Source organism: Sphingomonas adhaesiva, from assembly GCF_036946305.1.
Lineage (GTDB): Bacteria > Pseudomonadota > Alphaproteobacteria > Sphingomonadales > Sphingomonadaceae > Sphingomonas > Sphingomonas adhaesiva_B.
The window spans coordinates 1-111,701 of sequence record NZ_JAQIJJ010000006.1; the positions used below are offsets into that span (position 1 = coordinate 1).

A 111,701-nucleotide genomic window follows, 5' to 3' on the forward strand; every position below is an offset into this window, starting at 1 on the left:
GCCGCCGCCCATTCTGACACCGCCCGTCCTGACGCCAGACGTGCTGCTGCCCGCGTTCGCGCCGTGGCTGGATGCGGCGGGGCTGGCGGTGTTCGCGGCGTCGGGCGCGCTGGCGGCGGCGCGGCGTGGGCAGACGCCGGTGACGCTCGCCTTCTTCGCGCTCGTGACCGGGGTCGGCGGCGGCACGGTGCGCGACCTGCTGATCGGTGCGCCCGTCTTCTGGGTGCATGACGCGCGCTGGGCCGGGGTCTGCTTGGCGATGGCGGCGATCATCTGGAGCACGCCGGAACGCTGGTGGCGCGGCGCCGCGCTCGACTGGTTCGATGCGGTCGGGCTGGCGGCCTACGCTGTCTATGGCGCGGCCAAGGCGCTGGGCTATGGCGTGCCGCCGCTGCCCGCCGCGCTGATGGGGGTGGTGACGGGCTGCGTCGGCGGGATCATCCGCGACGTGCTGGCGCAGGAACCGTCGATCCTGATGCGGCCGGAATTGTATGTCACCGCGGCGGCGCTGGCCGCCGGGCTGTACGTGGCGCTGCGGGTGCTGGGGGTCGATGCATGGGTCGCCGCCGGCGGGGCAGGGGCGGCCGGATTCGCGCTGCGCGCCGCGGCGATCCGGTGGAAGCTGGCGCTGCCCGCTTATGGGGAGGGGTAGGTGTTCGCGCACCTACATTTCCTCCGTTCGCCCTGAGGAGAGGCTGAGCCTGTCGAAGCCTCGTCTCGAAGGGTAGGCGCCACGAATGTGCTTCGAGACGGCATTTCGACAGGCTCAATGCCTCCTCAGCACGAACGGACGTGGGGAAGGCCTTCTTCGTCAGTCCCGTACCACGCCCGTCTCGCTGAACGGGCGCGGTTCGACCGGGGGGACCGCCGAGTCGTTCAGCTCGCACTGCCAGAAGCCGACGTCGATCCAGCGGCCCTGTTTGTAGCCGACCTCGCGATAGACGCCGGCGCGGCGGAAGCCGACCGCCTCGTGCAGCGTGATCGAACGATCGTTGGGCAGCGCGATGACGCCGATCGCCTGGGTGAAGCCCTGCGCGCGCAGCGTGTCGACCAGCGCCTCGTACAACAGCCGCCCGACGCCGTTGCCGTGCGTATCGGCGGCGACATAGATCGAGGTTTCCACGACATAGCGATAGGCGGGCCGGTCGCGAAACCGCGTCGCATAAGCATAGGCGAGCACACCGGCCCCGTCCCCGTCATCGCCCGAGGTGGCGACGATCCAGGGGTAGAGGCCGTCCGACGACGCCATGCGCGCGCGGATCTGGCGCGCATCGGGTGCCTCGGTCTCGAACGAGACGGTGCCCGACAGCACATAGGGGGCATAGATGGCGGCGATCGCGGCGGCATCGGCGGCGGTCGCGGGGCGGATGGTGATCGGTCCCGTGGTCATCGCCCACGGGGATACATCATAGCCCGACCTTGGCCAGCACCAATTGCAGCAGCGTGCGATCCGCCACATCGGCGCGCAGCGGCCCCAGCCCGGCGCATTCCAGGCATTGCGCGCGCACCCCGGCATTGCCGGTCAGCAACCGCCGCACGTCGCCCAGCGCGGTCGCCATCGCCTGCTGCCGCGCCCAGGCGAGCCGCGCCACCGCATCGGCCGGCGCGCCCGCATCGTCGCGGTCGGAGGACGTCATCCGCTTCGCCAGTTCGGCGGCGAAGCCCGGCTTCTTCTCCAGCCAGACCACCGGCGTGTCCGCGGGCAGCTTCGCACGGCGCGCCGCCTCCGCGATCGCGGCATCCAGCCCGCCGAAGCGGTCGACCAGCCGCAGCTGGTGCGCGGTCCCGCCCAGCCAGACGCGGCCCTGACCGATCTCGTCGACGCGCGCCGGCGGCATGTTGCGCGCTTTGGACACGCGCGCCAGGAACTCGCGATAGCCGTGCTCGACGCCGGATTGCAGCACCGCGTCCAGCACCGGGTTGGTGCCCGCCAGCACGTCGGGCTGGCCCGACAGCGGCGTCGTCCGCACGCCATCGGCCGACAAGCCGATCTTCGCCAGCGTCCCCTCGAACGTCGGCAGCACCGCGAAGATGCCGATCGAGCCAGTGACGGTGCCGGGTTCGGCGAAGATCGTGTCACCCGCGGTCGCCACCCAATAGCCGCCCGACGCGGCCATGCCGCCCATCGAGATGACCACCGGCAGACCGCGGCGCTTCGCGGCCAGTACCGCCAGACGGATTTTCTCCGAGGCGAGCACCGATCCGCCCGGCGAATCGATCCGCACCACCAGCGCCTTCAGGTCCTGATCGGCGAGCCCGGTGTAGAGCAGCTTGGAGACGGTATCGCCGCCCGCACCGCCGGGTGCGGCCTCGCCATCGACGATCTCTCCGGCGACGGTCAGCACGCCGATCTTGCCCTTCGACGGCAGCGGCGCGGCATCGACATAGGCCTGATAGCGGATGGTGTTGAACGCACCCGCGGGCTTCGACGCGTCGCGGCCCGCGATCTGGCCGACGCGGCGGCCGAAGGCGATGCGGTCGCCCAGCTTGTCGACCAGCCCCGCACGCAGGTTCGCCTGTGCGACATCGCCGCCGGTCGCCTGCACCACTAGGTCCGGACGCGTCAGCAGCGGCATCACCTGCGCCCTGGGACGTGCCCGCGCGACGCCTTCGCGCCACTGATCGAGCAGCCCGGCGTAGAGGACGCGATTGGCCTCGCGCGAATCGTCGCTCTGGTCGGTGCGCAGGTACGGCTCCACCGCCGACTTGAAGCGGCCGACGCGATAGACGTGCGCGTTGACCCCCAGCTTGTCGATCAGCCCCTTGTAGAACAGCTGGCTGCCGCCCGGCCCGGTGAACAGGATGCCCCCCATCGGGTCCATCCACACCTCGCTCGCCGCGGCGGCGAGGCGATAGCCGCCATCGGTATAGGCGGTGGCATAGGCCAGCACCGGCTTGCCCGATGCGCGCACCTTCATCAGCGCATCCTGTACCTCGCCCAGCGCCGCGGGATAGGCGCCGCCGAAGCGATCGAGGTCCAGCACCACCGCCTTCACCCGCGTGTCGGTGCGCGCCGCATCGATCGCGCGCAGCACGTCGCGCAGGCGATACTGATTGCCGATCTGCCGCCCGCTGAGCAGCGCCAGCGGCTGCACCTCCTGCGGCTGTTCCACGATCGGGCCGTCGAGGTCGAGCAGCAGCGCGCCGTCGCGGATCGTCCCGGGCCGCCCGCGACTGTTCAGCGCCGCGAACAACGCACCGAAGAACAGCAGCATGGCGGCGAGCACCAGCGCGTCCTTGATGCCCACCAGCAGCTTCCACGCGGCCCGCACCAGCTTCATCGTCTCGTCCATCCTCGAACAGCGTCGCCGCCGCTCTAGCGCGACGTGTATCAATCGAGCAATACGCCACGAGGTGGCGTTCCGTTGCAATCGCGCCTATCGCCGCGGTCACCATGGATGTCGCCGTCGCCCCCTCCACCCTGACCGAAAGCGCGCCGCGCGACGGTGGGGCCGAGCTGCGCGGGCTGCTGCGGCTGGCGGGGCCGCTGGTAGGGGCCAACCTGCTCCAGATGGCGGTCTATGCGGTGGACGTGATCTTCGTCGCGCGGCTGGGCACGCGCGAGCTCGCCGCGTCGACGCTGGGCGTCTATCTCTATTCCGTGATGATGTGGGCGCTGATCGGCCTCGTCGGTGCCGCCGCTCCGGTCATCGCCGCCGAGCTGGGGCGTCGCCGCCACGCGGTGCGCGAGGTACGGCGCTCGTTCCGCATGGCGCTGTGGCTGTCCATCGCGGCCAGCATTCCCTTCGTCCTCGTGCTCGCGCATGGCGAGCGCGTGCTGCTGATGACCGGGCAGGATCCCGCGGTCGCCGCGCGCACCGGCGCGTTCCTGTCGATCCTGCTGTTCGCGATGGTTCCCGCGGTCGCCGCATCGGTGATGCGGGTGACGGCCGCGGCGCTGGGCCGACCGGGCTGGGCGACCGCCGTCACCGGCATGGCGCTGGCGGTCAACATCCTGGGCAACTGGCTCCTGGTGTTCGGCCATGCCGGCTTTCCCGCGATGGGGCTGGAGGGATCGGCGCTGGCGAGCGTCGTCACGACGGTGGCGATGCTGGGCGCCTATGTCCTGATCCTGCTGCTAGATCCGCGGCTGCGGCGCTACCGGCTGTTCGGGAAATGGTGGCGCCCGGAATGGACGCGGCTGCGCCAGATCGTGTCGCTGGGCGTGCCGATCGCGCTGACCATGACGTTCGAGGGCGCGCTGTTCAGTTCCGCGGGGTTCCTGATGGGGTTGATCGGGGTGACCGAGGTGGCGGCGCATGCCATCGCGCTGCAGATCGCGGCAGTGACGTTCCAGGTGCCGTTCGGGCTGGCGCAGGCGGCGACGATCCGCGTCGGGCTGGCCTATGGCGCGCGCGATGCCGCCTGGGTTGCGCGCGCCGGGTGGACGGCGGTGGCGGTGTGCGTCGCGTTCATGACGCTGGCGGCGGCGATGCTGTGGATCGCGCCGCGGCTGTTCGTGTCGGCCTATGTCGATGCGCAGGCGCCGGAGAACGCGCGGCTGGTGACGCTGGCGGTGCAATATCTGGCGGTCGCGGCGATGTTCCAGTTGTTCGACGGATTGCAGGTGGTCGCGGCGGGCGCGTTGCGCGGATTGCAGGACACGCGCGTGCCGATGCTGATCGCGGGCGCAGGATACTGGCTCGTCGGCTTCGGCGTCGCGGTGTTGTTAGGCTTCCACTTCGGCATGCAGGGCCTGGGCATCTGGATCGGGCTGGCGGCGGGACTGCTGGTGGTGTCGATCCTGCTGCTGTGGCGCTGGTCGGCGCGCGAACGGCTCGGCCTCGTCCCCCGCACGGCTTGACCGAAAAGTTCCGAAAAATTTCGCGCGCGGCGTTGACCGCGCCGGGACACGTCCACATATGCGCCGCGCTGGCACTCTCCACGAGGGAGTGCCAAAAAAGTGTCACACGCCTTCATAAAGAGGTAACAGCAATGAACTTTCGTCCGTTGCACGACCGTGTTCTGGTCCGCCGCGTCGAAGCGGAGGAGAAGACGGCCGGCGGGATCATCATCCCCGACACCGCCAAGGAGAAGCCGCAGGAGGGCGAGGTCGTCGCCGCCGGTGCCGGCGCCAAGAACGACAAGGGCGAGGTCTCGCCGCTGGACGTGAAGGCCGGCGACCGCATCCTGTTCGGCAAGTGGTCGGGCACCGAGGTCAAGGTGAACGGCGAAGACCTGCTGATCATGAAGGAATCGGACATCCTCGGCATCATCGCCTGAGACGTTCGAACGGCCGGTATGGCGGGAATGCCCCGCCATTGAATGCCGTCAACTTCGTCAACTTTCGAACCAACAGTTTCTTGAAAGGGTAGCCTCATGGCAGCCAAGGACGTGAAATTCTCGCGCGACGCGCGCGAGCGCATTCTGAAGGGCGTCGACATCCTGGCCGATGCGGTCAAGGTGACGCTCGGGCCGAAGGGCCGCAACGTCGTGATCGACAAGAGCTTCGGCGCGCCGCGCATCACCAAGGACGGTGTGTCGGTCGCCAAGGAGATCGAGCTGAAGGACAAGTTCGAGAACATGGGCGCGCAGATGGTGCGCGAAGTGGCCTCGAAGACCAACGACGTCGCCGGCGACGGCACCACCACCGCGACCGTTCTGGCGCAGGCGATCGTCCGCGAGGGCATGCGCTCGGTGGCCGCGGGCATGAACCCGATGGACCTGAAGCGCGGCATCGACCTGGCGGTCGGCAAGGTCGTCGAGGACATCAAGGCGCGTTCGAAGCCCGTGTCGGGTTCGCAGGAAGTCGCGCAGGTCGGCATCATCTCCGCCAACGGCGACCGTGAGGTCGGCGAGAAGATCGCGGAAGCGATGGAGAAGGTCGGCAAGGAAGGCGTCATCACGGTCGAGGAGGCCAAGGGCCTCGAGTTCGAGCTGGACGTTGTCGAGGGCATGCAGTTCGACCGCGGCTACCTGTCGCCGTACTTCATCACCAACCCGGAGAAGATGCAGGTCGAGCTGAACGACCCGTACATCCTGATCCACGAGAAGAAGCTGTCGAACCTCCAGTCGATGCTCCCGATCCTGGAAGCGGTGGTGCAGTCGGGTCGTCCGCTGCTGATCATCGCCGAGGACATCGAGGGCGAGGCGCTGGCGACGCTGGTCGTCAACAAGCTGCGCGGCGGCCTGAAGGTCGCAGCGGTCAAGGCGCCGGGCTTCGGCGATCGTCGCAAGGCGATGCTGGAAGACATCGCGATCCTGACCAAGGGCGAGGTCGTCAGCGAGGATCTCGGCATCAAGCTGGAGACCGTGACGCTCGGCATGCTGGGCACCGCCAAGCGCGTGACGATCGACAAGGACAACACCACCATCGTCGATGGTGCGGGTGACGCCGAGTCGATCAAGGGCCGCACCGAGGCGATCCGTCAGCAGATCGAGGTCACGACCTCCGATTATGACCGCGAGAAGCTGCAGGAGCGTCTGGCGAAGCTGGCCGGCGGCGTGGCCGTCATCAAGGTCGGCGGTGCGACCGAGGTCGAGGTGAAGGAGCGCAAGGATCGCGTCGACGACGCGCTGCATGCGACCCGCGCCGCGGTCGAGGAAGGCATCGTCCCGGGCGGCGGCACCGCGCTGCTGTATGCGTCGAAGGCGCTGGAAGGCGTCAAGGGCGTCAACGACGACCAGACCCGCGGCGTCGACATCGTCCGCAAGTCGCTGACCGCGCTGGTGCGCCAGATCGCGCAGAACGCCGGTCACGACGGTGCGGTGGTGTCGGGCAAGCTGCTCGACCAGAACGACACGTCGTTCGGCTTCAACGCGTCGACCGACGTGTACGAGAACCTGGTGGCCGCTGGCGTGATCGACCCGACCAAGGTCGTGCGCACCGCGCTGCAGAATGCGGCGTCGGTCGCGGGCCTGCTCATCACCACGGAAGCCACCGTGGCCGAGCTGCCCGAGGACAAGCCCGCGATGCCGGCGATGCCCGGCGGCGGCATGGGCGGGATGGACTTCTGATTTTCGACCGGGGCAGCGAACGCTGCCCCGGACAGAAAATCAGAACGGCCGGCGGGTCGGCAACGCCGATCCCGTCCGACGTCCAGCAGCGGCTTCGCCGCTGCCAGCCACAGACGAAGGGCCGGCGGAGCGATCCGCCGGCCCTTTGTTCACAGGCTCGACCTCGCTAGGTTTGTGGCATGGTCCCCCTAGAGCCCGCTGATCGTCGCCTTACCGTCGAGCAATTCCTCGACATGGATCTCGACGATACCAGGGCGGAGCTTGAGGACGGTCTGATCTGCACGATGGCCGGCGCGACGGAGCAGCATTCGCGCGTCGCAGGTAATCTGTTGGCCGCGCTGCGCGTCGCGCTACGCGGCAAAGGGTACCGGCCATACGGCTGCAACCTTGCGGTACGGACGGGTAAACGGACGATTCGCTTTCCGGACGTCAGTCTCTATCGCAACGATCCGGCCGATCGCACGAAGGACAAGGATCGACTGCTCGGCGATCCGACCGTGGTGTTCGAGGTTCTATCACCCTCCACCGCCGCCAAGGACCAGAAGGTCAAGCTGGAGGAATATAAGGCACTTCCCGGCACCAGCGAGGTCATCCTCATTGACCCCGATGGCGAGCGTATCCGGCGTGTCCACCGCACGGCCGACGGCGTGTGGCACGCCGAGATCTTCGCGCGAGACTGATCGCCGCGTCGTGCGTTCGGCGCGGATGGATCGATCGCCGCGCATTCCGCTCGACAGCCTCGTCTTCGGTTTTGGCCCCATGCTGCCGCTCGTCGCGGCGGCGATCGGCGCATGGACGCTTCCCGGCGGGTGGCCGGTACTGGCGATCCAGCTCGCGATCGTCTGGGCCGCGCTGATCCTGTCGTTCATCGGCGGGGTACGGCGCGGGTTCGGCTTCGCCACGCCGCGCGCCTCCACCGCGGTCGAGATCGCGGCGGCGGTCGCCTATGTCACGATCGCCGGGCTGGCGCTGATCGTCTCGCGCGCGGCGATCGCGCTGGCGCTGCTGGCGGCCGGCTATGCGCTGGCGGCATTGCTCGACCGCCGTGCCGCGCTGGCCGGCGACGCGCCGGCGCATTTCGCGCGGCTGCGCCCGCCGCAGCTATTGCTGGGCTGCGCCGGGCTGGCGGGATGCTGGGCATGGCTGATGAGCGGGTGAGCGCGGCTCAGCCGTTCTTCATCGCGTCGAGCAGCAGCTTGACGTCCTGGCTGCGCCCGCGCGGCAGGATCAGCACGTCGTTGCCACTGGCGACAACGATCAGGTCGTCGACGCCGACCATCGCGACCTTGATCCCGTCGCTGCGCGCCAGGCAGTTGCGGCTGTCCAGCATCACGACCTCGCCATGGGTGACGTTGCCGCCATCGTCGCGATCGCTGATCGCGTGCAACGCATCCCAGCTGCCCACGTCGCTCCACCCCATCGTCACCGGCACCACCGCGACGCGATCCGCCTTTTCCATGACCGCATAGTCGATCGAGTCCGAGGGCGAGGCGGCGAAGGCGTCGGCATCCGGGAATACGCGCACGCCGTCGCGCCGCGCGTGGGTCAGCGATCGTTCGACCGCATCGACCATGTCGGGGCAGAAGGTCCGCAGCGCGGTGACGAAGGCATCGGCGCGGAACAGGAAGATCCCGCCGTTCCACGCATGATCGCCCGACGCGACCATCGCCGCGGCGACCTCACGCTGCGGCTTCTCCACGAAACGCGCGACGCGATGGACGCCCGGCGCGATCTCGTCGCCGACCTTGATATAGCCATAGCCGGTTTCCGGCGCGTCTGGCGTGATGCCGAAGGTGACGAGCCAGCCGTCCTCCACCAGCGGCAGCGCGGCGTGGATCGCGGCGTGAAAGGCATCGACATCGGCGATGACATGGTCCGACGGCATCACCAGCAGCGCGCTGTCGCCCGGCGCGGACAGCGCGGCGAGTGCGATTGCCGGCGCGGTGTTGCGCCCCATCGGTTCCAGGATCACCGCCTGCGCCTGCGCCCCCGCGGTGGCGAGCTGCGTCTCGACCTGATCGGCATGTGCGGCATTGGCGACGACGATCGGCGCGGCGAACGCCTCGCCCTGCGCGCGGCCCGCGGTGAGCTGCAGCATCGTCGCCTCCGCCGTCAGCGGCAGGAACTGCTTGGGCCGCTCCGGGCGCGACATGGGCCACAGGCGGGTTCCCGACCCGCCAGACAGGATCACCGGCACGATCTGCGTCACGTAATGCTTCCCCCGTTTTCCGGCGCGACGGCGCCGGCAGCGCCACAACCGGCCCATAACCCGTGGCGTGCCGCGTAGCTCCCTACGCATTCAGCCTTTCTTTGCCAATTGCGGCGATAGACGGGCGGCCCCCACGTCGCCCGCAGGATCCCGTTCCCGGATGGTTCGCCTCTTCAAGCATTACGTACCCAATGCGGTGCTCCTGCTGGGCGTGCTGGATTTCGTCCTGCTGCTGATCGCGGCCGAGGCCGGATGGCAGGTCCGCGCGTGGCAGATCGGGATGGAGACCGAAGGACTGCATACCCGCATCCCGCAACTGCTGTCGTTCGCCATCCCGTTGCAGGTCGCGATGGTCGCGGTCGGCGCCTATGGCCCCGGCGCGCTGCGGTCGCTGCGCTTCGCCACGTCGCGGCTGCTGGTGGCGGTGTCGCTGGGGATCATCTTCCTTTCGGTGATCTTCTTCCTGGTGCCGGCGATCACCTTCTGGCGGTCCAACCTGTTCTACGCGATGATCGTGTCGGTCACCGCGCTGATCGCGATCCGGCTGGCGGCGGGGAGCATCATCGGCGGGGAGGCGATGCGGCGCCGGGTCGTGGTGCTGGGCGCCGGGCCGCAGGCGGCGCGGATCCGCACGCTGGCCGCGCGCCCGGGGGCGAACTTCACCGTTGCCGGCTATATCGCGATGGACACGCCGCAGATCGCGGTGCCGGAGGCGCGCGCGCGCGGCGCGATCACCAATCTGGCGGATCACGTCCTGGCGTTGCGTGCGTCGGAGCTGGTGCTGGCGATCGAGGAACGTCGCAACGCGCTGCCGCTAGGCGACCTGTTGCGGGTGAAGACCACGGGGGTGATGGTCTGCGAAATCTCCACCTTCCTTGAGCGCGAGACGGGGCGCGTCGATCTGCAGAGCATCAATCCGTCGTGGCTGATCTTCTCCGACGGCTTCTCCTCCGGCCGGCTGCTGTCGGCGGTGGCGAAGCGCGCGTTCGACGTGATCGCCAGTCTGGCCCTGCTGTGCACGACCTTCCCGATCATCCTGCTCGCCGCGGTCGCGATCCGGCTGGAGACGCCCGGCCCCGCCTTCTATCGCCAGCGCCGCGTCGGGCTGTATAACCAGACGTTCGAGATCGTGAAGCTGCGCTCGATGCGGCGCGATGCGGAGGCCGCGGGCTTCCCGGTATGGGCGGCGCAGGACGATCCGCGCATCACTCGCGTCGGGCGGCTGATCCGCAAGGTGCGCATCGACGAGCTGCCGCAATGCTGGAGCGTGCTGAAGGGCGAGATGAGCTTCGTCGGCCCGCGCCCCGAGCGGCCCGAGATCGTCGCCGACCTGACCCGCGCCATCCCCTATTATGCGGAGCGCCATATGGTGAAGCCGGGGATCACCGGCTGGGCACAGATCAACTATCCCTATGGTGCGTCGATCGAGGATGCGCGCCAGAAGCTGGAATACGACCTGTATTATGCGAAGAATTATTCGCCGTTCCTCGACCTGCTGATCCTGATCCAGACGCTGCGCGTGATCCTGTGGCCCGAGGGGGCGCGTTGAGATGGTGAGCGCGACCGCGGTCATCTGGATCCACGCGCTGGTGGCGCTGCTGTTCTGCGGCGTGGTGGCGACCTATCCGCGCGATGGCGCGCTGGCGGTGCCGCGGTGGCTGATGCTGGGGGCGGCGACTGCGACGGCGGCATGGGCGCTGGCGACGGCGGGGATCAGCAGCCATGACATCGCCACGCGCGCCGCGGGGGCGCTGCGCGATCTCGGCTGGCTGGCGGTGCTCGCCGTCGCGGCACGCGCGGGCAGCGGCGGGGAGGCAGGCGCGCGGCTGGGTGCCTATGCCGCGACGGCGGGGTGCATAGCGCTGGCGACGGCGATCGCGATCGCAGCGGAAACGACGACGCAGCCGGAGGCGATGGCGCTGCTGGCCTCGACCGCGCTGACGCTGCGGATACTGGGCACGGTCGCGGCGCTGGTGCTGGTGCAGCGCGCCTCGATGGAGGAGGGCACGGGCGGGCGGCAGGTGATCGTCGCCGCGCTGGCGCTGATGTGGACGACCGACCTGACCGTCGACCTGATCGCCTCGATCACCGAGGGGCGGCACCCTGCACTGACGGTCGCGCGCGGCGCGGTGATGGTGGCGGTGGCGCCGCTGGTCGCCTTTGCCGCGCATCGTGGCGATGGCGACACGATCCGCGCATCGCGGACGATCACGGTGCAGGCGATCATCGCGGTCAGCGTCGGCCTGTACGTGATCGCGAGCGGGATCGCGATGGGCTATCTGGGGTCGCTGGCGGGCGACCATGCGCGGATCGTGCAGACCGCGTTCGTCTTCGGCACCGCCGCGAGCGTGCTGACGCTGGCATCGACGCCGTGGCTGCGCGCCTGGGCGAAGGTGGTGGTGGCCAAGCACCTGTTCCGTCATCGCTACGACTATCGCACCGAATGGCTGCGCTTCACCGACACGCTGGGGATGCCGGGCGGTGCCGCCGATACGCTCGACGTGCGGGTCGTGAAGGCGATGGCGGACATGACCGCATCGCCCGCGGGCGTGCTGCTGACCGTGCGCGACGACGGGCTGGCGGCACGCGCGGCGTGGCGCTGCGACGGCGCGCCCGATATCGCGGGCGATGCCGCGCTGGTCCGCCGTTTGCAGGAGACGCGTCGCATCGTCGATCTGGATGCGGTGCGCGACGAGCGCGCGCCGGCGGAGGAGCGCGCGACCATTCCTCGTTGGATGCGCGACTGGGGCGCCGCCTGGGCGCTGGTGCCGCTGATCCACGTCGACCGGCTGGTCGGCGCGATCGTGCTGACGCGCCCGCCGCTGACCCGGTCGCTCGACTGGGAGGATTTCGACCTGCTGGGCGTCGCCGGGCGGCAGGTGGCGAGCTATCTGGCGGAGGATGCCGCGCATGGCGCGCTGGCCGAGGCACAGCGGTTCGAGGAGTTCAACCGCCGCTTCGCCTTTATCCTGCACGACATGAAGAATCTGGTGAGCCAGATGGCGCTGGTGGCGCGCAATGCGGAGCGCCATGCCGACAATCCCGCGTTCCGCGCCGATATGATCGCGACGCTGCAGGACACGGCGCAGCGCATGACGACGCTGCTGGCGCGGCTGTCACAGCGGCCGAGCGGCACCGCGGGGGCGGAGCGGGGCACGGTGGCGATCGCCGCGCTGGCGCAGCGGCTGGCGGCGGCGCGTCGCGCGCAGCATCCGGTGACCGTGGCGGCCACGGGCGAGGCATGGGCGGTCGCCGATGCGGCGGCGCTGGAGACGGTGATGGGGCACCTGATCCAGAATGCGGTGGAGGCGAGCCCCGCCGGGTCGGCGGTCGTGCTGACGGTCGCGGAACGCGGAGACGAGGTGATGATCGAGGTGACCGACCACGGCGACGGCATGACGCCCGCCTTCGTGCGCGACGGACTGTTCCGTCCGTTCGTGTCCAGCAAGCCGACCGGGTTCGGGCTGGGCGCGTTCGAGGCGCGGCAATTGGTCGAGGCGATGCAGGGGCGGCTGGAGGTGGAAAGCCGCGAAGGGGAGGGGACGCGCTTTCGCGTCGTCCTGCCGCGCGCGGTGGCGATGGAGGCGGCGGCATGAGCGGCGAACGACCCGTCCTGCTGATCGTCGAGGACGATATCGGGCTCCAGCGCCAGTTGCGCTGGGCCTATGACGGCTATGAGGTGGTGGTCGCGGGCGACCGCGCCGCCGCGATCGAGGCGCTGCGGCTGCACGAACCACAGGTGGTGACGCTGGACCTGGGGCTGCCGCCCGATCCGGAGGGCACGACCGAGGGGATGGCGACGCTGGCAGAGATACTGGCGCTGAAGCCGGATACGAAGGTGATCGTCGCGTCCGGCCACGGCGCACGCGAATCGGCGCTGGCGGCGATCGCGGGCGGGGCGTGGGATTTCTACCAGAAGCCGATCGATATCGACCAATTGGGGCTGATCGTGGCGCGCGCCTTCCATGTCCATGCGCTGGAGGCGGAGAACCGGCGGCTGGCGGCGCGGGTAGATGGCAGCGCGGGACTCGGCGGGCTGGTCACCGCAGCGCCCGAGATGCTGAAGGTGACGCGCATGATCGAGCGCCTGGCGCGCGCCGACATCACCGTCATGCTGCTGGGCGCCAGCGGGACGGGCAAGGAGCTGCTCGCGCGCGGGCTGCACGACGCTTCGCCGCGGCGCGATGCGCCGTTCGTCGCGATCAACTGCGCCGCGATCCCGGAAACGCTGCTGGAAAGCGAGCTGTTCGGGCATGAGAAAGGCGCGTTCACCGGCGCAGTGAAGACCACGCCGGGCAAGATCGAACAGGCCGATGGCGGCACATTGTTCCTCGACGAGATCGGCGACGTGCCGCTGCCGTTACAGGTGAAGCTGCTGCGCTTCCTGCAGGAACGCGTGGTGGAGCGTGTCGGGGGACGGCGGCCGATCGCGGTCGACACGCGTATCGTGTGCGCCACGCATCAGGACGTGGATGCGATGGTGACCGACGGCCGCTTTCGCGAGGATCTGTATTACCGGCTGGCCGAGATCGTCGTGCGGATCCCGGCGCTGGCGGCGCGTAGCGGCGATGCGGCGCTGCTGGCGCGGCATTTCCTGGCGAAATTCGCGCGCGCCTCGGGCAGCGCGGTAACCGGTTTCTCCACCGATGCGCTGGCGGCGATCGATGCGTGGGGCTGGCCCGGCAACGTGCGCGAGCTGGAAAACCGGGTGAAGCGCGCGGTCATCATGGCGGAGGGGAAGCTCGCCACCGCCGCCGACCTCGATCTGGCGGAACCCGATGGAGGCGCGATGCCGCTGAACCTGCGCGCGGTGCGCGAGGCGGCCGATCGCGGCGCGATCCGCCGCGCGCTGGTGCAGGCGGACGGCAATATCTCCGGCACCGCGCGGCTGCTGGGGGTGAGCCGCCCAACCCTGTACGATCTGCTAAAGGGCTACGACCTGCATGCGTGAGGGGCCGCTGGCGCAGCCGGTGCGACCGCGGCCGTCGCGCACCCTGCTTCGATGGCGCGCGATCGGGGTGATCGCGGCGCTGATGCTGGCCGCGATCGCGATCGTCGCGCTGGCGCGGCGGGCGGATCGCGTCGATCCGGCGACGGCGATGCGCGAGGGGCAGGCGGCCTGGGCGCGCGGCAATTATTCTGCCGCGCGCAACCACTTCCTCGCCGCCGTCGCTACACAGCCCGCGAACGGCGCGGCACAGCTGGCGCTCGCGCGGACGTGGCTGCTGCTGGGCGAGGGCGTGCCCGCGCAGGGCGCACTGGATCGCGCCGCGGCCGCGGGCATCGCCGCCGCGACGCTGGCGCCGTGGCAGGCCGCCGCGGCCCAGGCGCAGGGTGATGCCGCCGGCGCGCTCGCCGCGGCTGCGGGCGCAGGCGACGATCCCGTCGCGCTGCGGGCAAAGGCGCGCGCGCTCGCCGATCAGGGCGATGCACCCACGGCGATGGCGACATTGCAGGCGGTGCTGGCCCGCACGCCGGACGATGCCGCGGCATGGACCGATCTGGGGCGGATCCGGCTCGATGTCGGCGATGTCGGTGGGGCGACGCAGGCGGCATCACGGGCTGTAGCGCTGGACCGCCGCTATCCGGCGGCACTGGTACTGGCGGGCGAGGTGATGCGCAGCCGCTATGGCCTGAACGCGGCGGTGCCGTGGTTCGAGGCGGCGTTGCGGCTGGATGCTTATTATCACCCCGCGCTGATCGAATATGCCGGCACGCTGGGGGACATGGGGCGCAGCGCGGATGCCGTCGCCGCGGCGCGGCGCGCGCTGGCGGTGCGGCGCGACAGCGCGCCCGCCCTGTACCTGCTCGCCACGATCGCGGCGCGCGCGGGCAATATGGCGCTCGCGGGGCAGTTGCTGGATCGCACCGGCGGCGCGCTGAACGGACTGCCGGGCGGGCTGCTGCTGTCGGGCGGGGTCGACTATGCCGCCGGGCGCTACGAACAGGCGGTGGTGAAGTGGCGCGCGTTGATCGGCATCCAGCCGATGAACGTGACCGCGCGCCGGTTGCTGGGCGCCGCGCTGCTGCGGTCGGGCGATGCGGGTGGGGCGCTCGACGTGCTACGGCCGATCGCGCTGCGCGCGGACGCCGACAGCTATACGCTGGGGCTGGTCGGGCGCGCGTTCGAGGCGCAGGGCAAGCGCGACTGGGCGGCGCGCTTCCTGGATCGCGCCGCCAACCCCGGCGCGACGATGGCGGCGCCGTTCGGGCAGGACGACAGCGCCGCGGTACTGGCGGAGGCGGTGGCCGACGCGCCGGGCGATCCGCGCGCCGCGGTGTCGCTGGTGCGCGGCCTGCTGGAACAGAGTCGTGGCGGCGAGGCACTGGCGGCGGCGCAGCGGCTGGTGCGCCAGTCTCCGGGTGCCCCGGCGGCGCATGTGCTGGAGGGCGACGTGCTGATCGCGCTCCATCGGGCGGGCGGCGCGGCGGCGAGCTATGCGCGCGCCGCCGACCTGCGCTTCGATCAGCCGGTGCTGTTGCGGCTGGTCGAGGCGCGCGTGCTGGCGGGCGACCGGACCGGCGCCGCCGACGCGCTGGCGCTGTATCTGGCGCAGAACCCGCAGAATGTCGTCGCCCGGCGTGCACTCGCCGGCCTTCAGCGGGCGGCGGACGACGACGAGGCGATCGACACGCTGGAGCGGCTGCGCGGTGCGCTGGGCGGGCGCGACGTGGTGGTGATGGCGGCGCTGGCCGACGCCTATGTCGCGGCGGACGATCCCGCCACCGCGCTGCCGATCGCGCGCGCCGCCTATCGCCTGCAGCCGATGAGCGCGATGGCGAGCGATGCATGGGGGCAGGCGCTGCTGGGGCGCGGCGATGCGACCGGGGCGCTGGCGCTGCTCGACAAGGCATCGGCGATCGCGCCCGACGACCTGCGCATCCGCTGGCACCGCGCGCAGGCGCTGGTGGAGGCGGGGCGCGATGCGGAGGCGCGCGGGTTGCTGACCACGCTGATGCGCTCGCCCGACGGCGCGGCGGCACGGCAGCTGCTGGAGAGCCTGCCGCCGGGTTGAGCCGCGCGACGAGGCCGGGTAGCGCGGAGGTGATGACCGATCCGCTCGACCGTATCGCCGCCGCGCTGGAGCGGCTGTCCCCGCCGCCGCCCGCCGCGGCGGATGCCGCCGCGCACCCCGCCTATGTCTGGCGCGACGGGGCGCTGGCCTCGGCGCGCGACTTCCGCCCGCTGCCGCTTGACATGCTGCGCGGCGTGGAAATGCAGAAGGAGGCGTTGGTCGAGAACATGCGCCGTCTGGCGGCGCGGCTCCCTGCGCAGGATGCGCTGTTGTGGGGCGCGCGCGGCACCGGCAAGTCGGCGCTGGTGAAGGCGACGGTCGGCGCGGTGCAGGGCGACGGCGGTGCGCTGGCGCTGGTCGAGGTGGCGGCGGACCGGCTCGACACGCTGCCGCGGCTGTTCGACACGCTGGCGCGGACACCGCGCACGTTCGCGATCTTCCTCGACGATCTCGGCTTTGACGCGGCGGCGGATGCGCGCGTACTGCGCTCGCTATTGGAGGGCGGGGCGGAGGCGCGACCGGCGAACGCGCGGCTGATCGTCACCTCCAACCGCCGCCATCTGGTAACGCGCGACATCCGCGAACAGGAAAGCGCGATCAACCCGCGCGACTCGATCGACGACCAGATGGCGCTGGCGGACCGCTTCGGACTGAGCCTCGGCTTCCACGTCGTCGATCAGGACGGCTATTGCGCGATCGTGCGCGGCTATGCCGATCGCTACGCGCTGCCGTTCGATGCGGCCGATGCGATCCAATGGGCGACGCGGCGCGGCAGCCGGTCGGGGCGCGTGGCGTGGCAATATGTCGTCGAACTGGCCGGGCGCGAGGGGAAGGCGCTGGCATGACGCCGATCAAGACCCCGGACGAACTGGCGCTGATGCGCATATCGGGACGGCTGCTGGCGTCGGTGTTCGAGATGCTGGACCGTCAGTCGCTGGCGGGCATGTCGACGCTGGCGATCAACGATCTGGTGGAGCGGTTCATAACCGACGACCTCGCCGCGCGGCCCGCCAGCAAGGGGCAGTACGGGTTCAAGTTCGTGCTCAACTGCTCGATCAACCAGGTGGTGTGCCACGGCGTCCCCGATGGAGCGGAGATCATCCGCGACGGCGACATCATCAACCTGGACATCACGCTGGAGAAGAACGGCTTCATCGCCGATTCCAGCAAGACCTACATCGTCGGCGAGGTGCCGCCCGCGACGCGCCGGCTGGTCAAGGTGGCGCAGGAGACGATGTGGAAGGGCATCGCCGCGGTGCGCCCCGGCGTGCGGCTGGGCGATGTAGGGGCCGCGATCGAGCGGCATGCGAAGAAGAACGGCTATTCGGTGGTGCGCGAATTCTGCGGCCACGGCATCGGGCGCGAGATGCACGAGGCGCCGGAGGTGCTCAATTTCGGTCGGCCGGGGACGGGCGAGCTATTGCGCGAGGGCATGGTCTTCACGGTCGAGCCGATGGTCAATCAGGGTACGCGGCGGACGCTGACCCGCGACGACGGCTGGACCGTGGTGACGGCCGACGGGAAATTGTCGGCGCAATTCGAGCATACCGTCGCGGTGACCGCGACCGGGGTGGAAGTGCTCACGCTGCGCGGAGACGAGCGGGTGATGAAGTGACCGGCATGCCGGACTTGATCCGGCATCCATGTGGCCACGGGCGCATCGGCTAGGAGGTGCGTCCTCGCGAGCGAAGCGTCCGCCGGTCGATGGATCCCGGGTCAAGCCCGGGATGACGATGTCCAGCGTCCGTCACCCCGGCCTTGAACCGGGGTGACGTGGGGTCAGGCCATCCCCTCAACCATCTCCGCCAGTTCCAGCCAGCGCATCTCCGCGGCGTCCTTTTCCTCGCGAAGCGCCGCGATCTCCTTCGTCAGCCGGTCGAACGCGGCCGGGTCGCGCGAATAGAGCGCCGGGTCGGCCATCTTCGCTTCCGCCGCGGCGACCGCGACGTCGATCTGCTCGATCCGCTTCGGCAACAGGTCGAAGTCGCGCTGGTCCTTGTAGCTGAGCTTGGCGCGCGATGGCGGCGGTGGGGGCGCAGCGACGGGTTTGGCCGCGGCCGGCTTGCGCGGTTCGTGGCGGCGGGTGCGCTTGGCCTCCCAATCCTCATAGCCGCCGGCGACGACGTCGACCGTGCCCGATCCGTCCAGACCCAGCGTCACCGTGACGGTGCGGTCGAGGAAGTCGCGGTCGTGGCTGACGATCAGGACGGTGCCGCCATAATCCGCGATCACCTCCTGCAACAGGTCGAGCGTCTCCAAGTCGAGATCGTTGGTCGGCTCGTCGAGCACCAGCAGGTTCGATTCGCGCGCGAACTCGCGTGCCAGCAGCAGACGCGAGCGCTCGCCGCCCGACAGCGTACCCACCTTCGCCTCGGCGAGATTGGGATCGAACAGGAATTCCTTGAGATAGCCGTGGAGGTGCTTGCGCACGCCCAGCACGTCGATCCACTCGCCGCCATCGGCCAGCACGTCGCGCACCGTCTTCTGCGGCGCCATCAGGCTGCGCTGCTGATCGATGACGATGCCGTCGAGCGTCTTGGCGCGCTTCACCTGCCCGCTGTCGGGTTCGATCTCGCCGGTCAGCAGCTTCAGCAAGGTCGACTTGCCCGCGCCGTTGCGCCCGACGATGCCGATGCGGTCGCCGCGGGCGACGCGAAGCGTCAGGTCGCGGATGATCGTGCGATCGCCATAGCTCTTGGTGACATGCTCCGCGTCGATCACGATCTTGGTCTTGACGTCATCGGCCGCGACCTGGAGCGCGGCGGCGCCCTGCGGCCCCATCATCGCGGCGCGTTCGGCGCGCATGTCCTTCAGCTTGGCGAGGCGGCCCTGGTTGCGGCGGCGGCGCCCGGTGACGCCGCGCTGGAGCCAATGTTCCTCGATCTTCAGCTTGGCGTCGAGCCGCTGCGCATTGCGCTCCTCCTCGGCATAGACCTGTTCGGTCCAGGCATCGAACCCGCCGAAGCCGACCTCGGCACGACGCAACTGGCCGCGGTCCATCCACAGCGTCTGCTTCGTCAGCCGGGTCAGGAAGGTGCGGTCGTGGCTAATGACGACGAAGGCGCCGGTGAAGCGCTTCAGCCAATCCTCCAGCCATTCGATCGCGGCGATGTCGAGGTGGTTGGTCGGCTCGTCGAGCAACAGCACGTCGGGGTCCATCGCCAGCGCGCGGACGATCGCAGCGCGGCGGCGCTCGCCCCCGGAAGCGGTCGCCGCCTCGCGCGACAGGTTGATGCCAAGCTGGCCGGCGATCGCCGCCGCTTCGTATGTCGCGGGGGCGCCGGCGCCGGCGAGGACGTAATCCTCCAGCGTGGCGAAGGCGGAGACATCGGGATCCTGCTCCAGCATCACGACCTTCGTGCCGGGCACGATCGTGCGGCGGCCCTCGTCCGCCTCGATCGCGCCCGCAATCAGCCGCAGCAATGTCGACTTGCCGGCGCCGTTGCGTCCGATCAGCGCCAGCCGGTCGCGCGCGCCGATGTACAGGTTCAGGTGCCGGAACAGCCAGCCGGCGCCCTGGACGACGCCGAGATCTTCATAGGAAAGGACGGGAGCAGCCATCGCGCGCACCTAGGGCGTCGCACCGTCCCCGGCAACCGCGCCGGCATGGCGACGTTGTCGCGACCATTCACAGGCTGTTCAACGCGCCCCGCCTATGCCAGCAATCGTGAGAATGCCGATGTCCCTCCTCCCTATCGTCCTTGCCGGGGCCGGTGCCGTCGCTGCCCCCGTCGCCCCCGCGGCGGCTACGGGGATGGGGGCGGAGCAGGAGCGCGACGGTCTGGCCGCGTTGCAGGCGACGCGGCAGGGCCGCATCCTGCCGCTCAAGGAGATCGAGCGCCGCGTCGTGCCGCAGATGAAGGGCGCGCAATATATCGGGTTCGACCTGGAGATGCCGAGCGGGGTCTATACGCTCAAGTTCCTGCGCGAGGGCGAGGTGATCTGGGTCGACGTGGACGGCCGTTCGGGGCAGGTGATCGGCCGCACCGGCCGCTAACGAAAAGGACAGGGAGACGATATGCGCGTGCTCATCGTGGAGGACGAGCCCAATCTCGGCCAGCAGCTGAAGGCGACGCTGGAGGGGGCGGGCTATGCCATCGACCTCGCCACCGATGGCGAGGAAGGGCACTTCCTTGGATCAACGGAGAGTTACGACGCGATCGTCCTCGACCTCGGCCTGCCGGAGATCGACGGGCTGACCGTGCTCGACCGCTGGCGCAAGGAGGGGAAGACCACCCCCGTGCTGGTGCTGACCGCGCGCGACAGCTGGTCCGACAAGGTCGCCGGGCTGGATGCGGGCGCGGACGATTATGTCGCCAAGCCGTTCCAGACCGAGGAACTGATCGCCCGCCTGCGCGCGCTGATCCGCCGCGCGTCGGGCAATGCCTCGTCCGAGCTGACCGCGGGCGACGTGCGGCTCGACACCCGATCGGGCAAGGTGACGCGCGCGGGCGAGCCGGTGAAGCTGACCGCGCAGGAATACAAGCTGCTCAGCTATCTGCTGCACCACAAGGGCAAGGTGGTGAGCCGGACCGAGTTGATCGAGCATATCTACGACCAGGATTTCGATCGCGATTCGAACACGATCGAGGTATTCGTGACGCGCATCCGCAAGAAGCTGGGACAGGACGTGATCACCACGATCCGCGGCCTCGGCTACAGCCTGGATGATCCGGACGCCTGATCGCGTGACGGACTCTGCCGAATCGATCCCGCTGCGCGCACGCGGCTCGCTGTCGCGGCGGATGATCCTGATCGCGGCGCTGTGGATCTCGCTGTTGCTGGCGGGCGGCGGGTTCGCGCTCGATCGCGTGCTGGTGGCGGCGGTGACGCGCAATGCCGACGATCAGCTGGAATATGTGCTGCGCTCGCTGCTCGTTTCCGCGGAGATCGGACCGGAGGGCGAGGTGATCTTCAACCGCGAACCCGCCGACCAGCGCTTTCTGGAGCCGTATTCGGGGCTGTACTGGCAGGTGTCGGCGCCGGGGCGCGAGGCCTTTCCGTCGCGATCGCTGTGGGATCGGCTGCTCGCCTACGGCAAGCCGCACGACGATCGCACCGTTCACAGCTACGACAGTGCGCAATTCCGCGACGAGAAATTGCGCATCGTCGAGCGCGACGTGAAGCTGCCGGGATCGCCGGTGCGCTGGCGGTTCCAGGTCGCGTCGAGCCGCGAGGGGCTGGACGCGCAGATCACGATTCTGCGGCGGACATTGGTGCGCAGCTTCGTGCTGCTGGGCGTGGGGCTCATCATCCTGGCGGCGTTGCAGACCTTCTATGGCCTGTGGCCGCTGCGCAAGGTGCGGCTGGAGATCGCCAAGATGCGCGCGGGACGCGCCAACCGCATTGTCGGCGACATGCCGCTGGAGGTGCTGCCGCTGGTGGAGGAACTGAACGCGCTGGTCGCGCACAACGAGACGCAGGCGGAGGAGGCGCGGCGTCACGCCGGCAATCTGGCGCATGCGCTGAAGACGCCACTGACGGTCATCATGAACGCCGCGACCGCGCAGTCCGACGACCTGTCCGATACGGTGATCCGCGAGGCGCGGACGATGCGGCGGCAGGTCGACCACCATCTGGCGCGCGCGCGCGCGGTGGGGCGGCGGGGGTCGGCGCACAGCCGGGCGGAGGTATGGCCCAGCGTCGAATCGGTCGAGCGCGCGGTGCGACGGCTGTATCCCCATGTCCGCGTCGACATGGACGGACCAAAGGACCTCGTCGCGCATATCGAGCGGCAGGATCTGGACGAGATCATGGGCAATCTGGTCGAGAATGCCGCGAAATACGGCGGCGGCAGCGTCTTCGTGACCGTCGGCGCGCAGGCCGGGTTCGTCGAGATCATGGTCGAGGACGACGGGATGGGCATTCCTGAGGCGGATCGTATCCGTATCTTCGACCGGGGGGTGCGGCTGGACACGGGGAAGCCGGGCACCGGGCTGGGGCTGGCGATCGTGCGCGATGTGGCGGAGATCTACGACGGGACGGTGACGCTGGAGGAAAGCGAGGATCTCGGCGGGTTGCTGGTGCGGTTGCGGCTGCCGATGGCGGGGTGACGGGTTGGACTCAGTGCTTCACCGCCAGATCGGTGAATTGTCCGTTGCGGCTGACGATCTCGTGCACCGGCTGGCCGACGCAGGCGCGGTCGACCGCAGCCTTGGTCGCGGGGTCGCGCTTGTCCTCCACCAACACCGTCTGGCCCTGTGCGCTGAACGCGCGCGGGCCGTCGCCGTCATTGCCGTCGATCATCCCGCAAACGGTCGTCTTGCCGACGAGGCGGACCGCGGTGAAGGTGGAGGTCTTGCCGCCCGGCACGCCCTGCACCGCCATCATGCCCGCCCGCGCCGCCTTGACGAGCTTCGCGTCGGCATAGGTGCTGCCGCCATCGTCGCAGGCGGCGAGGAGGAGCGGGAGGAAAAGAAGCGAGGTGCGGGTCATGCGGGGGAATGTGGCCGGGTGCTCACTCCCTAGCAAGCCCTCGTCACCCCGGACTTGATCCGGGGTCCCGCTTTTCTCTCGCACGTTGCCGAAGAAGCGGGACCCCGGCTCAAGGCCGGGGTGACGGGTGAAGGGCGTCAGCGCTCGCTGAGATAATAACGATCCGTCGCGTTCAGCGCGTCGTCCAGTTCATAGACGATCGGCTGACCGGTCGGGATCTCCAGCCCGGTGATCTCGTCGTCGGGGATGTTCGACAGATGCTTCACCAGCGCGCGCAGCGAGTTGCCGTGTGCGGAGATCAACACGCGCTGCCCGTCCTTCAGCGCGGGCGCGATCCGCTGCTGCCAATAGGGCAGGACGCGCTCGATCGTGTCCTTCAGGCTCTCCGCGGCGGGGATGGCGATGCCGGCGTAGCGGCGGTCCTTCGACAGGTCGAATTCGCTGCCGGCGTCGAGTGGGGGCGGGGGCACGTCGAAGCTGCGGCGCCAGATATGGACCTGTTCGTCGCCATGCTTGGCCGCGGTCTCCGCCTTGTCCAGCCCGGTGAGGCCGCCATAGTGACGTTCGTTGAGGCGCCAGTCCTTCTCGACCGGCAGCCATAGCCGGCCCATCGCCTCCAGCGCGAGGTTCAGCGTCTTGATCGCGCGGGTCTGCAGGCTGGTGAAGGTCTGGTCGAAGTCGAGCCCCTTCGCGGCCATCAGTTCGCCCGCGGCCCGCGCCTCGGCCGCACCCTTCTCGGTGACGTCGACGTCCCACCAGCCGGTGAAGCGGTTCTCCAGGTTCCAGGCGGACTGGCCGTGGCGGATCAGGACGAGTGTGGGCATTCAATCTTCCCCTAGGTCGAGCATGAAGAACTGGTTGTGCGGACTGGCCGCATAGTCGCCGAACGGCGGGCAGGAGACGAAGCCGGCGCGGCGGTACAGCGCCAGCGCGGCGTCATAGGCGGGTGTGGTCCCGGTTTCGAGATAGAGCCGGCGCCAGCCGCGGCTGCGTGCGGTCGCGACGAGGCGGTCGAGGATCGCACGACCGGCGCCGCGGCCGCGGAAAGCGGGGGCGGCGCGCATCGACTTCACCTCGCCGCTGGCGGCGTCCAGCTGCTTGACCGCTCCGAAGCCGGCCAGCGTATCGCCCTCCCAGGCGGAGAAGAAGGTCACCTCGGGCGCGCTCAGCCCGCCCGCATCCAGCGCGAAGGCGAAGCCGGGCGGAACGTTGCCGTGCTGTTCGGCGACATGCGCGCGGAGCAGGTCCGCCAGCGCGGGATTGTTCGGATCGTCGACGCGTACATCCATCGCCTTGCCCCCCTTCGCCGGTCGCTCTAGCGGATAGGACGGACGAGACAACAGGAGAGGGCGATGACGATCCAGCGCCGCACCATCGTGCATGACGGCCCCGGCGGGTCCTTCGAAGGCGTGTTCGCATGGGACGACGCGCAGACCGGACCTCGACCGGGCATATTGGTGATCCCCAATGTGTTCGGCCAGAAGGAGGCCGACAACCGCAAGGCGGAGGATCTCGCCGCGCTGGGCTATGCCGCCTTCGCCTGCGACGTGTTCGGGCAGGGCAAGCGGGGCGAGCCGGGGCCGGACTTCGCGCGCTACATGAACGAGATGAACGCGGACCGCGCGCTGTTGCGCGACCGGCTGGCGACGAGCCTGTCGGTGCTGAAGGCGCAGGACGAGGTGGACGCCGACCGCACGGCGGCGATCGGCTTCTGCTTCGGCGGCAAGTGCGTGCTCGACATGGCGCGCGCCGGGCTGGAGACGCTGGGCGGGGTCAGCTTTCACGGCGTCTATGACCGGCCGGACTATGCCACGGTCGAGCCGATCGCGATGAAGCTGCTGGTGTGCCACGGCTGGGAAGACCCGCTCGCGCCGCCCGCGACCACGGTCGGGCTGGCGCAGGAACTGACCGCGGCGAAGGCGGACTGGCAGCTTCATGCCTATGGCCATGCCGGCCACGCCTTCACCGACGAGAGCCGGCGCGACGCGACCATCCCGGGTGTCGCCTACGAGCCGCGCGCCGACCGACGCAGCTGGCAGGCGATGCGCACCTTCCTCGACGAGATCTTCGCATGAGGACTCGCGTCACCGAGATGCTGGGGATCGAGAAACCGATCATCCAGGCGGCGATGGGCTGGATCGCGCGATCGCCGCTGTCCTCCGCGGTGTCGAATGCGGGCGGGATGGGGATCATCGAGACCTCGTCGGGCGAGCTGGACGCGGTGCGCGACGAGATCGTGAAGATGCGTGCGCTGACCGACAGACCGTTCGGGGTGAATGTGGCGCAGGCGTTCGTGCGCGCGATCCGTCGATCGTGCAGTTCGTGATCGACCAGGGGGTGCGGTTCGTCACCACCTCGGCGGGCGATCCGATGACATATACCGCGATGCTGAAGACGGCGGGGCTGACGGTGTTCCACGTCGTGCCCAACCTGGCGGGTGCGCTGCGCGCGGTCGAGGCCGGGGTCGACGGGCTGATCGTCGAGGGCGGCGAGGGCGGCGGGTTCAAGAACCCGAAGGACGTGTCCACCATGGTGCTGGTGCCGCAGGTGGTCGCCGCGGTCGATGTGCCGGTTGTGGCGGCGGGCGGCGTCATGGACGGGCGCAGCATGGCGGCCGCCTTCGCGCTGGGCGCGGAGGGCGTGCTGATGGGGACGCGCATCCTGACCGCGGCGGAATGTCCAGTACACGACAATTGGAAGCAGGCGATCGTGCGTGCAGACGCGACCGACACCGTGTTCCTCAATCGTGCCGGCCCGGGACCGGCGCTGCGCGCGCTGCGGACCGAGCGGACGACGCGGATCGAGCGCGAGGGCGCGCCGGGTGGGATCTTCGCCGAATTCGCGGACACGCAGGCGGTGTATTTCGGCGGCGACCTGGAGGCGGGCGTGGCGCTGACCGGGCAGGTCGCGGGACGGATCGATTCGGTGAAGCCGGTGGCGGCGATCTTTGACGAGACGATGCGGGAATATGCGGAGGTGGTGGCGCGGATGCCGCGGTAGCTTCGTCACCTTTCCCGTCACCCCGGACTTGATCCGGGGTCCCGCTTCTTCTCAGACCGTCGCGCGACAGCGGGACCCCGGCTCAAGGCCGGGGTGACGGATGTGGTGGGGCGGGTGTCAGGCCTTCGCCGCGGCCTCGTGGTGCCGGATCACCTCGTCGATGATGAAGCGCAGGAACTTCTCGGAGAATTCCGGGTCCAGCTCGGCATCCTCGCTCAACGCGCGCAGGCGGGCGATCTGCGCCTCCTCGCGCCCGGGGTCGGCGGCGGGCAGGCCGGAGCTGGCCTTGTGCGCACCGACCGCCTGGGTGATCTTGAACCGCTCTGCGAGCAGGCAGACCAGCGCCGCATCGATATTGTCGATGCTCTTGCGATAGCGCTTCAGCATGTCGTCGGCCATGTCCGCCTCCCCGTGGATCACGCGCGTCTCATGCGGGCATGACGGCCGGAGGGCAAGCCCGCGCTTGCCTTGCGCGCCATAGCGCCGCAAAGGGCGGGGCACATGATCGCCACGCTCCACCGCCTCCCCGGCCATGCGCCGTCGCTCGACCCGATGATCGGGCTGGTCGCGCGCGACATGGAACAGGTCAATGCCGTGATCGTCGAGCGGATGCAGTCCGACATCCCGCTGATCCCCGAACTGGCCGGGCATCTGATCGCGGGCGGGGGCAAAAGGCTGCGCCCGATGCTGACGCTCGCGAGCGCGCGGCTGGTGGGATATGAGGGCGACCGCCACTACCTGCTCGCCGCCGCGGTGGAGTTCATCCACACCGCGACATTGCTCCACGACGACGTGGTCGATGGCTCCGACCTGCGCCGGGGCAAGCGCACCGCCAACATCATCTGGGGCAATCCCGCCAGCGTGCTGGTCGGCGATTTCCTGTTCTCGCGCTCGTTCGAGCTGATGGTGGCGGGCGGCAGCCTGCGCGCGCTGGAGATCCTGTCCAATGCCTCGGCGGTGATCGCGGAGGGTGAGGTCAACCAGCTGACCGCGGTGCGTCGCGTCGATCTGGCGGAGGAGCGCTACCTCGACATCATCGGCGCGAAGACCGCGGCGCTGTTCGCCGCCGCGTGCCGCGTGGCGCCGGTGATCGCGGGGCGGCCGAGTGCGGAAGAGGCCGCGCTCGACGCCTATGGCCGCTATCTGGGGGTCGCGTTCCAGCTCGTCGACGATGCAATCGACTATACCAGCGACGCCGGCACGATGGGCAAGGACGCGGGCGACGACTTCCGCGAGGGCAAGATGACGCTGCCCGTGATCCTGGCCTATGCGCGCGGCGACGAGGGCGAGCGCGCCTTCTGGCGCGACGCGGTCGAGGGGCGTCGCGCCAGCGATGCCGACTTCGCGCATGCGGTGGAGCTGGTGCGACGCAGCCGCGCGGTCGACGACACGTTCGCGCGCGCGCGCCATTATGGCCAGCGCGCGATCGATGCGCTGGCGGTGTTCGGCGACGGCGCGGTCAAGGATGCGATGATCGAGGCGGTCGAATTCGCGGTGGCCAGGGCGTACTGACGCCCGAAGGTGCGGGCACGCCCGCGCCGGTGCGCGTAGCGCATCGGGCGGCACGGCCGGCGGGGCGGCAAAGCCGAACCCGACCGACGTCACGCGGCGGCTTTGCCGTCGCGCTGCCTGCTTCTTACTCCGCTTTTCGGAGGTGTGGCTCATGACAGCCCCACCCCAAACCACTCCCATAAAGGCAAGGGCCTTCAGGCTACACCTTCGTCTCGTCCGCCAGCACGCAGGCGCCACCCGTCTCCACCTGGATCGTGGCATGGCCGATGCCGAAGCGGTGGTGGAGCATCTCCTGCGCGTCGTGGAGAAACGCATCACCCGGATGGCCGGCGGGCACGCACAGATGCGCGGTCAGCCCCGGTTCGGTGGTCGACATCGGCCAGATGTGGAGGTCGTGCACCTCCGCGACGCCGGGCAGCGTCGCCAGCGCCTCGCGAACATGGTCGTAGTCGACCCCGCGCGGCACGGCGGCGAGCGACATTTCCACCGTCTCGCGCAGCAAACCCCAGGTTTGCCAGAAGATCACCGCGGCGATGACGAGGCTGACGAGCGGATCGATCCAGCCCGCGCCGGTCAGCCAGATCGCGATACCCGCCCCCACGACGCCCGCGGACACGACCGCGTCGGACAGCATGTGGAGATAGGCACCGCGGATGTTGACGTCGCCCTTGCGACCACGCGCGAACAGCCAGGCGGTGAACGCGTTCACCGCGATACCGATGCCCGCCACCACGGATACTGACAGGCCGGCGACCGGCGCCGGGTCGCCGAAGCGCTGCACCGCCTCCAGCGCGATCGCGCCGATCGCGACCAGCAGCAGCAGCGCATTGGCGAGCGCGGCAAGGATGGTCGAACCCTTCAGCCCGTAGGTGAACCGCTTCGACGGTCCGCGCCGCGCCAGCGCGGCCCCGCCCCAGGCAACCGCGAGGCCCAGCACGTCGGACAGATTGTGCCCCGCATCCGCGAGCAGCGCGACCGAACCGAAGGCGAAACCGGCAACGCCCTCCGCCACGACATAGCCGAGGTTCAGCCCGATCCCGATCGCGAAGACGCGGTCCCAGCGTTCGGGCGGGGCGGCGTGAGAATGGCCGTGACCGTGCGAATGACCATGGTCGTGATGCGCATGGTCGTGGTGGTGGTGATGCCCGTGCCCCATGGGCGCGCCATCTACATCGCGCCGCAGGGCGCGTCACCCTTAACGATTGGTCATGTCAGGAGGCGAGAAGCGCCCCTTCGTCGTCCCCGCGAAGGCGGGGATGACGAAGGGGGGAGACCACCCTGCCTCAGAACACCGCCGCGACCATCTGGCGGAAGGCGTCGCCGCGGTGGCTGATCTCGTTCTTGGCCGGCTCGTCCATCTCGCCGAAGGTGAGATCGTGGCCGACCGGCTGGAACACCGGGTCATAGCCATGGCCCTTGTCGCCGCGGGGCGGCCAGACCAGTGTGCCGTCGACGCGCCCCTCGAACCATTCGACGTGTCCGTCAGGCCAGGCCAGCGCCAGCGCGCAGACGAAATGCGCGTCGCGCGGCGCGTCCGGCGTCTCGCGCAGCTTGTCCTCGACCAGTTGCATGGCCATGCCGAAGTCGCGCGTCTCGCCGCCCCAGCGCGCCGAGAAGATGCCGGGATCGCCGCCCAGCGCATCGACGCACAGCCCGCTGTCGTCGGCCAGCGCGGGCAGCCCGGAGAGGTCCGCCGCGGCACGCGCCTTCAGCTCCGCGTTCATGACGAAGGTGGTGCCGGTCTCCTCCGGCTCGGGCAGGTCGAGCGCCTTGGCGGAGACGACCTCCAGCCCATAGCCCTCCAGCAGCGCGCCGATCTCGCGCACCTTGCCGGCATTGTGGCTGGCGATCACCAGTCGGCCGGGCTGGAGCTTGCGGATCGCCTGCGGCTCCTTGCCCTCTCCGCTCATGCGACCGCCTTCGCCTGCGCCGCGAAGATCTCGGCACAGCCGATCCGCGCGAGGCGCAGCAGGCGGAGCAGCGCTTCCTCGTCATAGGTGGCGTGTTCGGCGGTCGCCTGCGCCTCGGCGATATTGCCGTTCTCCAGCAGCACGAAATTGCCGTCCGCATCGGCGGCCGAATCCTCGATATAGTCGAGGTCGAGCACCGGCTGCCCCTGATGGATGCCGCACGACACCGCGGCGACCTTCTGCGTGATCGGGTCGGCGGCGAGCTTGCCCGACTGGAGCAGGCCATCGACCGCGAGGCGCAGCGCGACCCACGCGCCCGAGATCGCCGCGGTGCGGGTGCCGCCATCGGCCTGGATCACGTCGCAGTCGAGCGTGATCTGGCGCTCGCCCAGCAACGTCATGTCGGTGACGGCGCGCAAGCTGCGGCCGATCAACCGCTGGATTTCCTGCGTGCGGCCGGACTGCTTGCCCTTGGCCGCCTCGCGGCTGCCGCGGGTGTGGGTAGCGCGCGGCAGCATGCCATATTCCGCGGTGACCCAGCCCTGGCCCTTGCCGCGCAGGAACGGAGGCACGCGCTCCTCGACGGAGGCGGTGACGAGGACCCTGGTATCGCCGAAACCGATCAGCACCGAACCCTCGGCATGGCGCGTGAAGCGCGGCTCGATCGAAATGGGGCGCATCTGGTCGGGGGCGCGGCCGCTGGGGCGCATTGTCTTCTCCTGAGGAACGATTTGGACCGGCCCTAGGGCGCTATACCGCGCGCAACAAGTGCGCCGATCACGCCACCAGCCAGTCGCGCGCCGGTGCAGGGTCGGTGAACACCTGAAGATACGGCTGCGTCATCACCCGGCGCACCTGTGCCTGCATCACGGCGTTGACCGCGACGATCGCGATGCGGCTGGCCTTGGGGAAATTGCCCATCGCGCGCTCGAAGGCGGCGAGCGTGTCGCGTGGCTGGGCGACGCAGGCGGACATGTCGATCAACAGGCGATAGCCGGGCCGGAACCGCTCGCGCAGGAACGCGGCCTGTAGATCGGCGGCGTACAGCGCGACCTCCTGCGGGGTGAAGATACGTTCCCAGCGAATGTCCAAGGCGTTGGAATGGTGATCGAATCGATAGCTGTACATGGCGCGCATCCCTGCCCGGCGCTGGTTGTCGAAGCGTAAAGGCGCGGACGTTGAGCCGCGGGGCGGGGGCGCCTACATTCGCCGCATGGCCGCGTCCCCGCCCATCGCCGAACTGACCGATCGCGCGCGCGATATCTTCCGCCGGGTCGTCGACGGATATCTGGAAAGCGGGCAGCCGGTGGGATCGAAGACGCTGGCACAGGCGGGGCTGAACCTGTCGCCCGCGTCGATCCGCAACGTTCTGGCGCAACTGGAGACGCTGGGGCTGCTCGCCGCGCCGCACACCTCGGCCGGGCGGGTGCCGACCGAGCGCGGGCTGCGACTGTTCGTCGACGGCATGATGCAGGCGCACGAACCGACCGCGGAGGAGCGCGCGCAAATCGAGTCGCGCGCCGGACGCCACGGCCCGGTCGAGGAGGCGCTGGCCGCCACCACCGCGGCGCTGTCGGGCCTGTCCGCCTGCGCCGGGCTGGTGATGGTGCCAAAGCGCGAGGCGGTGCTGCGCTCGATCCACTTCGTACCGCTCGCCGCGACACAGGCGCTGGCGGTGCTGGTGGGGGAGGACGGCACGGTCGAGAATCGTGTGATCGACCTGCCCGTCGGCGTCACGCCCTCGGCGCTGGTCGAGGCAGGCAATTATATGACAGCGACGCTGGGCGGGCTGACGCTGGGCGAGGCGCGCGCGCGGCTGGAGCGCGAGCTGGCCGCCGGACGCAGCGCGCTGGATGCCGCCGCGCGCACGCTGGTGGAGCGTGGGCTGGCGGTGTGGAGCGAGGATGGCGCGCGCCGCCCCGTGCTGATCGTGCGCGGGCAGGGGCGGCTGCTCGACGATGCCGATGTCGCGGACGTCGAGCGGGTGCGCGGGCTGCTCGACGATCTGGAGGGCAAGCAGGAGGTCGCGGCGCTGCTCGACTCGGCGCGCGCGGGGGATGCAACGCGGATCTTCATCGGCGCGGAGAACAATCTGTTCGCGCTCAGCGGATCGTCGGTGATCGCCACGCCGTTTCGCGGGCATGACGGGCGCGTCGTCGGCGTGGTCGGCGTGATCGGCCCGACGCGGTTGAACTACGCGCGCGTCGTGCCCATGGTGGATTTCACCGCCGCGACATTAGCCCGCCTGCTCGGGTGACGCGGCGCCCATAGAGCCAAAAGATAGGGACAGAATGACCGATACCGACAAGCCCGCCGCGGACGATCTGCGCGACGAGACGGCCGAGGCCGCGCCCGAAGTGGCGGAGCATGACGCCGCGGCGGCCCGCATCGCCGAGCTGGAGGATCAGCTGGCCGCCGCGAAGCAGGAGACGCTGTACGCGCAGGCCGACATCCAGAACGTGCGCCGCCGTGCCGAGAAGGAGGCAACCGACGCGCGCGCCTATGCCGCGACATCGTTCGCGCGCGACATCCTGTCCGTCAGCGACAATCTGGAACGCGCGCTGGCGGCGATCCCCGCGGAACTGCGCGAGGACGAGAAGTTCAAGGGGCTGGTCGTCGGGCTCGATGCGACGGGGCGCGAGCTGGCGAGCATCTTCAGCCGTCACGGCATCACCCGGATCGACGCGATGGGGCAGCCGCTGGACCCCAACCGGCACCAGGCGATGATGGAAATGCCGAGCGATGCCGAGCCGGGCACCGTCGTGCAGGAGATGCAGGCCGGCTATATGATCAAGGACCGCCTGCTGCGCCCCGCGCTGGTGGGCGTGGCGAAGAAGCCGGACTGACGCCGGGGCCGCTGCTAAAGATCGGATCTCTTCTGTTCCCCGGCGCAGGCCGGGGTCCAGTTGCAAGCGGTTTCTGCATCTTGCGGACCGATCGTTACTGGACCCCGGCCTTCGCCGCGGAATAAGGGAATGTTTCGCGCATAGAGCGGCGCGCCGGGGCGGCCCGCGGCACTTCCTTCCAACCACATGCTTCCGTCGTTGCGTCGTCGCGCCTAAGTCGCCCGACATGAACGCGAATCTGACCGCCGATCGGCCCACCTTCGTCACCCATCTGGAATGCTCGCTGACCGGGGAGCGCTACGACCCCGATTCGCTCCACAATCTGTCGCGCGCGGGGCGCCCGCTGCTGGTGCGCTACGATCTGGCGGCGGCGGGGGCGGCGCTGTCGCGCGATACGCTCTCGGCGCGCGACACCGACCTGTGGCGCTGGCGGGAATTGCTGCCGGTGCGGCGCACCGAGAATGTCGTCAGCCTGGGCGAGATCGAGACGCCGCTGATCCCCTTGCACCGTAGCGGCGGCCCCAACGTGCTGGTCAAGGACGAGGGGCGGCTGCCCACCGGCAGTTTCAAGGCCCGCGGGCTCGTGATGGCGGTGGCGATGGCGAAGGAGTTGGGGGTTACGCGGATCGCGATGCCGACCAACGGCAATGCCGGCGCGGCGCTCGCGGCCTATGCGACCCGCGTCGGGATCGAGACGATCGTGTTCTGCCCCGACGACACGCCCGAAGTGAACGTGCGCGAGATCGCGGCGCAGGGTGCGCGGGTGTGGCGCGTCAATGGCCTGATCGACGACTGCGGTGCGATCGTGGGGAAGGGGGCGGCGGAGGGGCGCTGGTTCGATTTCTCGACGCTGAAGGAGCCGTACCGGATCGAGGGCAAGAAGACGATGGGGCTGGAACTGGCCGCGCAGCTCGACTGGCGGCTGCCCAGGGCGATCTTCTATCCCACCGGCGGCGGCACCGGCCTGATCGGGATGTGGAAGGCGTTCGACGAACTGGAGGCGCTGGGCTGGATCGGCAGCGAGCGGCCGCGGATGTATGCGGTGCAGGCGGCGGGCTGCGCGCCGATCGTGCGCGCGTTCGAGGCGGGCGAGGAACATGCCGAGCGCTGGGAGGATGCGCAGACCGTCGCCGCGGGGATTCGCGTCCCGCGCGCGGTGGGCGATTTCCTGATCCTGCGCGCGGTGCGCGAGAGCGGCGGCAAGGCGCTGGCGGTGGGTGATCCCGCGATCCTGCGCGCGGTGGACGACGCGGCGCGCAAGGACGGGCTGCTGCTGTGCCCGGAGGGCGGCGCTACGCTGGCGGCCTACACCCAGGCGCTACGCGACGGCGAGGTGGACGAGGATGAGGAGGTGGTGCTGTTCAACTGCGCCACCGGGCTGAAATATCCGATGCCGGCAGCGGAGCAGCGGCTCGACCGGCACCAGCCGATCGATTTCGATCGATTGTAGCGCTGCTCGGCTTCTTACCTGATGCGTCACCCCCGCTCAAGGCCGGGGTGACGGCTTGAATGATTCAACCCCGCGAACAGGCGCGCCGGCGTTCGTGACCCTTGAGCGTCAGGACGAGGTGACCGAGGCGTTCGCGGATCAGCCCCTCCGCCAGCAGCAGGCGGATCGTGGCGGGATCGTGCCCGCGCGAGATGATGAGCGTCGATCCGGCGCTGCGTGCGGACAGCAGGATCGTTTCTACCTGCCCGGCGAGCGGCGCCGGCGTTGCCTGGTTCGTCATGGTCACACCCCCCCAAAGGGCGAACGTTCGAGTCGGCATGGTGCCGAATAACGAGGGTTAGAGAACCCATGTGGTTAACAGGTCAACCACGACCGCGCCATTTCGGGGAGTGCGCGTGACGGACCGTGACGGAAAAGGGGCGGCCGGTGGTATCACCGGCCGCCCCCTCTGCGCACTGTCGAGGATCAGAAGCGGGTGCGCACCGTCACGCCATAGGTGCGCGGCTCCGCGAGGAAGGCCGAGAACAGCTGGTTGCCGGTGCCGCCGAACGCCTGCACCTGCTGCTGGCTGCCCGCGCCCTGGAACGGGGTGTTGAACGCCACCTGCGTGTAATCGGTGTCGAACACGTTCTGCGCCCACAATTCCAGCGCCCAGCGGTCGTCGCGCCCGCGCAGGCCGACGCGCGCATTCACCACCGTGAAGCCGTCCTGCATCTTCTCCACGAACAGGTCGGAGCCGGTGTTGTAATCCGACGAGGTGCGCTGATCGACGTAGAACAGCGCCGACATGCCGTTGCCGCCAATCTCCGGCGTCCAGCTGATCGACGAGGTGATGACGTTGCGCGGCGCGTTTGACATCTGCGACCCGGCGAGCAGGAACAATGCCGGATCGAGCGGCGCGCCCGCGTCCGAGCCGACCAAGTTGTTGCGATATTTGGTGTCCGCCAGCGTATAGCCCAGCGCCACCGCCAGGTCGCGGGTGGGGTAGAAGCCGGCCTCGACCTCGACGCCCTGGCTGCGCACGCCATACTTCACGTCGCCGCTGGTGCAGGCACCCGTGGTGGCGCTGTTGTCGCGATCCGCGCCGCCCAGATCCTGCGCGCAGGAGCCGATGTTCTCGACGACGTAATTGGTGCCGTTGAAGGTGTTCAGCTGGAAATTCTTGAACTCCGACCGGAAGCCCGCGATGTTGAAGGTGAACTGGCGGCTCGAATATTTCAGGCCGACTTCATAGGCGTTCACCGTCTCCGGATCGAACCGCAGCCGCGCCGCATTCAGATTTGCGGTGGTCGCGGGATTGTACGCATCGCCCAGATCCGACCGGTCCAGATTGTAGCCGCCCGCCTTGTAGCCGCGCGAGTAGCTGGCATAGGTCATGATGTGGTCGGTCGGCTTCCACGACAGCACCGCGGTGCCGGTGAACTGGCTTTCGTTGAAGCGGTCGGCGAGCGTCTGCCCGTTGAGCGCGGACGAGGAATTGCCGGTGCAGGCCAGTGTCGCGATGCCGCGGGTCAGTGCCGCCAGTTGCGCATTGTTGAACAGGTTGCCCGCCGGGCCGGCACCCAGTAGCCCCTGGATCCGCGGGCAGACGGTGTTGTTGTTGCCGAAGGTCGCGTCGAACCGCTTGCGCTCATGGGTCCAGCGCAGACCGCCGGTCAGCGACAGCGTATCGGTCAGCTTGAAGATATTGTGCGTGAAGACCGCGAAGCTCTTGCTGTTCTGGCGATAGACGTCGCGCGTCGTGCCGACGTTGTTGACCGTGCCGAGCAGGTCGATCGCGGGCAGGATCACGCCCGCTGCCGCGCCCAGCCCGGCGGCGACCGCCTGGCGTCCGGTCGCACCGCCCAACGCCGCCAGCGGCGTCGTGCCGAGACAGCCGGGGCTGGCGGGATTGCGCAGCGCCGCCAGCGGGTTGATCGTCGCGACGATGCGGCAGGCGGCGAACGCGCCATAATCGCCGCCGAACTTCAGATTGTCGACGACCTCCAGATCCTCGTTGGCGAAGAAGCCGCCGACCAGCCAGTTGAGCCGGTTGTCGAACGCCTCGCCGTTGAGGCGCAGCTCCTGCGTGAAGGTGTGGAACTGGCGGTAGTTGTTGCCGTCCGCCGGGCGGTAGCCGATGTCGAGGACGTTATAGTCGATGTCGCTCGCGCCCGCCGACTTGTACTCGCGATAGGCGGTGATCGAGGTCAGCGACGCGCCGCCCAGATTCCAGTCGACCTGCGCCGACCCGCCGTAATCCTTGGTCACGTTGGAATAGGCGCGGCCGGGCGTGAAGGCGATGCGCCGGCTGTACGGATCGCCCGCGGCCGGAAAGGTGCTGCCCGCGGGATAGCCGCGCAGCGCCGCGATCTGGTTGATGACGTCGACGATGCGATTGCCGTTCGGGTTGATCGTGTAATCGCCGGGGACGCCGGGGGTCGGATCCAGCTTCTCGCGCGTGTCGACATGGACCGCGCCGCAGCACTTTTCGTCGCGGAAGGTATAATCGCCGATCAGCCGGACCGAGAAATTGGTCGACGGCTCGAACAACAGCTGGCCGCGGACAAACCAGCGGTTGCGATCGTTATAGTCGGTGTCGTTGACGACATCGCGGAAGAAGCCGTCGCGCCGCGCGTACACACCGTCGACGCGGAAGGCGAGCACGTCCTTGACGATCGGACCGGTCAGCGCACCCGCGACGCGCACCGCGTCGTAATTGCCGTAGGTCGCCTCGCCATAGCCACCGAAGTCGAACGACGGTGCCTTCGTATAGATGTTGATCGCGCCTGCGGACGAGTTGCGCCCCGACAGCGTGCCCTGCGGCCCGCGCAGCACCTCGATCCGGTCGACCTCGCCCAGATCGTTGAGGCCCGAGCCGGTGCGGCTGCGGTACACGCCGTCGATGAACACCGCGACCGAGCTTTCCAGCCCGGGGTTGTCGCCGACGGTGCCGATGCCGCGGACACGCGCCGAGGCATTGGCCTCCGAGCCGGTCGAGGAGACGTTGAGCGACGGCGCCAGCTGCGCCATCTGGCGGATGTCGGTGGCGCCGGAATTCTGCAGCGCTTCCTGGTTCACCGCGTTGATCGAGATCGGCACGTCGGCCAGCCGCTCCGAGCGGCGCGTCGCGGTGACGACGATGTCGCCTGCACCCAGTTCCTGCGTATCGCCCGCCTGCGCGCCCGCGGTGGGGGCCTGGCCATCGACTGCGGCGTTGGTGGTGACGGGGCTGGTCTGGTCCTGCGCCATGGCCGGCGCGGCGATGACGATGGCGGCGGTGGACAGAAGGATATTGGTCAGACGCATGTCGACGGTGCCTCTCCCGAAGGTGCTTTCGCTGGTGAACCCGGATTCGAAGGTCCGGTATCGGGCGCGATGTACCGCAACGGTTAAAGGCGTCTAGCGAATTTACGTAGCGCGTAACATTTTTTGAGGGCCGGTGTCGTTTCGCGGCCACGATGGGGCCGGGGCGGGCAGATGTGATAACGTGGGTAGAGGAGAAGGACGGGGACGTGTGCTGCACATGTGCCGTCGCCCCGACCGCGTCCGACACCTGTGTGGAAATCCGCATCTCTGTTCCCCGGCGAAGGCCGGGGTCCAGTTGGGAGCGGTTTCAGCATCCTACGAGCCGGCCGTTACTGGACCCGGCCTCCGCCGGAGAACATGAGGGCGTTTTTGCCGACGTTCCGGAGACCAATCCTCCGCACGCCTCACATCCGTTGAGTCGTGGGACTCTGGATGCCGGAACAGGTCCGGCATGACGGAAGGGGGGAGGGCGACGCCCCGTCGCTACCCGCGCGCAGGCGGAATTGGTCGATGCGGTCGTAGCAGTTCGACCGTGGCACCCGCCTTCGCGGGAAGGGCGGGGGCGGCATGGGCCGACCCCGCCGCCCGGCTCACTTCGGCGCGAGCACCATCAGCATCTGACGGCCTTCCATGCGCGGATATGCCTCCACCTTGGCGACTTCCGCCACCTGCTCGGCAACGCGCTGCAGGACGTTCATGCCGAGCTGGCCGTGGCTCAGCTCGCGACCGCGGAAGCGCATGGTGACCTTCACCTTGTCGCCCTCGCCGATGAACTCCGCCACCTTCTTCATCTTGGTGTCGTAGTCATGGTCGTCGATGTTCGGACGCATCTTGATCTCCTTGATCTCCTGCGTCTTCTGCGACTTGCGGGCGAGGTTCGCCTTTTTCTGCGCCTCGTACTTGAACTTGCCGACGTCCAGGAACTTCGCGACCGGCGGGTCAGCGTTCGGGGACACCTCGACCAGGTCGAGCCCGACCTCCTTGGCCTGTTCGATCGCTTCGCGCGTGTACATGACGCCGAGGTTCTCGCCCTCGTGATCGATCACGCGGACCTTCTGGCTCTGAATCCACTCGTTGAAGCGGGGGCCGTTCATCGGCGGCGCCTGCATGGGCCGGCGCATCATGGGCGGACGTATGGGTAGGTCTCCTGTAGCGGTTGTATGCGGGAATATAGGGTATTGCGACTCGTTTTGGAAGGTGTCGGAACGCAACTCCCTCTCCCCTGCGGGGAGAGGGTCGGGGCGAGGGGGCGGGGCCTCGCAGAGAGGTCGTTCTCGGTGAGACCCCAACCCCTCACCCAACCCTCTCCCCGGCGGGGAGAGGGCTTATAGGCTTCATCTTTGATCCGGCGGCAGCGCTTCCTCGCGCAACATCGCGACCACCTCGTCCAGCGTCAGGAATTGCTGCGCCTGGCTGCCCAGGCGGCGCAGCGCGACCTTGCCCTCCTCCGCCTCGCGCTTGCCGACCACCAGCAAATTGGGAACCTTGGCGACCGAATGCTCGCGCACCTTGTAGTTGATCTTCTCGTTGCGCAGGTCGGTTTCGACACGGATGCCCGCCGCGCGCAGTGTCGCCGCCACCTCATGCGCATAATCGTCGGCGTCGGACACGATCGTCGCCACCACCGCCTGCACCGGCGACAGCCACAGCGGGAAGCGGCCGGCGTGATGCTCGATCAGGATGCCGATGAACCGCTCGAACGTGCCCAGGATCGCGCGGTGCAGCATCACCGGGCGATGGCGGTTGCCGTCCTCGCCGACATAGCTCGCGTCGAGCCGGTCGGGGAGCACGCGGTCGGACTGGATCGTGCCCACCTGCCACGTCCGCCCGATCGCATCGGTCAGGTGGAATTCCAGCTTCGGCGCGTAGAAGGCACCCTCGCCGGGCAGTTCCTCGAACTTCGCCTTGATGTCGTCCGGCAGGTTCGACGCCTGTACCGCGTCGCGCAACTCCTGCTCCGATCGATCCCACATCTCGTCACTGCCGAAGCGCTTCTCCGGACGCAGCGCCAGCTTCACCGCATAATCGGTGAAGCCCAGGTCCTGATAGACCGAGTGGAGCAGCTCGCAGAACTTGCGCACCTCCTCGACCAGCTGATCCTCGCGCACGAAGATATGCGCGTCGTCCTGCGTGAACTGGCGCACACGCATGATGCCGTGGAGCGCGCCATGCGGCTCGTTACGGTGGCAACAGCCGAACTCCGCCATGCGGATCGGCAGGTCGCGGTAGCTCTTGATCCCCTGTTTGAAGATCAGGACGTGCGCGGGGCAGTTCATCGGCTTCAGCGCCATCAGATCGGCGTCGCCCGACAGCACCGCACCCTCGTCCTCGACGTTCGGGATCTCGTCGGGGACGACGAACATGTTCTCGCGATACTTGCCCCAGTGGCCCGACTGCTCCCACTGGCGCGCGTCCATCAGCTGCGGCGTCTTCACCTCGGCATAGTCGGCGGCATCCAGACGGCGGCGCATATACGCCTCCATCTGCCGCCACAGGATATAACCCTTGGGGTGCCAGAAGACCGAGCCCTGCGCCTCCGACTGGAGGTGGAACAGGTCCATCTCCGCGCCGATCTTGCGGTGATCGCGCTTGGCGGCTTCCTCCAGCATCGTCAGATGCGCGTCGAGCTGCTTCTTGCTGAGCCAGCCGGTGCCATAGACGCGGCTGAGCATCGCGTTCTTCTGGTCGCCGCGCCAATAGGCGCCCGACACGCGCGTCAGCTTGAACGCCGCGGGATCGAGCCGCCCGGTCGAGGGCATGTGCGGGCCGCGGCACATGTCGAGCCACTCGCCCTGGCGATAGATCGTGAGTTCCTCGCCCTCGGGCAGTTCGGCGGCCCATTCGGCTTTGAACGTCTCGCCCTGCTGCTTCCACTGGTCGATCAGCTGCTGGCGGCTCCACACCTCGCGCGTGAACGGCTCGTTCTTGGCGATGATGCGGCGCATCTCCGCCTCGATCGCGGGCAGGTCCTCGTCGGTGAACGGCCGGTCCTTCGGTGCGAAATCGTAGTAGAAGCCGTCCTCGGTCGCCGGGCCGAAGGTGATCTGCGTGCCCGGGAACAGATGCTGCACCGCTTCCGCCATCACATGCGCGAAATCGTGGCGGGCCAGCTCCAGCGCGTCGGCCTCGTCCTTCTGCGTCACCAGCGCCAGCCGCGCATCGCCGGTCAGCGGGCGCGACAGGTCGCGCAATTCACCGTCCACGCGCGCCGCGATCGCCGCCTTGGCGAGACCGGGGCCGATCGCGGCGGCGATATCGGCGGGCGTGGTGCCGGGCGCGACCTCGCGGACCGAACCGTCGGGCAGCGTGATCGAGAGCATTTCCATCGAGGGTCTTCCTGCGAGCAAGTCGGGAGGCGGCGTAGCGCCATGTGGAACCGACGAAAAGATGGGGGAACGACGAAAAGGGAACACCCGCGCGCCGTCGCGCCGGGGTGGCGCGCGCGTCAGCGGGTGCTGCTAGTGAGCGGTGCGGTCGTCATCACGCGCCCGACATAGCGTGGCGGCGCGTGCCGCGCCATCCTATATGTCCGCCATGCCGACGGAGATGACCGCGAACCCGCATTTCTACATCCTGCTCGGCGCGCTGTTCCTGGCGAGCCTCGCCGCGCGGCGGGTGCCGGTGCTGCGCACCTTGGTAAGCGTCGCGATCTGGGTGGTGGTGGCGGGGCTGCTGTTCGCGCTGGTGGTGGAGCGCGAGCGGTTCGATCCCTGGTTCGCGCGCGTCGCGGCGGCGCTGAACATCGAAAGCCAGCAGGTCGCAGGCGAGGAAACCCGGATCCGGATGAGCCCGGACGGGCATTTCTACGTCCGCGCGCGGATCGGCGATGCCGACCGCCGGCTGCTGGTGGACAGCGGGGCGACGATCACCGCTCTGTCCCCCGCGACCGCCGCGGCCGCGGGTGTGGAGGTGAAGCCGGCGATGTTCCCGGTGATCCTGAAGACCGCCAACGGGACGATCCAGGCGAACACGGGCGAGGTCGCAGAGCTGCGCTTCGGCAATGTCGTGGCGCGCGACCTGGCGGTGGTGGTGTCGCCCGCGTTCGGCGACGTCGACGTGCTGGGAATGAACTTCCTGTCGCGGCTGAAGTCGTGGCGGGTGGAGGGGCAGACGCTGATCCTGACGCCGCATCATCCGCAGGGTGATGCCGTTCAGACGAACGCGACCGCGAGCCCCAGCGCGATGCCGAGCTGAAACGTGGCAATGACCTGAAGCCGGGTCGAGAACGGCTCCTTTAGGGTCTTGTGGCGGAACAGGCGGCGCGCGGCGAACGCGGCGGGCGACCCGCCCATCGCTGCGAGCCACAGCAAGTCCGCCTCCGGGATGCGACGCTCGCGCGCGATGGCGCGACGCTTGTCGTCGCGAAAGCGCCACAGCGTCCACGCGTTGATAGCCAACAGCGTAGGGATAAGGACGAGACACACAGGGATCATCGATCCCCGCTAGGTCGTGGCGCTTTCCGAAGGGTTGACGCGCCTCAAGCCACCCCGAACGGCACGACCCAATTGTCCTGTACATGGCCGACCCGCGCGCGGCCCAGGTACGGGACGCCTAGGTCGCGGCACCAGCGGGTCATCATATCGTCCAGCGGCTCGTTCCACGCCGGTTCGTTGTCCTTCACCGCGCTGACCGCGCCCAGCCGGACGCCGGCGAGGGTGCGCAACTGCGTCGCATTGCCGAGCGTGAACAGCATCCGGTCGATCGCGTACATCGCCTCCGACACCTCCTCTACGATCAAGACATGGTCGGCGAGGTCGGGAAGATACGGCGTCCCGACCAGCGCGGCGAGGATCGAGAGGTTGAACGCCGTGCTGGGGCGCCCGTCCAGCCCCGGCTCCAGCCCCGCACGATCGCGCCGCGCCATCCAGCCGAGCGCGCGCGCCACCGTCTGGTCGCCCTGCGCGCGGCGGATGTCGGCGCACATCGGGCCATGGACCGGGTGGCCGATGCGCCGCGCATAGAGCGCGCCCAGCAGGAAGCCAACGTCGGAATAGCCGAGATACGTCTTGGTCCGCGCCGCCGCGCCCAGTTGCGGCATGATCGTCGACAGGATGCGGTTGGAGCCATAGCCGCCGCGCAGGAACCAGATCGCATCGAACGCGGGATCGTTGGCATATTGCAGGAAGGCGGCGGCACGCACCGCGTCCGACCCCGCGAAATGGCCGTCGTGCGCATAGCATTGCGGGTGGAAGACGAGGTCGACGTCGGGATAGGCGATCGCCGCAAAGGCGGAGACGGGCGCGATCACGTCGGGGTTCGCCACGCTGCTGGAGGCCAAGACTCCGATCCGCATCCGTCACACCCCTGCACAACTTGCCACCCGGCCACGAAACGCCGATAGCCCGGCACCATGCATGACGGCAACGTGCGCGGCCAGCGCTTCTTCCTGGTCGGTATCGGCGGATCGGGGATGATGCCGCTCGCGATGATCCTGCAGGGTCGCGGCGCCGAGGTGGCGGGCAGCGACCGCGGGCTGGATCAGGGACGGGTGCCCGCCAAGTTCGACGAGTTGCGCGCGCGCGGCATCGCGCTGTTCCCGCAGGATGGCAGCGGCGTGGTGGATGCGGCGCAGATCGTCGTCGCATCGGCCGCGGTCGAGGAGACGGTGGCGGACATGGTCGCCGCGACGCGCGTCAGCTGTCGGCGGATGTCGCGCGCGGAACTGAACGCCGCGCTGTTCAACGCGAGCCGCATGCCGATCGGGGTAGCGGGGACGAGCGGCAAGTCCACCGTCACCGGGATGATCGCGACGATCCTGCACCATGCCGGCGCCGATCCGACGGTGATGAACGGCGCGGTGATGAAGGATTTCGTCGCGCCCGATCGTCCCTTCGCCAGCGCGCTGGTGGGGCAGGGCGACGCCTTCGTCAGCGAGGTGGACGAGAGCGACGGCTCGATCGCGCTGTATCGCCCGCAGGTGGCGGTGCTGAACAACGTCAGCCTGGACCATAAATCGCTGGAGGAACTGAACGTCCTGTTCGGCGGGTTCCTGTCGCGCGCGCGCCATGCGGTGGTCAATGCCGACAATGCCGATGCCGCGACGCTGGCGATGACGCTGCCGCGCGATCGCGTGACGCGCTTTTCGCTGCGCGATGCCGGGGCGGACCTGTTCGCCGGCGCGATCGAGGAGGCGCCGTTCGCGGTGTCGTTCGATCTGGCGCGCGGCGGCGTGGGGCAGGGGCGTGTCGCGCTGGCGGTGCCGGGGCGGCACAATGTCGCGAATGCGCTCGCCGCACTGGGCGCGGTGCTGGCCGCAGGCGTGCCGCTCGACCGGGCGGTCGCTGGACTGGCGCGGTTTTCGGGACTGCGGCGGCGGTTCGATCTGGTCGGCGAGGCGGCTGGCGTCGCCGTTATCGACGATTTCGGGCACAATCCGGACAAGATCGCGGCGACGCTGGACACGCTCCACGCCTTTCCGGGGCGGATCATCGCGCTGTTCCAGCCGCACGGCTATGGCCCGTTGAAGGTGATGCGCGCCGAACTGGCCGCGATGTTCGCCACGACGCTGCACGCCGACGACCTGCTGGTGCTGCCCGATCCGGTCTATCAGGGCGGGACGGTCGCGCGCGAGGTCGGCAGCGACGATCTGGTCCGCGATGTCGTGCTTGCGGGGCGGCAGGCGCTGCATATCCCCGATCGCGCGGCCGCGGCGGCGCATTGCGTGGCGCAGGCGCGCGCGGGCGATCGCATCGTCGTGATGGGCGCGCGCGACGATACGCTGACGCTGCTGGCGCAGGACATGGTCGCGGCACTGGCGGCGCGGCGCGGCTGAGCTTCCGGTCGCAGCGGCCGCCGCATTACGCCGCAACCGCGTTGCCAGTCATGGGTCCTGACCCTAGCTAGACGACGATGACCGACCTGACCTCCGTCGCGCGTCCGCGGCTCGCCTATCATCTGACCGAAGGGCGCAGCCCCACGATCGTCTTCCTCCCCGGCTATGCCAGCGACATGACCGGTACGAAGGCGCTGGCGCTGGAGGCGTGGGCGAAGGCGCAGGGCCGTGCCTTCCTGCGCTTCGACTATGGCGGGTGCGGCGCCAGCGAGGGCGCGTTCGAGGAACAGTCGCTGGCGGACTGGCGCGACGATGCACTGGCGATGATCGACCATGTCGATGGCCCCGTGGTGCTGGTGGGATCGTCGATGGGCGGCTGGATCATGTTGCTCGCCGCGCTGGCGCGGCCGGAGCGGGTCGCGGCATTGGTGGGCATCGCCCCCGCGCCCGACTTCACCGACTGGGGGTTCAGCCAGGACGAGAAACTGTACCTGCTGCAATATGGCCGGCTGGAGCGTCCCAACCCTTACGGCCCCGCACCGACCGTCTATACCCGCCGCTTCTGGCAGTCGGGCGAGGCCAACCGGCTGATGCACGGCGCGGCGATCGCGTTCGACGGGCCGGTGCGTCTGTTGCAGGGGCAGCGCGACGCGGACGTGCCGTGGCATCGTACCGCGCGGCTGGCGGAGCTGTTCCGCTCGCCGCATGTGCAGACGTGGCTGGTCAAGGACGGCGACCATCGCCTCTCGCGTGAGGACGATATCGCGCTGCTGATCCGGGCGGTCGAGGATGTCGTACCGTGATGCTGCTGACGCTTCTTCTGGCGCAGGCGCTCGCGCCCGCGGAACAGGCCTGCCTTGCGCAGGCGCGGCGCGACCCCGCGCGGGCCGAGCAGGTCGCGCGCAACGCCATCGGCGGCAGCGCGCGGATGCGGCAATGCCTGGGACTGGCGCTGGTGGGGCAGGACCGCTTCGCCGATGCCGCCGCGGCCTTCGCGGAAGCCGCGCGCGCGGCCGAACTCGCGAAGGACGAGGCGGCCGCGGATTATTGGGCGCAATCGGGTAACGCGTGGCTCGCGGCCGGCGAGGCGGCGAAGGCGCGCACGGCGCTGGATGCCGCGCTGGCGGCAGGCACGTTGACCGACCTGCAACGCGGCGAGGCCTATCTGGATCGCGCCCGCGCGCTGGTCGCGACGGGTGACGTCAAGGCGGCGCGAACCGACCTCGATCAGGCGCTGATGAATGCGGCGGACGATCCGCTCGCCTGGCTGCTGTCCGCCACGCTGGCGCGGCGCGGCGGCGACCTGACCCGTGCGCGGGCGGATATCGCACAGGCGCTGCGGCGCTCGCCCGACGATGCCTCCGTCCAGCTGGAGGCGGGCAATACGCCGCGCAGTCGGGCGACGCGGACAAGGCCGCGGCGGCGTGGCGCGAGGCGGTACGGCGGGCACCCGACTCGCCCGCCGGGCGTTCCGCCGCCAACGCGCTCAAGCAATTCCAGACCCCGGAGGCTGCGAAGTGAGATATCTGCACACCATGATCCGCGTCACCGATCCCGACGCGACGATCGCCTTCTTCGAACTGCTGGGGCTGAAGGAGGTGCGGCGGATGGAGAATGAGAAGGGGCGGTTCACGCTCATCTTCCTCGCCGCGCCGGAGGATATGGCGGGGCCGGGGGGAACGCGCGCGGGCGGAAGTGGAGCTGACCTACAATTGGGATCCCGAGGATTATGCCGGCGGGCGCAATTTCGGCCATCTGGCGTATCGCGTCGACGATATCTACGCGACGTGCCGGCGGCTGGCCGATGCGGGGCACATCATCCACCGCCCGCCGCGCGACGGGCATATGGCGTTCGTGAAGACGCCTGACGGTATCTCGATCGAACTGTTGCAGGACGGCGTGCTGGAACCCGCCGAGCCATGGGCGTTGATGCCCAATACGGGGACATGGTGATGGAGATCGTCCGTGTCCCGGTGCTGAGCGACAATTACAGCTGGCTGGTGCACGACGCCGACAGCGGGTGCACCATGACGATCGATCCGGGCGAGGCGCAGCCGGTGCTGGACGCCGCCGCCGCGCGCGGCTGGACGATCGATGCGATCTGGGCGACGCACTGGCACCCGGATCATGTCGCGGGCAATGCCGCGATCAAGGCCGCGACGGGCGCGCGGGTGACCGGGTCCGGAAGCGGAACGCGCCAAAATCGACACGCTGGACGAGGGCGTGGGCGAGGGCGACGTCATTTCGATGGGCACGCATCGCGCGCAGGTGATGGCGGTGCCGGGGCATACCGCGGGGCATATCGCGTTCCATTTCGCGGACGATGGCGTGATCTTCACCGGCGACACGCTGTTCGCGATGGGCTGCGGCCGGCTGTTCGAGGGCGATGCGGCGCAGATGTTCGGCAACATGCAGCGGTTCGCGACCCTGCCGGACGCGACTTCGGTCTATTGCGGGCACGAATATACGCAATCGAACGGCCGCTTCGCGCTGTCGGTCGATCCGGGGAACGCCGAACTGGTCGCGCGGATGACGCAGGTGGACGCGCAACGCGCCGCCGGCGAGGCGACGGTGCCGACGACGATCGGCGCGGAACGCGCGACGAACCCGTTCCTGCGCGCGGGCAGCGCGGAGGAACTGGCACGGCTGCGCGCGGGGAAGGACGCGTTCAAGGGTTAACGTCATGCCGGACTTGTTCCGGCATCCAGGGTTCCACGCGCCTCACCTTTGGTTGCTTTGCGGAACCCTGGACCCCGGAACAAGTCCGGGGTGACGAGCTGAATGGGACAAGTCGGCTGGATCAAGTCCGGGGTGACGACTGTTATCGTCGACAGATGATAGTCGGAGAGTGACATGCGGTTCCTCACCCATTTCGCGGCGGCCGCGGCGTTGAGTGCGCTCGCGGTGGGCGTCGCCGACGCGCGGCGCAATCGCTCGCCCGAGGCGGAATATCAGCGGCTGATCGCGGGCAAGACGCCGGGCAAGCCGGTCGACTGTATCGACACGCGGTTCGACCGGCCGTCGCTGTCGGCCTATGGCGACAAGCTGATCTATCGCGTCAGCAGCAAGCTGGTCTATGTCAACGACAGCACCGGCGGATGCCAGGGCGTGGCGCGCGGCGACGTGCTGGTGACGCGCCAATTCCAGTCGCGGCTGTGCAAGGGCGATATCGCGCAGACGGTCAGCGTGCCGCCCGCCATCCCCACCGGTAGCTGTGCGCTGGGTTCCTTCACCCCTTATCGGGCGAATTGACGATGACCCAACCGACCCCAGGATCGACCGAGGATGCGCTGACCGGGGTGGAGGTGGCGCGCGTGTCGCCCAAGCCCGAAACCGATACGATCGGCGGCCGCACGCTGAAGCCCGCGACGCTGATGATGGGGCATGGCTATGACCCCGCATTGTCCGAAGGCGCGCTGAAGCCGCCGGTGTTCCTGACCTCCACCTTCGTCTTTCCCAATGCCGCCGCGGGCAAGCGCCATTTCGAAGGCGTGACCGGCAAGCGGCCGGGCGGCGCGCAAGGCCTCGTCTATTCGCGCTTCAACGGGCCGAACCAGGAGATACTGGAGGATCGGCTCGGCATCTGGGAAGGCGCGGAGGATGCGCTGATCTTCTCCAGCGGGATGGCGGCGATCGCGACATTGTTCCTGTCGCTGGTGCGGCCGGGCGATACAATCGTCCATTCCGGCCCGCTCTATGCCGCGACCGAGACGCTGATCGCGCGCGTGCTGGGGCGGTTCGGGGTGCATTGGCTCGACTTTCCCGCCGGCGCGACGCGCGAGGAGATCGATGCGGTGCTGTCCAAGGCCGCATCCGGGCGAGTCGCGCTGATCTATCTGGAAAGCCCCGCCAACCCGACCAATGCGCTGGTCGATGTGGAGGCGGTGGCGGCGAGCCGCGACGCGATCTTCGCCAACGCTGCGGAGAAGCCGCCGATCGCGATCGACAACACCTTCCTGGGGCCGCTGTGGGCCAAGCCGTTGCAGCAGGGCGCGGATGCGGTCGTCTATAGCCTGACCAAATATGCCGGCGGGCATTCCGATCTGGTCGCGGGCGGCGTGCTGGGATCCAAGGCGCTGATGGATACGATCCGCGCGATGCGCAACACGATCGGCACGATCTGCGACCCCAATACCGCGTGGATGCTGCTGCGCTCGCTGGAGACGCTGGAACTCAGGATGAGCCGCGCCGGGGAGAATGCGGCGAAGGTCTGCGCCTATCTGCGCGATCATCCCAAGGTGGAGCATGTCGGCTATCTCGGCTTTCTCGCCGAGGCGGAGGGGCGGCAGGCCGACATCTATCGCCGGCATTGCACCGGGGGTGGGTCGACCTTCTCGCTGTACCTGAAGGGCGGCGAGGCGGAGGCGTTCCGGTTCCTCGATGCGCTGCGGATCGCGAAGCTGGCGGTCAGCCTGGGCGGGACCGAGACGCTGGCGAGCGCGCCGGCGGCGATGACGCATTTGTCGGTGCCGGATGCGCGCAAACAGGCGCTGGGGATCACCGACAATCTGGTGCGGATCTCGATCGGGGTCGAGGATGCGGATGACCTGATCGCGGATATGGAACAGGCGTTGCGGGCGGTGTGACCCTGACCGTCATGCCGGACGTGATCCGGCATCTCGCTTCTTCCTTCTTGCCGGTCGCGAAGAAGCGGGACCCCGGATCAAGTCCGGGGTGACGGATCTCGGCGGCGCCATCTGCTTCCCTCCCTTGAAAGGGAGGGGAGGTCAGGCCGCTTCCGGTGGCAACAGCAGGTCGAGCGCGCACAGCGCCGCCTGCAACCTGACGCCGCCGCGCCCCAGGTCGCCGAAGAAGCGCTTGTCCGCCACCACGTCCGCCGGGTCGCCGCCGCGCTCCGCGCGCGCGAACACGACCGTGCCGACCGGTTTCTTCTCGCTGCCGCCGCCCGGCCCGGCGACGCCGGTGATCGCCACCACCACATCGGCATCGGACTTGGCCAGAGCGCCCTGCGCCATGCTCCAGGCCACCGCGATCGACACCGCGCCGAACGTGTCGAGCACGTCGCCGCTGACGGACAGCAATTTCTGCTTGGCCTCGTTGGAATACGTGACGAACCCGGCCTCGAACACGTCGGACGAGCCGGGGATTTCGGTCAGTGCGGCCGATACCAGCCCGCCGGTGCAGCTTTCCGCCACTGCGATGCGGCGGCCGGCGGCGCGATTGGCCTCCACCACGCGGCGCGCGGCATCGACCAGCGCGGCGGGCAACGTGATGTCGGCGCTCATTTCGCCTCCGCCGGGCAGACGGGAAGGTCCGGGAGGCTGGCCGGCTTGCCGCGTGCCTTCTCCGCCTTCAGATACTGGAGCGTCGCCACCACGATCCCGGCGGTGTTGCGCGCGGGCAGCGGCTCCAGCAGCGTCGCGAGCCGGTCGAGCGTGGGGCAGTCGGCCGGCTGGATGCGCCCGGTGATCTGCGGTGCGAAGATCGAGGTGAGCATGGTGCGGGCATAATCGCTCATCAGCAGCAGTTCCACCGCCGGATCGCTGAGCTTCGCGATCGCGGTACGCGCCGCGGGCCAGGCGCGGTCGGCCTCCGTTTCGTATTTCGCGAGGAACGTGCCGTCGGTGCGGCGCAGCAGGCTGCGCGCCGGCAGCGCCGAACAGACGCGGCCCGCGTCGCGGATGATCTCCGGCATCGCCACCAGCGCGATCGACTCGGCATCGGTGGTGGAGAGGCACGGCGTCTGCGCCAGAGCGGGCGGGGCGGCGAGCAACGCGGCGACCGCCAGTGCGAGCGCGGTCCTCATGCCGACACCAGCGGCAGGGTGACGGTCGCCACCGCCTGGGCGGCGATCCCCTCGCCGCGGCCGGTGAACCCCAGTCGCTCGGTCGTCGTCGCCTTCACGCTGACACGATCGGTCGTGAGGCCCAGAAGTTCCGCGATGCGCGCCTGCATCGTGGCACGGTGGGGCCCGATCTTGGGCGCCTCGCACATCAACGTCAGGTCGACGAAGGTGATGCGGCCGCCCTTCGCCTCCACCAGCGCGCGCGCGTGGCGCAGGAACTGCCCCGATTCGGCACCGCGCCATTGCGGGTCGCTGGGCGGAAAGTGGGTGCCGATGTCGCCCGCCGCGATCGTGCCCAGCACCGCGTCGGTGATCGCGTGGAGCGCGACATCGGCGTCGCTGTGCCCCGACAATCCCTGATGATGCGGGATCAGCACGCCGCCCAGCCACAGTTCCTCGCCATCCTCCAGCCGGTGGACGTCGAAGCCGCTGGCGGAGCGCGTCTCCACCGCGGCGGCGGCGCGCGCGAAATCGGCGGGGTAGGTGATCTTCTCGAGCATCGCATCTCCCTCGATCAGCGCGACGTCATGGCCGAGCGCGCGGACCATCTGCGCATCGTCGGTCGCCTCGCCGCCGCTCCACGCCGCATGCGCCGCGGCGAGCGTCGCGAAGCGGAACGCCTGCGGTGTCTGGACGCGGTGCAGCCGATCGCGCGGGACGACGGTCGTATCGTCATCGACCAATGTATCGGCGACCGGCAGCACGGGAATAGCGGCGTGACGATCGTCGAGCGCCGCAAGCAGGCGATCGATGACCGCCGCGGTCAGGAACGGGCGTGCGGCGTCATGGACCAGAATACGATCCGCGCCTTCCAGTGCGGCCAGGCCGGCGGCGACCGATTCGCGCCGGGTCGCGCCGCCGATGACATGGGCGGCGCCCGGCACCGCCGCGTCCAGCAGCGCCTCCTGCCCCGCGCCGATCGCGACCAGCACGCGATCGATCGCGGGATGCGCGGAGAGCGCGGCATGGCTCCACGCCAGCATCGCGCGCCCTGCCACCGGGGCATATTGCTTGGGAAGCGTGCTGCCGCTGCGCGAGCCGGTGCCGGCGGCGACGATGAGGGCGACCGTTGTCATGCGCGCCGCGCCTAGCCGTTCCGCGCGAACCTTGCCAGAGCGTCGCGCGTCGACTACCTGCCCGTTTTTCAGGCAGTAACGTGATGCAGCGGCTTTCCCCCATCCAGATCGGTCCCGTGCGGATCGACCAGCCCGTCGTGCTGGCGCCGATGACCGGCGTCACCGACCAGCCGTTCCGCACGCTCGTCCGCCGCTATGGCAGCGGACTGAACGTGACCGAGATGATCGCGAGCCAGGCGGCGATCCGCGAGACGCGCCAGTCGATCCAGAAGGCGGCATGGCACCTTTCGGAGGAGCCGGTGTCGATGCAGCTGGTCGGCTGCACCCCCTATGAGATGGGAGAGGCGGCGAAGCTGGCGCGCGACAAGGGCGCCGCGATCATCGACATCAACATGGGCTGCCCGGTGCGCAAGGTGACGAACGGCGATGCCGGTTCCGCGCTGATGCGCGACCTGACGCTGGCGGCGGAGCTGATCCGCGCGGTGGTGGCGGCGGTGGATGCGCCGGTGACGCTGAAGATGCGGATGGGCTGGTGCCACGACAGCCTGAACGCGCCGGAACTGGCGCGGATCGCGGAGGATCTGGGGGTGAAGATGGTGACGGTCCACGGCCGCACCCGCAACCAGATGTACAAGGGATCCGCCGACTGGGCGTTCATCCGCCGCGTGAAGGACGCGGTGAGCGTGCCGGTGATCGCCAATGGCGACATCTGCGGTATCGAGGATGCCGAGGCCGCGCTGGAGCAGTCGGGCGCGGACGGGATCATGATCGGGCGCGGCGCCTACGGCCGGCCGTGGCTGCTGGGGCAGGTGATGCACTGGCTGGCCACCGGCGAACGCCGCGACGATCCGTCGATCGACGAACAATATCGTGTTATCACCGAGCATTACGACGCAATGCTGTCGCATTATGGCAATGTGACCGGCGTCAATATGGCACGCAAGCATATCGGCTGGTACACCAAGGGCATCCCCGGCTCGGCGGATTTCCGCAACAAGGTGAACCAGGAAGCGGACGCGCGGCGCGTGCAGGCGATGCTGGCGGAATTCTACGCCCCGCATCGGATGCGTGACGCGGCATGATGCTGTCGATGCGCGGCCCGGACGAGGCGGAGCTGCTCGCCACGCTGCCGGTCGCGCTGCTGGTGGTCGATCCGGAGGACCGGGTCGCGCGCGCCAATGCGGAGTGCGAGACGCTGCTCAACCTGTCCGAACGCGCGATGCTGGGGCAGCCGGTGCAGGCAGTGCTGAACCTGCCCGAGCCGGCGCAGCGGCGCGAGGGGCATGCCTTTGCGGTGTTCGATACCGAGATGGTGACGCCGCGCGGGGTACGCATCCGCGTCGATCTGATCGAGACCGAGGTGGTCGACCATCCCGGCTGGCGGACGATCACGCTGCACAATGCCGCCGCGTCGCGCCGGCTGGGCATCTCCTCCGAACGCGCCGCCGCGGCACGCAGCGCGGTGGGGGCGGCGGCGATGTTGGCGCATGAGATCAAGAACCCGCTGTCCAGCATCCGCGGCGCGGCACAGCTGATCGCGGACGGCGCACCGCAGGAGGATCTGACGCGGCTGATGATCGCGGAGGTGGACCGGATCGCGGCGCTGATCGACCATATGCAGGATTTCACCGACACGCGCCCGCGCGCGGTCGAGCCGCTCAACATCTATCCGCTGCTCGCCCATGCGCGCGACGTGGCGCTGGCGGGGTTCGCGCGCGGCGTGACGATCGAGGAACGCTACGACCCGTCGCTGCCGCAGGTGCTGGGAAATCGCGACGCGCTGCTCCAGATCATCCTGAACCTGCTGAAGAACGCCGCGGTCGCGCTGGGCGAGCGGGGCGAGCGGCGGATCACGCTGGCGACCGCCTATCGCCACGGCATCACCGTGCCCGCGGGCAAGGACGGCGCGCGCGTCGCGCTACCGATCGAGATCTGCGTGATCGATACCGGGCCGGGCGCGCCCGACGACATCGCCGAGCATCTGTTCGATCCGTTCGTGTCGAGCCGGCCGGAGGGCAAGGGACTGGGCCTCGCGCTGGTTGACAAGCTGATCCGCGACATGGGCGGGATCGTGCAATATGCGCGCGAGGGTCGCCCGCATCAGACCGTGTTCCGCCTGCTGCTGCGGCGGGCCGGGTGACCGGCGTGACCGGCCGCGTCCTGCTGGTGGACGACGACGATGCGGTCCGCACCGTCGTCGCGCAGGCGCTGCGGCGTGCAGGCCATGAGGTGCGCACCGCCGCCAGCCTCGCCGAGCTGGACCGGGAGATGCGCGCGCACCCGCCGCAGGTGCTGCTGACCGATGTCGTGCTGCCCGACGGCGACGGGATCGATCATGCGACGCGGGTGCTGGCGGATCACCCCGACATGCCGGTGATCGTGCTGTCGGCGCGCAACACGCTGACCACCGCGGTGCGCGCGAACGAGGCGGGCGCCTACGACTATCTGCCCAAGCCGTTCGACCTCGACACGCTGACGCGCACCGTCGCCGCCGCGCTGGAGCGGCGCGCGGGCGCCGCGGCGGAGGATGCCGACCACGACGACGCCTCGCTGCCGCTGATCGGGCGCTCGCCCGCGATGCAGGAGGTGTATCGCGTGATCGCGCGCGTCGTCTCCAACGACCTGACCGTGCTGGTGTCGGGCGAATCGGGGACGGGCAAGGAGCTGGTGGCGCGCGCGATCCACGATCTGGGCGCCAGGCGGGCGGCACCGTTCGTGCCGATCAACATGGCCGCGATCCCGCGCGAGCTGATCGAGGCGGAGCTGTTCGGGCACGAGCGCGGTGCCTTCACCGGCGCGGCGCAGCGCAACGCGGGGCGGTTCGAGCAGGCGGCGGGGGGAACGTTGTTCCTCGACGAGATCGGCGACATGCCGGTCGAGGCGCAGACCCGGCTGCTGCGCGTGCTGCAATCGGGCGAGTTCACCACCGTAGGCGGCGCGCGGACGATCCGCGCCGACGTGCGCATCGTGGCGGCGACCAACCGCGACCTGCATCAGGCGGTCGCGACCGGGCAGTTCCGCGAGGATCTCTATTACCGGCTCAACGTCGTGCCGATCGCGCTGCCCGCGCTGCGCGAGCGGCGCGGGGATGTGGCGGAACTCGCGCGGCATTTCCTCGATCGCGCGGCCGAGGCCGGGCTGCCGCGCAAGACGCTGGATGCCGCGGCGGTCGACGTGCTGGAACGGCACGACTGGCCCGGCAACGTCCGCGAGCTGGAAAATGTCATGCGCCGCCTCGCCGCGCTGTCGCGCGACGATCATGTCGGCGCGGCGGAGGTGCGTGCGACGATCGGCGGCGCCGGCCCTGCGTTGGTGGAGGCGGTGCCCGATCCGGGGCTGGAGGCGGCGGTGCGCGCGTTGATCGAGCGGCTGGCGCGACACGAGCCGCGCGCGCTGGAGGACGGTTCGCTCTACGAACGGATCATCGGCGAGGTGGAACGCCCGCTGATCGAGGCGATGCTGGCGCGGCACGGCGGCAACCAGCTGCGCGCCGCGCGCGCGATCGGGCTGAACCGCAATACGCTGCGCAAGCGACTGGATGTGCTGGGGATCGACGCGAGCGTCCGCCCGTCTGTCACCGCGGAGGAATAGCGGCAAACGGCATTCGTGATCCGTCACCCCCGACTTGATCGGTACTTGTCCCCCTCGAACAGATATTCTTCCTGCCACCCCGGCGCAGGCCGGGGTCCAGTCGGGGAACAGGAGTTGGCGAGCGCTGTGCGTCGTCACCGCGACCTTCCCGACTGGACCCCGGCCTGCGCCGGGGTGGCGTACTTGTCTAACCCAAGAGCCTGCGTGTTCACTCGCCCTGAGCTACAGACCCGTCCACCGAAATATGTGTTCTCCATGCAACACCGATGTTGTAGCGGGAGACGAATGACCGCGGAAGCCACGCCTTCCTCCCTCGCCGCGCCGGCACCGGCGACCCGCTTCAGCGTGACGCCCGCGCTCGAACTCGCGGTGCTGAGCGTCGCGGTCGGCGTCTGGATCGGCAGCTATTTCATCGTCCAAGGGGAGGGCGACCCCGCCGGGCTGCTGGCGCCGCCCGTCGTCGCGCTGATGCTGGTGGCCAATCTGGTCGCCGGCATCGCGCTGCTGATGCTGCTGGGCCGACGGATCGCGCGCCGGCGCGCGGCGCGCTCGCCGATCGGCGGGGCGGGGCGGCTGCATGTCCGGCTGGTGCTGCTCTTCTCGGTGGTGGCGGCGGTGCCGGCGCTGCTGGTGACGATCTTCGCCTCGCTGCTGTTTCAGTATGGCGTGCAATTCTGGTATTCCGATCGCGCGCGCGGCATGTTCGAGAATGCGGCGTCGCTGACGCGCGCCTCCTACGACCAGATCATCCAGCGTTGGGACGAGGCGACCGTCACGATGGCGGACGATCTGTCCGCCTTCCTGCGCGAGCAGCCGATCGACAGCAATCGTTTTCCCGATTTCTTCGGACGGCAGGTCTATTATCGCAGCCTGTCCGAAGGCGCGCTGTTCGCGATGAACCAGCGCGGCGGGTTGCAGACGCTGGCGGTGGTCAACCCTTACGAGATCGACCTCGCGCGGCTCATCACCCCCGCGGCAATCGCCCGGCTCAGCGGGCAGCGGCGCAGCGTGGTGATCGTGACCGGCGACCGGATCCAGGTGTTCACGCGGCTGCCCGGATCGGAGAATATCTATCTCTACGCCGCGCGCGTCACCGACCCCAAGGAGATGACGACGCAGACCGCGCGCGCCGAGGCGGCATTGGTCAATTACCGCCAGCTGCTGGCGCGCGCGCGGACGCTTCAGCTTCAGTTCAACGCCGCGCTGCTGATCGTGTCGCTGCTGATCGTCGGCGTCGCGGTGTGGATCGCGCTGGCGGTGGCGGATCGGCTGGTTCGTCCGGTGGGCGAACTGGTCGATGCCGCACGGCGGGTGGAGGGCGGCGATCTGGCGGCGCGCGTGCCGGACACGCTGGAGCGCGACGAACTGGGAACCTTGTCCAATGCCTTCAACAGTATGACGGCCAGACTTCAGACCCAGAATACGGCGCTGGTGACCGCCTATGCGCAGCTCGACAATCGCCGCGCGCTGATCGAGGCGGTGATGTCGGGCGTGTCCGCCGGCGTCATCTCGATCGACGGCAACGATCGCACGATCCGCCTCATCAACAGCTCGGCGCAGATGCTGCTGGGGCTGGAGGAATCGCCGGTCGGGCGCACGCTGGCGGAGGTGGCGCCCGCGCTGGCGCCGATGCTGGACGGCAATGCGCGCGAGGCGGCGGTGCAACTGGCGGTGCATGGCGAGCCGCGCACCTTCGCGGTGCGGATCGCACAGGACGGCACCGGGCCGATCATCACCTTCGACGATATCACCCAGCAATTGACCGACCAGCGCCGCGCCGCCTGGGCCGATGTCGCGCGCCGCATCGCGCATGAGATCAAGAACCCGCTGACTCCGATCCAGCTCGCCGCCGAACGGCTCCAGCGCCGTTACGGCAGCAAGATCGAGGAGGGGGACACCACCTTCGCCCGACTGACCGACACGATCGTGCGGCAGGTCGGCGACCTGCGCCGGATGGTGGACGAATTCAGCAGCTTCGCACGGATGCCCAAGCCGGTGTTCCGCGAGGAGTCGCTGGTCGATATCGCGCGCCAGACGATGTTCCTCCACGAGGTGGCGCATCCCGGCATCCGTTTCGTCCTGACGCATGACGATCCCGGCCCCCCGTTGGTGTGCGACCGCCGCCAGCTGGGGCAGGCGCTGACCAATATCGTCAAGAATGCGGTCGAGGCAGTCGAGGCCGCCGATGCCAGCGAGGGCCATGTGACGATGACGCTCGCCGGCAGCGGGGCCGAGAACGGGGGGCGCGTGACGATCACCGTCGCCGACAATGGCGTCGGGCTGCCGGTCGAGCGCGACCGCATCGTCGAGCCGTATATGACGACGCGTGCGCGGGGCACCGGGCTGGGCCTCGCCATCGTCAAGAAGATCGTGGAGGAGCATCTGGGGACGATGACCTTCGCCGACCGCGCCGGGGGCGGCACGGTCGTCACCCTGTCGTTCGACACCGCGCCGCTGGCGCGGCTGGCAAGCGGCGATGACGCCACCACGCAGGACGACGACCGCACGCTCGCCGCCCTCACCAGAAACCGGATCGGATAAGCATGGCGATCGACATCCTCGTCGTCGACGACGAACTCGACATTCGCGAACTGGTCGCCGGCGTGCTGGAGGACGAAGGCTATGACACGCGCATGGCGGGCGACAGCGACGCCGCGCTGGAGGCGATCGCGACCAGGCGCCCCAGCCTGGTGCTGCTCGACGTCTGGTTGCAGGGGTCGCGGCTCGACGGGCTGGACCTGCTGGAAGAGATCAAGCGGCGCGATCCGTCGATCCCGGTATTGGTGATCTCCGGCCACGGGACGCTCGACACCGCGGTCGCCGCGATCCGCAAGGGCGCGGCGGACTTCATCGAAAAGCCGTTCCAGGCCGAACGCCTGCTGCTGATGGTCGAGCGCGCGACCGAGACGGAGCGGCTGCGCGCCGAGGTGGCATCGTTGCGCGCCGCATCGGGCAGGGGGACCGACCTGACCGGCAGCTCGACCGCGATCAACGCGGTGCGCGCGACGCTGAAGCGCGTGGCGGGCACCGGCAGCCGCGTGCTGATCATGGGGCCGGCAGGGGTCGGCAAGGAAGTGGCGGCGCGGCTGCTCCACGGCTGGAGCCAGCGCGCGCACGCCAATTTCGCGATCGCCAGCACCGCGGGCATGAGCCCGGAGCGCGTCGAGGAGGAATTGTTCGGAGTGGAGGAGGGGGGCGACCTCGTCCGCACCGGGCTGCTCGAACAGGCGCATGGCGGCACGCTGTTCCTTGACGAGATCGCGGACATGCCGACCGCGACCCAGGCGCGCATCCTGCGCGTGCTGACCGACCAGAGCTTCACCCGCGTCGGCGGCACGCGCGTGGTAAAGGTGGACGTGCGCGTCGTCTCCGCGACCGCGCGCGACCTGTCGCACGAGATTTCGGAGGGGCGGTTCCGCGAGGATCTCTATTACCGCCTCAACGTCGTGCCGGTGACGATCCCGCCGCTGACCGAGCGGCGCGAGGATATCCCTGCGCTGGTCGAGCATTTCGTCGCGCATTACGCGACCGAGCGCCGCGTGCCGGTGCCCGAGATCGCGACCGACGCGCTGGTGGCGCTCCAGTCCTACGACTGGCCGGGCAACGTCCGCGAATTGCGCAACGTGGTGGAGCGCACGATCATCCTTGCGCCGGGCGACCGGATCGGGCGCATCGACCTCGACCTGCTGCCGGCGGAGGTGCTGGGCGGGCACGACAATGGCGCCGGTGCCAGCGCGATCATGGGCGCCCCGCTGCGCGAGGCGCGCGAGACGTTCGAGCGCGAATATCTGCGCGTCCAGATCCGGCGCTTCTCGGGCAATATCTCGCGCACCGCGAGCTTCATCGGGATGGAGCGGTCGGCTTTGCACCGCAAGCTGAAGCTGCTGGGGATCACGGAGACGCGGGAGGAATAGCCAGCCGTCACCCCGGGCTTGACCCGGGGTCCATCCATCCGCGGGCGCAGCGTTCGCGGACACATGGATGCCGGATCAGGTCCGGCATGACGCCGCGCCATCTGGACGCCACGCCCGCGGCCCCCTAGCTAGGGCGGGCCGCTTCGAGCGGTTTTCACCGACGCCGGCAACGGCGCATCCGCGGGGAACCTCCCGCCAAAAGCAAGGACAACGCATCCATGGCCGAAAAGCAGACCTCGCTCCAGGACCTGTTCCTGAACGCGCTGCGCAAGTCCAAGACCCCGGTCACCATGTTCCTGGTGAAGGGTGTGAAGCTCCAGGGCATCGTTACCTGGTTCGACAATTTCTCCGTATTGCTGCGCCGCGACGGCCAGTCGCAGCTGATCTACAAGCACGCGATCTCCACGATCATGCCCGCGGGGACGATCGACGTTGCCGGCATCGTCGGCCAGCTGAACGACACGCCCCGGAAGCAGCCGCTGCTGCAGGACATCTTCCTGTCGGCGGTGCGCAAGAGCGAGGATCCGGTGACGATGTTCCTCGTCAACGGCGTGATGCTGCAGGGCGCGATCGCCGGATTCGACCTGTTCTGCATGCTGCTCCAGCGCGACGGCATGGCGCAGCTGGTTTATAAGCACGCGGTGTCGACCATCCAGCCGTCGCGGCCGCTGAACCTCGCCGAGGAACAGGGCGCGGACGATGGCGATGAGGACGACGACTGAGTGAGCACCGGGTTCGACCGCGACCATGACGACGTCACCCGCGGCGCCCGCGCGATCGTGGTCTATCCCGATCTGGGCGGTTCGTCGCGCGATGCGGAGGCGCGGCTGGAGGAAACCGCCGGCCTTGCCGAGGCGATCGGGGTGGTCGTGGTCGACCGGGTCGCGTTCCGCGTGCGCACCCCGCGTGCGGCGACGCTGATCGGATCGGGACAGATCGAGGATCTCGCCACCCGTGCGCGGATGGAGGAGGCGGCGCTGATCGTCGTCGACGGCAGCCTCACCCCGATCCAGCAGCGCAATCTGGAAACCGCACTGGAGGCCAAGGTCATCGACCGCACCGGCCTGATCCTGGAGATTTTCGGCGAGCGCGCGGCGACCGCGGAAGGGCGTTTGCAGGTGGAGCTGGCGCACCTCGACTATCAGTCGGGGCGGCTGGTGCGCAGCTGGACCCATCTGGAGCGGCAGCGTGGCGGCTTCGGCTTCCTGGGCGGCCCGGGCGAGACGCAGATCGAGGCCGACCGCCGGCTGATCCGCGACCGCATGGCGCGGCTGCGGCGCGAGCTGGATCAGGTGACGCGCACGCGCGGGCTGCATCGCGACCGGCGCCAGCGCGCGCCCTGGCCGGTGATCGCGCTGGTCGGCTATACCAATGCCGGCAAGTCGACGCTGTTCAACCGGCTGACCGGCAGCCATGTGATGGCGGAGGACCTGCTGTTCGCGACGCTGGACCCCACGCTGCGTCAGGTGACGCTGCCGGGGATCGACAAGGCGATCCTGTCCGACACCGTCGGCTTCGTCAGCGAGCTGCCGACGCAGCTGGTCGCCGCGTTCAAGGCGACGCTGGAGGAGGTGGTGTCGGCCGACCTGCTGGTCCATGTCCGCGACGTCGCGCATCCCGATACCGCGGCGCAGAAGGCGGATGTCGAGGCAGTGCTGGCCGAGGTCGGCGTTACCGATACGACGCCGCGGATCGAGGCGTGGAACAAGCTGGACCTGCTGGAGGGTGATGCGCGCGACGATCTGCTGGCGGAGGCGGCGCGGCGCGACGATGTGATGGCGATCTCCGCGCTGACGGGCGAGGGGGTGTACGAACTGATCCGCCGCGTCGGCGACCTGCTGACCGCGGGGCACCAGCGCTATACCGTGACGCTGGACGCCGGCGACGGGGCGGGGGCGGCGTGGCTCCATGCGCATGGCGAGGTGCTCGACCAGGCGGTGGAGGACGAACGCGTGGTCTATGAAGTGCGGATGGCGCCCGCGGATTACGAACGGTTCGCGGCGCGTGCGGGGTAGGGCATTACCATCGCCACGCCGTCGCCCCGGCCCTCGCCGGGAGGACGATCAATCCGATCCCTTGCCCACCGTCTGCCACAGCCGCTCCTTCTCCTCCAGCGACAGGCCCGCGAACGCGTCCCCGCCGGCCGTCTCGATCGCGCGGAAGCGGCGGTCGAACTTCGCATTGGCGTGGCGGAGCGCGGCTTCCGGATCGACGCCGTGGTGCCGCGCCCAGTTGACGACCGCGAACAGCAGGTCGCCGATCTCGTCCAGCCGCTCGTCGTCGCTGGCGGCGGCGTCCACTTCGGCCAGTTCCTCGACGATCTTGGCGCGTGGCCCTTCGGCGTCGGGCCAGTCGAAGCCGGTACGCGCGGCACGCTTCTGGAGCTTTTCGGCGCGGGTCAGCGCGGGCAGGCCGACTGCGACGCCGTCGAGCGCGCTGGCGGCACCGCGCGCGGCGCGCTCCGCGGCCTTGACCTCTTCCCACAGATGATGCCCGCCGTCGGGCGTGTCGCCGAAGATGTGCGGATGGCGACGCTCCATCTTGTCGCTGATCGCGGTGAGGACATCGGCGAGCGTGAACGCGCCGGCTTCCTCGGCGATGCGGCTGTGGAAGACGACCTGGAGCAGCAGGTCGCCGAGTTCGTCCTTGATGTCCACCACATCCGCGCGCGCAATCGCGTCCGCCACCTCATAGGCTTCCTCGATCGTATAGGGGGCGATCGTCGACCACGTCTGCGCGCGATCCCATTCGCAACCGCCGGGGCCGCGCAGCCGCGCCATGATCGCCACCAGACGCTCGATCATCGCATCACCTCGAAGTTGATAATACGCATTATGTAAAGTTCGACGCGATCAGCCAGCCGAGTGCGAACACGCCGATCCACGCCATGGCATAGACGATCACGGTCCGGACCGGCATCCGCCGCGCCAGCAATGCCGACAGTGGCAGGATCAGCACCAGCAGCAGGATCAAGGCCTGCGCTACCACGCGGCCTCCCAGCCGTCGTAGCCCGGCTCGACATGCGGCGGCAGCTCGGCCACCAGCCCGGCATAATCCATCGACTGATCCATATGGACCAGCGCAGCACGCTGCGGCGCCAGCTCGGCGATCCATGCCAGCGCGGTCGCCAGATCCGGATGCGTCGGATGCGGCCGGCGCCGCAGCGCATCGACGATCCACAGGTCCAGCCCGGTGTAGAGCGCGCGCATCGCCGCGGTCATGCTGCTGACGTCGGTGGCATAGCCGACCGCGCGCCCGCCTGCCTCGAACCGCAGCCCGGCGGAGGTGATGGAGCCGTGCGGCTGATCGGTGACGCTGATGGTGATGCCGCCGATCGTCAGCCGATCGGGCAGCGGAGCGAGCGCCACCGTGGGCGGATAGCCCTGATGCCCGCGAAAGACATAGCCGAACTGCTGCTGCAACGCCTCGGCGGTGCCGGCGCGCGCATATCCGGGCACCGGACGCCCCATGGCGTGGAACAGCTGGCGCAGATCGTCGATGCCGAAGACATGGTCGGCATGCTGGTGCGTCCAGATCACCGCGTCCACGGTGCCGACGTCGGCGGCCAGCAATTGCTCACGCATGTCGGGGCTGGTGTCGATCAGGATGCGGGTGCCGTCATGTTCGACCAGCAGCGAGGATCGGGTGCGGCGATTGCGGGGGTCGGCGGGGTCGCAATCGCCCCAGTCGTTGCCGATGCGCGGCACCCCCGACGACGTGCCCGAGCCGAGGATGCGGACCTTCACGCGACCGTCTTGCTGAACAGCGCGTGGAAGTTATCCACAGTATAGCGCTGTAACTCCGCCACATCCTCGCCGCGCAGCGTCGCCAGAAAGGCAGCGGTGTCGGCGACGAAGGCGGGCTCGCCGATCCTGCCGCGATGCGGCACGGGCGCCAGGAACGGCGCATCCGTCTCGATCAGCAGGCGTTCGCGCGGCAGTCGCGCGGCGGTTTGCTGGAGATCGGTGGCGTTCCGGAACGTTACGATGCCCGAAATCGAGATGTAGAATCCCAGATCCAGCGCCTTGTCGGCGAAAGCGCCGCTGGCGGTGAAACAATGGATGACGCCGGTATAGGCCCCCCTGCTCCATCTCCTCGCGCAGGATCGCGGCGGTATCGTCCTCCGCGTCGCGGGTATGCACCACGATCGGCACACCCGCGGCGCGCGCGGCGGCGATATGCGCGCGGAAACTGGCCTGCTGGCGCGCGCGATCGGAATGATCGTAATGATAATCGAGGCCGCTTTCGCCGATGCCGACGACACGGGGATGGCGGGCGCGCTCGACCAGCCGGGCGGTATCGACATGCGGATGCTGGTCCGCCTCGTGCGGGTGGATGCCGACCGTGGCCCAGACATCCGGCTCGCGCTCCGCCGTCGCCAGCACCGCATCCCATTCGCTCTCACGCGTCGCGATGTTGAGCATCGCGGTGACGCCACGCGCGCGCGCACGTTCGAGCACCGCCTGCTGTTCCTCCACCAACCCCTTGTAATTGAGGTGGCAATGGCTGTCGGCGAGCATCAGGCCGGCTCCGCCTCGGCGGGGCATGTCCAGCCGCGGGAACGCTGGCGTCGGGGTCGGGATGACGAACCCGGCCGCCTCGTGACGCGCATACCAGCCATCGTCGTCGATCGCCTCATGGTCGCGCGCGTCGACGCCCAGCAGGTCGAGCACCCTGCCCGCACCCTCCGGCACCACCGGCAGGATCGCGATCGACAGCATCCGGATCGCGCGGACCAAGGTACGCAGCACCGCGTGCATCCGCTCCGGGTCGGTCTTGCGTAGCGTCCAGGGTGCCTGCGCATCGATATATTGATTGCAGGCGAACACGCCACGCAGCCACGCCTCGACCCCCTGGCTGAGCATCAGGTCGCCGAAGGTGGTGCGCAGCCCCCGCGCAGGCGACCACCACTTCCTCGATCAGCTCGCCATCGGCCGGCTCGGCACGGCCGATACCGGGCAGCGCGCCGCCCAGGTTCTTGGCGATGAACGACAGGGTGCGCTGCGCCAGATTGCCGAAGGCGTTGGCCAGTTCGGCGTTGACGCGGGTGACGATCGCCTCCGCCGAATAGCTGCCATCCTGCCCGAAGCTGACCTCGCGCAGCAGGAAGTAGCGCAAGCCATCGACCGAGAAAGCGCGCGCCAGATCAAGCGGATCGACGACATTGCCGAGACTCTTCGACATCTTCTCGCCACGGTGCAGCAGAAAGCCGTGGCCGAAGACGGTCTTCGGCAGCGCCACGCCCGCGGACATCAGGAAGGCGGGCCAATAGACCGCGTGGAAGCGGACGATGTCCTTGCCGATCAGGTGCAGGTCGGCGGGCCAGTGCGGCATCTCCTGATCGGGATAGCCCGCGCCGGTTAGATAGTTGGTGAGCGCGTCGACCCACACGTACATGACATGCCCCGGGCTGCCCGGCACCGGCACGCCCCAGTCGAAGCTGGTGCGCGACACCGACAGGTCGGACAACCCGCCCTCGACGAAGCGCATGATCTCGTTACGGCGCGCCTCGGGCCGAATGAAGTCGGGGTTGGCGGCGTAGAAATCGAGCAGTGGCTGCTGGTATTTCGACAGGCGGAAGAACCACGTCTCCTCCGCGGTCCAGGTTACCGGCGTTCCCTGCGGCGACAGCTTCGTACCCCCTTCCCCCTCGATCAGTTCCTTCTCGTCGTAGAAGGCTTCGTCGCGGACCGAATACCAGCCCTCGTACCGGTCGAGATACAGGTCGCCGGCATCCGCCATCGCCTGCCAGATCGCCTGGCTGGCGCGGTGGTGATCGGCATCGGTGGTGCGGATGAAGCGATCGTAGCTGATGCCAAGCGCATCGCACATCGCCTTGAAATAGCCCGACATCTCATCGGCCAGCGCGCGCACCTCCATACCCTTGTCGCGCGCGGTCTGGACCATCTTCAGCCCATGTTCGTCGGTGCCGGTCTGGAAGCGGACGTCACGCCCCGCCTGCCGCTGGAAGCGCGCGATGGCGTCGGCGGCGATCGCCTCATAGGCATGGCCGATATGCGGGCGGCCGTTGGGGTAGCTGATCGCGGTGGTGATGTAGAAAGGCTCGGCCATGCCGGCGTCTGTAGGGGCTGACGCGCGGCAGGACAATTGGTCAGCGCGGGCCAGTCTGGCGATCACGCCGGCCAGTTCGTGGACGGTGCCCGCCGTATCCAGCGATAGCGCACGCGCCGCCCGCGGCGATCGCGCGCGCTTCGTCATAGGCGTCGAGCGCGCGGCGAAGATCCTCGCCATGGCGCATCGTCGCCAGCCGCGCGATGACGGTGGGCACGCGATCGAGGAACGCCTCGTAGCGCGACTGCGCGGCCTTGGGCGACAGCGCGCGGGCGAGCGCGGCGCGGCGCGCGGTTTCCGGGTCGCCATCGCGCCCGATCGCCTCCAGCGCGGTATCGATCGCCGCGAGGTCGAGACCGGCATAGCCCAGGGGCGCGCCCGGGCGATCCCTCGCCCGCGCGCACCAGCGCGGCGATCTCGTCTGCGTCCGCATCCGGCAATTCGTCCTGCAGCACGGCGGTCATGTCGTCCGCGCCCAGTTCCTCGAACCGCAGCACGCGGCACCGCGACCGGATCGTCGGCAGCAAGCGGCCGGGCGCATGGCTGACCAGCAGGAAGACGGTGCCCGACGGCGGCTCCTCCAGGCTCTTGAGAAGCGCGTTGGAGGCGCCGGGACGCTCCAGATCGTCGGCGGCATCGATCACGATCACGCGGCGCGGGGACAAGCGACGGCATCGTGCCCAGAAACGGTCCGAGCGCGCGGACCTGATCGACGGTGATGCTGCGCGCCAGCTCATCCTCCGCCTTGGCGTCCTTCTTTGGCAGGCGGCGCAGTTCGCGGTAATCGGGGTGCGATCCGGCGGCGAACAGCGCGGCGGCCTGATGTGTGGCGGGCACGTCGAGCCCCCGGCGGCAGGGCACCCGGCGTCGCGCCCTCCGCCAGCAGCCGCAGCGCCGCGGCGCGCGCGAACAGCGCCTTGCCCACCCCCTTCGGCCCGGCGAGCAGCCAGGCATGGTGGAGCGCACCACCGCGCGCCGCGGCGAGGAACGCCTCGGTCGCGGCCTGCTGTCCGCGCAGCCGCGTCACGCCAGCCATGCCTCCAGATCGGCGAGGATCGCGGCGGTCACGTCGTCGGCGGAGCGCGTGGCGTCGATGCGGCGGAAGCGTGCCGGCTCACGCGCGGGCGATGGCCTCGAACGCGCGGGCCACATCGGCGTGGAAGCCGGCGTCGCGCGCGGCGAAGCGATCGGCCGCTGCACCGTCGCGCGCGACCGCGCGTGCGGCCCCGGCGGCGGCGGGCAGGTCGAGCCAATAGGTGCGGTCGGGGCAGCAACCCGCCCGAGCCGAAGGCGTGCAGCGACAGGATCGCGCCGTCCTCCACCCCGCCGGCCACCCCCCTGATAGGCGCGGGTCGAATCGACGTAGCGGTCGCAGATCACCCATCGCCCGGCGGCCAGCGCGGGGGCGGATCACCCTTTCCACGTGGTCGGCGCGCGCCGCGGCGAACAGCAACGCCTCGGTCGCGGGGCTCCAGCGTGCGGCCGCGCCCTGCATCAGCAGCGCGCGGATCGCCTCCGCGCCCCTCGCTGCCGCCCGGCTCGCGCGTGACGATCGCGTCGTGCCCGCGCGCGGCGAGTGCGGCGGCGAGCGCGCGCGCCTGTGTCGACTTGCCTGCGCCTTCCCCGCCCTCCAGGCTGAGGAAGCGTCCCGTCGTCATCCGAACAGGCCGGTCAGGCCGGCCCAGGCGCGGCCGAAGAAGCCCGCCTCGCCCACGTCCGCGGCGGCGACCAGCGGCACCGTCTGATCGGGCAGGCCGGGAGACGATACGACCAGATCGGCGACATGCGCGCCCTTGGCGATCGGCGCCTTGAGCGGCCCTTCATAGACGATCTTGCCCGACAGCGGCGGGCGATCGCCGGAGGGAACGGTCACCGACAGATCGCGCGGCGCGACCAGATCGACGGTTGCGGCGCTGCCCATCTGCACCGCGGCATTGCCCACGGTCCGCCCCGCCTTCACCACCGGGCGCGCCTGCCACGCACCGAAGCCCCAGTTCATGAAGCGCACCGACTCCGCCGCGCGCTGGTTGAAGCTGGTCAGCCCCGCGAGCACCATGACCAGCCGGCGCCCGTTCTGCTCCGCGGATCCGGTGAAGCCATAGCCGGCCTCCTCGGTATGCCCGGTCTTCAGCCCGTCCGCCCCGTTGACGCGGCCCAGCAGCGGATCGCGATTGGCCTGGGTGATCGCCTGTCCCGCGCCCATGGTCTTGCCCCAGGTGAAATCGCGCCGCGAATAGAATTGCTTGTAGAGCTTGGGATGATCCTGGATCGTGGCCGCGGCCAGCTTCGCCAGATCGCGCGCGGTGACATAGGTGACGCCATTGTCGGGCCAGCCGTTCGACGTGCCGAAATGGCTGTTGGTCAAACCCAGCTTGCGCGCATTGTCGTTCATCCGCTCGACGAAGGCGGGTTCGGTGCCGGAAATCCCCTCCGCCAGCACGACGCAGGCGTCATTCCCCGACAGCGTGACGATGCCGTAGAGCAGGTTGGCGACCGACACCCGCTCCCCCACCGACAGGAACATGGTGGAGCCGGCCGCCGGGCCGTGCCAGCGCTGCCACGTCTCCGGCCGCACCTCGAACTCGGTATTGAGCTTCAGGTCGCCGGCCTTGATCATCTGGAAGGCGGTATAGACCGTCATCATCTTCGCCATCGAGGCGGGCGGCATGCGCCGGTCCGCATCCTTGGCATAGAGGATCGCGCCCGACGACAGATCCTCCATGAAGGCGACCGGGGCCGGCGTGTCGAACTGCGGCGCGGCGGCCATCGCAGGATAGGCAATCGCCACGATTGCGGCAGGAAAAGCAAGGGCGGTCAGCAGCTTGGTCATGGGTTCTTCCGAATGAATCTGACGAGCGGATCTAGCGGGTAGGCGCCGGCTGGAGCAGGATCGACGCGTCGCCATAGCCGCGCGCGACCGCCGCGTCACGCGCGCGTTGCGCCTCGGGCAAGGTAGCGAACGGGCCGACGCGGACGCGCCAGACCGCGCCCGACGTCTCCACCTGTCCGCCGAAGCTGCGCGCCACCTCGATCGCGCGCGGCTCGCTGGAGAAAGCGGCGACCTGCACCAGCAACCCGCGCCCGACGCGCGGGGCGGGTATCGGCGCAGGCGCCGCGCGCGGCGGCGGACGGGTGGCGGTCGCAACGGCGGCAGCCGGGGGCAATTGGCGGCGCAGCGCGCGCAGCACCGGCTCCGGCGTGTCGAGCCGCGCCGATGCCGCCTCGCCGCGGTCGAGCGCGGCGGCGTCGGCCAGCGAGGGCGTCATGCTGCGCACGCGGACGGGGGCGAGCGGGCGATCGGCGACGCCCAGCAACCGCGCGGCGCCGGTCGACAGGTCGATCTCGCGCCCCTTCGCCGCCGGCCCGCGATCGGTGATCCGCACCAAGATCGTCCGCCCGGTGTCGAGCGAGGTCACCTCGGCATGCGAACCGAGCGGCAGCGTCGGGTGCGCGGCGGTGATGCGGGCATTGGCGAACGGCGTGCCCGACGCGGTCGGCTGCCCCTCCAGCCCGTCGCCGTACCAGGAGGCATAGCCGACCGCGTCATAGCTGGCGATCGTGCCGGCGCCGGCGCCGGCGGTGGCGGACGGGCCGGTGGGCGTGCCGGCCTCGGGCGGCAGCGGCGCCTCGGCGGGCGGGCGCAGCGTCACCGCGGGCACGTCCGCGGCGGGTTGCTGCTGCGCGGCGACCTGCACGCTGCCCGACAGCAGCAGCAGCGCGATCAGGCTAACGCGCGATGGCATCGGCGAGCAACCCGACCGAGAGCGCGTAGAAGTTCGAGCAATTGTAATCCAGGATCACGCGATAGTTGCTGGTCAGCAGATAGGCGGTGCGCCCCGCGCCATCGGGTTCGATCAGCACCGCCTGGACGCGGTCGCCCGGCCAGCGGCCGTCCTGCGGCGTAATGCCCAGCGCGCGCCACTCCGCCATCGTGCGCCACCCGCTGTGCCGTTCGAACACGCGCGGGCAGCGCGGCGAGACGAGGCGGTTGCGCACGCCGTCGCGCGCGAAGCCGGCGGGTACGTCGACCGCGACGCCCCATGGCTCGTCGGGACGCCAGCCCGCCATGGTGAAGTAATTGCCGATCGACGCCAGCGTGTCCGCCGGGCTGGTCCAGATATCGGCGCGCCCGTCACCATCGCCGTCACGCGCCAGCCGCAGATAGACCGAGGGCAGGAACTGCGGGTTGCCGGTCGCGCCGGCCCAGCTGCCCACCAGCCGCGCGCGCGGGACGCCGCGATCGATCATCTTCAGCGCGGCGATGAACTCGCCTTCGAACAGGGGACGGCGGCGCCCCTCATAGGCCAGGCTGGCGAGGCTGCGCAGCAGATCGAAGTTGCCGGTATAGGAACCGTAGTTGGTTTCGTGGCCCCAGATCGCGACCATGATCTGCTCGGGCACGCCGGTTTCCGCCTCGACGCGGGCGAGCCGTGCGCGCTGCTCGGCATAAGCGCTGCGCCCGCGCGCGATCCGCGCCGCATCGACATGCGCCGCACGATAGGGTGCGAACATCGAGATCGGCGCATTGGGCGCGGTCTCGGGCTGCTGCCGGTCGAGGGCGACGACGCGCGGGTTGAAGGTGAGCGTCGGCAGCACGCCGTCGACCGTCGCGCGCTGCACCCCCGCCGCCATGGCACGCGCGCGCACCTGCTCCAGATAAGCGCGAAACCCTGCATCCTCGGCGTCCTGCGCCGCGGCCGATCCCCCCGCCAGCAGGCAGGCGACCGCCAATGCCAGCACCCGCCCGCACCGCGCGAGCGTCGCCTTTCCCCTGCCGCGCCCCTTGTCCTTGTACGTCACGTCCATGCCGTCGGGTTCTGACACAGCAGGCCGGAGCGCGGAACCGCAAATCATCGCCGGGCTTGCACAGCCGGACGCAGCAGGCCAAAGCCGCGCCCGCCCCCGCCGCCCGGCGGGGCCGCGGAAGCGTGGCCGAGTGGTTGATGGCTCCGGTCTTGAAAACCGGCATACGGGAAACCGTATCGTGGGTTCGAATCCCACCGCTTCCGCCATCCCGTCCCGAAAGGGGACAGGACGGATCGTTAACCGAAATCAACCCTTTGGCATCGACCCGCGACATTCGTTAGCTCCCCGTCATCGGACCAGCCCGCAGGGGCGCAACAGCAAGGGGACACGATCATGGCGACGGTGGACGGCAACGTGGTGGCGGCGGACAAGTACGGCATCACCCAGGGCGATGGCGGCGCGGTGGACAAGATGGCAGGCGGCGCGGGCAAGGACATCCTGCAGGGCCATGCCAAGTTCAACCAATATTATGGCGGCGGTGGTGACGACACGTTCAAGCTGGTGTCGAAGTTCGCGGTGGCCGAGGGCACGCACGACGGCCAGTCGCTGAAGTTCGACGACCAGTTCGCCTATATCACCGATTTCTCGGGTGCGGGCGTTGCGGGTGGCGACTTCATCGCGCTCGACGGCTTCGACGGCAGCACGCTGACCAAGACCCACACCGGCGCCAGCGGCACCAACGGCGCGGTGCTGTATTACTATTCGGTCAGCGATTTCGCCGGCCACACCTTCAACTTCATGGTCAATTCGCTCAACGGCAACGAGCTGTCGGCGGGCGATTTCGGCTTCTACGGCGTCAAGGCGCTGCCGCCGCTCTGATCCCTGATCGGACGACGGATGCGGGCGGTCGGAGCATCATCTCCGGCCGCCCTTTTTCGTGCGCGATCGGTCGCAGGCGTAGCGCCACGAACGCCATCGGATGGTGGTGAGAGAAGTGCCCAAATAGAAAAGGGGCGGCTTGCGCCGCCCCTTATATCCACCCATTCTTCCCGGGAGAAGAATGGCGCGCCCGGAACGATTCGAACGTCCGACCCTCAGATTCGTAGTCTGATGCTCTATCCAGCTGAGCTACGGGCGCCCTGTGGAGCGGCGCTGTTAGACGGCGAATCGCGGGGGCGCAAGGGCGTTGCGTCGATTTTCTTCGCGGCCTACGCAAAAGCCATGAAACGCCGATCGCTCGCCCTGCCCCTGCTGGCTCTTTCGACCGCCGTCGCCGCCGCGGGATGCTCGGCCGATACCGCCGGCTACCCGTCGCTCGCGCCGCGGCCGGCGGAAACGATCGGGTTCGAGGAGCCGGCGGCCCCTCCCCCCGCGCCCGTCCAGGCGGATCCGGTGCTCGACGCGCGCGTCGCCGCGGCGGTGGCGAAGCGGACGGCGGCAGCGCGGGCATTCGACACCGGCGCCGATCGCGCGGAGGCGCAGGCACGCGCCGCCCGCGGCGCGAGCGTGGGCAGCGACCGCTGGCTGGATGCGCAGGCCGCACTGGCGGAACTCGATTCGTTGCGCGCCGCGCATGGCGATGCGCTGGGACCGCTGGAGGATCTGGCCGCCGAACGCGCCGTCGCGCTTCAGCCGGCCTATCCGGCGCTGGAGCGGGCACTGGCGGAGGCGCGCACCGCAGCCGCGACGCAGACGCGGCGGATCGACGCGATCGCCGCGATGCTGACGCCGGCCTGACGCGTCAGAATTTCAGCAACGGCAGGATCGTCGCGGCATCGTCGGTCCATGCGGCGAAGCCGGGGCGGCGGCGCAGCGGCTTCCACCGGCCGCCGTCGAGCGCGATCAGCGCGTAGCTTTCCGGATCGCGCGTCATGACGATCCACATCGACGGCGATGCCGATTCCTCCAGCGTTGAGGGCATGTGGTTGAGGATCATCGCCTGCCACCCGCCCGCCTGCGCCGCCGCGGCCACGACAGGGCGCAGGTCGATGAAGCGGTTGGAGATATGCACCGCCAGCACCCCGCGCGGCGACAGCACGCGCGCATAGCCCGCGAACGCCTCGCGCGTCAGCAGGTGCATCGGCACCGCATCGGAGGAGAAAGCGTCGAGCGCGAGCAGATCGAGGCTGGCGGGCGGCTGGCGCTCCAGCGACAGTCGCGCGTCGCCCAGCACGATCCGCGCCGCCGGCGCACAGTGCGAGAGGAAGGTGAAGCGGCGGTGGCGCGACAGCTGCGCCATCGCCGGATCGATCTCGTAGAAGGTCCAGCGCTGCCCCGGCTGCGCATAACAGGCGAGCGTCCCCGTCCCCAGTCCGACGACGCCGATCCGCGCGCCCGCGCCGAACAGCGCCGGCGCGGCGAGCATCGCGCGCCCCACACCCGAGCCGGGGGTGTAATAGGTGGTCGGCGTCCGCTCGCGCGCGTCGCTGCCGGTCAGCTGGACGCCATGGAGCGTGGTGCCGTGGATCAGCGTCCGCCGCGCCGGTTCCTGCGCGACGGTGTAGACGCCGAAATAGCTGCGCAGCCGCGCGCCCGGCTCCATCGACAGCGACAGCGAACGCGCACCGCCGAACAGCAGCAGCGCGCTGCCCAGCACCAGCATATAGGGTAGCCGCGCGCCCAGCGTCGCCAGCCCGATCACCGACAGGATCGCGAAGGTGGCGGTGGTATGCCGCACGATGCGCAATCCGCCGGGCTGCGCCGCATAGAGCGCCAGCGTGATCGCCAGCGCCAGCACCGTCACCGCGACCGCCGCGCCCCGCGACCCGGGGCGATGCCACCAGGCGCGCAACCCGCCGGTCAGATAGGTCTGCGGCACCAGCAGCCCCGCGCCCAGCACCAGCAGCGGATATTCCCACGTCCAGTCGAACAGCGCCGGCGCCACCAGCCCGGCCAGCACCCCGCCCAAAGCCCCGCCGGTGGACATGGCGAGGTAGAAGCCGGTCAGTCGCGCCGGCTCCGGGCGCAGCCGGTACAGTCGCGTGTGCAGCGCGACCGAGACCATGAACAGCAGCACCAGCGACATGACGACGGTCAGCGTCGGCGTCTCCGTGAAGCCGCCCATCATGATCCCGCCGAACAGCAGGATCGTGACCGGCGCCGCGGTGGTCAGCGTGTCCGCCAATCCGCGACGCGCGGCGAAGGCGATCGAGAAGCTGAGCAGGTAGAGCGCCAGCGGGATCACCCACAGCAGCGGCATCGCGACCAGATCGGTGCTGATGAAGGTGGAGGTCGCCAGCATCAGCCCCGACGGCACCAGCCCCAGCGCGATCCACAGCGCCACGCGCGACCGTGCCGGCGCCGGATCGCGCGCCTGCTCGACGGTCGCCACCCCATCCCGCGGCAACAGCAGCGCCGCCGCGGCGGTCAGCAGCAGCAGCCAGAGATAGCCCGCGCTCCACAGCCAGCGCTGCTGCGTCACCGCCAGCGTCGGCTCGACCAGCAGCGGAAAGGCGATCAGCCCGGCGAAACTGCCCAGGTTGGACGCGGCGTACAGCGGATACGGGTCGCCGCCCGGGCGCACCACCGCGAACCAGCGCTGCACCAGCGGCGCCTGCGCCGACACCGCGAAGAACAGCGGCCCGATCGACAGCGCGAACAGCCACGGCACCCATAGCGCCGGCTCGGCATCCGCGGGCAGCGCCCGGTCGCTCAGCCCGATCGGCAGGAACGCGCAGGCGAGCACCAGCAGCGCGAGATGCACCTGCCCCTGCCGTCGCGGTGCCAGCCGGCCGAGCAGGTGCGCATAGCCATAGCCGCCCAGCAACAGCGCCTGATAGACCAGCATCGCGGAATTCCACACCGCGGGCGCACCGCCCAGCCGGGGGAGCGCGATGCGCGCGATCATCGGCTGGACCAGGAACAGCAGGAACGATCCCGTCAGGATCGTGACGACGAACAGCGGCCGCACCGCGCCGCGATCAGGCACGGGCGGGACGGTCGATGGTATAGCGCAGGTGCCGACGCAGCGGATCGCCGGGCGGCAGATCCGGATGATCGAAGTCGCCGTCGTGCAGGCGCGTCATGCCCAGCCGCTCCATCAGTCCGCGGCTCCGACGATTGGCGGCGACGGTGACGCCGACGATCGCGGGTACGTCGAGGTGCGCCCATGCCCATTCCAGGCTGGTGCGCGCCGCCTCCAGCGCCAGCCCCTGCCCCCAGGCTGAGCGGGCGAGACGCCACCCGATCTCCACCTCGCCGTCGATCGGCGGGGTGCCGGGCATCAACCCGCAGAAGCCGATGAAGGCGCCGTCGCGGCGCCGCTCCAGCGCCCAGAAGGAATGGCCGCGATTGCCCTGGATCGCGTTCATGCGGCGGCGCGTGCGGACGCAATCGTTCATCGATACCGGCGGACCGAGATAGCGCATGACCTCGGCATCCTGCCCCATCGCATGAAAGGGCGCGATGTCCTCGCGCCGCCAGCGACGCAGGATCAGGCGATCGGTGACGATCACGCGGGACGGTCGATCGTATAGACGATCATCGCGCCGATCGGATCGTCGGCGGTGAAATTGGGGTGAGTGAAGTCCAGCTCCGGCCGATGCACCATCCCCAGTCGCGTCATCAGCCCCCAGGAGCGCGTGTTGCCGCGGCTGGTCCAGGCGGCGATCCGCCGACGCGCGGTGCTCGCCCAGCCCCAGGCGATGCTCGCCTCCGCCGCCTCGCGCGCGATGCCCTGCCCCCACCACCGCTCGCCGATGCGCCAGCCGATCTCCAGCTCCTCCGGCACCGGTGTCCCGGCATGGCCGCCGATCCGCAAACCGCAGATGCCGGCCAGCTCGCCCGCGCGCGTCTCGACCGCCCACATGCAATGGCCGTCACGGGCCTGGTTCGCCATCTGCGCATCGACCAGCGCGGCGATCCTTGCCGGATCGGCGACCCCGCCGAAATGCTCCATCATCGCGGGCGTGTTCACCAGCGCGACGAAGGCGGGCTTGTCCGCCTCGATCCACGGGCGCAGGCGGAGGCGCGTGGTCTCGATCATGCCGGACGCGCGATGCGATAGGTGACGCTGTCCCCGCCATCGGGATGGACGAAGTCGAGCGTCGGATCGTGACGCATGCCGAGCCGCTCCATCAGTCGACGGCTGGCGGCGTTTGCGTGGCTGGTGATCGCAAACACCTCCGGCTCCGGCCGATGTACCCATGCCCAGCCGAGCCATGCCGACGCCGCCTCGCGCGCATAGCCACCACCCCAATGATCTCGCGCCAGCACCCAGCCGATCTCAAGCCCGCCCGCGATCGGCGTGTTCGCCGCACCGGGCTTCAATCCGACGAAGCCCAGCACCGCACCATCCTCCCGCCGCGCCGCCACCTGAAAACCGAGCGGCGCATAGCTGTCGTGGCGCGCCAGATTGGCATCCCCGCCGGCACGGCCCACGACGCCGCCCAGCTCCGCCATGACGAGCGGGTCCGCCCACATCGCGTACAGCGCCGGCTTATCCGATTCGATCCACGGCCGGAGAACAAGGCGCGCGGTCTCGATCATGCCGCCAGCAGGCGTGCGGCATGCGCCGCATGATAGGTCAGCACGCCCGAGCAGCCGGCACGCTTGAACGCCAGCAGCGTCTCCAGCACCATCGCGTCGCGATCCGCCGCGCCCGCCGCCACCGCGGCCTCGATCATCGCATATTCGCCGGACACCTGATACGCGAAGACAGGGACTTCGAAGCGATCCTTCACGCGGCGCACGATGTCGAGATAGGGCAGCCCGGGCTTCACCATCACGCTGTCCGCCCCCTCGGCGAGGTCGAGCGCGACCTCGCGCAGCGCCTCCTCCGCATTGGCCGGGTCCATCTGATAGGTCGTCTTGTCGCCCTTCAGCAGCCCGCGGCTGCCCACCGCATCGCGGAACGGGCCATAGAAGGCGCTGGCATATTTGGCGGCATAGGCCATGAGCTGGACGTTGATATGGCCATCGCGTTCCAGCGCGCTGCGGATCAGCCCGACGCGGCCGTCCATCATGTCGCTGGGCGCGATGATGTCGGCGCCGGCGCGCGCCTGGTTGAGGCTCTGTTCGATCAGCACCTCGACCGTGGCATCGTTCATGACATAGCCGTTCGCATCGACCAGCCCGTCATGGCCATGCGCGGTATAGGGGTCGAGCGCGACGTCGGTCAGCACACCGATGTCGGGCACCGCCTCCTTGATCGCGCGGATCGCGCGGCACATCAGATTGTCGGGGTTCAGCGCCTCGGCGCCATCGTCGCTGCGGCGTTCGCGCTGCGTATTGGGGAACAGGGCGAGACAGGCGATGCCCAGATCGCGCGCCTCGCGCGCGCGCGCCACCACCGCATCGACCGACCAGCGCGACACGCCGGGCAGCGTCGCGATCGGCTCCTCCACCCCCTGCCCCTCGGTCACGAACAGCGGCCAGATGAGGTCGGCGGCGGTCAGCACGTTCTCGGCATGGAGACGGCGGCTCCAGCCATGCGCGCGGGTGCGGCGCAGGCGCAATGCGGGATAGGCGGCGGTCATGCCACGGCATTTCCCGCATCGCGCGCGCGGGTGCAAGCGTTACGGCAGCGAAACGCGCCTCCGCGCGTTGGGCGCGCATGACCGAGATCACCGCCGCCGCCCTGATCGTCAACGCCAAGTCGCGGAAAGGGCGAAAGCTGTTCCGCCGCGCCTGCCGCCGGCTGCGCGACCTGCCGTTCAAGGTCGATGCCTATGCGGTGAAGAATCCCGAGCATCTCGACCGCACGGTACGCAAGGCGCTGGAGAAGAAGCCGCAACTGGTGATCCTGGGTGGCGGCGACGGGACGATCAGCGGGCTGGTCGACCTGCTGGTGGGTCATGACGTCATCCTTGGCGTGCTGCCGCTGGGAACGGCGAACAGCTTCGCGCGCACGCTGGGGCTGCCGCTCGACGTGGATGGCGCGATCGACGTATTCGCGAGCGGCGTGCCCAAGCGGATCGACCTGGGGATGATCGACGAGGACTATTTCGCCAATTGCGCCGCGATGGGGTTGAGTCCGCAGATCGCCGAGACGGTGCCGCACGGATTGAAGAAGGTGCTGGGGCGCGTCGGCTATCTCGGCTGGGCGGGGTATCAGTTGGGGCGGTTCAAGCCGTTCACGCTGTTCGTCGACGATGGGTCCGGGGAGAAGAGGCTCCGCGTGGTGGAGGTGCGCATCTCCAACGGGCCGTATCATGGCGGCACCTGGCTGGTCGACGACGCCTCGGTCACGTCGGGGCGGATCGTGGTGCAGGCGGTGCGCGGGCATTACAAGCGGCGGCTGGTGAAGAACTGGTTCTTCAACTTCCTCGGGCGCAAGGAGCGGCACCATGACACGGTCAGCTTCTCCGGCACGTCGATCAAGGTCCGCACCGACCCGCCGCTGCCCATCTCGATCGACGGCGAGGTGCTGGCGCATACCCCGGTGACGGCGCATGTCGCGGCGGGCGTTATCGAGGTGATGGTGCCTGCCGGACGGTAATGGGATTTTGAGCCCCTCCCCTTCAGGGGAGGGGTAGGGGGTGGGGGACGTCTCACCGAGACCGACGCTCATGGCTCGTGACTGCCCCACCCCAACCCCTCCCCTGAAGGGGAGGGGTTAGTTTTCTCGCCCATCACCCCGCCGGCTTCACCGATCCCGCCGGCTCGATATCGGCATGGCTGCGTTCCTCGCACTCATGCTCGTCGGGCACGATCAGCGCGCCCTTCCGCCATGTGCCGCGCGCATAATAGAGCGCCGCCAGCGTCACCGTGGTCGCCGACCCGGCGGGAAAGCTCCACCACAGCGAATCCGCTCCCAGCATCGGGCGCAGCAGCACCGCGATCCCGAGCCGCACCGGGAACATCGACAGGAACAGGATCGCGAGCGGCCCCCAGACCGCGCCATTGGCGCGCACCGTGCCGAACAGCACCATCGTCGCGCCGAACAGCACGAAGCCCCAGGTGGCGATCGTGTTGATATGCTGTGCGATCGGCAGCACCGCGCTGCCCTCGGGCACGAATAGCATCAGCAGCGCGCGGTCGAAGATCAGCGCGGCGGCGATGACGCTGCCGGTGATGGCCACGTTGAAGAGGATGCCCGATCGCGTGATCGCGCTGACCCGGTCCCAGCGGCGTGCGCCGATATTCTGCGCCGCCATCGCGCTGACCGCCGCGCCGATCGCCATCGCGGGCATCTGGACATAGGTCCATAGCTGCTGCGTGATGCCATAAGCGGCAGTGACGTCGACGCCGTGCCGGTTGACCAGCCCCACCATCGCGAGGCCGGCGCCGGAGATGACCAGCATCTGGGCGCCGATCGGCAATCCCTTCGACAGGATCGTGCCCACAAGCTGGCGATCGGGGACGATATAGCCGATCTCCCGCCCCGCCAGCCGTAGCGGCAGGTCGCGCCAGCGGATGTAGAGCACCAGCGCCCCGCAGGCGACGACATTGGCGATCAGCGTCGCGAGCGCGGACCCCGCGATCCCCAGCTGCGGCGCCGGACCCAGCCCCAGGATCAGCACCGGGTTCAGCCCCGCGTCCAGCACCACCGACACGCCCATGAACCACAACGGCGTCAGCGAATCGCCGATCCCGCGCAGCCCCATGAACATCAGCACCAGCAGCATCGACGGCGGCAGGCCCAGGAAGATGACGCGCAGATAGGTCAGCGCCTCATCATAGGCGCGCCCCGGGGTGGCGAGCAGCGTCAGGATCTGAGGCGCGAAGACATAGCCGGCGACCGCGGTCAGCACGGATCCGATCAGCACCAGCCCGATCGCGGAGCCGAACGCGCGCTTGGCGCCGTCGTGGTCGTGCCGCCCCCAGCTCTGCCCGACCAGGATCGTCGCCGCCATGCCGAAGCCGAAGACCATGCCGAACATCAGGAACATGATGATATTGGCGTTGCTGGTCGCCGCCAGCGCATCCTCGCCCAGGAAACGCCCGACCCAGATCGTGTTGATCGAGCCGTTGAGCGATTGCAGGATGTTCGACCCCAGCGTCGGCAGCGCGAAGGCGAGCAGCGTCGGCCCGATCGGCCCCACGGTCAGGTCGCGCTGCCCGCGATGCCGCGAGGCAAGGGGAACGGATTCGTCCGACATGCGCGCTTCATCCCCCGGTGGCGTCGTTTGTTCCAGATGTGGCGGAAGATGCGACCGCGGAACAGCCCCTACCCGTTTGCACACTTACCTCGTCATCCCCGCGAAGGCGGGGATCCATACGCGCAGGTCGTCGACGGACTCGCGACGGCAGCGTTTATGGATTCCCCGGACTCACGAAAGAAGTGCACCACCGATAGGGTGGTGGCGCGATGGGACACAGCTACAGGCAGCTCGGCCTTGACGAGCGGATGGAGATTGCGCGGCTTCGGGAGGCGGGCTGGTCATCGCGGCGGATCGGCGCGGCGATCGGGCGCTGCCACACGACGGTCAGCCGAGAGGTAAGTCGCAACAGCCGTGCGACCAGGGCCTGGCCTGGCGGCTATGCGCCAGCGCGCGCGCACGAACTGGCGCAGCGGCGACGACGATGGGACTGCCGCTTCAAGCTGGTGCGCCAACCGGACCTGCGGGACCAGGTGAGGCAAAGCCTTGCGATGGGACATTCGCCCGAGCAGATCGCCGGCCGGCTGGCGCGCGAGACGGGTCGCACCGTCATCAGCCACGAGTCAATCTACCGCTTCGTCTATCATCGCTCAGGCCAGAAGGATTACTGGCACCGCCTGCTGCCCCGCGCCAAGTCCCGGCGCGGTCGGTACCGCATGCAGGGCGGCAGCCCGGCCAGCTTCATCCGCCAGCGCCGCCCCCTCACCGAGCGCCCGGCCGAGGCGACGACGCGCCAGCAGCCCGGTCACTGGGAAGCCGACTACATGCTGTTCGCCGCCTACGGCCACAACATCCTCGTCCTGCACGAGCGCACCACCCGCTTCACCCTGCTCGACCACCCGCCCACGCGCAAAGCAGCGATCACCGCACAGCGCATCGAACGCCAACTCCGCGACGTTCCACAGGTGCTCCGCCGCACCATCAGCTTCGACAACGGAACAGAGTTTGCCGAGCATCAGCGCCTGCATCACCTCGGCCTGCAGACCTTCTTCTGCGACGTGCGCAGCCCCTGGCAGAAAGGCGGCATCGAGAACACCATCGGTCGCTTGCGACGCTTCCTGCCCCGCAAGGCCAACCTCGACAACCTCTCGCCCGCACAATTGCGTGCCTATGCCCAGCGGCTCAACGACACGCCCAGAAAATGCCTCGACTTCCAAACCCCCGCCGAGGCATTTCTCCAAGCCTCAACCGGTGCACTTCAAACGTGAATCCACATTCCCGCCTGCGCGGGAATGACGAATGGCCTACCCCAACCGCGCCAGCGCCGTCGCGAACCGCTCCGCATCCGCCGCCTTTTCGGCATGATCGGCACGCGCCTTCTCGACCGCCTCGGGCTTGGCGCGCTCGACGAAGCTGGGATTGCCCAGCCGCCCGGCCAGCGCGTCGCGCTCCTTCTGCGCCGCCGCCAGCGACTTGGTCAGCCGCGCGCGTTCGGCGTCGAGGTCGATCACGCCGTCCAGCGCCAGCGCGAACGTATCCGCGCCCCACAGGATCGGCGCGCGCGCACCGCTCGCCTCCCCCGACGCCAGAGTGACGCGCGCCAGCCGCTCGACATACGGGGCGATCGCCTCCGGCACGCTGCCCGCGCCGGTGTGGAGTGCGATCTTCGCACCGGGCGGCACGTTGAGTTCAGCCCGCGCGGCGCGAACGCCCTCGACCAGCTCGATCAGCCGCTCCACCTCGCGCGAGGCCGCGGGGTCGAGCGCGCGCGCATCCGGCATCGGCCATTGCGCGACGATCAGGTCGTGCTCTCGCGGTGCGAGCGCGTGCCACAATTCTTCGGTGATGAACGGCATGAACGGATGGAGCAGCACGAGGATCTGGTCGAGCACCCAGCCCGCCACCGCCTTCGTCTCGGCGTCGATCGCGCCCTTGATGAGTTCCAGATACCAGTCGCAGAACCGGCTCCACACGAACTGGTAGATCGCGTTGGCCGCGGCATCGAAGCGATAGTCGGCAAGCGCGAGGTCGACCGCCTGCACCGTGGCCACCGTCTCCGCCACGATCCACTTGTTGACCGCCAGCGTCGCGGCGGGCGGCTCCAGCGTGTCCGAACCGCCGATCCCATTGGCCTGCGCGAAGCGGCTGGCGTTCCACAGCTTCGTCGCGAAGTTGCGATAGCCCTCGACCCGCTTCTCATCCATCTTGATGTCGCGGCCCTGGCTTTCCATCGCCGCCATGAAGAAGCGCAGCGCGTCGGCGCCATATTGGTCGATCAGGCCCAGCGGATCGACGGTATTGCCCTTGGACTTGGACATCTTCGCCCCGTCCGCCGCGCGCACCAGACCGTGGAGATAGAGCGTGCGGAACGGCACGTCCTTCATGAAGTGCAGCCCCTGCATCATCATCCGCGCATCCCAGAAGAACAGGATGTCGAAGCCGGAGATGAGGACGTCGTTGGGGTAGCGGCCACCGAGTTGGGGGGCGTGGGAAGCCCTCTCCCCTGCGGGGAGAGGGTTTGGGTGAGGGGCCGCCGCGAGCGCTGCCTCTCGGTAAGACACCGGCCCCTCACCCCGACCCTCTCCCCGCAGGGGAGAGGGCTTATCCGTTTCCGGCCACCCCAGCGTCGCGAACGGCCAGAGCGCGCTGGAGAACCACGTATCCAGCACGTCGGGATCCTGCGCCAGCGCGACGCCCTCGCCCGCCAGCGCCTGCGCTTCCTCCGCGGTTTCGGCCACGAACACGCGCCCGTCGTCGGCGAACCATGCCGGGATGCGGTGCCCCCACCACAATTGCCGCGACACGCACCACGGCTGGATGTTCTCCATCCAGTTGAAGTAGGTCTTCTCCCACGTCTTGGGCACGAGCTGGATCGCACCCGACCGCACCGCCTCGATCGCAGGCTTCGCCAGCGTCGCCGCGTCGACATACCATTGGTCGGTCAGCCACGGCTCGATCACCACGCCGGAGCGGTCGCCATAGGGCGTCTGGATCGTGCGATCCTCGATGCGGACCAGCGCGCCCGCCGCCTCCAGCCGCGCGACGATCTCCTTGCGCGCGGCGAAACGGTCCAGGCCGATCAGATCGGCGGGGATCAGCCCGTCGGCGGTCTGACAGATGGCGGCCTTCGCATCGAGCATGTTGAGCATGTCGCGCGCCTCGATCCCGGCGCGGCGGCCGACCTCGAAGTCGTTGAAGTCATGACCCGGCGTGATCTTCACCGCGCCCGATCCCAGCGCCGGATCGGCATGTTCGTCCGCCACGATCGGGATCAGGCGTCCGGTGATCGGCAGCCGCACCTTCTTGCCGATCAGCGCGGTGTAGCGCGCATCCTCGGGATTCACCGCGACCGCCATATCGGCCAGCATCGTCTCGGGCCGCGTCGTCGCCACCTCGATCGTCCCGCTGCCGTCCTCCAGCGGATAGGACAGATGCCAGAATTTGCCCGCGACCTCGCGCGTTTCCACCTCCAGGTCGCTGATCGCGGTGCCCAGCCCTGGATCCCAGTTGACCAGTCGCTTGTCGCGGTAGAGCAGCCCCTGATTGTAGAGCTCGACGAACACCTTCAGCACCGCCTTGCTGAAGCCCTCGTCCATCGTGAACCGCTCGTTGGCCCAGTCCATCGAACAGCCCAGCCGGCGCAGCTGGCGCGTGATCTGCCCGCCGCTTTCCGCCTTCCATTCCCACACCTTGGCGACGAATTCGTCGCGGGTGAAGTCGGTGCGCTTCTGCTGGTGGAGCGCCATCTGGCGTTCGACCACCATCTGCGTCGCGATGCCGGCATGGTCGGTGCCGACCACCCAGAGCGCATCCTTGCCCTTCAGCCGTGCGTGACGTGTCAGGATGTCCTGAAGGGTATTGTCCAGCGCGTGGCCGATGTGGAGCGAGCCCGTCACGTTGGGCGGCGGGTTGACGATCGTCCACGGCTCCGCGCCCGGGCGATCGGGGTGGAACAGGCCGTTCTCCTCCCAATGGGCGTACCATCTGGATTCGATCGCGGCGGGGTCGAAGGTCTTGGCGAGTTCGGTCATGGGGTGCGCATAGCCACTGACACACCCCTCGTCACCCCGGCGAAAGCTGGGGTCTCATGCCGCGAGAGATGCCAGCCTGCGCTGGCATGACGTTATTGCGCGCCCTTCGTCCAGCGATCCATCCACCCGATCACCTCGCCATACCATTGGCGCGAGTTCTTCGGCTTCAGCACCCAATGGTTCTCGTTGGGGAACACCAGCAGTCGCGACGGGATGTCGCGCCGCTGGAGCGCGGTGAACGCCGCCAACCCCTGCGTATAGGGGATGCGGAAATCCTTCTCGCCGGTGATGACCAGCATCGGCGTCTTCCATCTGGCGACGTGGTTCACCGGGTTCCACTTCTCGAACGCGTCGGGGTCCTCGTAATAGGCCTTGCCGCCGTGTTCCCACTCGTCGAACCACAATTCCTCGGTCTCATACGCCATGGCGCGCGCGTCGAAGACGCCGTCGTGCTGGACGATGCACTTGAAGCGATCGGGCCAGCGCCCCTCGATCCAATTCATCATATAGCCGCCGTAGCTGGCGCCCAGCGCACAGGCGCGATCACCGTCGAGCCAGTCGAACCTGGTCGTCGCAGCCGCGAGGCCCTTCTGGAGATCTTCCAGCGGCCAGCCGCCCCAATTGTTGCGGATCGCGTCGGTAAACGCCTGCCCGTATCCGGTCGAACCGTGGAAATCGACCGCGACCAGAGCATAGCCCGCGCTCGCGAACACCGCCGAGTTCCAGCGATACGACCAGCCGTTGGTGTTCGACCCCTGCGGTCCGCCATGCACCATATAGGCGATCGGCAGCTTCCCCGCGACGCCGACCGGGCGCACCGCATAGCCCCAGACGGTGTCGTTGTTAGCGCCCTTGAAGCTGAACCGCTCGACCGTCGGCATGTCGATGCCGGCCAGCTTCGCGGCGTTGACCTCCGTCAGCCGCTGCGGCGCGCCGGTACCCGCGACGCGATAGAAATCGGCCGGCGCAGTCAGGCTGTCGATCGCGACCACGACGCCCTTCGGCCCCACCGCGACCGCGGAGACATGCCCCGCCTGCGTCAGCCGCGTCGCCTGCCCCGTCGTCGCATCGACGCGGAACAGCGGCACCTCCTGCGTATCCTCCGCGGTGACGTAGAGCGAGCGCGAGTCGGGCGCCCATTGGATCGACCCGACCGACCGGTCCCACCGCTCGGTCAGCGACGTGAGCTTGCCGGTGGCGAGATCGCGGATCGTCAGGACGTAACGGTCGGACTCATAGCCGGGGCGCCGCATCGCCAGATAGGCCAGCTTGCGTCCATCGGGCGACACGCTGGGCTGGGTATCGGTCGCCTCGTTGAACTTGGTCAGGTTGGTCGGCGTCGCGCTGCCGTCGGCGAAGGTCGACCAGATGTCGAGGTTGGTCGACGTCGGTTCGATCCGCCCCGCCTGGCGCAGCGCGAAATAGAGCATCTTGCCGTCCGGCGCCCACGCCACCTCCTCCGCGCCGCCGAACGGCTTGGACGGAGTATCGCCGACCAGCGGACGGGCGACCGCCACGCCATTGCCGCGCGCGCCCGCGGCGGTCAGCGGCAGGACGAACAGCTGCGACCGGTTGCCGTCGGCCCATGTGTCCCAGTGCCGCACGAAGAGCTGATCGTAGGTGCGCGCGGAACCGGCGTTGGCGTCCTTCTTCTCCATCGCCGGTTCCAGCGACGGCGCATCGGGCTTGCGATCAGCCCAGACGGCGATGCGGTCGCCGGTCGGCGCTACCTTGAAGCCGTTGAACCCGCCCGCGAAGTCGGTCAGCCGACGCGGCGTGCCCCCGGTGACCGGCACCGACCAGATCGCATCGTCGGCAGCAAAATAGACGGTCGTGCCGACGATCTGCGGATCGTTTTCGTCCAGCCTGGGGTCCGCCGCCAGCCTGACCGGTCGCGCGCCGGGCACCGACAGGTCGAGCCGCCACAGATCGTATCGCCCGCGGTCGGCGGCGAGGTCGGTCTCGCGCTGCGCCCAGACCAGCCAGCGGCCGTCCTTCGACAGCGTGGGCGTCCCGATGCGGCTGAGCATCGTCACGTCGGCGATGGTGAGCTGGCGCGCCGCGGCGGGGCTGGCGACGGCGGCGGCGGAAAGCGCGAGCAGACTCGCGGCGAACATCCTCTTCATGCCAGCGGATACAGCAGATCGTTGCGCGCGAGACAATCGCGCCCGGCGTTGACGCGGCGCCAAGGATCGACATACAAGGTTATATACCGCGTTATAGGAATGACCATGCCCGCCGACATCCTCCAGCAAGCCGGACGCATCTTCCTCGGCAGCCGGCTCAAGCGGCTGGGCGAGCGGATGCAGGCGGGGGCGGCGCGCGTGATCGCCGACGCCGGCCTGCCGGTGCAGCCCACCCATATGCCGCTGCTCGCCGCGCTGGAGGAGCGCCCGCTGACGATCGGGCAGCTGGTGCAGGCGGTCGGCATCAGCCAGCCCGGCGTCACGCGCGCGATCGGACAGTTGGTGGCGCTGGACCTCGTGCGCAGCGATGCGGGCGCCGACCAGCGACGGCGCACCGCCTCGCTGACCGATGCCGGGCGTGCGGTCATGGCGCGCGCGCGGATGATCGTGTGGCCGCGGGTGGAACAGGCGGTCAGCGAGATGTGCGGTGGCGATGCGCAGGATCTGCTCGATCGCATCGCCGCGGTGGAGGCGGCGCTGGCCGCGACCCCGCTCGACCTGCTCGCCGCGCGGGTGACGCCGCAGGTCCTGCGCATCCGCGACTATAGCGACGATCTCGCGCCGCGTTTTCGCGCGATCGGCACCGAATGGCTGACCGAGATGTTCCGGCTGGAAGATACCGACCGCCAGGTGCTGGACGATCCGCGCGGCACGATCATCGCTGGCGGCGGCGCGATCCTGTTCGTCGAGGCGGACGGGCTGGGGATCGTCGGTACCTGCGCGCTCCAGCGCAACGGCGATGGCGGCATCGAACTGACCAAGATGGGAGTGCGCGCGTCGGCGCGCGGGTTGAAGGCCGGCGAATTCCTGCTCGACGCCACGATCGCGCGCGCCACGGCCATGGGGGCGGACCCGCTCTACCTCCTCACCAATGCGCGCTGCGCGGCGGCGATCCACCTCTACGAAAAGGCCGGCTTCCGCCACGATGCGCACATCATGGCCACCTATGGCGCGCGCTATGCGCGATGCGACGTGGCGATGCGCTATGTGGGCGGGGAGACGGCGGCATGAAGATGGTGGGGCTGATCGGCGGGATGAGCTGGGAAAGCTCGGCGGAATATTATCGCCTGCTCAACCAGGGCGTGCGCGACCGGTGGGGACCGACTGCTTCGGCCCGTTGCCTGTTATGGTCGTTCGACTTCGCCGAGATCGAGCGGTTGCAGCATGCCGGCGACTGGGACGCGCTGACCGAAGGGATGATCGATGCGGCGCGGCGTCTGGAGGATGCTGGCGCGGACCTGCTGCTGATCTGCACCAACACGATGCACCGCACCGCGCCCGCGATCGAGGCGGCGGTCGGAATCCCGCTCCTGCACATCGCCGATCCCACCGCCGCGGCGATCCGCGCCGCCGGGCTGAGCCGGGTCGGACTGCTGGGCACCGCCTTCACGATGAAGCAGGATTTCTATCGCGGGCGGTTGCGCGATCGGCACGGGCTGGAGGTGATCGTGCCGCCGACGGAGGATCGCGCGACCGTACATCGCATCATCTACGACGAACTGATCGCCGGCATCGTCTCGCCGGCGTCGCGCGATGCCTATCGTGCGGTGATCGCGCGGCTGGTGGCCGCCGGTGCGCAGGCGATCATCCTTGGCTGTACCGAGATCATGCTGCTGCTCGATGCGCAGGACAGCGCGGTGCCGCTGTTCGACACCACCGCGCTCCACGCCCGCGCCGCGATCGACGCCGCGCTGGCGTGACGCGGCCGGTCAGCCCTGCCCGCGGGTAATCTTCGCGATCTCGCGCGCGACCATCTGCTCGACCAGGCGCGGCAGGTTCTGGTCCAGCCATTCGCTCAGCATCGGGCGCAGCATCTCGCGCACCAGCCCCTCCAGCGTGCCATCGCTATCCGCCTCCGGCTTCACCACCAGCCGCGACAGCGCGCCCAGCGCGTCGCGCGTCGCCTCCACGGTGCGCGCGGACACCGCCGCCTGATCCACCGCAGCCGCCGGTGCGGGGTGCGGTTCCTCGACCAACGGTGCCGCGACCGGCGGTGCGGCGGGCGCGAACGCCTCGGTCGGGGTCGCGGGTGCGGGCGGCGGAGCGGGCACGTGGAGCGCGTCGTTCAGTTCCAGCACCGCGTCACGGTCGCGATCGGGCCGGTCGCGGTCGGGCGTCTGGTTGACGACGGTGCCGCCATAGCCCTCGGCTGCGCCACCACCATGGCCACCCAGCGGGCGCGGCGTGGTGCGGCGTCCGGGCGCCTGCGCCTCGCCTTCCTTGATGACGCGCTTGATGGAAGCGAGGATGTCCTCCATCGACGGTTCGGCGCTCATATCCCCCATCGTGGCGGTCCCTGTAGCGGCACCGCGCCCGTCACGGACGCGGCCTGTCCGCACCTGTCGTCAACGCGGGCGTCCTGTCAACATTGCTTTCGAGCAGCGGATCGAGCGGGCGCGTGACGGTGGCGTCCTGCGCCCGGGTCGTGGCGGTGCCCGGGGCGACCGGCGAGGCGATCTTGCCGCTGTCGAAATCGGAGATGCGGCCGCGCACCTCGCGATAATGGATCGTCGGATCGTACAGCGCGCCGCCATCCAGCCCCAGATCCTGCGCCTGCGCATGACCCATCGCCGCCAGCAGCGCGAAGCCCGCGACATAGGCGTCGCGCCGCGCGGTCACCAGCGTCACCTGGCTGTTCAGCAATTCCTGTTCGGCGTTCAGGATATCCAGGATGGTGCGCGTGCCGACGCTGTTTTCCGCACGCACCCCCTCCAGGCTCAGCTTGTTGGCGTTCACCGCCGCCTCCGCCGACGCGATCACCTCCTGCGACGACCGCCAGATGGCGTAAGCGGAGCGCGCGGAGGCGACGACCTGCCGTTCCGTCGCGGTCGCCTGTTCGATCGCCTGCCCGCGCAACTCCTGCGCCTGCCGGATCCGCGCCGACGGCAGCCCGCCCTGGAACAACGGCAGGTTCAGCGACAGGCCCACGCCGGTCGACGTCCCCGTCTGTCCTACGCCCAGCCCGGTGCCCGACCCCAGGCTGCCGAGATAATTGACGTAATTCTGCCCGACGGTGACGCCGACCTGCGGCAGCCGTCCGGCGCGCGCCGCACGCACGTCGTAATCGGTCGCCAGCCGGCTCTGCCGCGCCGCCAGCAGCGTCGGATTGTCGCGCAAGGCCACCTCCACCGCGGCATCGGGCGAGGCGGGCAGCGGCGGCAAGGCGGGCGGCTGCTCCAGCGTTCCGGGCGCGGAGCCGACCAGGCGGACGTAATTCTCGCGACTGCCGATCAGCGTCGCCTGCACCGATTGCAGCTGTGCGCGCGCCAGGCTGAGCCGCGCCTCGGACTGCGCCACGTCGGTGCGAGTCAGGTCGCCGACTTCGAACCGGTCGCGGCTGGCGCGCAAATTGGTATCCAGCACGCGGACGTTCTGCGCATTGAGCGCCACGATCGCCTCGTCGCGCAGAACGTTGTTATAGGCCGCGACGACATCGGTGAAGGTGGTCGCCTCCACCCCGCGCAGGTTCGACTGCCCCGCGTCGACGCGGATTTCCGCCGCGCGCACGCCATTGCTGACGCGCCCGCCCTGATAGATCGGCACCGTCACGCCGATATTGCCCTGAAGCAGCCGCTCCGGCGTGGTGAAGCTGTTGCCGCTGCGGACCAGATTTTCGGTCACCCCGGTCGAGGTGGACACCACCGGGCGCCCCGCCGATCGCGCGATCGGCACATTCTCGTCGTTCGCGCGCTGCGCGGCGCGCTGCGCGGTCAGCGTGGGGTTGGTATCATAGGCCTTGGCGAGCGCCTCGCGCAGCGTCTCCGCCGAAACGGGAGCCGCCACGAGGACGGCGGCGCAGGTCATCAACGGCAGACGCGAACGCAAGGCGGAACGATCCCTCAGAAAGTGAAGCGGCGCGGCCGCGCGAAGCCGGGAAGCGGCACCGAATCGATGTCGGCGAAGGGTGTCAGCGCGAAGGCGGCACCGCGCCGCGCACCGGCGGCGAGCCGGTACACGCCGTTCTCCACCAGCCCGGACACGATCCGCCCGCCGTCGACCAGCTGGCTGGCCAGCGTCATCGGCACCTCCTCCACCGCGCCATCGACGATCAGCACGTCATAGGGCGAGTCGGCGGCGTGCCCCTTCTCCAGCGGCGCTTCCACCACGGTGACGTTGGCGGTGCCCGCCAGCGCCGCCCGGGCGTGCGCGACCAGCGCGGGGAGCGATTCGATCGCGACGACCTTCGCCACCAGCCCGGAGAGCAGCGCGGCGGTATAGCCGCCCGCCGCACCGATCAGCAGGACACGATCGGCCGGCTGAAGCCGCGCCTCGACCAGCAGTCGCGCGGTCGCGAGCGGCGTGTTCATCCGCCGCCCCTGCCCCAGGTCGATCGCGGTGTCGCGATAGGCCAGCGCCTGCGCCGCGGCGGGCACGAACCGCTCGCGCGGGACCTGCGCCATCGCCGCCACCACGCGCGGATCGGTCACCGCGACGGTCCGCAGCTGGCTGGCCACCATCGCCTGGCGCATGGCGGCGTAATCGTCGGGTCGCACGGCGGTGGCGGTCGCGTTCATGGTCGTTCCTGTGGCATAGCTGTTATAGGGATGCAACACACGTTGTGCGTGGCCCGCGTCCATCTATCGCGAAGCGGCGGCGTGGCCAACATCGCAGACGCGGGCGCCCCGCGTCGCGCCGGCCGACATGGGTGCGGCGATCGGTCGCGGCCATAACGAAAAAGGGGAGCGGTCCGCGACCGCTCCCCTCCTCGAACGCCGTGAAGCGTCGGTAAGGCTCAATAGAAGGCGTAGTCGCCCGTCGCCAGCGCCTTGCCGTTGACCGAGTTGATCAGGACGTTGAACACTTCGTTCGCCGCGGTCGTGATCGTGTAATAGTACAGCTTCGCGCCCGAGGTGCCCGAGGTGCCCTCGTGCGACAGCGTCAGCGTGGCGCCCGCGCCGAAGCCGCTGAAAGCGACGAAGTCGTTGCCGGTCGCGCTCCAGGTCGACGCGCCACCGAAGTCGGTGATGTAGGCATACTGGTCGCCGAACGCGGTCGACGCACCCTGATGCGCGCCCGACTCGACCGCGAACTTGTACGAGATGATGAAGGTGTCGTTGCCGGCGCCGCCATAATACTGGTTGAAGGCCGCGTGGCCTTCCAGGCGATCGTTGCCCGAGGTGCCGGACATCTTGTCGACGGCGCCGCCGTCGCCCTGAACGATGCCGTATGCGTCAGTGCCGGTGGCCTGACCGTCAACCGTAGCTGCCATGATTAATCCCCTTGTTGCCTGTTCGTTGCCGACATGTTGCCGGCAGCCCGCTGGCTATCCCAATACGGTGCACCCGGAGGGCCGAACATACGCAAAACATGGTACAAGTTCGGATCTGTCCCAAATTGAAACAAATACCCGCTTTGATCCGACCAAGTCATGGTCACCGCAAATGCCTAACGCCGGTTGGCGGAATTTCGACCGGCCGCGGGGTTGACGCACGCGCCAAAGCCCGACATTGGCCGCGCCTCACCGCATCGAGGCGCGATGGCGGAGTGGTGACGCAGAGGACTGCAAATCCTTGCACCCGGGTTCGATTCCCGGTCGCGCCTCCAGCGGCGGGCTGAACTCCGTGGCCCGCCGGTCACATCTCGCCGCGCGCGCGGCGGATCGCGTACCATTTCTTCACATTGGCGTTGTGCTCGGCGAGCGTGGCCGCGAACACGTGTCCGCCGGTCCCGTCGGCGACGAAGTACAGCGCCTTTGACGCAGCCGGGTCCAGCACCGCGTCGATCGACAGCCGCCCCGGGTTGGCGATCGGCCCCACCGGCAGCCCGGCACTGGCATAGGTGTTGTAGCCGTTCTTCGCGCGCAGTTCCGATTGGCGGATGCGGCGCCCCAGCGGGCGGCCCTTGGTGATCGGATAGATCACCGTCGGATCGGCCTGGAGCGGCATCCCCAGCCGCAGGCGGTTGGAATAGACCGCTGCGACGGTACGGCGCTCCTCGGGCTTGCCGGTTTCCTTCTCCACGATCGAGGCGAGGATGATCGCCTGCTCGGGCGAGGTCACCACGGTGGTCGGCTTGCGCGCCTTCCACGCCTGCGCGAGATAGCGCGTCATCGCCGCCTGCATCCGCGCCAGCACCGCCGCGCGCGTATCGCCGCGCTCATAGGCATAGCCGTCCGGCAGGACCGAGCCTTCGCGCGGCACCGCGACCTCGCCGGTGAGTTCGTCCGCCTTCGCCAGCGTGTCGCGCACCATCACGGAGGGCAGCCCCTCTGGGATCACGACGACGCGCTGCAACGCCCTGCCGCCCTGCAGGATCGCCAGCACGTCGGAGGCGCTGACGCCCCGGGGAAACGCATATTCGCCCGCCTTGATCGGATCGCCCGAGCCAAACACGCGCGCCTGGAGCCGGAAGCGCGATGCGGAAGCGATCACCCCCGCCGCCTCCAGCTGCCGCGCCGCCGCGGCGAGCGAGCTGCCCTCCGCGATCGCGACGTTGGTGGCGCGCGGCGAGGGGCCGCCCCCCTTCCATCCCTGCGCCACCCAGAAGCCGGCGGCGAAGAGCAGCAGACCCGCGACCAGCGCGATGCAACCCAGCTTGCGCATAAACCTGTTCCCCGGCGGTGGCCGGGGTCCCGTTACGGCCGGCCCGACACTGACCCCCGGCCGGCGCCGGGGAACGGACTAGATCGCCTTCATGATCAGCGAGGCGTTGGTGCCGCCGAAGCCGAAGCTGTTGTTGAGCACCGCGCGCACCGGCCGCTTCTTGGCGGTCAGGGGCACCAGGTCGACGCCCTCCGTTCCTTCGTCCGGATTGTGGAGGTTCAGCGTCGGCGGCACGATCTGGTCGCGCAGCGCGAGGATGCAGAAGATGCTCTCCACCGCGCCGGCCCCGCCCAGCAAATGCCCGATCGCCGACTTGGTGCTCGACATCGACGCGCCCGACAGATCGTCGCCGAACACGCGCTTGGCAGCGGCCAGCTCGATCGTGTCCGCCATCGTCGAGGTGCCGTGCGCATTGATATAGTCGATGTCGGCCGGCTCCATCCCCGCCTTGCGCAGCGCCATGCGCATCGCCAGTTCCGCGCCCTTGCCCTCGGGATGCGGCGCGGTGACGTGGAAGGCATCGCCCGACAGACCGTAGCCGACGACCTCGGCATAGATCTTGGCACCGCGCGCCTTCGCGTGCTCATATTCCTCCAGCACGACGACGCCTGCGCCCTCGCCCATCACGAAGCCGTCGCGGTCCTTGTCATAGGGGCGGCTCGCCTCGGTCGGGCGATCGTTCATGCTCATGTTGAGCGCGCGCGCCTGCGCGAAGCCGGCGACGCCAAGCGGGTTGACGGTGCTCTCCGCCCCGCCCGCCAGCATGATGTCGGCATCGTCGTCGCGGATCATCCGCGCCGCGTCGCCGATCGAATGCGCGCCGGTCGAGCACGCCGTCACCACGGCATGGTTCGGCCCCATCAGCCCGTATTTGATCGACACCTGCCCGCTGATCAGGTTGATGAGCCGCCCGTGGACGAAATGCGGGCTGACCCGCCCCGGGCCGCGCTCGTGCAGGTTGACCGATTCGATCTCGATCCCCGGCAGCCCGCCGATCCCGGAGCCGATCGAGACGCCGGCGCGCAGCTTCGTCGCCTCGTCCATGTCGGTCAGGCCTGCATCCTCCAGCGCCTGCCCGGCGGCATCGATGCCATAGACGATGAACGGATCGACCTGCCGCTGGATCTTGTGATCGACGCGCTTGTCGGGATCGAAGCCATATTCGTGATCCTTGGGCTTCACCTCGCACGCGATCGTGCATTTCTGCCCCTGGGTATCGAAGCGCGTGATCGGGCCTGCGCCCGACTTGCCCGCGATCAGATTGGCCCAGACGGTCTCCACCTCCGCTCCCAGCGGGGTGACGAGGCCGAGACCGGTGACGACGACGCGACGCATAGGCTTTCCTTCTTCACCGCTGCCGTGTCTCTCCTCACGGCCGGTCCTCAACATGAGGCGACTTCAGAAACGAAACGGCTCCCCGCCCTCTGGACGAGGAAGGGGAGCCGCTGTGCATCGGGCTCGCGACCGCGCGGCGGGCCAAGCCCCCCGCGCACCGCGGCTTAGCCCTTGTGCTCGTCGATATAGGTGATCGCGTCCTTCACGGTCGAGATCTTCTCGGCGGCGTCGTCCGGGATCTCGACCCCGAACTCTTCCTCGAACGCCATCACCAGCTCGACGATGTCGAGGCTGTCCGCACCCAGATCGTCGATGAAGCTGGCGTCCTCGGTCACCTTTTCGGCCTCGACGCCGAGATGCTCGACGACGATCTTCTTCACGCGGTCGGCGGTCTCGCTCATAACTTTCCCTCTTTCACGATTGGGGGGTAGATTTCAAATTGCTGAACGCAGGTAGAACGGGGTTGGCTGCCTGACAAGTGCAAGCGTTAACCTCTCGTCCCCGCTTTACACCATCGCCATGCCGCCGTTGACGTGGATCGTCTGCCCGGTGACATAGCCCGCCTCGCGGCTGGCGAGATAGGCGACCGCGGCGGCGATGTCCTCTCCGGTGCCCAGGTCGCCCGCCGGAATCCGCTGCGTCAGCGCGGCCTTCTGCGCGTCCGGCAGCACGTCGGTCATCGCCGAGCGGATGAAGCCCGGCGCGACGCAATTGACGGTGATGTTGCGGCTGGCCAGCTCCTGCGCCAGCGCCTTGGACATGCCGACCAGGCCGGCCTTGGACGCGGCATAGTTCGCCTGTCCCGGGTTGCCGGTCTGTCCTACGACCGAGGTGATCGAGATGACGCGCCCGAACCGCGCCTTCATCATCGGCTTGGCGGCGGCACGGATCAGCCGGAACGCGGCCTCCAGGTTGACGCGGATGACCTGATCCCACTCCTCGTCCTTCATCCGCATCGCCAGATTGTCGCGCGTGACGCCGGCATTGTTGACGAGGATGTCGAGCTTGCCGAGCGCCTCCACCGCACGCGGCACCAGCCCGTCGACCGCCGCCGCATCCGACAGGTTGCACGCCAGCGCGACGTGATCGCCGCCCATTTCCTCGCGAAACGCCTCCAGCTTGTCGACATTGGAACCCGAAACGGCAATCCGCGCGCCCTGCGCGGCCAGCGCCTTCGCGATCGCGGACCCGATCCCGCCCGAGGCACCGGTGACGAGGGCGGTCATGCCTGTGAGGTCGAACATGTTAATCTCCCGATATTTTGTTCGCGCAGAGACGCGGAGACGCAGAGGGGTGATGGTCGTTGACGAGCCGTCGTATGCCTTCTTTCAGCGTAGCGCCGCCGAAATTGATGAGGAGGCCGACCGGACGCTTGGTCAACCGCAAGTATGTCAACAGTTGCTTCGCATGAGCGGCCGTTGGCCGCTCGACGGATTTGATCTCGACGATCAGCCGATCGTCGACAAGAAGATCGATGCGGAAAGCGTGATCGAACCTCATTCCTTCGAACTCGATGGCGACGGGCACCTGCGTAGCGACCTTGAGGCCGAGCCGCGCCAGTTTCGCCGCCATTACCGTTTCGTAGACACTTTCCAGCAATCCCGGCCCGAGTTCACGATGCAGGCGGATCGCCAGATCCACCACCTCACCAGAGATCACATCGATATCCCGCATCGCGACCTCTCTGCGCCTCCGCGTCTCTGCGCGAACCCCATCACATCTTCTTCAGCAACGCTTCAATGTCGTCCATCGTCACCACGCTCACCGCCTCGGCGTCCGGCACGATGCGCTTGACCATCGGGGACAGCACCTTGCCGCCGAACTCCACGAACTCGGTCACCCCCGCCGCCGCCATCGCCAGCACCGATTCGCGCCAGCGCACGCGGCCCGTCACCTGCTCCACCAGCAAGCGGCGGATCGTGCCCGGGTCGGCCACCGCCGTCGCATCGACGTTCGCGAACACCGGCACCAGCGGCGCGCGCAGGTCGGCGTCGGCGAGTGCGGCCTCCATCGCGGTCGCGGCGTCCTCCATCAAGGCGCAGTGGAATGGGGCCGACACCGGCAGCAGCACCGCGCGCTTGGCGCCCAGCTCCTTTGCCAGCGCGACCGCGCGCTCCACCGCAATGCGATGGCCGGAGATCACCACCTGCGACGGATCGTTGTCGTTGGCGACGGTGCAGACCAGCTCCGCGCCACCCTCCGCCAGGATCGAATCGACCGCGGCGCCCGCGATCACCTGCGCCTTCTCGACATCGGCGCCCAGCAGCGCGGCCATCGCGCCCTCGCCCACCGGCACCGCGGCCTGCATCGCGCGCCCGCGCAGCTTCAGCAACCGCGCGGTGGTCGACAGGTCCAGCGCCTCGGCCGCGCACAGCGCGCTATATTCGCCCAGCGAATGGCCCGCGACATAATCGGCCTTGTCGGCCAGCGTCACATTGCCCTCGCGCACCAGCACGCGCAGCGTCGCGATCGCATTGGCCATGATCGCGGGCTGCGCATTCTCGGTCAGCGTCAGCTCGTCGGCCGGCCCCTCCGCCATCAGCCGGCGCAAATTCTGGCCCAGCGCCTCGTCGACCTCGCCGAACACCTCGCGCGCGACCGCACTGGCGTCGGCGAGCGCCTGCCCCATGCCGACCGCCTGGCTGCCCTGACCGGGAAAGATGAACGCGCGCATCGAGCCTCTCCTTGCAACGAAGGGCTGCGCTGCTAGGCGCGCGCGCCGGGTGCGGTCAACCGGACGTGCGCACCAGCACCACGTCGGCATTCGGGCGGAACATGCGTCGCGCGATCGCGCCGGGCACCAGCGACTCCAGCCCCAGCGCGCGAACCGCCGCACCCAGCCGCGTCGGCGGCGAGGGATAGCGCGCGACGATCGTACCGCGCGGTGCGGCATCGACCTCCGCGATTACCAGTCCGGTCCTGCCGCTGCGAATGTTGCTGCGCCCCGCGAACTGCATCGATTCGCGCGCGATCAGCACATTGTGGCGGTCCGCCGCGATCGTCTCATGCGGATAAGCGGCCGAGGCGGCGACCAGCGCCTCCATCGTCCAGCGCGGATGGACGTTCGCCGCGCTCAGCAGCAGCAGGTTCGCCGCGACCATCCCTGCCAGCATCAGCGGACCCCAGCGCCGGCGCGCCAGCCACGCCGCGACCACGATCACCGCCGCCAGCGCCGGCAGCGTGAAATAGCGCGGGTTGAGCACCAGCTTGTGCACCAGCACTGCGACCAGCAGGAAGGCGGCGAGCGCCATCGCGCCCAGCACCGTCATTCGCCCCCTCCCCTGCGGCGGGACCGCACGCGCCGCCAGTGCGGCCGGCAGCAGCCAGAAGAGGACACCGAAATCGTCGTTGACCAGCAGCACCAGCAGCGGATCGATCGGCGGCCACAGCAGGACATTCCCCTCCCGGTTGGCCGCGCGATCGATATGCTCGTCATGATGGAAGGCGATGGCATAGCGACGCAGCGGATCGCCGGTCAGCGCATATTGGAACGCCGCCTCCACGCCCAGCACCAGCGCGCAGCCAATGCCCGCCAGCACCAGCGCGCGCCGCGGCACCGGTCGCCCGAGCAGGAACAGCGGCGCGAGCCCGGCGAGCGGCAGCACGCTCGTCTCGCGGCACAGGATCGCGACGCCGAAGCAGGTGCCGCCCGCCAGCGCCATCACGTCACCGCCCCGCGTGAGAAGCAGGATGCCCAGCATCAGCGCACTCGCCTCCAGCAGGTCGACCGAGACGGTGGTGGCATTGCTGACGATCACCGGCAGCGTCGCGGTGAGGATCGCGGCGATCCAGCCCGCCCGCGTGCCCGCCACGCGCCGCGCGAAGACCCCTGTCACCACCACCAACGCGAGGTAGAAGAGCAACGCCGTTGCCGCGAAGGCGGCATAGCCCTTCCCCAGCAGCGCGATCATGCCGGCGAAGGTCAGCGTCAGCGGAAAGCGCGTCGCCCAGTGATTGGCGCCCGCGAACGGCGGATCGACCAGCCAGCGCAGCGCACCGCGATAGTAGAGCGCGTCATCCGACGCGATATAGCCGATCCAGCCGATCGCGAGCGCCGCCAGCGCGGCAGCGATCAGCGCGAGCGGCCAGCCATGACGACGCATCTCCATCGCCTCGCCTTTGCCCGCGCCGCGTTGCGAATTGGTGAGCGCGGCTTGCTTTTCGCCGTCGATTGCGCCAAGGGCACGGCACGCACCGGGCGGGATGGCCATGCCTCCCCGCCCGTTTGCCGTTTGAACGACAGCCGGAGGGGCGTGGCGCATGGGGCGTCCGTCAGCGATCGGCCAACATAGAAGGTACGTGCATGGCTCTGTACGAGCACGTGTTCCTTGCGCGCCAGGATCTGGCACAGGCGCAGGTGGACGCGCTGGCGGAAACCGCCACGAAGATCGTCGCGGATCACGGCGGCAAGGTCGTCAAGACCGAGACCTGGGGTCTGCGTTCGCTGGCCTATCGTATCGCCAAGAACCGCAAGGCGCATTACGTGATGCTCGAAATCGACGCGCCGGGCGACACCGTCGCCGAGCTGGAGCGTCAGACCAGCATCAACGAGGACGTGATCCGCTATATGACCGTCCGCGTCGACGGCCATGAGGCCGGCCCGTCGGTGATGATGCGCAAGCAGGAGCGCGACCGCGAGCGCCGCAGCGACCGCGAGGGCGGCCGTGACGGTGGCCGTGGTGGCGAGCGTGGTGACCGTGGCCCCCGTCGTGACCGTGAAGAGGAGGCCGCATAATGGCGCGTCCGTTTTTCCGCCGCCGCAAGTCGTGCCCGTTCAGCGCCAAGGATGCGCCCCGGATCGACTATAAGGACGTGCGTCTGCTCCAGGGCTTCGTGTCCGAGCGTGGCAAGATCGTCCCGTCGCGCATCACCTCGGTGAGCGCCAAGAAGCAGCGCGAGCTGGCGCAGGCGATCAAGCGCGCCCGCCATCTGGGCCTGCTGCCCTACGTCGTGAAGTAAGGAGAAGAGCAGATGGACGTCATTCTGCTTGAGCGCGTCGAGAAGCTCGGCGGCATCGGCGACGTGGTGAAGGTGAAGGACGGGTTCGCCCGCAACTTCCTGCTGCCGCGCAAGAAGGCGCTGCGCGCCAACGAGGCGAACCGCAAGGTGTTCGAGGCGAACCGCGCCCGTATCGAGAGCGACAACGCCAACCGTCGCGGCGAGGCCGAGAAGGAAGCCGGCTCGTTCAAGGACGCGCAGGTCACGCTGATCCGCCAGTCGTCGAACACCGGCCAGCTGTACGGCTCGGTCGCGGTGCGCGATCTTGTCGAGGCGCTGGTGGCCGATGGTCACAAGGTGACCAAGAGCCAGGTGGTGCTGGACCGTCCGATCAAGGCGATCGGCCTGTACGACGTGCGCGTGCAGCTGCACCCCGAGGTCGCCGTGACCGTCAAGGTCAACGTCGCGCGCTCGCCCGAAGAGGCCGAGATGCAGGCGGCGGGTGTCGATGTCATGCAGCAGGTCTTCGAGGAAGGCCGCGACCAAGGCGGCTTCACCGAGGATTACGATCCCAATGCCGAGCCCGGCGCGACCGCCGAGGCCCAGCCGGAGGACGCGCAGGGCTGACGCCCGCGCGTTTCTAGGGGGAGCAGCGCTCCTCCCTTCGGAACATCAAAAAGGCCCGCCCGGAGCGATCCGGGCGGGCCTTTCCGTTGGGCGCCGCTTTGCGGGGGGTGGGGGCGCGACGCCCGGGGGGCCGTTGAAGTCGTGCCGGAGAGATCAGGGAACGGCGACGCAGGCGCCGACCACGGCGGCGAGCGGCACCAGCGCCAGAACCAACGGGAAAAACTGTTTCATCATGTGGCCCTGCACTGCGTTGTTCGCGTGTCGGGAGGCTGAATGCGCGTCGCGGCGAAAGGTTTCCCGCGGCTGAACGAAGCCCTCGCCGGCCGGTGCGTATCGACGTTCGAATGTCCTCACACCGCCTTTCGCCGTCACCCCGGATTAATCCCCGGGGGGCGGGGACGTGTACGAATCCACCCCGCCGGCCAGCGCGGTGACGATCGCCAGCACCACCGCTCCCGCCGCCGCGACACCGATCGCCGCCGCGCCCATCTGGCGAAACGCGGTCGCCCCGGCCACCGCACCGGTCACCAACCCGCTCCACAGCAGCAGATAGGGCAGCCAGCCAAGGCGCGCCCCGCCCCGCAGCGCGGCGGCGATCCGCTGGCCCAGCTTCACCAGCGTGCCGGTCATATAGGTGACGCCGATGCTGACCTCCCCGTCGCGCTCGAACACCGCATTTTCCGCGCCCATCGCACAGGCCAACGCAACCGCCATCACCACGCGTCCCGCACCGACACCATCGGCCAGCATCGCCAGCACCAGCAGCAGCGCGACCGTCAGCAGGACGGCGGGTGCACGATGCCGCCCCGCGGCATGGCCGATACAGGTGCCCAGGATCACGCCCGCGACGAACGCCGCGATCAGCGCCCCCGCCAGTACGGCGAGCGGACGATCGACCGCCAGCGCCACCGCCAGCCGTGTCGAATTGCCGCTCATGAACGAGACGAACAATCCCCCCAGTCGCAGGAAGCCAATCGCATCGATATAGCCGGCCAGCAGCGACAGGCAGGCGGCGAACAGCCACGATCGCGGACGGTAGCGGATCATGCGATCACCGCCGCCCGAACAATTTCTCGATATCGCCGTGCGCCAGCTTCACCCAGGTGGGGCGGCCGTGGTTGCACTGGCCCGAATGCGACGTCGCCTCCATCTCGCGCAGCAGCGCGTTCATCTCCGCCACCGACAGCACGCGCCCGGCGCGAACCGAGCCATGGCACGCCATAGTGCCCGCGACCGCGTCCAGCCGCTCGCGCAGGCTCAATGCCTCGTCAAAAGCGGCGAGTTCGTCGGCCAGATCGGTGACCAGCCCCCTGGGATCGCCCTGCCCCAGCAATGCGGGCGTGGCGCGCACCAGCATCGCGCGGGCGCCGAACCGCTCCAGCTCCAGCCCGAAGTCGGCCAGTTCGGCGGCACGCGCCTCCAGCCGGTCGCAGGCGGGTTCGTCCAGCTCGACCACCTCGGGCAGCAACAGCGCCTGTGCCGCGACCCGTCCGCCGGTGAGCGCGGCGCGCATCCGTTCCAGCACGAGCCGCTCGTGCGCAGCATGCTGGTCGACCAGCACCAGCCCGTCCTCCGCCTCGGCGACGATATAGGTCTTGGCCACCTGCCCGCGCGCGACGCCCAGCGGGAAGTCGGTGGTGGCGGGCGGCGGCGACCACGCCGGCTCCGCGCGCGCCTGCGGCGGCGGCGCGAAAAAGGTGGGGCGGCGATCGTTCAGTCTAAGCCCCTCCCACTCCGGGGGAGGGGTTGGGGTGGGGCCGTCCGCCGGAGGCAGCGTATCTGGCCTATAACTGCCCCACCCCAACCCCTCCCCTGAAGGGGAGGGGCTAGGTTCGGGTTGCCACAGCGCCATCACGTCCGCCGGTGCCGAATGCGCCACGCGGTGCCCCGCCGCATCCAGCGCCCGTCGCAGCCCCGACACGATCATCCCGCGCACCAGCGCCGGATCGCGGAACCGCACCTCGGTCTTCGCCGGGTGGACGTTCACGTCCACCTCCCCTGCCGGCACGTCGAGGAACAGCGCCACCACCGCATGGCGATCGCGCGGCATCATCTCGGCATAGGCGCCGCGGATCGCGCCGATCAGCAGCCGGTCCTTCACCGGCCGCCCGTTGACGAACAGATATTGGTGATCCGCGACCCCGCGATGGAAGGTCGGCAGCCCCGCCACCCCGCCCAGCACATGCCCGTCGCGCTCCAGGTCGATCGCGACCGAATTCTCCGCCAGCGCGCGATCGGTCAGCGCCGCGACGCGCGCCGGGCGCCCCTCGGCGGCGGACACCGACAGCACGCGGCGCGCGTCATGCTCGACCGAGAAGGCGATGTCGGGACGCGCCATCGCCAGGCGCCGCACCACGTCCATGCAGGCGGCATATTCCGCGCGGGCGGAGCGCAGGAACTTGCGCCGCGCCGGCACGCGCGCGAACAGCCCCTCCACCACCACGCGCGTGCCGGGCGGCAGCGCGGCGGGGCCGTCGCGTTCGACCGTGCCGTTGTCGACCGTGCGCGCCCAGCCTTCCGAACCGCGCGGCCGGCTCTCGATCGTCAACCGCGCGACCGATGCGATCGAGGGCAGCGCCTCGCCGCGGAACCCCAGCGTCTCGACCCGGTCGATATCCTCGTGCGGCAGCTTGGAGGTGGCGTGCCGCTCCAGCGCCAGCGCGATCTCGGGCGGGGCCATGCCGCAGCCGTCGTCGGCCACCTCGATCCGCTCGACCCCGCCCGCCGCCAGTGCGACCGCGATGCGCGTCGCGCCCGAGTCGATCGCATTCTCGACCAGCTCCTTCAACGCGCTGGCCGGTCTTTCCACCACTTCACCGGCAGCGATACGGTTGACCAGATGCGACGGGAGACGGCGTATTGACACAGGGCAGTCCCTAGCCCAATCGGCCCTCTCCCGCGACCCCGCAGATGCCGTGTTTTCCATGACAGCCGCGGGCTGCGCGACAGGTGACCATCGCGCCGGGCACCGTCCGGCGACCAACGCAACGGACCGCACTTCCAATGGTATTCTCGCGCTTGTTCAAGATGACCTCGCACGACATGGCGATCGACCTCGGCACCGCCAACACCGTCGTCTATGTGCGCGGCCGCGGCATCGTGCTGAACGAGCCGTCGGTGGTCGCGGTGGAGACGATCAACGGGCAGAAGCGCGTCAAGGCGGTCGGCGACGACGCGAAGCTGATGATGGGCAAGACGCCGGGCACGATCGAGGCGATCCGCCCGCTGCGCGACGGCGTCATCGCCGACATCGACGTCGCCGAGCAGATGATCAAATATTTCATCGAGAAGGTCCATGGGCGCAGGCGCTTCATGCGCTGGCCGGAGATCGTGATCTGCGTCCCCTCGGGCTCGACCAAGGTGGAGCGCCGCGCGATCCGCGACGCGGCGCAGAATGCGGGCGCCAGCGCGGTGTATCTGATCGAGGAGCCGATGGCCGCCGCGATCGGCGCCGACATGCCCGTCACCGAGCCGATCGGCAGCATGGTGGTGGATATCGGCGGCGGCACGACGGAGGTCGCGGTGCTGTCGCTGCGCGGCCTCGCCTATACCACCTCGGTCCGCGTCGGCGGCGACAAGATGGACGAGGCGATCGTCAGCTACGTCCGCCGCAACCACAATCTGCTGATCGGCGAGGCGACCGCGGAGCGGATCAAGCAGGAGCTGGGCTGTGCCAAGCCGCCGGTCGACGGCATCGGCAAGACCGTCCACATCAAGGGCCGCGACCTCGTCAACGGCGTGCCCAAGGAAATCCAGATCAACCAGGCGCAGATCGCCGAGGCGGTCAGCGAGCCGGTGGCGACGATCGTCGACGGCGTGCGCATCGCGCTGGAGAATACCGCACCGGAACTGGCCGCCGATATCGTCGACCAGGGCATCGTCCTGACGGGCGGCGGCGCATTGTTGCAAGGGCTGGACGAGGTGCTGCGCGACGAAACCGGGCTGCCGGTGACGGTCGCGGACGAGCCGCTGATCTGCGTAGCGATCGGGACCGGGCGCGCGCTGGAGGATCCGATGTTCCGCGCGGTGCTCCAGAACGGATAACCTCCAGGGCGGGAGAAGGCGGCAATGGCGCCGTCGCGGGATCGGCGCCCCGGCTTTTCGCGGCGCGCGCAATATGGGCTGTTCTTCACCTACATCCTCGGCATTGCCGGAGCGGTGGTGGGGGCGGCGCTGCTTGCGCTGTCGACCTTCAACCCCGCCGCCTTCGCGATGGCGCGCGCCGGCGTGGCGGAGGTGACCGCGCCGGTGTCCGCGCTGCTGGGCGCCGGCGTCCGCGCGGTGGCGGGCGTGCCGGAAACGATCGGCTCCTATTTCCATGTCCATGACGAGAACGAGCGGCTACGCGCGCGGCTGGACCGGGCGCATGGCGCGCTGATCGCGGGGCGGCGTGCGCAGATCGAGAATGCGCGGCTGCGTGCGCTGCTGCGGCTGCGCGATCGCCTGCCCGACGTGGTCACCGCCGCGCGGATCGTCAGCACCACCGCATCGAGCACGCGGCGCTACGGACTGCTCAATGCCGGCGCCTGGCAGGGCGTGGCCGAGGGGCAGCCGGTCAGCGGACCGGAGGGACTGATCGGCCGCGTCCTCTACACCGGCCCCAATACCGCGCGCGTCCTGCTCGTCACCGATCCGGAGAGCGTCGTGCCGGTCACGCGCGTGCGCGACGGGCGCCCGGCGCTGGCGGCGGGGCGTGGCGACGGGCTGATCGACATCCGCACGATCGACACCGCCGACGGCAAGTTCCGCCCCGGCGACCTGTTCGTCACGTCGGGTACCGGCGGCATCTTCGTCCCCGGCGTGCCGGTGGCGCGCGTGCTCCAGGCGGGGACGGAGAATGCGCCCGCACGCCCCTTCGCGCGGCCGGACGTGCTGGATGTCGCGATCGTGCATCGCGCGTTCATGCCGCCGGCGCCTCCCGCCCCGGCACCCGTCCCCTCACCCTCCCCCTCGCCCCGCGCCACCGATTCGTGACCCCGCCCCCGCGCCGCCCCTTCCACGAGCCGCTGCCGCCCGGCAGCGCGCGGCTGCTGCCATGGACCAGCGTTATGGCCGGGTCGCTGGTGACGATCCTGCCATGGGGCGGCACGCTGCCGCTGCTGCCGCCGTTCGGCCTGTTGATGATGCTATCGTGGCGGCTGCTGGCGCCGCTGTCGCTGCGCGTCTGGGCGCCCGCGCTATTGGGATTGTTCGACGATCTCGTCTCCGGCCAGCCGGTCGGCAGCGCGATGCTGCTGTGGACGCTCGCCTATTTCCTGGTCGAGGCGATGGATGCGCGGTCGGGCGTGCGCGACTTCGTGCAGAGCTGGGCGATCGCCGCCGTCGCCATCGCCTTGTGCCTGGCGGGCGGGCGGCTGGTGGCGACGCCGCTCGGCGCGCATGTCGATAGCGTGCTATTGCTCCAGATCGTGATCGCCATCCTCATCTTCCCCGCTACCGCGCGCATGGTGGCGTGGATCGACCTGAAGCGGGCGCTCTGATGGCGCGCGCGCCCAAGGTGATGACGCAGGCGACGCAGGCGTACAGCTTCTCGCGCCGCGCCTGGCTGCTCGGCGCGGCGCAGGCCGGTGTCGGCGGGCTGCTGATCGGGCGCATGGGCTGGCTCGCGATCGCGCAGAACGAGCGCTACAGCCTGCTGTCCGAAAGCAATCGCGTGAACATGACGATGATCCCGCCGCGCCGCGGCTGGATCGTCGACCGCCACGGCCAGCCGATCGCGAGCAATCGCACCGATTTCCGCGTCGACGTCATTCCCGACCGGCTGGAGGACAAGGATCGCGTCCTCGCCCATCTGCGCCAGTTGTTGTCGCTGACCGACGAGGACATGGCGCGGATCAACGCGGATCTGGAGAAGGCGGTCGGCTTCCAGCCGGTCGAGATCGCGGAGAATATCGACTGGGACCGGTTCGCCGCGGTGCAGGTGCGCCAGCCCGAATTGCCCGGCGTCGCCCCGACGCGCGGCTTCGCCCGGCTTTACCCGGCAGGCGCGGCGGTGGCGCATCTGACCGGCTATGTCGGCGCGGCGACCGCGGAACAATATAAGAAAACGCGCGATCCGCTCTACGTCACCCCCGGGTTCAAGCTCGGCAAGGACGGGCTGGAAAAGACGATGGAGCCGCTGCTGCGCGGCACCGCGGGCGCCAAGCGCGTCGAGGTGACCGCACGCGGCAAGCTGGTGAAGGAACTCGCCACCCGCCCCGACAAGCCGGGGCGCACGCTTCATTTGACGATCGATGCGGGGTTGCAGGAATATGCCGCGCGCCGGCTGGGCACCAACTCCGGCTCCGCAGTCGTCTTCGACTGCCTGACGGGCGAGATGCTGGCGATGGTCAGCATGCCCGCCTACGACCCCAACAGCTTCTCCGAGGGGATCAGCCACCTCGAATGGAAGATGCTGAGCGCGGACGACCATGTTCCGCTGATGAACAAGGTCACGCAGGGGCTGTATCCCCCTGGTTCGACGGTGAAGCCGATGAACGGCCTCGCGCTGCTCGCCGCGGGCGTCTCGCCGGAGGAGCGCGTGTTCTGCTCGGGCGCGATGCGCGTCGGCACCGGCGTGTTCCACTGCCACAAGCGGCGCGGGCACGGACCGCTCAACCTGAAGCAGGCGATCGAGCAGAGCTGCGATATCTATTTTTACGAGATGGTGCGCCGCGCCGGCTACGACCGGATCGCGCCGGTCGCGCGCGCGCTGGGGCTGGGGCAGAAGTTCGAATTGCCCTTCGCCACCCAGCGCTATGGCACCGTCCCCGACAGCGCGTGGAAGCGGCGCAAGTATCACACCGACTGGACCGTCGCCGATTCGCTCAACGCCTCGATCGGGCAGGGCTATGTGCTCGCCAACCCGCTCCAGCTGGCGGTGATGGCGTCGCGGATCGCATCGGGCCGCGACCTGAAGCCGACCATCCTCCGCGACCTCTACAAGCCGCAGGCGCAGCCGCTGGCGATCGACCCGGAGCATTTCCGCATCATCCGCGAGGCGATGAACGGCGTCGTCAACGGCGGCGGCACCGGCGGCGCGGCGCGGATGCAGATCCCCGGCATCGGCCTGGCCGCCAAGACGGGCACCGCGCAGGTGCGCCGCATCACCATGGCGGAACGGCGCGCGGGGGTGCTGTCCAACGGACAATTGCCGTTCAAGCTGCGCGACCACGCGCTGTTCGTGTGCTTCGCGCCCTATGACAATCCGCGCTATGCCGCGGCGATCGTGCTGGAGCATAACGGCCATACCGTGCGCAACCTCGACACGCCGATGATCGGGCGCGACATCATGACCTATCTGTTCGACCGGGAGCGCGCGCTGAAGAACCTGGCCGAGGTGGAGCCGACCTGGGGCGGCGACATCCGCACCCGCATGACCGCGCAGGAGGCCGCGTTCCGCGCCGCCAACGCCGCCCCGCCGGCGGTTGGCGAGGAGGCGGAGGACAAGCCCGCCACCGACGCTCGCGCGGTCGAGGCCGCGACCGACGCCTCCAACGCCTCGACTGAGGCGATCGCGAGCGACATCGCCAACGGTGCCGGCCCCGCGCGCACCGGCTCCCCGGAGCCTGAGACCGAGGCGGAACGCCGCGCCGCGCCGCTGGATCGCGAAGCCGGCCCGCAGGACCGCCGATGAACGGCATCGTCGTTCCCGCCACGCTCGCACGGCTGCCGTGGCGCGTGCTGCTGCTGGTGCTCGCGATCGGCAGCTTCGGGCTGGTCGTGCTCTATTCCGCCGCAGGCGGCAGCGTGCGCCCCTGGGTGCTGCCGCAGGGCATCCGCTTCGGCGTGTTCCTGGTCGGTTCGGTCGTGCTGTCGCGCGTACCGACCGAGTTCTGGAAGAAATATGCCTTCTGGATCTACGGCTTGTTCCTCGTTCTTCTGGTGCTGGTCGAGATGCTGGGCGCGGTGCGCGGCGGCAGCCAGCGCTGGTTGGGGTTCGGCCCGATCCGCATCCAGCCGTCCGAGATGATGAAGCTGGCGATCGTGCTCGCGATGGCGCGCTTCTACGAGATGCTCCCGGCGGCCGAGACGCGGCGGTTCCAGGCGATCTGGCCGGCGTGCGTGCTGATCGGCCTGCCCGCGGCGTTCGTGATGCTTCAGCCCGATCTCGGCACCGGGTTGATGATCTGCGCGGGCGGCGCGACGGTGATGTTTCTCGCCGGCATCCCGTTGCGCCTCTTCATCGGCGGCGCGGTCGGCGCCGCGCTCGCCATCCCGCTGGCGGTCAATTACGTCCTCCACGATTACCAACGCCATCGCGTGCTGATCTTCATGGACCCGGAAAGCGACCCGCTCGGCACCGGCTATCACATCAGCCAGTCGAAGATCGCGATCGGATCGGGCGGGCTGTTCGGAAAGGGTTTCCTCAACGGCACCCAGAGCCATCTGGACTATCTTCCTGAAGGACATACCGATTTCGTCTTCGCGACGATGGCGGAGGAATGGGGGCTGATGGGGGGCGCGTTCCTGATCATCGCCTTCCTGCTGGTGATCCGCTGGGGCGTGAACGTCGGCGTCCGCGCGGAGGATCGCTTCGCCAAGCTCGCCGCGGCGGGGCTGGCGACGACGATCTTCTTCTACATGGCGATCAACCTGATGATGGTGATGGGGCTGGCCCCTGTCGTCGGCATCCCGCTGCCGCTGGTCAGCTTCGGCGGCTCGGCACAGATGACGGTGCTGATCTCGCTCGGCATCCTGATGGGCATCGACCGCTCCACGGGCAAGCGTCCGCGCTGGTGATGCGAAAAAACGCGATTTAGGTGTTGCCGGGCGCGAAGAGCGTTGCTAGAGGCGCGCTTCCCGACGCGGACGGCTCCTGACGGACCATCCGCTCCCGGAAAAAATGGACGCATAGCTCAGTTGGTAGAGCAGCTGACTCTTAATCAGCGGGTCCTTGGTTCGAGCCCAAGTGCGTCCACCAGTTTCTCCAACGGCCTCGCGAGCGATCGCGGGGCCGTTGTGCGTTGGACCGTCCGTCCATCGGACGCCATGCATTCAGGTTTCGGCGCGATCCATCGCGCCGAACCGCTGCAGGACGTTGCGCGTGATACGGGTGACGAAGGGATCGCCCGCCTTCAGCGCATGCGCCCATTCCGTCGTGCCGGCGTTGAAGACCTCGCCGCGGCCGCGCCGGAACGTGGCCATCACCGCGTGACCGCGCACCAGCGCGGGACTGGTCGCGAGCGCGGGATCGCCGAAGGCGTCGCGGGCGATGATGTCCAGATTCTCGGGCGGGATGATCGCGCGATAGGGACTGTCGGGGTCCTCGCCGAAGACGCATGGGGCGATGGCGATGATCTCCAGCGTCTCGGGCACGCCCAGCCCGGGCAGCGGCACCGGCAGGCCGTCGGCGCCGAACCCAAACCGGCAGCCGTCGTTCTCATATCCCAGCAGCGGCACCTCGTCGCCGATCACGTCGCCATAGAACAGGTCCGTCCCCGCCAGCGCCCAATGCCGGTCGCGATAGATGGTGTAGCCGCCCTGCCCCCGCGCCGCGCACAGCCCGAGGCGATGATAGCCGCCATAGAGGAAGCTCAGTCCCGTGATGGCCGCCTCCGGCCGCCCGAACGCCCGGTGCGACCACAGGTGGGTGGCGAGCGACGGATCGTCGCGGGCGGCTGGATCGTCCTCGAACCCGCGCCATTTGTGGCAGACGAAGGTCGCGCCGTCGTCGTCGTAGCGCACCTTCCAGAAGGCCGTGTTGCCGGACAGGATCGCCAGCCCGCCGCCTGAATCGACGAACCGCTCCAGCGCCCCGCGCTGACCCGCGGTCCAATATTCGCTGTGCCCCACCAGCAGCACCGCCGCATAGCCATCGAGCGCGCCGGCGTCGCGATCCAGGTCCGCATCGATCGCGAAGTCGAGCGCGATCCCCTCGCGTTCGGCCCAGGCGACGAAGACATGCTCCCATTTGTGCAGGAAGCCGGCGGAACCATCGTAGGGCGTGGCGTGGTGTGCGCGCAACCAGGCGGAATCGCCGGCCCATGGCTTCTCCCCGAACCCGCGCTTGCGCAGGTTGACGAGGCGCGGGACGTCGGCGGGCGCGGCGACCAGCGGTTGCGCGAACGGGCGCCGGGTGGACAGCCGCCCGATCGCCCCCGCCATTGCCTCCGCCAGCGGCTTCGCCCCACTCATCAGCGCGGCGACATCGCAATAGGCCGACGCACCGCCCCAGTAATTATACGCGTGATAGGTGTTGGTGGAGAGCACCAGCAGCGCGCGCGCGGTTGGCGCGCTCGAGGCCGGGCGCACGCAGACGAAATGGTGCCATGCGTCGCCGTTCGCGTCGGTGAGGCGCAGGTCGTAATAGCCGCTTCGCCAGCCGTCCCCGATCCGCACCTGTGCCGCCACCGGCCAGCCGCAGCCGTCGCGGTCCGCGCGTATCGGCGTCGGGTGGTCGCCGACCGCGATGTCCGCGATCGTCGCCACCACCTCGCGCGTCGCGCCAATGCGCGCGATCTCCAGCCGGCATGGTCCGCTGGCCGTCGACGCATGGAGCGCGATCGTCTCGCCGGGACGCGCGCTGAGGCGATCGGTGTAGAAGGCGGTCACCGCGACCGCCCGCGCGCGGTGACGGGCCAGATGTCGACGAGGTCGTTGCCCGAAACCAGATGGTAATGGTCGTAGAGGTTGACCGTCGGATCGCAATGCGGCGCTGCGAGCGTGACCGCATCCGCCAGCCGCATCGGCCCACCGCCGATCAGCGCGCCCTGCTCGTCGCCCATGAAGACGAAGCGTGCGCCCTCTCCGCCACCGGCGAGTATCCGGGGCGGACCGGCGTCGGTCGCCATCGCCTTCAGCCCCGCATCGACCGTCGCCATGCCGGGCGCGTTGACGCTGACGACGCGGGCATCGATCATCAATGCAGTCTCATATGGCATGTCGCCCTCCTCGGTCAGCGCGCAGGCGCGATACTGGTCGTCCATGAAGACGTAGGAGCCCGCCTGAAGCTCGGTGAACAGGCCCAGCGTGGCGTCGATCCGATGCGTACCCGTCCCCCCGCCCGACACGATCCGCGGGGCGCCGCCGGCGTCGGTCAGCGCCGCGAGCACGGTGCGCAGGTACGCCGCGCGATCCGCCATGGCCGCCGCGCGATCCGCATAGTCGGTGATATGCTGCTGCATGCCGCAATAGAATTGCACGCCACCATAGCTGAGCGCGGGGAGGTCGCGGATGACCTCGAACAGCGCCACCGCCGTGTCGGGCGAGGCGACCCCGGTACGGTGGATGCCGGGATCGACGTCGATCAGCACCGTCAGCGGCGCGCCCGCCCGTGCCGCGATCGCCGCCGCGATCGCGCGGGCATTGTCGGGATGGTCGAGGGTGCAGATCAGCCCCTCGCTGCGCGCGTTCAGCGCCGCCAGCCGTTCGATCGCGGGCACCGACACGACAGGCGAGGTCAGCAGCAACCCGCCGATCCCCTCCGCCGCCAGTGCCTCGGCCTCGCCGATCTTCGCACAACATTGCCCCACCGCTCCGGCGGCGATCTGGCGGCGCGCCACATCGGCGGACTTGTGGGTCTTCGCATGGGGGCGCAGCGCCAGTCCCTGCGCCATCGCGAAGGCGGCCATCCGCGCGATGTTGCGGTCGAGCGCGTCGCGATCGATCACCAGCACCGGCGTGTTGAGCTCGCGGCGCGATCCCTGCCGCCCGACGAGGTGGCGGTGAAGCTCCTCGTCGGTCATGCCGCCACCCCTGACGATCGCGCCAGCTCGTCGTTCAGGAACGTACCCGCCGGATCGACCGCGAACGGGCGGGTGCCGTTGCGTCCGCCAGCGACGCCGCAAGGGGCCAGCGCCGGCAGGCTTTCGATCTCGACCAGCTCCATCCGCATTCGCCCTCCTGTGCGTCCAGCGCCATTTGAACGATAGCCATCACAATTCTTGTGGCAAGCGCTCCGGTGCGAGGAATATCGACGCGACATATCGATCGACCCTTTTCAATCAAGATAGCTTACGCTACTTTCTTCGGCACTGTAATGGCCAAGTACGACGCGATCACATCCTGGGCTTTATGGGAGGCGAACGATGAGCGGGCAGAGCGAGAAGGAGGCTCGCGTCGCGCTGGCCGACGCCTATCGGCGCGTCGTGGACCTGGGATTGACCGAATTGTCGTCGGGCAACCTCAGCATGCGGCTCGGCGACGGCATGCTCATCTCCCCCGCGGGCGCGGACCGGGATAATATCTCCGAGGACCGCCTCGTGCTCGTCGATCGCGATGGGCGTTGGGAAAACGGACTGAAACCGTCGAGCGAATGGCAGTTGCATGCACAGGTCTATCGCAGCAATCCGCGCACCAGCGCCGTCGTCCACACCCATTCGGACAATTGCGTCGCGGTCGCCTGTCATTGTCGCGACCTGCCGCCGTTCCACTATCTCGTCGGCGTGTTCGGCGGAGATAACGTGCCCTGCGTGCCGTATTCGACCTTCGGCAGCGACACGCTGGCGAAGGACGTCGCCGATGCGCTGGAAACGCATTACGCCTGCCTGATGGCGAACCACGGCATGACCGCCTGCGGCCCCACGCTGGACATCGCGATCTCGCTGGCGCACCGGCTCGAAATCCTGTGCCGGCAATATCTGCTTGCACACCGGATGGGCGAGCCCCGCCACCTGTCGAGCGAGGACATCGCCGCGTTCAAGGAGCGGGCTGGACCGACCGGCTACGGGCGCTGATCGCAGCAACAATGGGGAGGGAGGCATCGTCGCCCCGACCGCGCATCACGATCCCATAAGACATTGACAGTATCTATAACTACCTTAGCCTATATATGGTCGAGGCACAGGTTTTCTGATCATGTGGATAGTGATAACTATTGTTTAACGGGAGGCATGTCATGAAGCGTGATCGGGATCGCGAGCTGAAGGCGCGGGCGCTGAAAGTCATTCCCAATGGCATGTACGGGCATGAATCGGTCCGTCCGCTCCCGGCCGGCTTCCCGCAATTCTTCGAACGGGCGGAAGGCGCGTACATCTGGGACGCGGACGGCCAGCGTTATCTCGACTTCATGTGCGCCTATGGCCCCAATCTGCTCGGCTATCGCGACGCGCGCGTCGATGCGGCCGCGGCGCGCCAGGCGTCGCTGGGCGACACGATGACCGGCCCCTCGCCCGTCATGGTCGATCTTGCCGAAACGCTGGTGGGGATGGTGACGCACGCCGACTGGGCGATGTTCTGCAAGAACGGCACCGACACGACCAGCATGGCGATGATGGCGGCGCGTGCGCAGACGGGCAAGCGCATCGTCCTCCTCGCCAAGGGTGCGTATCACGGCGCCGCCGCCTGGTGCACGCCGCATCCCGCCGGCGTCGTGCCCGAGGACCGCGCGCTGCTGCGCTACTATGATTACAACGATGCCGACAGCCTGGAGGCCGCGGTCCGCGCGGCGGGCGACGACCTGGCCGCGGTGTTCGCCTCGCCGTTCAAGCACGATTCGTTCGTCGATCAGGCGCTGCCCGACCCCGCTTATGCCCACCGCGCCCGCGCATTGTGCGACGAAACCGGGGCGATGCTGGTCGTCGACGAGGTGCGCGCCGGCTTCCGCCTCGCCCGCGACTGCAGCTGGTCGCTGGTGGGGGTACAGCCGGACCTCAGTTGCTGGGGCAAGGCGATGGCCAACGGCCAGCCATTGTCGTTCCTGCTCGGGTCGGACCGCTGCCGTGTCGGAGCAGGCTCGCTCTACGTCACCGGCTCGTTCTGGTTCGCCGCGGTCCCGATGGCGGCGGCGATCGAGACGCTGCGCATCATCCGCGAGACCGACTATCTGGAACACACCATCCGCCTCGGCGACCGGCTGCGCGAAGGGCTCTCGGCGGCGGCGATGCGCCACGGCTTCGGTTTCCGCCAGACCGGGCCGTCACAGATGCCGATCATGCTGTTCGACGACGACCCGGACCTCCGTGTCGGCTTTGCCTGGGCGGAGGAGATGCTGGTGCGCGGGATCTATGTCCATCCGTGGCACAATATGTTCCTGGCCGCCTGCATGACCGACGCCGACATCGACATGGCGGTGGCCGCGGGGGACGAGGCGTTCGCGGCGGTGAAGGCCCGGCGCGATACGCTGACGCCTTCCCCGGTGCTCACCGCCATGGCCGCGGCACGGTCGAAGTATGCGCGTGAGGCATTGGCCTGAGCACGGATCGGGAGCCGGGAACATGACCTTCACCATGGACCTCCTCGCCATCGGGCTGACGACGATCGACATCGCGATGCATCCGGTCGACACGCTGCCTCCGGTCGATGCCGGCGTGCTCGTCGACACGATCCGGCTATCGCCGGCCGGCACGGCGGGCGGCGTCGCGATGGTCGCGGCGGCGCTGGGCCTGCGGGTCGCCATCGCCTCCGCGGTGGGCGACGACCTGCAGGGCGTGGCGGTCCGCCACGGGCTTGCCGCGGCGGGGGTCGATACCCGCTTCCTGGCCATTGACGCGGCCCGCCCGACCTCGTCCACGATCCTGCCGGTGCGCAGCGTCGGCCAGCG

Annotated in this window: 104 protein-coding genes, 4 tRNA genes and 6 pseudogenes (1 of these 114 running past the window's edge); 57 read left to right on the forward strand and 57 right to left on the reverse strand. The window is 69.2% G+C overall.

Going from position 1 to position 111,701, the window contains the following annotated elements; all coding sequences use genetic code 11:
- The first annotated feature begins 28 nt into the window (after positions 1–28).
- The gene (locus tag PGN14_RS10645) at positions 29–652 is read left to right on the forward strand and encodes a trimeric intracellular cation channel family protein (protein WP_335299779.1); all 624 of its coding nucleotides are present in this window, start codon (positions 29–31) and stop codon (positions 650–652) included.
- Positions 653–811: 159 nt separating this feature from the next.
- On the opposite strand, the gene PGN14_RS10650 is transcribed toward PGN14_RS10645, so the two are convergent.
- Complete coding sequence (locus PGN14_RS10650) at positions 812–1,390, reverse strand: GNAT family N-acetyltransferase (protein ID WP_335299503.1); 579 nt, start codon at positions 1,388–1,390, stop codon at positions 812–814.
- 16 nt (positions 1,391–1,406) lie between these two features.
- A complete protein-coding gene (sppA, locus tag PGN14_RS10655) occupies positions 1,407–3,281 on the reverse strand; it encodes a signal peptide peptidase SppA (protein ID WP_335299504.1) in 1,875 nt (624 codons plus the stop codon).
- A gap of 113 nt (positions 3,282–3,394) precedes the next feature.
- Here sppA and PGN14_RS10660 point away from each other — a divergent pair, with 113 nt between their 5' ends.
- The 5 genes from PGN14_RS10660 to PGN14_RS10680 all read left to right on the forward strand — a co-directional run bounded on the left by PGN14_RS10660 (position 3,395) and on the right by PGN14_RS10680 (position 8,115).
- Positions 3,395–4,804, forward strand: coding sequence for an MATE family efflux transporter (locus PGN14_RS10660; RefSeq protein ID WP_335299505.1), 1,410 nt, complete (start codon positions 3,395–3,397; stop codon positions 4,802–4,804).
- Between the two features lie 131 nt (positions 4,805–4,935).
- Positions 4,936–5,223 (forward strand): co-chaperone GroES, encoded by a 288-nt coding sequence (gene groES, locus PGN14_RS10665; RefSeq protein WP_335299780.1) that lies wholly within the window; start codon positions 4,936–4,938, stop codon positions 5,221–5,223.
- Between the two features lie 96 nt (positions 5,224–5,319).
- Positions 5,320–6,957 (forward strand): chaperonin GroEL, encoded by a 1,638-nt coding sequence (gene groL / locus PGN14_RS10670; RefSeq protein WP_335299506.1) that lies wholly within the window; start codon positions 5,320–5,322, stop codon positions 6,955–6,957.
- Positions 6,958–7,136: 179 nt separating this feature from the next.
- Complete coding sequence (locus tag PGN14_RS10675; protein ID WP_335299507.1) at positions 7,137–7,637, forward strand: Uma2 family endonuclease; 501 nt, start codon at positions 7,137–7,139, stop codon at positions 7,635–7,637.
- 25 nt (positions 7,638–7,662) lie between these two features.
- The gene (locus PGN14_RS10680) at positions 7,663–8,115 is read left to right on the forward strand and encodes a DUF3429 domain-containing protein (protein ID WP_335299508.1); all 453 of its coding nucleotides are present in this window, start codon (positions 7,663–7,665) and stop codon (positions 8,113–8,115) included.
- Positions 8,116–8,122: 7 nt separating this feature from the next.
- Here the strand turns inward: PGN14_RS10680 and PGN14_RS10685 are convergent, their stop codons facing one another.
- Positions 8,123–9,109 (reverse strand): mannose-1-phosphate guanylyltransferase, encoded by a 987-nt coding sequence (locus PGN14_RS10685; protein WP_443019506.1) that lies wholly within the window; start codon positions 9,107–9,109, stop codon positions 8,123–8,125.
- 217 nt (positions 9,110–9,326) lie between these two features.
- On the opposite strand from PGN14_RS10685, the gene PGN14_RS10690 reads away from it, so the two are divergent.
- From PGN14_RS10690 to map, 6 genes are read left to right on the forward strand one after another with little or no spacing between them, the layout of a single operon-like run.
- Entirely contained in the window at positions 9,327–10,715 is a 1,389-nt protein-coding gene (locus PGN14_RS10690) for a TIGR03013 family XrtA/PEP-CTERM system glycosyltransferase (RefSeq protein WP_335299510.1), read from the forward strand.
- A gap of 1 nt (position 10,716) precedes the next feature.
- Positions 10,717–12,762, forward strand: a complete 2,046-nt coding sequence (gene prsK, locus PGN14_RS10695) for an XrtA/PEP-CTERM system histidine kinase PrsK (protein WP_335299511.1) — start codon at positions 10,717–10,719, stop codon at positions 12,760–12,762.
- Positions 12,759–14,117, forward strand: a complete 1,359-nt coding sequence (gene prsR / locus PGN14_RS10700) for a PEP-CTERM-box response regulator transcription factor (protein WP_335299512.1) — start codon at positions 12,759–12,761, stop codon at positions 14,115–14,117. Before prsK ends, prsR begins: the two co-directional genes overlap by 4 nt.
- Positions 14,110–16,182, forward strand: coding sequence for a tetratricopeptide repeat protein (locus PGN14_RS10705; RefSeq protein ID WP_335299513.1), 2,073 nt, complete (start codon positions 14,110–14,112; stop codon positions 16,180–16,182). Before prsR ends, PGN14_RS10705 begins: the two co-directional genes overlap by 8 nt.
- Positions 16,183–16,214: 32 nt before the next feature.
- Positions 16,215–17,027 carry an ATP-binding protein gene (locus PGN14_RS10710; RefSeq protein ID WP_335299514.1) on the forward strand — a complete coding sequence of 271 codons (813 nt, stop codon included), beginning with the start codon at positions 16,215–16,217 and terminating at the stop codon, positions 17,025–17,027.
- Positions 17,024–17,797, forward strand: a complete 774-nt coding sequence (gene map / locus PGN14_RS10715; RefSeq protein ID WP_335299515.1) for a type I methionyl aminopeptidase — start codon at positions 17,024–17,026, stop codon at positions 17,795–17,797. Before PGN14_RS10710 ends, map begins: the two co-directional genes overlap by 4 nt.
- A 164-nt stretch (positions 17,798–17,961) precedes the next feature.
- Here the strand turns inward: map and PGN14_RS10720 are convergent, their stop codons facing one another.
- Positions 17,962–19,743: an ABC-F family ATP-binding cassette domain-containing protein gene (locus tag PGN14_RS10720; RefSeq protein ID WP_335299516.1), complete on the reverse strand. Its 1,782-nt coding sequence runs from the start codon at positions 19,741–19,743 to the stop codon at positions 17,962–17,964.
- A 118-nt stretch (positions 19,744–19,861) separates the two neighbouring features.
- On the opposite strand from PGN14_RS10720, the gene PGN14_RS10725 reads away from it, so the two are divergent.
- The 3 genes from PGN14_RS10725 to PGN14_RS10735 all read left to right on the forward strand — a co-directional run bounded on the left by PGN14_RS10725 (position 19,862) and on the right by PGN14_RS10735 (position 22,235).
- Positions 19,862–20,179 carry a hypothetical protein gene (locus tag PGN14_RS10725; protein ID WP_335299517.1) on the forward strand — a complete coding sequence of 106 codons (318 nt, stop codon included), beginning with the start codon at positions 19,862–19,864 and terminating at the stop codon, positions 20,177–20,179.
- A 21-nt stretch (positions 20,180–20,200) separates the two neighbouring features.
- A complete protein-coding gene (locus PGN14_RS10730) occupies positions 20,201–20,866 on the forward strand; it encodes a response regulator transcription factor (RefSeq protein WP_335299518.1) in 666 nt (221 codons plus the stop codon).
- Between the two features lie 61 nt (positions 20,867–20,927).
- The gene (locus PGN14_RS10735; RefSeq protein WP_335299781.1) at positions 20,928–22,235 is read left to right on the forward strand and encodes a sensor histidine kinase; all 1,308 of its coding nucleotides are present in this window, start codon (positions 20,928–20,930) and stop codon (positions 22,233–22,235) included.
- Between the two features lie 10 nt (positions 22,236–22,245).
- Here PGN14_RS10735 and PGN14_RS10740 read toward each other — a convergent pair whose 3' ends face one another.
- The 3 genes from PGN14_RS10740 to PGN14_RS10750 all read right to left on the reverse strand — a co-directional run bounded on the left by PGN14_RS10740 (position 22,246) and on the right by PGN14_RS10750 (position 23,906).
- On the reverse strand, positions 22,246–22,617 hold the full coding sequence (locus PGN14_RS10740) for a hypothetical protein (protein ID WP_335299519.1): 372 nt from the start codon (positions 22,615–22,617) through the stop codon (positions 22,246–22,248).
- 137 nt (positions 22,618–22,754) lie between these two features.
- Complete coding sequence (gene gpmA / locus PGN14_RS10745) at positions 22,755–23,441, reverse strand: 2,3-diphosphoglycerate-dependent phosphoglycerate mutase (protein WP_335299520.1); 687 nt, start codon at positions 23,439–23,441, stop codon at positions 22,755–22,757.
- Complete coding sequence (locus PGN14_RS10750; protein ID WP_335299521.1) at positions 23,442–23,906, reverse strand: GNAT family N-acetyltransferase; 465 nt, start codon at positions 23,904–23,906, stop codon at positions 23,442–23,444.
- Positions 23,907–23,969: 63 nt separating this feature from the next.
- Between PGN14_RS10750 and PGN14_RS10755 the strand changes: the two genes are divergently transcribed.
- From PGN14_RS10755 to PGN14_RS10765, 3 genes are read left to right on the forward strand one after another with little or no spacing between them, the layout of a single operon-like run.
- Positions 23,970–24,692 (forward strand): dienelactone hydrolase family protein, encoded by a 723-nt coding sequence (locus PGN14_RS10755; RefSeq protein ID WP_335299522.1) that lies wholly within the window; start codon positions 23,970–23,972, stop codon positions 24,690–24,692.
- Complete coding sequence (locus PGN14_RS10760; protein ID WP_335299523.1) at positions 24,689–24,943, forward strand: nitronate monooxygenase; 255 nt, start codon at positions 24,689–24,691, stop codon at positions 24,941–24,943. Before PGN14_RS10755 ends, PGN14_RS10760 begins: the two co-directional genes overlap by 4 nt.
- Complete coding sequence (locus PGN14_RS10765) at positions 24,931–25,617, forward strand: NAD(P)H-dependent flavin oxidoreductase (RefSeq protein ID WP_335299524.1); 687 nt, start codon at positions 24,931–24,933, stop codon at positions 25,615–25,617. Before PGN14_RS10760 ends, PGN14_RS10765 begins: the two co-directional genes overlap by 13 nt.
- A gap of 117 nt (positions 25,618–25,734) precedes the next feature.
- Here PGN14_RS10765 and PGN14_RS10770 read toward each other — a convergent pair whose 3' ends face one another.
- On the reverse strand, positions 25,735–26,016 hold the full coding sequence (locus tag PGN14_RS10770) for a chorismate mutase (RefSeq protein ID WP_335299782.1): 282 nt from the start codon (positions 26,014–26,016) through the stop codon (positions 25,735–25,737).
- Between the two features lie 102 nt (positions 26,017–26,118).
- On the opposite strand from PGN14_RS10770, the gene PGN14_RS10775 reads away from it, so the two are divergent.
- Entirely contained in the window at positions 26,119–27,129 is a 1,011-nt protein-coding gene (locus PGN14_RS10775; RefSeq protein ID WP_335299525.1) for a polyprenyl synthetase family protein, read from the forward strand.
- A 199-nt stretch (positions 27,130–27,328) separates the two neighbouring features.
- Here PGN14_RS10775 and PGN14_RS10780 read toward each other — a convergent pair whose 3' ends face one another.
- The 4 genes from PGN14_RS10780 to PGN14_RS10795 all read right to left on the reverse strand — a co-directional run bounded on the left by PGN14_RS10780 (position 27,329) and on the right by PGN14_RS10795 (position 30,167).
- Positions 27,329–28,285 (reverse strand): cation diffusion facilitator family transporter, encoded by a 957-nt coding sequence (locus tag PGN14_RS10780; RefSeq protein WP_335299526.1) that lies wholly within the window; start codon positions 28,283–28,285, stop codon positions 27,329–27,331.
- Between the two features lie 127 nt (positions 28,286–28,412).
- Positions 28,413–29,039 carry an RdgB/HAM1 family non-canonical purine NTP pyrophosphatase gene (gene rdgB, locus PGN14_RS10785; protein ID WP_335299527.1) on the reverse strand — a complete coding sequence of 209 codons (627 nt, stop codon included), beginning with the start codon at positions 29,037–29,039 and terminating at the stop codon, positions 28,413–28,415.
- A complete protein-coding gene (rph, locus tag PGN14_RS10790; protein ID WP_335299528.1) occupies positions 29,036–29,749 on the reverse strand; it encodes a ribonuclease PH in 714 nt (237 codons plus the stop codon). Before rph ends, rdgB begins: the two co-directional genes overlap by 4 nt.
- Before the next feature lie 67 nt (positions 29,750–29,816).
- Positions 29,817–30,167: an STAS/SEC14 domain-containing protein gene (locus PGN14_RS10795; protein WP_335299529.1), complete on the reverse strand. Its 351-nt coding sequence runs from the start codon at positions 30,165–30,167 to the stop codon at positions 29,817–29,819.
- A gap of 85 nt (positions 30,168–30,252) precedes the next feature.
- Between PGN14_RS10795 and hrcA the strand changes: the two genes are divergently transcribed.
- The 3 genes from hrcA to PGN14_RS10810 all read left to right on the forward strand — a co-directional run bounded on the left by hrcA (position 30,253) and on the right by PGN14_RS10810 (position 33,335).
- Positions 30,253–31,296, forward strand: a complete 1,044-nt coding sequence (gene hrcA, locus PGN14_RS10800) for a heat-inducible transcriptional repressor HrcA (protein WP_335299530.1) — start codon at positions 30,253–30,255, stop codon at positions 31,294–31,296.
- A 34-nt stretch (positions 31,297–31,330) separates the two neighbouring features.
- Positions 31,331–31,885, forward strand: coding sequence for a nucleotide exchange factor GrpE (gene grpE, locus PGN14_RS10805; RefSeq protein WP_335299531.1), 555 nt, complete (start codon positions 31,331–31,333; stop codon positions 31,883–31,885).
- A gap of 226 nt (positions 31,886–32,111) precedes the next feature.
- Positions 32,112–33,335, forward strand: a complete 1,224-nt coding sequence (locus PGN14_RS10810; protein ID WP_335299532.1) for a threonine synthase — start codon at positions 32,112–32,114, stop codon at positions 33,333–33,335.
- A gap of 64 nt (positions 33,336–33,399) precedes the next feature.
- Here PGN14_RS10810 and PGN14_RS10815 read toward each other — a convergent pair whose 3' ends face one another.
- The 4 genes from PGN14_RS10815 to thrS form a co-directional block, all read right to left on the reverse strand.
- Complete coding sequence (locus PGN14_RS10815) at positions 33,400–33,615, reverse strand: hypothetical protein (RefSeq protein WP_335299533.1); 216 nt, start codon at positions 33,613–33,615, stop codon at positions 33,400–33,402.
- 185 nt (positions 33,616–33,800) lie between these two features.
- Entirely contained in the window at positions 33,801–36,623 is a 2,823-nt protein-coding gene (locus tag PGN14_RS10820) for a TonB-dependent receptor (protein WP_335299534.1), read from the reverse strand.
- A 590-nt stretch (positions 36,624–37,213) separates the two neighbouring features.
- Complete coding sequence (gene infC, locus PGN14_RS10825) at positions 37,214–37,747, reverse strand: translation initiation factor IF-3 (RefSeq protein ID WP_335299783.1); 534 nt, start codon at positions 37,745–37,747, stop codon at positions 37,214–37,216.
- Positions 37,748–37,957: 210 nt separating this feature from the next.
- Positions 37,958–39,943: a threonine--tRNA ligase gene (thrS, locus tag PGN14_RS10830; RefSeq protein ID WP_335299784.1), complete on the reverse strand. Its 1,986-nt coding sequence runs from the start codon at positions 39,941–39,943 to the stop codon at positions 37,958–37,960.
- Positions 39,944–40,169: 226 nt separating this feature from the next.
- Here thrS and PGN14_RS10835 point away from each other — a divergent pair, with 226 nt between their 5' ends.
- Positions 40,170–40,817 (forward strand): retropepsin-like aspartic protease family protein, encoded by a 648-nt coding sequence (locus PGN14_RS10835; protein ID WP_335299535.1) that lies wholly within the window; start codon positions 40,170–40,172, stop codon positions 40,815–40,817.
- Here the strand turns inward: PGN14_RS10835 and PGN14_RS10840 are convergent.
- Together PGN14_RS10840 and PGN14_RS10845 are read right to left on the reverse strand one after the other, a co-directional pair.
- The gene (locus PGN14_RS10840; protein ID WP_443019499.1) at positions 40,775–41,020 is read right to left on the reverse strand and encodes a DUF1294 domain-containing protein; all 246 of its coding nucleotides are present in this window, start codon (positions 41,018–41,020) and stop codon (positions 40,775–40,777) included. The genes PGN14_RS10835 and PGN14_RS10840 overlap by 43 nt on opposite strands.
- Positions 41,021–41,100: 80 nt before the next feature.
- Entirely contained in the window at positions 41,101–41,916 is an 816-nt protein-coding gene (locus PGN14_RS10845; RefSeq protein ID WP_335299537.1) for an LD-carboxypeptidase, read from the reverse strand.
- Positions 41,917–41,973: 57 nt separating this feature from the next.
- Between PGN14_RS10845 and PGN14_RS10850 the strand changes: the two genes are divergently transcribed.
- From PGN14_RS10850 to PGN14_RS10880, 7 genes and pseudogenes are all read left to right on the forward strand, one after another.
- A complete protein-coding gene (locus PGN14_RS10850; RefSeq protein ID WP_335299538.1) occupies positions 41,974–43,395 on the forward strand; it encodes a glutamate ligase domain-containing protein in 1,422 nt (473 codons plus the stop codon).
- A 77-nt stretch (positions 43,396–43,472) separates the two neighbouring features.
- On the forward strand, positions 43,473–44,198 hold the full coding sequence (locus PGN14_RS10855; RefSeq protein WP_335299539.1) for an alpha/beta hydrolase: 726 nt from the start codon (positions 43,473–43,475) through the stop codon (positions 44,196–44,198).
- On the forward strand, positions 44,198–45,013 hold the full coding sequence (locus PGN14_RS10860; RefSeq protein ID WP_335299785.1) for a tetratricopeptide repeat protein: 816 nt from the start codon (positions 44,198–44,200) through the stop codon (positions 45,011–45,013). Before PGN14_RS10855 ends, PGN14_RS10860 begins: the two co-directional genes overlap by 1 nt.
- Positions 44,913–45,348, forward strand: a pseudogene (locus PGN14_RS10865) (VOC family protein). Before PGN14_RS10860 ends, PGN14_RS10865 begins: the two are co-directional and overlap by 101 nt.
- Before the next feature lie 74 nt (positions 45,349–45,422).
- Positions 45,423–46,074 (forward strand): annotated as a pseudogene (gloB, locus tag PGN14_RS10870) (hydroxyacylglutathione hydrolase).
- A 174-nt stretch (positions 46,075–46,248) separates the two neighbouring features.
- Positions 46,249–46,647, forward strand: a complete 399-nt coding sequence (locus tag PGN14_RS10875; protein WP_335299540.1) for a hypothetical protein — start codon at positions 46,249–46,251, stop codon at positions 46,645–46,647.
- Between the two features lie 2 nt (positions 46,648–46,649).
- A complete protein-coding gene (locus PGN14_RS10880) occupies positions 46,650–47,981 on the forward strand; it encodes a cystathionine gamma-synthase family protein (RefSeq protein ID WP_335299541.1) in 1,332 nt (443 codons plus the stop codon).
- 141 nt (positions 47,982–48,122) lie between these two features.
- Here the strand turns inward: PGN14_RS10880 and PGN14_RS10885 are convergent, their stop codons facing one another.
- The 3 genes from PGN14_RS10885 to PGN14_RS10895 are packed head-to-tail and all read right to left on the reverse strand — an operon-like array spanning position 48,123 to position 50,277.
- On the reverse strand, positions 48,123–48,641 hold the full coding sequence (locus PGN14_RS10885; protein WP_335299542.1) for a CinA family protein: 519 nt from the start codon (positions 48,639–48,641) through the stop codon (positions 48,123–48,125).
- The gene (locus PGN14_RS10890) at positions 48,638–49,162 is read right to left on the reverse strand and encodes a hypothetical protein (RefSeq protein ID WP_335299543.1); all 525 of its coding nucleotides are present in this window, start codon (positions 49,160–49,162) and stop codon (positions 48,638–48,640) included. The genes PGN14_RS10885 and PGN14_RS10890 overlap by 4 nt, the downstream gene beginning before the upstream one ends.
- Positions 49,159–50,277, reverse strand: a complete 1,119-nt coding sequence (locus tag PGN14_RS10895) for a bifunctional 2-C-methyl-D-erythritol 4-phosphate cytidylyltransferase/2-C-methyl-D-erythritol 2,4-cyclodiphosphate synthase (RefSeq protein WP_335299544.1) — start codon at positions 50,275–50,277, stop codon at positions 49,159–49,161. The genes PGN14_RS10890 and PGN14_RS10895 overlap by 4 nt, the downstream gene beginning before the upstream one ends.
- 83 nt (positions 50,278–50,360) lie before the next feature.
- Between PGN14_RS10895 and dusB the strand changes: the two genes are divergently transcribed.
- From dusB to hflX, 7 genes are all read left to right on the forward strand, one after another.
- A complete protein-coding gene (gene dusB, locus PGN14_RS10900) occupies positions 50,361–51,359 on the forward strand; it encodes a tRNA dihydrouridine synthase DusB (RefSeq protein ID WP_335299545.1) in 999 nt (332 codons plus the stop codon).
- Positions 51,356–52,417: a two-component system sensor histidine kinase NtrB gene (locus PGN14_RS10905; RefSeq protein WP_335299546.1), complete on the forward strand. Its 1,062-nt coding sequence runs from the start codon at positions 51,356–51,358 to the stop codon at positions 52,415–52,417. The genes dusB and PGN14_RS10905 overlap by 4 nt, the downstream gene beginning before the upstream one ends.
- A complete protein-coding gene (gene ntrC, locus PGN14_RS10910) occupies positions 52,414–53,868 on the forward strand; it encodes a nitrogen regulation protein NR(I) (RefSeq protein ID WP_443019500.1) in 1,455 nt (484 codons plus the stop codon). Before PGN14_RS10905 ends, ntrC begins: the two co-directional genes overlap by 4 nt.
- A gap of 285 nt (positions 53,869–54,153) precedes the next feature.
- Positions 54,154–56,409: a sensor histidine kinase gene (locus tag PGN14_RS10915; RefSeq protein WP_335299548.1), complete on the forward strand. Its 2,256-nt coding sequence runs from the start codon at positions 54,154–54,156 to the stop codon at positions 56,407–56,409.
- A 2-nt stretch (positions 56,410–56,411) separates the two neighbouring features.
- Positions 56,412–57,782 (forward strand): nitrogen assimilation response regulator NtrX, encoded by a 1,371-nt coding sequence (ntrX, locus tag PGN14_RS10920; RefSeq protein ID WP_335299549.1) that lies wholly within the window; start codon positions 56,412–56,414, stop codon positions 57,780–57,782.
- Between the two features lie 176 nt (positions 57,783–57,958).
- Complete coding sequence (gene hfq, locus PGN14_RS10925; protein ID WP_335299786.1) at positions 57,959–58,504, forward strand: RNA chaperone Hfq; 546 nt, start codon at positions 57,959–57,961, stop codon at positions 58,502–58,504.
- The gene (hflX, locus tag PGN14_RS10930; protein ID WP_335299550.1) at positions 58,505–59,797 is read left to right on the forward strand and encodes a GTPase HflX; all 1,293 of its coding nucleotides are present in this window, start codon (positions 58,505–58,507) and stop codon (positions 59,795–59,797) included.
- Positions 59,798–59,845: 48 nt separating this feature from the next.
- Here hflX and mazG read toward each other — a convergent pair whose 3' ends face one another.
- The 10 genes and pseudogenes from mazG to PGN14_RS10980 all read right to left on the reverse strand — a co-directional run bounded on the left by mazG (position 59,846) and on the right by PGN14_RS10980 (position 68,660).
- The gene (mazG, locus tag PGN14_RS10935) at positions 59,846–60,586 is read right to left on the reverse strand and encodes a nucleoside triphosphate pyrophosphohydrolase (protein WP_335299551.1); all 741 of its coding nucleotides are present in this window, start codon (positions 60,584–60,586) and stop codon (positions 59,846–59,848) included.
- Between the two features lie 28 nt (positions 60,587–60,614).
- Complete coding sequence (locus PGN14_RS10940; RefSeq protein ID WP_335299552.1) at positions 60,615–60,770, reverse strand: hypothetical protein; 156 nt, start codon at positions 60,768–60,770, stop codon at positions 60,615–60,617.
- The gene (locus tag PGN14_RS10945) at positions 60,764–61,528 is read right to left on the reverse strand and encodes an MBL fold metallo-hydrolase (protein ID WP_335299553.1); all 765 of its coding nucleotides are present in this window, start codon (positions 61,526–61,528) and stop codon (positions 60,764–60,766) included. The genes PGN14_RS10940 and PGN14_RS10945 overlap by 7 nt, the downstream gene beginning before the upstream one ends.
- Positions 61,525–62,302: pseudogene (locus PGN14_RS10950) on the reverse strand (TatD family hydrolase). Before PGN14_RS10950 ends, PGN14_RS10945 begins: the two are co-directional and overlap by 4 nt.
- A 21-nt stretch (positions 62,303–62,323) precedes the next feature.
- Positions 62,324–63,854, reverse strand: a pseudogene (gene metG, locus PGN14_RS10955) (methionine--tRNA ligase); the annotation flags it as partial.
- 45 nt (positions 63,855–63,899) lie between these two features.
- Positions 63,900–64,881: pseudogene (locus PGN14_RS10960) on the reverse strand (AAA family ATPase); the annotation flags it as partial.
- Positions 64,878–65,512, reverse strand: a pseudogene (gene tmk / locus PGN14_RS10965) (dTMP kinase). The pseudogenes tmk and PGN14_RS10960, both read right to left, overlap by 4 nt.
- A complete protein-coding gene (locus tag PGN14_RS10970) occupies positions 65,509–66,684 on the reverse strand; it encodes a D-alanyl-D-alanine carboxypeptidase family protein (protein ID WP_335299554.1) in 1,176 nt (391 codons plus the stop codon). Before PGN14_RS10970 ends, tmk begins: the two are co-directional and overlap by 4 nt.
- Before the next feature lie 31 nt (positions 66,685–66,715).
- Positions 66,716–67,597, reverse strand: a complete 882-nt coding sequence (locus PGN14_RS10975; RefSeq protein ID WP_335299555.1) for a septal ring lytic transglycosylase RlpA family protein — start codon at positions 67,595–67,597, stop codon at positions 66,716–66,718.
- The gene (locus tag PGN14_RS10980; protein ID WP_335299556.1) at positions 67,581–68,660 is read right to left on the reverse strand and encodes a lytic murein transglycosylase; all 1,080 of its coding nucleotides are present in this window, start codon (positions 68,658–68,660) and stop codon (positions 67,581–67,583) included. The genes PGN14_RS10975 and PGN14_RS10980 overlap by 17 nt, the downstream gene beginning before the upstream one ends.
- Positions 68,661–68,776: 116 nt before the next feature.
- Between PGN14_RS10980 and PGN14_RS10985 the strand changes: the two genes are divergently transcribed.
- A tRNA-Ser gene (locus PGN14_RS10985) sits at positions 68,777–68,866 on the forward strand.
- Between the two features lie 127 nt (positions 68,867–68,993).
- Positions 68,994–69,479, forward strand: a complete 486-nt coding sequence (locus PGN14_RS10990) for a hypothetical protein (RefSeq protein ID WP_335299557.1) — start codon at positions 68,994–68,996, stop codon at positions 69,477–69,479.
- 182 nt (positions 69,480–69,661) lie between these two features.
- Here PGN14_RS10990 and PGN14_RS10995 read toward each other — a convergent pair.
- Positions 69,662–69,738, reverse strand: a tRNA-Arg gene (locus PGN14_RS10995).
- A gap of 83 nt (positions 69,739–69,821) precedes the next feature.
- Here PGN14_RS10995 and PGN14_RS11000 point away from each other — a divergent pair.
- Entirely contained in the window at positions 69,822–70,337 is a 516-nt protein-coding gene (locus tag PGN14_RS11000; protein ID WP_335299558.1) for a hypothetical protein, read from the forward strand.
- A gap of 4 nt (positions 70,338–70,341) precedes the next feature.
- Here the strand turns inward: PGN14_RS11000 and PGN14_RS11005 are convergent, their stop codons facing one another.
- From PGN14_RS11005 to hemB, 5 genes are read right to left on the reverse strand one after another with little or no spacing between them, the layout of a single operon-like run.
- Positions 70,342–72,528 carry a spermidine synthase gene (locus PGN14_RS11005; RefSeq protein ID WP_335299559.1) on the reverse strand — a complete coding sequence of 729 codons (2,187 nt, stop codon included), beginning with the start codon at positions 72,526–72,528 and terminating at the stop codon, positions 70,342–70,344.
- Positions 72,521–73,054: a GNAT family N-acetyltransferase gene (locus tag PGN14_RS11010; protein WP_335299560.1), complete on the reverse strand. Its 534-nt coding sequence runs from the start codon at positions 73,052–73,054 to the stop codon at positions 72,521–72,523. Before PGN14_RS11010 ends, PGN14_RS11005 begins: the two co-directional genes overlap by 8 nt.
- On the reverse strand, positions 73,051–73,584 hold the full coding sequence (locus tag PGN14_RS11015) for a GNAT family N-acetyltransferase (RefSeq protein WP_335299561.1): 534 nt from the start codon (positions 73,582–73,584) through the stop codon (positions 73,051–73,053). The genes PGN14_RS11010 and PGN14_RS11015 overlap by 4 nt, the downstream gene beginning before the upstream one ends.
- Positions 73,581–74,087 (reverse strand): GNAT family N-acetyltransferase, encoded by a 507-nt coding sequence (locus tag PGN14_RS11020; protein ID WP_335299562.1) that lies wholly within the window; start codon positions 74,085–74,087, stop codon positions 73,581–73,583. The genes PGN14_RS11015 and PGN14_RS11020 overlap by 4 nt, the downstream gene beginning before the upstream one ends.
- On the reverse strand, positions 74,084–75,076 hold the full coding sequence (gene hemB / locus PGN14_RS11025) for a porphobilinogen synthase (protein ID WP_335299563.1): 993 nt from the start codon (positions 75,074–75,076) through the stop codon (positions 74,084–74,086). The genes PGN14_RS11020 and hemB overlap by 4 nt, the downstream gene beginning before the upstream one ends.
- Before the next feature lie 77 nt (positions 75,077–75,153).
- On the opposite strand from hemB, the gene PGN14_RS11030 reads away from it, so the two are divergent.
- Positions 75,154–76,038, forward strand: a complete 885-nt coding sequence (locus PGN14_RS11030; RefSeq protein ID WP_335299564.1) for a diacylglycerol/lipid kinase family protein — start codon at positions 75,154–75,156, stop codon at positions 76,036–76,038.
- Positions 76,039–76,171: 133 nt separating this feature from the next.
- On the opposite strand, the gene PGN14_RS11035 is transcribed toward PGN14_RS11030, so the two are convergent.
- Positions 76,172–77,641 carry an MATE family efflux transporter gene (locus PGN14_RS11035; protein WP_335299565.1) on the reverse strand — a complete coding sequence of 490 codons (1,470 nt, stop codon included), beginning with the start codon at positions 77,639–77,641 and terminating at the stop codon, positions 76,172–76,174.
- 209 nt (positions 77,642–77,850) lie between these two features.
- Between PGN14_RS11035 and PGN14_RS11040 the strand changes: the two genes are divergently transcribed.
- Entirely contained in the window at positions 77,851–78,849 is a 999-nt protein-coding gene (locus PGN14_RS11040) for an IS30 family transposase (protein ID WP_335297500.1), read from the forward strand.
- A 36-nt stretch (positions 78,850–78,885) separates the two neighbouring features.
- Here the strand turns inward: PGN14_RS11040 and PGN14_RS11045 are convergent, their stop codons facing one another.
- Positions 78,886–81,612, reverse strand: coding sequence for a valine--tRNA ligase (locus PGN14_RS11045; RefSeq protein WP_335299566.1), 2,727 nt, complete (start codon positions 81,610–81,612; stop codon positions 78,886–78,888).
- Between the two features lie 92 nt (positions 81,613–81,704).
- Entirely contained in the window at positions 81,705–83,738 is a 2,034-nt protein-coding gene (locus tag PGN14_RS11050; RefSeq protein ID WP_335299567.1) for a S9 family peptidase, read from the reverse strand.
- A 105-nt stretch (positions 83,739–83,843) separates the two neighbouring features.
- Between PGN14_RS11050 and PGN14_RS11055 the strand changes: the two genes are divergently transcribed.
- A complete protein-coding gene (locus tag PGN14_RS11055; RefSeq protein ID WP_335299568.1) occupies positions 83,844–84,809 on the forward strand; it encodes a bifunctional helix-turn-helix transcriptional regulator/GNAT family N-acetyltransferase in 966 nt (321 codons plus the stop codon).
- Positions 84,806–85,498: an aspartate/glutamate racemase family protein gene (locus PGN14_RS11060; RefSeq protein ID WP_335299569.1), complete on the forward strand. Its 693-nt coding sequence runs from the start codon at positions 84,806–84,808 to the stop codon at positions 85,496–85,498. Before PGN14_RS11055 ends, PGN14_RS11060 begins: the two co-directional genes overlap by 4 nt.
- Positions 85,499–85,507: 9 nt before the next feature.
- Here the strand turns inward: PGN14_RS11060 and PGN14_RS11065 are convergent, their stop codons facing one another.
- The 4 genes from PGN14_RS11065 to PGN14_RS11080 all read right to left on the reverse strand — a co-directional run bounded on the left by PGN14_RS11065 (position 85,508) and on the right by PGN14_RS11080 (position 89,007).
- Positions 85,508–86,074 carry a DUF2497 domain-containing protein gene (locus tag PGN14_RS11065; RefSeq protein ID WP_335299570.1) on the reverse strand — a complete coding sequence of 189 codons (567 nt, stop codon included), beginning with the start codon at positions 86,072–86,074 and terminating at the stop codon, positions 85,508–85,510.
- Positions 86,075–86,114: 40 nt separating this feature from the next.
- On the reverse strand, positions 86,115–87,602 hold the full coding sequence (locus tag PGN14_RS11070) for a TolC family outer membrane protein (protein ID WP_335299571.1): 1,488 nt from the start codon (positions 87,600–87,602) through the stop codon (positions 86,115–86,117).
- A gap of 35 nt (positions 87,603–87,637) precedes the next feature.
- Complete coding sequence (locus PGN14_RS11075) at positions 87,638–88,312, reverse strand: protein-L-isoaspartate O-methyltransferase family protein (protein ID WP_335299572.1); 675 nt, start codon at positions 88,310–88,312, stop codon at positions 87,638–87,640.
- A gap of 218 nt (positions 88,313–88,530) precedes the next feature.
- Positions 88,531–89,007 carry a hypothetical protein gene (locus tag PGN14_RS11080; protein WP_335299573.1) on the reverse strand — a complete coding sequence of 159 codons (477 nt, stop codon included), beginning with the start codon at positions 89,005–89,007 and terminating at the stop codon, positions 88,531–88,533.
- 261 nt (positions 89,008–89,268) lie between these two features.
- Between PGN14_RS11080 and PGN14_RS11085 the strand changes: the two genes are divergently transcribed.
- Positions 89,269–89,342, forward strand: a tRNA-Cys gene (locus PGN14_RS11085).
- A 29-nt stretch (positions 89,343–89,371) separates the two neighbouring features.
- Here the strand turns inward: PGN14_RS11085 and mltG are convergent.
- From mltG to PGN14_RS11120, 7 genes are all read right to left on the reverse strand, one after another.
- Positions 89,372–90,340, reverse strand: a complete 969-nt coding sequence (mltG, locus tag PGN14_RS11090; protein ID WP_335299574.1) for an endolytic transglycosylase MltG — start codon at positions 90,338–90,340, stop codon at positions 89,372–89,374.
- Positions 90,341–90,418: 78 nt separating this feature from the next.
- Positions 90,419–91,675, reverse strand: coding sequence for a beta-ketoacyl-ACP synthase II (gene fabF / locus PGN14_RS11095; protein WP_335299575.1), 1,257 nt, complete (start codon positions 91,673–91,675; stop codon positions 90,419–90,421).
- Positions 91,676–91,839: 164 nt separating this feature from the next.
- Positions 91,840–92,076 carry an acyl carrier protein gene (locus PGN14_RS11100; protein ID WP_066486348.1) on the reverse strand — a complete coding sequence of 79 codons (237 nt, stop codon included), beginning with the start codon at positions 92,074–92,076 and terminating at the stop codon, positions 91,840–91,842.
- A gap of 105 nt (positions 92,077–92,181) precedes the next feature.
- A complete protein-coding gene (gene fabG / locus PGN14_RS11105; RefSeq protein WP_335299576.1) occupies positions 92,182–92,919 on the reverse strand; it encodes a 3-oxoacyl-[acyl-carrier-protein] reductase in 738 nt (245 codons plus the stop codon).
- A 1-nt stretch (position 92,920) separates the two neighbouring features.
- Positions 92,921–93,349, reverse strand: a complete 429-nt coding sequence (locus PGN14_RS11110) for a GxxExxY protein (protein ID WP_335299577.1) — start codon at positions 93,347–93,349, stop codon at positions 92,921–92,923.
- 40 nt (positions 93,350–93,389) lie between these two features.
- Positions 93,390–94,349 (reverse strand): ACP S-malonyltransferase, encoded by a 960-nt coding sequence (fabD, locus tag PGN14_RS11115; RefSeq protein WP_335299578.1) that lies wholly within the window; start codon positions 94,347–94,349, stop codon positions 93,390–93,392.
- Between the two features lie 55 nt (positions 94,350–94,404).
- Entirely contained in the window at positions 94,405–95,784 is a 1,380-nt protein-coding gene (locus PGN14_RS11120) for a hypothetical protein (RefSeq protein ID WP_335299579.1), read from the reverse strand.
- 194 nt (positions 95,785–95,978) lie between these two features.
- Here PGN14_RS11120 and rpsF point away from each other — a divergent pair, with 194 nt between their 5' ends.
- Genes rpsF through rplI form a run of 3 tightly spaced genes read left to right on the forward strand, consistent with a single transcriptional unit; the run spans position 95,979 to position 97,240 of the window.
- The gene (gene rpsF / locus PGN14_RS11125) at positions 95,979–96,410 is read left to right on the forward strand and encodes a 30S ribosomal protein S6 (RefSeq protein WP_335299580.1); all 432 of its coding nucleotides are present in this window, start codon (positions 95,979–95,981) and stop codon (positions 96,408–96,410) included.
- Positions 96,410–96,634 carry a 30S ribosomal protein S18 gene (gene rpsR / locus PGN14_RS11130; RefSeq protein WP_007403456.1) on the forward strand — a complete coding sequence of 75 codons (225 nt, stop codon included), beginning with the start codon at positions 96,410–96,412 and terminating at the stop codon, positions 96,632–96,634. The genes rpsF and rpsR overlap by 1 nt, the downstream gene beginning before the upstream one ends.
- 12 nt (positions 96,635–96,646) lie before the next feature.
- Positions 96,647–97,240, forward strand: coding sequence for a 50S ribosomal protein L9 (gene rplI / locus PGN14_RS11135; protein ID WP_335299581.1), 594 nt, complete (start codon positions 96,647–96,649; stop codon positions 97,238–97,240).
- Positions 97,241–97,393: 153 nt separating this feature from the next.
- Here rplI and PGN14_RS11140 read toward each other — a convergent pair whose 3' ends face one another.
- Genes PGN14_RS11140 through mutL form a run of 3 tightly spaced genes read right to left on the reverse strand, consistent with a single transcriptional unit; the run spans position 97,394 to position 100,106 of the window.
- Complete coding sequence (locus PGN14_RS11140; RefSeq protein ID WP_335299582.1) at positions 97,394–97,594, reverse strand: hypothetical protein; 201 nt, start codon at positions 97,592–97,594, stop codon at positions 97,394–97,396.
- Positions 97,595–97,618: 24 nt separating this feature from the next.
- On the reverse strand, positions 97,619–98,287 hold the full coding sequence (locus PGN14_RS11145; protein ID WP_335299583.1) for a YoaK family protein: 669 nt from the start codon (positions 98,285–98,287) through the stop codon (positions 97,619–97,621).
- A gap of 4 nt (positions 98,288–98,291) precedes the next feature.
- Positions 98,292–100,106, reverse strand: coding sequence for a DNA mismatch repair endonuclease MutL (gene mutL, locus PGN14_RS11150; RefSeq protein ID WP_335299584.1), 1,815 nt, complete (start codon positions 100,104–100,106; stop codon positions 98,292–98,294).
- Positions 100,107–100,243: 137 nt separating this feature from the next.
- Between mutL and PGN14_RS11155 the strand changes: the two genes are divergently transcribed.
- The 6 genes from PGN14_RS11155 to PGN14_RS11180 all read left to right on the forward strand — a co-directional run bounded on the left by PGN14_RS11155 (position 100,244) and on the right by PGN14_RS11180 (position 106,142).
- The gene (locus PGN14_RS11155) at positions 100,244–101,284 is read left to right on the forward strand and encodes a rod shape-determining protein (protein ID WP_335299585.1); all 1,041 of its coding nucleotides are present in this window, start codon (positions 100,244–100,246) and stop codon (positions 101,282–101,284) included.
- 24 nt (positions 101,285–101,308) lie between these two features.
- On the forward strand, positions 101,309–102,214 hold the full coding sequence (gene mreC, locus PGN14_RS11160) for a rod shape-determining protein MreC (RefSeq protein ID WP_335299586.1): 906 nt from the start codon (positions 101,309–101,311) through the stop codon (positions 102,212–102,214).
- Positions 102,211–102,720 carry a rod shape-determining protein MreD gene (locus tag PGN14_RS11165; protein WP_335299587.1) on the forward strand — a complete coding sequence of 170 codons (510 nt, stop codon included), beginning with the start codon at positions 102,211–102,213 and terminating at the stop codon, positions 102,718–102,720. Before mreC ends, PGN14_RS11165 begins: the two co-directional genes overlap by 4 nt.
- Positions 102,720–104,855 (forward strand): penicillin-binding protein 2, encoded by a 2,136-nt coding sequence (gene mrdA, locus PGN14_RS11170; RefSeq protein WP_335299588.1) that lies wholly within the window; start codon positions 102,720–102,722, stop codon positions 104,853–104,855. Before PGN14_RS11165 ends, mrdA begins: the two co-directional genes overlap by 1 nt.
- Positions 104,852–105,961, forward strand: coding sequence for a rod shape-determining protein RodA (gene rodA, locus PGN14_RS11175; protein ID WP_335299589.1), 1,110 nt, complete (start codon positions 104,852–104,854; stop codon positions 105,959–105,961). Before mrdA ends, rodA begins: the two co-directional genes overlap by 4 nt.
- 105 nt (positions 105,962–106,066) lie before the next feature.
- A tRNA-Lys gene (locus PGN14_RS11180) sits at positions 106,067–106,142 on the forward strand.
- 74 nt (positions 106,143–106,216) lie between these two features.
- On the opposite strand, the gene PGN14_RS11185 is transcribed toward PGN14_RS11180, so the two are convergent.
- Genes PGN14_RS11185 through PGN14_RS11195 form a run of 3 tightly spaced genes read right to left on the reverse strand, consistent with a single transcriptional unit; the run spans position 106,217 to position 109,055 of the window.
- Positions 106,217–107,773: a N,N-dimethylformamidase beta subunit family domain-containing protein gene (locus PGN14_RS11185; protein ID WP_335299590.1), complete on the reverse strand. Its 1,557-nt coding sequence runs from the start codon at positions 107,771–107,773 to the stop codon at positions 106,217–106,219.
- Positions 107,770–108,906 carry a DSD1 family PLP-dependent enzyme gene (locus tag PGN14_RS11190; RefSeq protein ID WP_335299591.1) on the reverse strand — a complete coding sequence of 379 codons (1,137 nt, stop codon included), beginning with the start codon at positions 108,904–108,906 and terminating at the stop codon, positions 107,770–107,772. The genes PGN14_RS11185 and PGN14_RS11190 overlap by 4 nt, the downstream gene beginning before the upstream one ends.
- Positions 108,903–109,055 carry a hypothetical protein gene (locus PGN14_RS11195; protein WP_335299592.1) on the reverse strand — a complete coding sequence of 51 codons (153 nt, stop codon included), beginning with the start codon at positions 109,053–109,055 and terminating at the stop codon, positions 108,903–108,905. The genes PGN14_RS11190 and PGN14_RS11195 overlap by 4 nt, the downstream gene beginning before the upstream one ends.
- 193 nt (positions 109,056–109,248) lie before the next feature.
- Here PGN14_RS11195 and PGN14_RS11200 point away from each other — a divergent pair, with 193 nt between their 5' ends.
- From PGN14_RS11200 to PGN14_RS11210, 3 genes are all read left to right on the forward strand, one after another.
- Positions 109,249–109,896 (forward strand): class II aldolase/adducin family protein, encoded by a 648-nt coding sequence (locus tag PGN14_RS11200; protein ID WP_335299593.1) that lies wholly within the window; start codon positions 109,249–109,251, stop codon positions 109,894–109,896.
- A gap of 161 nt (positions 109,897–110,057) precedes the next feature.
- On the forward strand, positions 110,058–111,353 hold the full coding sequence (locus tag PGN14_RS11205) for an aminotransferase class III-fold pyridoxal phosphate-dependent enzyme (RefSeq protein WP_335299594.1): 1,296 nt from the start codon (positions 110,058–110,060) through the stop codon (positions 111,351–111,353).
- 22 nt (positions 111,354–111,375) lie between these two features.
- Positions 111,376–111,701 carry the 5' portion of a carbohydrate kinase family protein gene (locus PGN14_RS11210; protein WP_335299595.1) on the forward strand. It continues 616 nt past the right edge of the window, so only the first 326 of its 942 coding nucleotides appear in the window; the start codon lies at positions 111,376–111,378; the stop codon falls past the right edge of the window.

Excerpts from the sequence above, each read along its gene's own strand:
- PGN14_RS11145 (WP_335299583.1), bottom strand. The coding sequence starts at position 98,287 with ATGATCCGCTACCGTCCGCGATCGTGGCTGTTCGCCGCCTGCCTGTCG.
- groES (WP_335299780.1), top strand. The coding sequence starts at position 4,936 with ATGAACTTTCGTCCGTTGCACGACCGTGTTCTGGTCCGCCGCGTCGAA.
- PGN14_RS11045 (WP_335299566.1), bottom strand. The coding sequence starts at position 81,612 with ATGACCGAACTCGCCAAGACCTTCGACCCCGCCGCGATCGAATCCAGA.
- PGN14_RS11205 (WP_335299594.1), top strand. The coding sequence starts at position 110,058 with ATGAAGCGTGATCGGGATCGCGAGCTGAAGGCGCGGGCGCTGAAAGTC.
- PGN14_RS10750 (WP_335299521.1), bottom strand. The coding sequence starts at position 23,906 with ATGGATGTACGCGTCGACGATCCGAACAATCCCGCGCTGGCGGACCTG.
- PGN14_RS11080 (WP_335299573.1), bottom strand. The coding sequence starts at position 89,007 with ATGGCAGCTACGGTTGACGGTCAGGCCACCGGCACTGACGCATACGGC.
- PGN14_RS10725 (WP_335299517.1), top strand. The coding sequence starts at position 19,862 with ATGTCCCTCCTCCCTATCGTCCTTGCCGGGGCCGGTGCCGTCGCTGCC.
- PGN14_RS11190 (WP_335299591.1), bottom strand. The coding sequence starts at position 108,906 with ATGACCGACGAGGAGCTTCACCGCCACCTCGTCGGGCGGCAGGGATCG.
- PGN14_RS10775 (WP_335299525.1), top strand. The coding sequence starts at position 26,119 with ATGATCGCCACGCTCCACCGCCTCCCCGGCCATGCGCCGTCGCTCGAC.
- PGN14_RS10740 (WP_335299519.1), bottom strand. The coding sequence starts at position 22,617 with ATGACCCGCACCTCGCTTCTTTTCCTCCCGCTCCTCCTCGCCGCCTGC.
- PGN14_RS11035 (WP_335299565.1), bottom strand. The coding sequence starts at position 77,641 with ATGTCGGACGAATCCGTTCCCCTTGCCTCGCGGCATCGCGGGCAGCGC.
- PGN14_RS11100 (WP_066486348.1), bottom strand. The coding sequence starts at position 92,076 with ATGAGCGAGACCGCCGACCGCGTGAAGAAGATCGTCGTCGAGCATCTC.
- PGN14_RS10980 (WP_335299556.1), bottom strand. The coding sequence starts at position 68,660 with ATGGACGTGACGTACAAGGACAAGGGGCGCGGCAGGGGAAAGGCGACG.
- PGN14_RS11030 (WP_335299564.1), top strand. The coding sequence starts at position 75,154 with ATGACCGAGATCACCGCCGCCGCCCTGATCGTCAACGCCAAGTCGCGG.
- fabG (WP_335299576.1), bottom strand. The coding sequence starts at position 92,919 with ATGTTCGACCTCACAGGCATGACCGCCCTCGTCACCGGTGCCTCGGGC.
- ntrX (WP_335299549.1), top strand. The coding sequence starts at position 56,412 with ATGGCGATCGACATCCTCGTCGTCGACGACGAACTCGACATTCGCGAA.
- PGN14_RS10720 (WP_335299516.1), bottom strand. The coding sequence starts at position 19,743 with ATGGCTGCTCCCGTCCTTTCCTATGAAGATCTCGGCGTCGTCCAGGGC.
- PGN14_RS10770 (WP_335299782.1), bottom strand. The coding sequence starts at position 26,016 with ATGGCCGACGACATGCTGAAGCGCTATCGCAAGAGCATCGACAATATC.
- PGN14_RS11065 (WP_335299570.1), bottom strand. The coding sequence starts at position 86,074 with ATGAGCGCCGAACCGTCGATGGAGGACATCCTCGCTTCCATCAAGCGC.
- mrdA (WP_335299588.1), top strand. The coding sequence starts at position 102,720 with ATGGCGCGCGCGCCCAAGGTGATGACGCAGGCGACGCAGGCGTACAGC.
- thrS (WP_335299784.1), bottom strand. The coding sequence starts at position 39,943 with ATGCTCTCGATCACGCTGCCCGACGGTTCGGTCCGCGAGGTCGCGCCC.
- PGN14_RS11070 (WP_335299571.1), bottom strand. The coding sequence starts at position 87,602 with ATGACCTGCGCCGCCGTCCTCGTGGCGGCTCCCGTTTCGGCGGAGACG.
- PGN14_RS10875 (WP_335299540.1), top strand. The coding sequence starts at position 46,249 with ATGCGGTTCCTCACCCATTTCGCGGCGGCCGCGGCGTTGAGTGCGCTC.
- PGN14_RS10760 (WP_335299523.1), top strand. The coding sequence starts at position 24,689 with ATGAGGACTCGCGTCACCGAGATGCTGGGGATCGAGAAACCGATCATC.
- sppA (WP_335299504.1), bottom strand. The coding sequence starts at position 3,281 with ATGAAGCTGGTGCGGGCCGCGTGGAAGCTGCTGGTGGGCATCAAGGAC.
- PGN14_RS10680 (WP_335299508.1), top strand. The coding sequence starts at position 7,663 with ATGGATCGATCGCCGCGCATTCCGCTCGACAGCCTCGTCTTCGGTTTT.
- PGN14_RS10850 (WP_335299538.1), top strand. The coding sequence starts at position 41,974 with ATGCATGACGGCAACGTGCGCGGCCAGCGCTTCTTCCTGGTCGGTATC.
- PGN14_RS10780 (WP_335299526.1), bottom strand. The coding sequence starts at position 28,285 with ATGGGGCACGGGCATCACCACCACCACGACCATGCGCATCACGACCAT.
- PGN14_RS10880 (WP_335299541.1), top strand. The coding sequence starts at position 46,650 with ATGACCCAACCGACCCCAGGATCGACCGAGGATGCGCTGACCGGGGTG.
- PGN14_RS10675 (WP_335299507.1), top strand. The coding sequence starts at position 7,137 with ATGGTCCCCCTAGAGCCCGCTGATCGTCGCCTTACCGTCGAGCAATTC.
- PGN14_RS10730 (WP_335299518.1), top strand. The coding sequence starts at position 20,201 with ATGCGCGTGCTCATCGTGGAGGACGAGCCCAATCTCGGCCAGCAGCTG.
- hemB (WP_335299563.1), bottom strand. The coding sequence starts at position 75,076 with ATGACCGCCGCCTATCCCGCATTGCGCCTGCGCCGCACCCGCGCGCAT.
- hrcA (WP_335299530.1), top strand. The coding sequence starts at position 30,253 with ATGGCCGCGTCCCCGCCCATCGCCGAACTGACCGATCGCGCGCGCGAT.
- rodA (WP_335299589.1), top strand. The coding sequence starts at position 104,852 with ATGAACGGCATCGTCGTTCCCGCCACGCTCGCACGGCTGCCGTGGCGC.
- PGN14_RS10815 (WP_335299533.1), bottom strand. The coding sequence starts at position 33,615 with ATGACGAACCAGGCAACGCCGGCGCCGCTCGCCGGGCAGGTAGAAACG.
- mazG (WP_335299551.1), bottom strand. The coding sequence starts at position 60,586 with ATGATCGAGCGTCTGGTGGCGATCATGGCGCGGCTGCGCGGCCCCGGC.
- PGN14_RS10735 (WP_335299781.1), top strand. The coding sequence starts at position 20,928 with ATGATCCTGATCGCGGCGCTGTGGATCTCGCTGTTGCTGGCGGGCGGC.
- PGN14_RS11060 (WP_335299569.1), top strand. The coding sequence starts at position 84,806 with ATGAAGATGGTGGGGCTGATCGGCGGGATGAGCTGGGAAAGCTCGGCG.
- PGN14_RS10890 (WP_335299543.1), bottom strand. The coding sequence starts at position 49,162 with ATGAGGACCGCGCTCGCACTGGCGGTCGCCGCGTTGCTCGCCGCCCCG.
- PGN14_RS10885 (WP_335299542.1), bottom strand. The coding sequence starts at position 48,641 with ATGAGCGCCGACATCACGTTGCCCGCCGCGCTGGTCGATGCCGCGCGC.
- fabD (WP_335299578.1), bottom strand. The coding sequence starts at position 94,349 with ATGCGCGCGTTCATCTTTCCCGGTCAGGGCAGCCAGGCGGTCGGCATG.
- rdgB (WP_335299527.1), bottom strand. The coding sequence starts at position 29,039 with ATGAGCGGAGAGGGCAAGGAGCCGCAGGCGATCCGCAAGCTCCAGCCC.
- PGN14_RS10690 (WP_335299510.1), top strand. The coding sequence starts at position 9,327 with ATGGTTCGCCTCTTCAAGCATTACGTACCCAATGCGGTGCTCCTGCTG.
- rpsR (WP_007403456.1), top strand. The coding sequence starts at position 96,410 with ATGGCGCGTCCGTTTTTCCGCCGCCGCAAGTCGTGCCCGTTCAGCGCC.
- PGN14_RS10975 (WP_335299555.1), bottom strand. The coding sequence starts at position 67,597 with ATGCCATCGCGCGTTAGCCTGATCGCGCTGCTGCTGCTGTCGGGCAGC.
- PGN14_RS10835 (WP_335299535.1), top strand. The coding sequence starts at position 40,170 with ATGACCGCGAACCCGCATTTCTACATCCTGCTCGGCGCGCTGTTCCTG.
- PGN14_RS10710 (WP_335299514.1), top strand. The coding sequence starts at position 16,215 with ATGACCGATCCGCTCGACCGTATCGCCGCCGCGCTGGAGCGGCTGTCC.
- PGN14_RS11050 (WP_335299567.1), bottom strand. The coding sequence starts at position 83,738 with ATGAAGAGGATGTTCGCCGCGAGTCTGCTCGCGCTTTCCGCCGCCGCC.
- mltG (WP_335299574.1), bottom strand. The coding sequence starts at position 90,340 with ATGCGCAAGCTGGGTTGCATCGCGCTGGTCGCGGGTCTGCTGCTCTTC.
- PGN14_RS11195 (WP_335299592.1), bottom strand. The coding sequence starts at position 109,055 with ATGCGGATGGAGCTGGTCGAGATCGAAAGCCTGCCGGCGCTGGCCCCT.
- PGN14_RS11075 (WP_335299572.1), bottom strand. The coding sequence starts at position 88,312 with ATGAACGCGACCGCCACCGCCGTGCGACCCGACGATTACGCCGCCATG.
- map (WP_335299515.1), top strand. The coding sequence starts at position 17,024 with ATGACGCCGATCAAGACCCCGGACGAACTGGCGCTGATGCGCATATCG.
- rpsF (WP_335299580.1), top strand. The coding sequence starts at position 95,979 with ATGGCTCTGTACGAGCACGTGTTCCTTGCGCGCCAGGATCTGGCACAG.
- PGN14_RS11155 (WP_335299585.1), top strand. The coding sequence starts at position 100,244 with ATGGTATTCTCGCGCTTGTTCAAGATGACCTCGCACGACATGGCGATC.
- PGN14_RS11040 (WP_335297500.1), top strand. The coding sequence starts at position 77,851 with ATGGGACACAGCTACAGGCAGCTCGGCCTTGACGAGCGGATGGAGATT.
- gpmA (WP_335299520.1), bottom strand. The coding sequence starts at position 23,441 with ATGCCCACACTCGTCCTGATCCGCCACGGCCAGTCCGCCTGGAACCTG.
- mreC (WP_335299586.1), top strand. The coding sequence starts at position 101,309 with ATGGCGCCGTCGCGGGATCGGCGCCCCGGCTTTTCGCGGCGCGCGCAA.
- PGN14_RS10650 (WP_335299503.1), bottom strand. The coding sequence starts at position 1,390 with ATGACCACGGGACCGATCACCATCCGCCCCGCGACCGCCGCCGATGCC.
- PGN14_RS10905 (WP_335299546.1), top strand. The coding sequence starts at position 51,356 with ATGATGCTGTCGATGCGCGGCCCGGACGAGGCGGAGCTGCTCGCCACG.
- PGN14_RS11200 (WP_335299593.1), top strand. The coding sequence starts at position 109,249 with ATGAGCGGGCAGAGCGAGAAGGAGGCTCGCGTCGCGCTGGCCGACGCC.
- PGN14_RS11055 (WP_335299568.1), top strand. The coding sequence starts at position 83,844 with ATGCCCGCCGACATCCTCCAGCAAGCCGGACGCATCTTCCTCGGCAGC.
- fabF (WP_335299575.1), bottom strand. The coding sequence starts at position 91,675 with ATGCGTCGCGTCGTCGTCACCGGTCTCGGCCTCGTCACCCCGCTGGGA.
- groL (WP_335299506.1), top strand. The coding sequence starts at position 5,320 with ATGGCAGCCAAGGACGTGAAATTCTCGCGCGACGCGCGCGAGCGCATT.
- PGN14_RS11120 (WP_335299579.1), bottom strand. The coding sequence starts at position 95,784 with ATGGAGATGCGTCGTCATGGCTGGCCGCTCGCGCTGATCGCTGCCGCG.
- PGN14_RS11020 (WP_335299562.1), bottom strand. The coding sequence starts at position 74,087 with ATGATCGAGACCGCGCGCCTTGTTCTCCGGCCGTGGATCGAATCGGAT.
- PGN14_RS10795 (WP_335299529.1), bottom strand. The coding sequence starts at position 30,167 with ATGTACAGCTATCGATTCGATCACCATTCCAACGCCTTGGACATTCGC.
- prsR (WP_335299512.1), top strand. The coding sequence starts at position 12,759 with ATGAGCGGCGAACGACCCGTCCTGCTGATCGTCGAGGACGATATCGGG.
- PGN14_RS11110 (WP_335299577.1), bottom strand. The coding sequence starts at position 93,349 with ATGCGGGATATCGATGTGATCTCTGGTGAGGTGGTGGATCTGGCGATC.
- PGN14_RS10990 (WP_335299557.1), top strand. The coding sequence starts at position 68,994 with ATGGCGACGGTGGACGGCAACGTGGTGGCGGCGGACAAGTACGGCATC.
- PGN14_RS10705 (WP_335299513.1), top strand. The coding sequence starts at position 14,110 with ATGCGTGAGGGGCCGCTGGCGCAGCCGGTGCGACCGCGGCCGTCGCGC.
- grpE (WP_335299531.1), top strand. The coding sequence starts at position 31,331 with ATGACCGATACCGACAAGCCCGCCGCGGACGATCTGCGCGACGAGACG.
- PGN14_RS10855 (WP_335299539.1), top strand. The coding sequence starts at position 43,473 with ATGACCGACCTGACCTCCGTCGCGCGTCCGCGGCTCGCCTATCATCTG.
- infC (WP_335299783.1), bottom strand. The coding sequence starts at position 37,747 with ATGATGCGCCGGCCCATGCAGGCGCCGCCGATGAACGGCCCCCGCTTC.
- PGN14_RS10915 (WP_335299548.1), top strand. The coding sequence starts at position 54,154 with ATGACCGCGGAAGCCACGCCTTCCTCCCTCGCCGCGCCGGCACCGGCG.
- PGN14_RS10685 (WP_443019506.1), bottom strand. The coding sequence starts at position 9,109 with ATGTCGCGCCCGGAGCGGCCCAAGCAGTTCCTGCCGCTGACGGCGGAG.
- PGN14_RS10820 (WP_335299534.1), bottom strand. The coding sequence starts at position 36,623 with ATGCGTCTGACCAATATCCTTCTGTCCACCGCCGCCATCGTCATCGCC.
- PGN14_RS11000 (WP_335299558.1), top strand. The coding sequence starts at position 69,822 with ATGAAACGCCGATCGCTCGCCCTGCCCCTGCTGGCTCTTTCGACCGCC.
- PGN14_RS10895 (WP_335299544.1), bottom strand. The coding sequence starts at position 50,277 with ATGACAACGGTCGCCCTCATCGTCGCCGCCGGCACCGGCTCGCGCAGC.
- prsK (WP_335299511.1), top strand. The coding sequence starts at position 10,717 with ATGGTGAGCGCGACCGCGGTCATCTGGATCCACGCGCTGGTGGCGCTG.
- PGN14_RS10860 (WP_335299785.1), top strand. The coding sequence starts at position 44,198 with ATGCTGCTGACGCTTCTTCTGGCGCAGGCGCTCGCGCCCGCGGAACAG.
- dusB (WP_335299545.1), top strand. The coding sequence starts at position 50,361 with ATGCAGCGGCTTTCCCCCATCCAGATCGGTCCCGTGCGGATCGACCAG.
- PGN14_RS11015 (WP_335299561.1), bottom strand. The coding sequence starts at position 73,584 with ATGATCGAGACCACGCGCCTCCGCCTGCGCCCGTGGATCGAGGCGGAC.
- PGN14_RS10660 (WP_335299505.1), top strand. The coding sequence starts at position 3,395 with ATGGATGTCGCCGTCGCCCCCTCCACCCTGACCGAAAGCGCGCCGCGC.
- PGN14_RS10970 (WP_335299554.1), bottom strand. The coding sequence starts at position 66,684 with ATGACCAAGCTGCTGACCGCCCTTGCTTTTCCTGCCGCAATCGTGGCG.
- PGN14_RS10845 (WP_335299537.1), bottom strand. The coding sequence starts at position 41,916 with ATGCGGATCGGAGTCTTGGCCTCCAGCAGCGTGGCGAACCCCGACGTG.
- rph (WP_335299528.1), bottom strand. The coding sequence starts at position 29,749 with ATGCGCCCCAGCGGCCGCGCCCCCGACCAGATGCGCCCCATTTCGATC.
- PGN14_RS10755 (WP_335299522.1), top strand. The coding sequence starts at position 23,970 with ATGACGATCCAGCGCCGCACCATCGTGCATGACGGCCCCGGCGGGTCC.
- PGN14_RS10810 (WP_335299532.1), top strand. The coding sequence starts at position 32,112 with ATGAACGCGAATCTGACCGCCGATCGGCCCACCTTCGTCACCCATCTG.
- rplI (WP_335299581.1), top strand. The coding sequence starts at position 96,647 with ATGGACGTCATTCTGCTTGAGCGCGTCGAGAAGCTCGGCGGCATCGGC.